At 54.3% G+C, this 111243-nt stretch carries 116 protein-coding genes, 7 tRNA genes, 1 pseudogene and 3 riboswitches (2 of these 127 only partly in view); of the genes and pseudogenes, 38 read left to right on the forward strand and 86 right to left on the reverse strand.

Annotated elements, in window-relative coordinates; genetic code table 11:
• Window positions 1-170, reverse strand: partial view of an adenosylhomocysteinase gene (locus RGB73_RS19120; protein WP_310764348.1) — the start only. Its footprint begins 1090 nt before the window's first position; the window shows 170 of its 1260 coding nt (coding positions 1-170); it begins with the start codon at window positions 168-170; its stop codon lies beyond the left edge, outside the window.
• A 50-nt stretch (window positions 171-220) separates the two neighbouring features.
• Window positions 221-1185: pseudogene (locus RGB73_RS19125) on the reverse strand (LysR family transcriptional regulator).
• Between the two features lie 130 nt (window positions 1186-1315).
• Between RGB73_RS19125 and RGB73_RS19130 the strand changes: the two are divergent.
• From RGB73_RS19130 to RGB73_RS19140, 3 genes are all read left to right on the forward strand, one after another.
• Window positions 1316-2593 (forward strand): APC family permease, encoded by a 1278-nt coding sequence (locus RGB73_RS19130; protein WP_310764349.1) that lies wholly within the window; start codon window positions 1316-1318, stop codon window positions 2591-2593.
• A 159-nt stretch (window positions 2594-2752) separates the two neighbouring features.
• Window positions 2753-3454, forward strand: coding sequence for a FadR/GntR family transcriptional regulator (locus RGB73_RS19135; RefSeq protein WP_310764350.1), 702 nt, complete (start codon window positions 2753-2755; stop codon window positions 3452-3454).
• Window positions 3451-4665: a CynX/NimT family MFS transporter gene (locus RGB73_RS19140; RefSeq protein WP_310764351.1), complete on the forward strand. Its 1215-nt coding sequence runs from the start codon at window positions 3451-3453 to the stop codon at window positions 4663-4665. The genes RGB73_RS19135 and RGB73_RS19140 overlap by 4 nt, the downstream gene beginning before the upstream one ends.
• Window positions 4666-4727: 62 nt before the next feature.
• Here the strand turns inward: RGB73_RS19140 and RGB73_RS19145 are convergent, their stop codons facing one another.
• From RGB73_RS19145 to RGB73_RS19190, 10 genes are all read right to left on the reverse strand, one after another.
• Window positions 4728-5780 carry an S-layer homology domain-containing protein gene (locus tag RGB73_RS19145; RefSeq protein ID WP_310764352.1) on the reverse strand — a complete coding sequence of 351 codons (1053 nt, stop codon included), beginning with the start codon at window positions 5778-5780 and terminating at the stop codon, window positions 4728-4730.
• Window positions 5781-5986: 206 nt separating this feature from the next.
• Window positions 5987-7609 (reverse strand): bacillithiol biosynthesis cysteine-adding enzyme BshC, encoded by a 1623-nt coding sequence (gene bshC, locus RGB73_RS19150; RefSeq protein ID WP_310764353.1) that lies wholly within the window; start codon window positions 7607-7609, stop codon window positions 5987-5989.
• Between the two features lie 115 nt (window positions 7610-7724).
• Entirely contained in the window at window positions 7725-8282 is a 558-nt protein-coding gene (locus RGB73_RS19155; RefSeq protein WP_310764354.1) for a helix-turn-helix domain-containing protein, read from the reverse strand.
• Window positions 8283-8334: 52 nt separating this feature from the next.
• A complete protein-coding gene (locus RGB73_RS19160; RefSeq protein WP_310764355.1) occupies window positions 8335-8733 on the reverse strand; it encodes a DUF3397 domain-containing protein in 399 nt (132 codons plus the stop codon).
• Entirely contained in the window at window positions 8730-9698 is a 969-nt protein-coding gene (locus RGB73_RS19165) for a ketopantoate reductase family protein (protein ID WP_310764356.1), read from the reverse strand. The genes RGB73_RS19160 and RGB73_RS19165 overlap by 4 nt, the downstream gene beginning before the upstream one ends.
• 176 nt (window positions 9699-9874) lie before the next feature.
• Window positions 9875-11413: an acyl-CoA carboxylase subunit beta gene (locus RGB73_RS19170; protein ID WP_310764357.1), complete on the reverse strand. Its 1539-nt coding sequence runs from the start codon at window positions 11411-11413 to the stop codon at window positions 9875-9877.
• Between the two features lie 9 nt (window positions 11414-11422).
• Window positions 11423-12196: an enoyl-CoA hydratase-related protein gene (locus tag RGB73_RS19175; RefSeq protein WP_310764358.1), complete on the reverse strand. Its 774-nt coding sequence runs from the start codon at window positions 12194-12196 to the stop codon at window positions 11423-11425.
• Between the two features lie 25 nt (window positions 12197-12221).
• Window positions 12222-13121, reverse strand: coding sequence for a hydroxymethylglutaryl-CoA lyase (locus RGB73_RS19180; RefSeq protein ID WP_310764359.1), 900 nt, complete (start codon window positions 13119-13121; stop codon window positions 12222-12224).
• A 55-nt stretch (window positions 13122-13176) separates the two neighbouring features.
• A complete protein-coding gene (locus RGB73_RS19185; RefSeq protein ID WP_310764360.1) occupies window positions 13177-13389 on the reverse strand; it encodes an acetyl-CoA carboxylase biotin carboxyl carrier protein subunit in 213 nt (70 codons plus the stop codon).
• A 16-nt stretch (window positions 13390-13405) separates the two neighbouring features.
• A complete protein-coding gene (locus tag RGB73_RS19190; protein ID WP_310764361.1) occupies window positions 13406-14752 on the reverse strand; it encodes an acetyl-CoA carboxylase biotin carboxylase subunit in 1347 nt (448 codons plus the stop codon).
• 274 nt (window positions 14753-15026) lie between these two features.
• Here RGB73_RS19190 and RGB73_RS19195 point away from each other — a divergent pair, with 274 nt between their 5' ends.
• Window positions 15027-15494, forward strand: a complete 468-nt coding sequence (locus RGB73_RS19195; RefSeq protein ID WP_310764362.1) for an N-acetyltransferase — start codon at window positions 15027-15029, stop codon at window positions 15492-15494.
• Between the two features lie 137 nt (window positions 15495-15631).
• On the opposite strand, the gene RGB73_RS19200 is transcribed toward RGB73_RS19195, so the two are convergent.
• From RGB73_RS19200 to RGB73_RS19210, 3 genes are all read right to left on the reverse strand, one after another.
• Window positions 15632-16270, reverse strand: coding sequence for an RsfA family transcriptional regulator (locus RGB73_RS19200; protein ID WP_310774435.1), 639 nt, complete (start codon window positions 16268-16270; stop codon window positions 15632-15634).
• Between the two features lie 140 nt (window positions 16271-16410).
• The gene (locus RGB73_RS19205; protein WP_310764363.1) at window positions 16411-17169 is read right to left on the reverse strand and encodes an enoyl-CoA hydratase/isomerase family protein; all 759 of its coding nucleotides are present in this window, start codon (window positions 17167-17169) and stop codon (window positions 16411-16413) included.
• Window positions 17170-17346: 177 nt separating this feature from the next.
• Window positions 17347-17724: a Spx/MgsR family RNA polymerase-binding regulatory protein gene (locus RGB73_RS19210; protein WP_310764364.1), complete on the reverse strand. Its 378-nt coding sequence runs from the start codon at window positions 17722-17724 to the stop codon at window positions 17347-17349.
• 334 nt (window positions 17725-18058) lie between these two features.
• On the opposite strand from RGB73_RS19210, the gene RGB73_RS19215 reads away from it, so the two are divergent.
• Window positions 18059-18757 carry a helix-turn-helix transcriptional regulator gene (locus RGB73_RS19215; protein WP_310764365.1) on the forward strand — a complete coding sequence of 233 codons (699 nt, stop codon included), beginning with the start codon at window positions 18059-18061 and terminating at the stop codon, window positions 18755-18757.
• Between the two features lie 134 nt (window positions 18758-18891).
• On the forward strand, window positions 18892-19158 hold the full coding sequence (locus RGB73_RS19220; RefSeq protein ID WP_310764366.1) for a DUF2626 family protein: 267 nt from the start codon (window positions 18892-18894) through the stop codon (window positions 19156-19158).
• A gap of 53 nt (window positions 19159-19211) precedes the next feature.
• On the opposite strand, the gene RGB73_RS19225 is transcribed toward RGB73_RS19220, so the two are convergent.
• Window positions 19212-20351, reverse strand: coding sequence for a class I SAM-dependent methyltransferase (locus tag RGB73_RS19225; protein WP_310764367.1), 1140 nt, complete (start codon window positions 20349-20351; stop codon window positions 19212-19214).
• Between the two features lie 128 nt (window positions 20352-20479).
• On the opposite strand from RGB73_RS19225, the gene RGB73_RS19230 reads away from it, so the two are divergent.
• A complete protein-coding gene (locus RGB73_RS19230; RefSeq protein WP_310764368.1) occupies window positions 20480-21553 on the forward strand; it encodes a coiled-coil domain-containing protein in 1074 nt (357 codons plus the stop codon).
• 10 nt (window positions 21554-21563) lie between these two features.
• Here RGB73_RS19230 and RGB73_RS19235 read toward each other — a convergent pair whose 3' ends face one another.
• Together RGB73_RS19235 and RGB73_RS19240 are read right to left on the reverse strand one after the other, a co-directional pair.
• Window positions 21564-22856 (reverse strand): CapA family protein, encoded by a 1293-nt coding sequence (locus tag RGB73_RS19235; protein ID WP_310764369.1) that lies wholly within the window; start codon window positions 22854-22856, stop codon window positions 21564-21566.
• A gap of 95 nt (window positions 22857-22951) precedes the next feature.
• Window positions 22952-23596 carry an MBL fold metallo-hydrolase gene (locus RGB73_RS19240; protein ID WP_310764370.1) on the reverse strand — a complete coding sequence of 215 codons (645 nt, stop codon included), beginning with the start codon at window positions 23594-23596 and terminating at the stop codon, window positions 22952-22954.
• A gap of 61 nt (window positions 23597-23657) precedes the next feature.
• Between RGB73_RS19240 and RGB73_RS19245 the strand changes: the two genes are divergently transcribed.
• Complete coding sequence (locus RGB73_RS19245; protein WP_310764371.1) at window positions 23658-24149, forward strand: hypothetical protein; 492 nt, start codon at window positions 23658-23660, stop codon at window positions 24147-24149.
• 50 nt (window positions 24150-24199) lie between these two features.
• Here the strand turns inward: RGB73_RS19245 and RGB73_RS19250 are convergent, their stop codons facing one another.
• Window positions 24200-24721 (reverse strand): hypothetical protein, encoded by a 522-nt coding sequence (locus RGB73_RS19250; RefSeq protein WP_310764372.1) that lies wholly within the window; start codon window positions 24719-24721, stop codon window positions 24200-24202.
• A gap of 71 nt (window positions 24722-24792) precedes the next feature.
• The gene (locus RGB73_RS19255) at window positions 24793-25239 is read right to left on the reverse strand and encodes a hypothetical protein (protein ID WP_310764373.1); all 447 of its coding nucleotides are present in this window, start codon (window positions 25237-25239) and stop codon (window positions 24793-24795) included.
• 139 nt (window positions 25240-25378) lie between these two features.
• Here RGB73_RS19255 and RGB73_RS19260 point away from each other — a divergent pair, with 139 nt between their 5' ends.
• Complete coding sequence (locus RGB73_RS19260; RefSeq protein WP_310764374.1) at window positions 25379-25858, forward strand: DinB family protein; 480 nt, start codon at window positions 25379-25381, stop codon at window positions 25856-25858.
• 407 nt (window positions 25859-26265) lie between these two features.
• On the opposite strand, the gene RGB73_RS19265 is transcribed toward RGB73_RS19260, so the two are convergent.
• Window positions 26266-27600: a PhoH family protein gene (locus RGB73_RS19265; RefSeq protein WP_310764375.1), complete on the reverse strand. Its 1335-nt coding sequence runs from the start codon at window positions 27598-27600 to the stop codon at window positions 26266-26268.
• Between the two features lie 194 nt (window positions 27601-27794).
• Here RGB73_RS19265 and RGB73_RS19270 point away from each other — a divergent pair, with 194 nt between their 5' ends.
• The gene (locus RGB73_RS19270; protein ID WP_310764376.1) at window positions 27795-28412 is read left to right on the forward strand and encodes a YhcN/YlaJ family sporulation lipoprotein; all 618 of its coding nucleotides are present in this window, start codon (window positions 27795-27797) and stop codon (window positions 28410-28412) included.
• A gap of 37 nt (window positions 28413-28449) precedes the next feature.
• Here RGB73_RS19270 and RGB73_RS19275 read toward each other — a convergent pair whose 3' ends face one another.
• The 3 genes from RGB73_RS19275 to RGB73_RS19285 form a co-directional block, all read right to left on the reverse strand.
• Window positions 28450-29646, reverse strand: a complete 1197-nt coding sequence (locus tag RGB73_RS19275) for an aminotransferase class I/II-fold pyridoxal phosphate-dependent enzyme (RefSeq protein WP_310764377.1) — start codon at window positions 29644-29646, stop codon at window positions 28450-28452.
• Entirely contained in the window at window positions 29643-30806 is a 1164-nt protein-coding gene (locus tag RGB73_RS19280; RefSeq protein ID WP_310774437.1) for an aminotransferase class I/II-fold pyridoxal phosphate-dependent enzyme, read from the reverse strand. Before RGB73_RS19280 ends, RGB73_RS19275 begins: the two co-directional genes overlap by 4 nt.
• A 96-nt stretch (window positions 30807-30902) precedes the next feature.
• A riboswitch (SAM riboswitch) is annotated at window positions 30903-31025 on the reverse strand.
• Between the two features lie 86 nt (window positions 31026-31111).
• Window positions 31112-31567 carry a pyridoxamine 5'-phosphate oxidase family protein gene (locus RGB73_RS19285; protein WP_310764378.1) on the reverse strand — a complete coding sequence of 152 codons (456 nt, stop codon included), beginning with the start codon at window positions 31565-31567 and terminating at the stop codon, window positions 31112-31114.
• Between the two features lie 144 nt (window positions 31568-31711).
• Here RGB73_RS19285 and RGB73_RS19290 point away from each other — a divergent pair, with 144 nt between their 5' ends.
• Window positions 31712-32038: a DUF5665 domain-containing protein gene (locus RGB73_RS19290; RefSeq protein ID WP_310764379.1), complete on the forward strand. Its 327-nt coding sequence runs from the start codon at window positions 31712-31714 to the stop codon at window positions 32036-32038.
• 5 nt (window positions 32039-32043) lie between these two features.
• Here RGB73_RS19290 and RGB73_RS19295 read toward each other — a convergent pair whose 3' ends face one another.
• Window positions 32044-33390: a hypothetical protein gene (locus RGB73_RS19295; RefSeq protein WP_310764380.1), complete on the reverse strand. Its 1347-nt coding sequence runs from the start codon at window positions 33388-33390 to the stop codon at window positions 32044-32046.
• Window positions 33391-33613: 223 nt separating this feature from the next.
• Between RGB73_RS19295 and RGB73_RS19300 the strand changes: the two genes are divergently transcribed.
• Window positions 33614-33940: a helix-turn-helix domain-containing protein gene (locus tag RGB73_RS19300; RefSeq protein WP_024985204.1), complete on the forward strand. Its 327-nt coding sequence runs from the start codon at window positions 33614-33616 to the stop codon at window positions 33938-33940.
• Window positions 33880-34764: an IS3 family transposase gene (locus RGB73_RS19305; RefSeq protein ID WP_310763497.1), complete on the forward strand. Its 885-nt coding sequence runs from the start codon at window positions 33880-33882 to the stop codon at window positions 34762-34764. Before RGB73_RS19300 ends, RGB73_RS19305 begins: the two co-directional genes overlap by 61 nt.
• A 77-nt stretch (window positions 34765-34841) precedes the next feature.
• Here the strand turns inward: RGB73_RS19305 and RGB73_RS19310 are convergent, their stop codons facing one another.
• Together RGB73_RS19310 and RGB73_RS19315 are read right to left on the reverse strand one after the other, a co-directional pair.
• Complete coding sequence (locus RGB73_RS19310; protein ID WP_310764381.1) at window positions 34842-35114, reverse strand: hypothetical protein; 273 nt, start codon at window positions 35112-35114, stop codon at window positions 34842-34844.
• A 10-nt stretch (window positions 35115-35124) separates the two neighbouring features.
• Window positions 35125-35451, reverse strand: a complete 327-nt coding sequence (locus RGB73_RS19315; RefSeq protein WP_310764382.1) for a YlaH-like family protein — start codon at window positions 35449-35451, stop codon at window positions 35125-35127.
• A 274-nt stretch (window positions 35452-35725) separates the two neighbouring features.
• Between RGB73_RS19315 and RGB73_RS19320 the strand changes: the two genes are divergently transcribed.
• The 3 genes from RGB73_RS19320 (at window position 35726) to RGB73_RS19330 (ending at window position 38479) form a co-directional block, all read left to right on the forward strand.
• Window positions 35726-36205 (forward strand): glutathione peroxidase, encoded by a 480-nt coding sequence (locus RGB73_RS19320; RefSeq protein WP_310764383.1) that lies wholly within the window; start codon window positions 35726-35728, stop codon window positions 36203-36205.
• 168 nt (window positions 36206-36373) lie between these two features.
• Window positions 36374-37477: a hypothetical protein gene (locus RGB73_RS19325; protein WP_310764384.1), complete on the forward strand. Its 1104-nt coding sequence runs from the start codon at window positions 36374-36376 to the stop codon at window positions 37475-37477.
• A 318-nt stretch (window positions 37478-37795) separates the two neighbouring features.
• Entirely contained in the window at window positions 37796-38479 is a 684-nt protein-coding gene (locus RGB73_RS19330) for a CsxC family protein (protein WP_310764385.1), read from the forward strand.
• Between the two features lie 133 nt (window positions 38480-38612).
• On the opposite strand, the gene typA is transcribed toward RGB73_RS19330, so the two are convergent.
• The gene (gene typA / locus RGB73_RS19335; protein ID WP_310764386.1) at window positions 38613-40454 is read right to left on the reverse strand and encodes a translational GTPase TypA; all 1842 of its coding nucleotides are present in this window, start codon (window positions 40452-40454) and stop codon (window positions 38613-38615) included.
• A 138-nt stretch (window positions 40455-40592) separates the two neighbouring features.
• Here typA and RGB73_RS19340 point away from each other — a divergent pair, with 138 nt between their 5' ends.
• Complete coding sequence (locus RGB73_RS19340) at window positions 40593-41249, forward strand: YhcN/YlaJ family sporulation lipoprotein (RefSeq protein ID WP_310764387.1); 657 nt, start codon at window positions 40593-40595, stop codon at window positions 41247-41249.
• A gap of 57 nt (window positions 41250-41306) precedes the next feature.
• On the opposite strand, the gene speD is transcribed toward RGB73_RS19340, so the two are convergent.
• The 4 genes from speD to RGB73_RS19360 all read right to left on the reverse strand — a co-directional run bounded on the left by speD (window position 41307) and on the right by RGB73_RS19360 (window position 44321).
• The gene (gene speD, locus RGB73_RS19345; protein WP_310764388.1) at window positions 41307-41711 is read right to left on the reverse strand and encodes an adenosylmethionine decarboxylase; all 405 of its coding nucleotides are present in this window, start codon (window positions 41709-41711) and stop codon (window positions 41307-41309) included.
• A 280-nt stretch (window positions 41712-41991) separates the two neighbouring features.
• A complete protein-coding gene (locus RGB73_RS19350) occupies window positions 41992-42588 on the reverse strand; it encodes a hypothetical protein (protein ID WP_310764389.1) in 597 nt (198 codons plus the stop codon).
• Window positions 42589-42934: 346 nt separating this feature from the next.
• Window positions 42935-43441 (reverse strand): DUF4446 family protein, encoded by a 507-nt coding sequence (locus tag RGB73_RS19355; RefSeq protein ID WP_310764390.1) that lies wholly within the window; start codon window positions 43439-43441, stop codon window positions 42935-42937.
• 280 nt (window positions 43442-43721) lie between these two features.
• Window positions 43722-44321 carry a hypothetical protein gene (locus RGB73_RS19360; RefSeq protein WP_310764391.1) on the reverse strand — a complete coding sequence of 200 codons (600 nt, stop codon included), beginning with the start codon at window positions 44319-44321 and terminating at the stop codon, window positions 43722-43724.
• Window positions 44322-44545: 224 nt separating this feature from the next.
• On the opposite strand from RGB73_RS19360, the gene RGB73_RS19365 reads away from it, so the two are divergent.
• On the forward strand, window positions 44546-45181 hold the full coding sequence (locus tag RGB73_RS19365; RefSeq protein ID WP_310764392.1) for a YktB family protein: 636 nt from the start codon (window positions 44546-44548) through the stop codon (window positions 45179-45181).
• A gap of 117 nt (window positions 45182-45298) precedes the next feature.
• Here the strand turns inward: RGB73_RS19365 and RGB73_RS19370 are convergent, their stop codons facing one another.
• Complete coding sequence (locus RGB73_RS19370; protein WP_310764393.1) at window positions 45299-46270, reverse strand: NAD(P)H-dependent flavin oxidoreductase; 972 nt, start codon at window positions 46268-46270, stop codon at window positions 45299-45301.
• 165 nt (window positions 46271-46435) lie between these two features.
• Between RGB73_RS19370 and RGB73_RS19375 the strand changes: the two genes are divergently transcribed.
• Complete coding sequence (locus tag RGB73_RS19375; RefSeq protein WP_310764394.1) at window positions 46436-47908, forward strand: aminotransferase class I/II-fold pyridoxal phosphate-dependent enzyme; 1473 nt, start codon at window positions 46436-46438, stop codon at window positions 47906-47908.
• Window positions 47909-48070: 162 nt separating this feature from the next.
• Window positions 48071-50038, forward strand: a complete 1968-nt coding sequence (locus RGB73_RS19380; RefSeq protein ID WP_310764395.1) for a dihydroorotate dehydrogenase — start codon at window positions 48071-48073, stop codon at window positions 50036-50038.
• A gap of 86 nt (window positions 50039-50124) precedes the next feature.
• Here RGB73_RS19380 and RGB73_RS19385 read toward each other — a convergent pair whose 3' ends face one another.
• The 5 genes from RGB73_RS19385 to RGB73_RS19405 form a co-directional block, all read right to left on the reverse strand.
• The gene (locus tag RGB73_RS19385) at window positions 50125-52056 is read right to left on the reverse strand and encodes a hypothetical protein (protein ID WP_310764396.1); all 1932 of its coding nucleotides are present in this window, start codon (window positions 52054-52056) and stop codon (window positions 50125-50127) included.
• Window positions 52057-52165: 109 nt separating this feature from the next.
• Window positions 52166-52291, reverse strand: a complete 126-nt coding sequence (locus RGB73_RS19390; RefSeq protein ID WP_310764397.1) for a GapA-binding peptide SR1P — start codon at window positions 52289-52291, stop codon at window positions 52166-52168.
• Between the two features lie 146 nt (window positions 52292-52437).
• Window positions 52438-53238, reverse strand: coding sequence for an alpha/beta hydrolase (locus RGB73_RS19395; RefSeq protein WP_310764398.1), 801 nt, complete (start codon window positions 53236-53238; stop codon window positions 52438-52440).
• 96 nt (window positions 53239-53334) lie between these two features.
• Entirely contained in the window at window positions 53335-53634 is a 300-nt protein-coding gene (locus tag RGB73_RS19400) for a DUF3055 domain-containing protein (protein WP_310764399.1), read from the reverse strand.
• A gap of 105 nt (window positions 53635-53739) precedes the next feature.
• Window positions 53740-54264 carry a MarR family winged helix-turn-helix transcriptional regulator gene (locus RGB73_RS19405; protein ID WP_310764400.1) on the reverse strand — a complete coding sequence of 175 codons (525 nt, stop codon included), beginning with the start codon at window positions 54262-54264 and terminating at the stop codon, window positions 53740-53742.
• A 183-nt stretch (window positions 54265-54447) separates the two neighbouring features.
• Between RGB73_RS19405 and RGB73_RS19410 the strand changes: the two genes are divergently transcribed.
• A complete protein-coding gene (locus RGB73_RS19410; RefSeq protein ID WP_310764401.1) occupies window positions 54448-54876 on the forward strand; it encodes a DUF1885 family protein in 429 nt (142 codons plus the stop codon).
• Window positions 54877-55000: 124 nt separating this feature from the next.
• A complete protein-coding gene (locus tag RGB73_RS19415; RefSeq protein WP_310764402.1) occupies window positions 55001-55639 on the forward strand; it encodes a glycoside hydrolase family 73 protein in 639 nt (212 codons plus the stop codon).
• Window positions 55640-55767: 128 nt separating this feature from the next.
• Here the strand turns inward: RGB73_RS19415 and RGB73_RS19420 are convergent, their stop codons facing one another.
• The 5 genes from RGB73_RS19420 to dapD form a co-directional block, all read right to left on the reverse strand.
• A complete protein-coding gene (locus RGB73_RS19420) occupies window positions 55768-56130 on the reverse strand; it encodes a DUF4912 domain-containing protein (RefSeq protein WP_310764403.1) in 363 nt (120 codons plus the stop codon).
• 110 nt (window positions 56131-56240) lie between these two features.
• Complete coding sequence (locus tag RGB73_RS19425) at window positions 56241-56837, reverse strand: hypothetical protein (RefSeq protein ID WP_310764404.1); 597 nt, start codon at window positions 56835-56837, stop codon at window positions 56241-56243.
• Between the two features lie 283 nt (window positions 56838-57120).
• Window positions 57121-58251 carry an N-acetyldiaminopimelate deacetylase gene (locus RGB73_RS19430; protein WP_310764405.1) on the reverse strand — a complete coding sequence of 377 codons (1131 nt, stop codon included), beginning with the start codon at window positions 58249-58251 and terminating at the stop codon, window positions 57121-57123.
• 4 nt (window positions 58252-58255) lie between these two features.
• A complete protein-coding gene (locus RGB73_RS19435) occupies window positions 58256-59467 on the reverse strand; it encodes an aspartate aminotransferase family protein (RefSeq protein ID WP_310764406.1) in 1212 nt (403 codons plus the stop codon).
• 12 nt (window positions 59468-59479) lie between these two features.
• Complete coding sequence (gene dapD, locus RGB73_RS19440) at window positions 59480-60190, reverse strand: 2,3,4,5-tetrahydropyridine-2,6-dicarboxylate N-acetyltransferase (RefSeq protein ID WP_310764407.1); 711 nt, start codon at window positions 60188-60190, stop codon at window positions 59480-59482.
• Between the two features lie 221 nt (window positions 60191-60411).
• Window positions 60412-60594, reverse strand: a riboswitch (Lysine riboswitch).
• A gap of 146 nt (window positions 60595-60740) precedes the next feature.
• On the opposite strand from dapD, the gene RGB73_RS19445 reads away from it, so the two are divergent.
• Both RGB73_RS19445 and RGB73_RS19450 read left to right on the forward strand, forming a co-directional pair.
• Window positions 60741-61196: a flavodoxin gene (locus tag RGB73_RS19445; RefSeq protein ID WP_310764408.1), complete on the forward strand. Its 456-nt coding sequence runs from the start codon at window positions 60741-60743 to the stop codon at window positions 61194-61196.
• Between the two features lie 86 nt (window positions 61197-61282).
• Window positions 61283-61831, forward strand: a complete 549-nt coding sequence (locus RGB73_RS19450) for a GNAT family N-acetyltransferase (protein ID WP_310764409.1) — start codon at window positions 61283-61285, stop codon at window positions 61829-61831.
• On the opposite strand, the gene RGB73_RS19455 is transcribed toward RGB73_RS19450, so the two are convergent.
• The 3 genes from RGB73_RS19455 to RGB73_RS19465 are packed head-to-tail and all read right to left on the reverse strand — an operon-like array spanning window position 61806 to window position 64963.
• Window positions 61806-62642, reverse strand: coding sequence for an EcsC family protein (locus RGB73_RS19455; protein WP_310764410.1), 837 nt, complete (start codon window positions 62640-62642; stop codon window positions 61806-61808). The genes RGB73_RS19450 and RGB73_RS19455 overlap by 26 nt on opposite strands.
• Window positions 62643-62655: 13 nt before the next feature.
• Complete coding sequence (locus RGB73_RS19460) at window positions 62656-62856, reverse strand: hypothetical protein (RefSeq protein ID WP_310764411.1); 201 nt, start codon at window positions 62854-62856, stop codon at window positions 62656-62658.
• A 55-nt stretch (window positions 62857-62911) separates the two neighbouring features.
• Window positions 62912-64963, reverse strand: coding sequence for a hypothetical protein (locus RGB73_RS19465; protein ID WP_310764412.1), 2052 nt, complete (start codon window positions 64961-64963; stop codon window positions 62912-62914).
• 217 nt (window positions 64964-65180) lie between these two features.
• On the opposite strand from RGB73_RS19465, the gene RGB73_RS19470 reads away from it, so the two are divergent.
• Both RGB73_RS19470 and RGB73_RS19475 read left to right on the forward strand, forming a co-directional pair.
• Window positions 65181-65975, forward strand: a complete 795-nt coding sequence (locus RGB73_RS19470) for a class I SAM-dependent methyltransferase (protein ID WP_310764413.1) — start codon at window positions 65181-65183, stop codon at window positions 65973-65975.
• Window positions 65972-66661 (forward strand): hypothetical protein, encoded by a 690-nt coding sequence (locus tag RGB73_RS19475; protein WP_310764414.1) that lies wholly within the window; start codon window positions 65972-65974, stop codon window positions 66659-66661. The genes RGB73_RS19470 and RGB73_RS19475 overlap by 4 nt, the downstream gene beginning before the upstream one ends.
• An 80-nt stretch (window positions 66662-66741) precedes the next feature.
• On the opposite strand, the gene RGB73_RS19480 is transcribed toward RGB73_RS19475, so the two are convergent.
• Genes RGB73_RS19480 through RGB73_RS19490 form a run of 3 tightly spaced genes read right to left on the reverse strand, consistent with a single transcriptional unit; the run spans window position 66742 to window position 70453 of the window.
• Window positions 66742-68256 carry an efflux RND transporter periplasmic adaptor subunit gene (locus RGB73_RS19480; RefSeq protein ID WP_310764415.1) on the reverse strand — a complete coding sequence of 505 codons (1515 nt, stop codon included), beginning with the start codon at window positions 68254-68256 and terminating at the stop codon, window positions 66742-66744.
• Window positions 68257-68276: 20 nt separating this feature from the next.
• Window positions 68277-69728, reverse strand: coding sequence for an ABC transporter permease (locus RGB73_RS19485; protein ID WP_310764416.1), 1452 nt, complete (start codon window positions 69726-69728; stop codon window positions 68277-68279).
• Between the two features lie 23 nt (window positions 69729-69751).
• Window positions 69752-70453 (reverse strand): ABC transporter ATP-binding protein, encoded by a 702-nt coding sequence (locus RGB73_RS19490; protein ID WP_310764417.1) that lies wholly within the window; start codon window positions 70451-70453, stop codon window positions 69752-69754.
• Window positions 70454-70672: 219 nt separating this feature from the next.
• Here RGB73_RS19490 and RGB73_RS19495 point away from each other — a divergent pair, with 219 nt between their 5' ends.
• The gene (locus tag RGB73_RS19495; RefSeq protein ID WP_310764418.1) at window positions 70673-70843 is read left to right on the forward strand and encodes a hypothetical protein; all 171 of its coding nucleotides are present in this window, start codon (window positions 70673-70675) and stop codon (window positions 70841-70843) included.
• A 250-nt stretch (window positions 70844-71093) separates the two neighbouring features.
• Window positions 71094-71912, forward strand: coding sequence for a pyridoxine/pyridoxal/pyridoxamine kinase (gene pdxK / locus RGB73_RS19500; protein WP_310764419.1), 819 nt, complete (start codon window positions 71094-71096; stop codon window positions 71910-71912).
• Window positions 71913-71978: 66 nt separating this feature from the next.
• On the opposite strand, the gene rarD is transcribed toward pdxK, so the two are convergent.
• Entirely contained in the window at window positions 71979-72887 is a 909-nt protein-coding gene (gene rarD / locus RGB73_RS19505) for an EamA family transporter RarD (RefSeq protein WP_310764420.1), read from the reverse strand.
• A gap of 263 nt (window positions 72888-73150) precedes the next feature.
• On the opposite strand from rarD, the gene RGB73_RS19510 reads away from it, so the two are divergent.
• Complete coding sequence (locus RGB73_RS19510) at window positions 73151-74059, forward strand: EamA family transporter (RefSeq protein ID WP_310764421.1); 909 nt, start codon at window positions 73151-73153, stop codon at window positions 74057-74059.
• A gap of 123 nt (window positions 74060-74182) precedes the next feature.
• Here the strand turns inward: RGB73_RS19510 and RGB73_RS19515 are convergent, their stop codons facing one another.
• The 4 genes from RGB73_RS19515 to RGB73_RS19530 form a co-directional block, all read right to left on the reverse strand.
• Window positions 74183-75190 (reverse strand): FecCD family ABC transporter permease, encoded by a 1008-nt coding sequence (locus RGB73_RS19515; protein ID WP_310764422.1) that lies wholly within the window; start codon window positions 75188-75190, stop codon window positions 74183-74185.
• On the reverse strand, window positions 75187-76197 hold the full coding sequence (locus tag RGB73_RS19520) for a FecCD family ABC transporter permease (RefSeq protein WP_310764423.1): 1011 nt from the start codon (window positions 76195-76197) through the stop codon (window positions 75187-75189). Before RGB73_RS19520 ends, RGB73_RS19515 begins: the two co-directional genes overlap by 4 nt.
• Window positions 76198-76270: 73 nt before the next feature.
• Window positions 76271-77236, reverse strand: a complete 966-nt coding sequence (locus tag RGB73_RS19525; protein ID WP_310764424.1) for an iron-hydroxamate ABC transporter substrate-binding protein — start codon at window positions 77234-77236, stop codon at window positions 76271-76273.
• Window positions 77233-78030: an ABC transporter ATP-binding protein gene (locus RGB73_RS19530; RefSeq protein ID WP_310764425.1), complete on the reverse strand. Its 798-nt coding sequence runs from the start codon at window positions 78028-78030 to the stop codon at window positions 77233-77235. Before RGB73_RS19530 ends, RGB73_RS19525 begins: the two co-directional genes overlap by 4 nt.
• Window positions 78031-78225: 195 nt before the next feature.
• Between RGB73_RS19530 and RGB73_RS19535 the strand changes: the two genes are divergently transcribed.
• Window positions 78226-79284 (forward strand): NAD(P)/FAD-dependent oxidoreductase, encoded by a 1059-nt coding sequence (locus RGB73_RS19535; RefSeq protein WP_310764426.1) that lies wholly within the window; start codon window positions 78226-78228, stop codon window positions 79282-79284.
• A 244-nt stretch (window positions 79285-79528) separates the two neighbouring features.
• On the opposite strand, the gene RGB73_RS19540 is transcribed toward RGB73_RS19535, so the two are convergent.
• The 7 genes from RGB73_RS19540 to RGB73_RS19570 all read right to left on the reverse strand — a co-directional run bounded on the left by RGB73_RS19540 (window position 79529) and on the right by RGB73_RS19570 (window position 80409).
• Window positions 79529-79604 (reverse strand) — tRNA-His (locus tag RGB73_RS19540).
• Window positions 79605-79622: 18 nt separating this feature from the next.
• A tRNA-Met gene (locus tag RGB73_RS19545) sits at window positions 79623-79699 on the reverse strand.
• A 166-nt stretch (window positions 79700-79865) separates the two neighbouring features.
• Window positions 79866-79941: transfer RNA gene (locus RGB73_RS19550), tRNA-Gly, on the reverse strand.
• Window positions 79942-79965: 24 nt separating this feature from the next.
• Window positions 79966-80052: transfer RNA gene (locus RGB73_RS19555), tRNA-Leu, on the reverse strand.
• Window positions 80053-80069: 17 nt separating this feature from the next.
• Window positions 80070-80145, reverse strand: a tRNA-Val gene (locus RGB73_RS19560).
• A gap of 89 nt (window positions 80146-80234) precedes the next feature.
• Window positions 80235-80311 (reverse strand) — tRNA-Glu (locus RGB73_RS19565).
• Between the two features lie 5 nt (window positions 80312-80316).
• Window positions 80317-80409: transfer RNA gene (locus tag RGB73_RS19570), tRNA-Ser, on the reverse strand.
• A 391-nt stretch (window positions 80410-80800) separates the two neighbouring features.
• Here RGB73_RS19570 and RGB73_RS19575 point away from each other — a divergent pair.
• A complete protein-coding gene (locus RGB73_RS19575) occupies window positions 80801-81043 on the forward strand; it encodes a phospholipase A2 family protein (protein ID WP_310774439.1) in 243 nt (80 codons plus the stop codon).
• A 485-nt stretch (window positions 81044-81528) separates the two neighbouring features.
• Here RGB73_RS19575 and thiM read toward each other — a convergent pair whose 3' ends face one another.
• The 13 genes from thiM to RGB73_RS19640 all read right to left on the reverse strand — a co-directional run bounded on the left by thiM (window position 81529) and on the right by RGB73_RS19640 (window position 95385).
• Window positions 81529-82338, reverse strand: coding sequence for a hydroxyethylthiazole kinase (gene thiM, locus RGB73_RS19580; protein ID WP_310764427.1), 810 nt, complete (start codon window positions 82336-82338; stop codon window positions 81529-81531).
• Window positions 82335-82847 (reverse strand): hypothetical protein, encoded by a 513-nt coding sequence (locus tag RGB73_RS19585; protein ID WP_310764428.1) that lies wholly within the window; start codon window positions 82845-82847, stop codon window positions 82335-82337. Before RGB73_RS19585 ends, thiM begins: the two co-directional genes overlap by 4 nt.
• Before the next feature lie 404 nt (window positions 82848-83251).
• On the reverse strand, window positions 83252-83791 hold the full coding sequence (locus RGB73_RS19590; protein WP_310764429.1) for a GNAT family N-acetyltransferase: 540 nt from the start codon (window positions 83789-83791) through the stop codon (window positions 83252-83254).
• A 442-nt stretch (window positions 83792-84233) separates the two neighbouring features.
• The gene (locus RGB73_RS19595) at window positions 84234-84899 is read right to left on the reverse strand and encodes a YitT family protein (RefSeq protein WP_310764430.1); all 666 of its coding nucleotides are present in this window, start codon (window positions 84897-84899) and stop codon (window positions 84234-84236) included.
• 277 nt (window positions 84900-85176) lie between these two features.
• Entirely contained in the window at window positions 85177-85749 is a 573-nt protein-coding gene (gene cobU, locus RGB73_RS19600) for a bifunctional adenosylcobinamide kinase/adenosylcobinamide-phosphate guanylyltransferase (protein ID WP_310764431.1), read from the reverse strand.
• 20 nt (window positions 85750-85769) lie between these two features.
• A complete protein-coding gene (locus RGB73_RS19605) occupies window positions 85770-86546 on the reverse strand; it encodes an ABC transporter ATP-binding protein (protein WP_310764432.1) in 777 nt (258 codons plus the stop codon).
• 4 nt (window positions 86547-86550) lie between these two features.
• Window positions 86551-87588, reverse strand: a complete 1038-nt coding sequence (locus RGB73_RS19610; RefSeq protein WP_310764433.1) for a FecCD family ABC transporter permease — start codon at window positions 87586-87588, stop codon at window positions 86551-86553.
• Between the two features lies 1 nt (window position 87589).
• Entirely contained in the window at window positions 87590-88582 is a 993-nt protein-coding gene (locus RGB73_RS19615; RefSeq protein WP_310764434.1) for an ABC transporter substrate-binding protein, read from the reverse strand.
• A gap of 189 nt (window positions 88583-88771) precedes the next feature.
• Window positions 88772-88924, reverse strand: a riboswitch (cobalamin riboswitch).
• 122 nt (window positions 88925-89046) lie between these two features.
• Window positions 89047-89988, reverse strand: coding sequence for an MBL fold metallo-hydrolase (locus RGB73_RS19620; RefSeq protein WP_310764435.1), 942 nt, complete (start codon window positions 89986-89988; stop codon window positions 89047-89049).
• A gap of 393 nt (window positions 89989-90381) precedes the next feature.
• Entirely contained in the window at window positions 90382-91593 is a 1212-nt protein-coding gene (lhgO, locus tag RGB73_RS19625; protein ID WP_310764436.1) for an L-2-hydroxyglutarate oxidase, read from the reverse strand.
• Window positions 91594-91630: 37 nt separating this feature from the next.
• Window positions 91631-92947, reverse strand: coding sequence for a (Fe-S)-binding protein (locus tag RGB73_RS19630; protein ID WP_310764437.1), 1317 nt, complete (start codon window positions 92945-92947; stop codon window positions 91631-91633).
• 1 nt (window position 92948) lies between these two features.
• Window positions 92949-94364, reverse strand: a complete 1416-nt coding sequence (locus tag RGB73_RS19635; RefSeq protein ID WP_310764438.1) for an FAD-binding oxidoreductase — start codon at window positions 94362-94364, stop codon at window positions 92949-92951.
• Between the two features lie 307 nt (window positions 94365-94671).
• Window positions 94672-95385, reverse strand: coding sequence for a FadR/GntR family transcriptional regulator (locus RGB73_RS19640; protein WP_310764439.1), 714 nt, complete (start codon window positions 95383-95385; stop codon window positions 94672-94674).
• Window positions 95386-95739: 354 nt separating this feature from the next.
• Here RGB73_RS19640 and RGB73_RS19645 point away from each other — a divergent pair, with 354 nt between their 5' ends.
• The 4 genes from RGB73_RS19645 (at window position 95740) to RGB73_RS19660 (ending at window position 99497) form a co-directional block, all read left to right on the forward strand.
• Entirely contained in the window at window positions 95740-96474 is a 735-nt protein-coding gene (locus tag RGB73_RS19645) for an MBL fold metallo-hydrolase (RefSeq protein WP_310764440.1), read from the forward strand.
• A gap of 53 nt (window positions 96475-96527) precedes the next feature.
• Window positions 96528-97394 carry a DUF6282 family protein gene (locus tag RGB73_RS19650; RefSeq protein ID WP_310764441.1) on the forward strand — a complete coding sequence of 289 codons (867 nt, stop codon included), beginning with the start codon at window positions 96528-96530 and terminating at the stop codon, window positions 97392-97394.
• Window positions 97395-97420: 26 nt separating this feature from the next.
• Window positions 97421-98695, forward strand: a complete 1275-nt coding sequence (locus RGB73_RS19655) for an MFS transporter (protein WP_310764442.1) — start codon at window positions 97421-97423, stop codon at window positions 98693-98695.
• Window positions 98696-98918: 223 nt separating this feature from the next.
• On the forward strand, window positions 98919-99497 hold the full coding sequence (locus RGB73_RS19660) for a pyridoxamine 5'-phosphate oxidase family protein (RefSeq protein WP_310764443.1): 579 nt from the start codon (window positions 98919-98921) through the stop codon (window positions 99495-99497).
• A gap of 39 nt (window positions 99498-99536) precedes the next feature.
• Here RGB73_RS19660 and RGB73_RS19665 read toward each other — a convergent pair whose 3' ends face one another.
• Together RGB73_RS19665 and RGB73_RS19670 are read right to left on the reverse strand one after the other, a co-directional pair.
• Window positions 99537-99950 (reverse strand): SRPBCC family protein, encoded by a 414-nt coding sequence (locus RGB73_RS19665; RefSeq protein ID WP_310764444.1) that lies wholly within the window; start codon window positions 99948-99950, stop codon window positions 99537-99539.
• Window positions 99951-99976: 26 nt separating this feature from the next.
• Window positions 99977-100732, reverse strand: coding sequence for an SDR family oxidoreductase (locus RGB73_RS19670; RefSeq protein WP_310764445.1), 756 nt, complete (start codon window positions 100730-100732; stop codon window positions 99977-99979).
• Window positions 100733-100862: 130 nt separating this feature from the next.
• Here RGB73_RS19670 and RGB73_RS19675 point away from each other — a divergent pair, with 130 nt between their 5' ends.
• The 3 genes from RGB73_RS19675 (at window position 100863) to RGB73_RS19685 (ending at window position 102434) form a co-directional block, all read left to right on the forward strand.
• Window positions 100863-101552 carry a DUF3626 domain-containing protein gene (locus RGB73_RS19675; RefSeq protein ID WP_310764446.1) on the forward strand — a complete coding sequence of 230 codons (690 nt, stop codon included), beginning with the start codon at window positions 100863-100865 and terminating at the stop codon, window positions 101550-101552.
• Window positions 101530-102009, forward strand: a complete 480-nt coding sequence (locus RGB73_RS19680; RefSeq protein ID WP_310764447.1) for a DUF3626 domain-containing protein — start codon at window positions 101530-101532, stop codon at window positions 102007-102009. The genes RGB73_RS19675 and RGB73_RS19680 overlap by 23 nt, the downstream gene beginning before the upstream one ends.
• Before the next feature lie 236 nt (window positions 102010-102245).
• Window positions 102246-102434 carry a hypothetical protein gene (locus RGB73_RS19685; protein WP_310764448.1) on the forward strand — a complete coding sequence of 63 codons (189 nt, stop codon included), beginning with the start codon at window positions 102246-102248 and terminating at the stop codon, window positions 102432-102434.
• 96 nt (window positions 102435-102530) lie between these two features.
• On the opposite strand, the gene RGB73_RS19690 is transcribed toward RGB73_RS19685, so the two are convergent.
• The 10 genes from RGB73_RS19690 to argH form a co-directional block, all read right to left on the reverse strand.
• The gene (locus RGB73_RS19690) at window positions 102531-103292 is read right to left on the reverse strand and encodes a MerR family transcriptional regulator (protein ID WP_310764449.1); all 762 of its coding nucleotides are present in this window, start codon (window positions 103290-103292) and stop codon (window positions 102531-102533) included.
• A 313-nt stretch (window positions 103293-103605) separates the two neighbouring features.
• The gene (locus RGB73_RS19695) at window positions 103606-104901 is read right to left on the reverse strand and encodes a helix-turn-helix domain-containing protein (protein ID WP_310764450.1); all 1296 of its coding nucleotides are present in this window, start codon (window positions 104899-104901) and stop codon (window positions 103606-103608) included.
• A 213-nt stretch (window positions 104902-105114) separates the two neighbouring features.
• The gene (gene nfsA, locus RGB73_RS19700) at window positions 105115-105852 is read right to left on the reverse strand and encodes an oxygen-insensitive NADPH nitroreductase (protein ID WP_310764451.1); all 738 of its coding nucleotides are present in this window, start codon (window positions 105850-105852) and stop codon (window positions 105115-105117) included.
• Window positions 105849-106691, reverse strand: coding sequence for a polysaccharide deacetylase family protein (locus RGB73_RS19705; RefSeq protein WP_310764452.1), 843 nt, complete (start codon window positions 106689-106691; stop codon window positions 105849-105851). Before RGB73_RS19705 ends, nfsA begins: the two co-directional genes overlap by 4 nt.
• 20 nt (window positions 106692-106711) lie before the next feature.
• A complete protein-coding gene (locus RGB73_RS19710; RefSeq protein ID WP_310764453.1) occupies window positions 106712-107557 on the reverse strand; it encodes a polysaccharide deacetylase family protein in 846 nt (281 codons plus the stop codon).
• Between the two features lie 22 nt (window positions 107558-107579).
• On the reverse strand, window positions 107580-108302 hold the full coding sequence (locus RGB73_RS19715; RefSeq protein WP_310764454.1) for an amino acid ABC transporter ATP-binding protein: 723 nt from the start codon (window positions 108300-108302) through the stop codon (window positions 107580-107582).
• Complete coding sequence (locus RGB73_RS19720) at window positions 108295-108954, reverse strand: amino acid ABC transporter permease (RefSeq protein WP_310764455.1); 660 nt, start codon at window positions 108952-108954, stop codon at window positions 108295-108297. The genes RGB73_RS19715 and RGB73_RS19720 overlap by 8 nt, the downstream gene beginning before the upstream one ends.
• A gap of 11 nt (window positions 108955-108965) precedes the next feature.
• Window positions 108966-109760, reverse strand: a complete 795-nt coding sequence (locus RGB73_RS19725; RefSeq protein WP_310764456.1) for a transporter substrate-binding domain-containing protein — start codon at window positions 109758-109760, stop codon at window positions 108966-108968.
• Between the two features lie 66 nt (window positions 109761-109826).
• Window positions 109827-110558 carry an aspartate/glutamate racemase family protein gene (locus RGB73_RS19730; protein ID WP_310764457.1) on the reverse strand — a complete coding sequence of 244 codons (732 nt, stop codon included), beginning with the start codon at window positions 110556-110558 and terminating at the stop codon, window positions 109827-109829.
• A 37-nt stretch (window positions 110559-110595) separates the two neighbouring features.
• Window positions 110596-111243, reverse strand: the 3' portion of a protein-coding gene (argH, locus tag RGB73_RS19735) for an argininosuccinate lyase (RefSeq protein ID WP_310764458.1). It continues 672 nt past the right edge of the window; 648 of the gene's 1320 nt are visible here — the last part of the coding sequence; the start codon falls outside the window, past its right edge — the gene reads right to left on this strand; the stop codon is at window positions 110596-110598.

Raw genomic sequence — 111243 nt, forward strand, 5'->3', positions numbered from 1 at the left:
TCCAGGTGAAGGGAGATCGCTACTTTCAGGCCCGCAAACGGCTTTTCTTTTTCAAAGCGCTCGCGGATGCGGTTCAGTACGGGCATGTGCTCTTTTACCCAGTCAATTTTCAGATGGCCGTTGTGTGCCAACGCCATGTCTTTTACGATGCTTTCAGAAACCATGTTCATGAATGGTTGGACCTCCTTCATCTCATAAAAACACCTTACCCACTATCATATCATACGCAGGTACAGCCATCATCAGTTTTTCCTATCTCATCCATATTGTCTGACCTTTCTGGTAAATTTTTGCCCGTAGCGGCGACGCTTTCGTTTTCGAGCAGCTCCAGGAAATAACGCAAGGCTTGCGACATCCACTTCTTTTTATGGTAGATCAGCTGGCGGTATACCCGGACATCGGGATGGGAAAACGGCAAAATGGCGAGCGTCCCGTTTTTCACTTCCTCGGCCACGGCGATATACGGAACCAGAGCAATCCCCAGATCGTAGGCGACGCACTGCTTGATGGCCTCCAGACTGCCAAACTCCAGCGACATGTCGATCGTCGCTTCCGCTTCGCGCAGAACGGCCTCCATGATCGAACGGTAGCTGCACCCGCTTCCGTGAAGATCCAGCTCGACCCTGAAAAATCCTTGGCTTCCACCTGCTCTTTTCGGGTCAGCGGATGCCCTGGCGCCGCGACCACCACCAGTTTTTCCTCGCCGAGATTGACACTGACGAGCTCCGGATTGTCCTGCACCCAATCGAGCACGAAAGCGAAGTCGTATTTGCCCTCCTTGACGCCAAGTCGAAGGTCCTGACAGATACCCGGCTGCAGAAGAACGCGCATCCGCGGCTGCTCGAGGCGAAATTTCTGCAGAAACGGCGGCAAGTAGAACGCCGCCAGCGACTCCACGGTCCCGATGCTGAGCGTTCCGGCAAGCTCCGCCTGCTCCGACAGACTCCCTTTGGCTTCGTCGAGAATGGCCAGCACCTGCTCGCTGTATCCGAGAAGAGCCTCCCCGGCGTGTGTGAGCCTGATTTTCCGGCCCCATCGCTCGAACAAGGTGACGCCAAACTCCATTTCGAGGTTCTGGATTTGCGTCGTTACGCTGGATTGTGCATAGCCAAGCGCTTCGGCCGCACGCGTAAAGCTCTGGTACTTGGCCACTTCCCGAAAGGTTTGCAAGTAACGGGTATCCATTTTCTCTCCCCTCTCATTAATCGAAAAAACCGAATTGGATTATCTGTTATTATAGATAACTCCGATGATAAAGTCTATGGTACACTACCCTTGCGCAATCATCATGGAAAGAAAGTGAGGAGTTTTTCAGATGGGGAAAACAACGGTAGAAGCCCCCGGTTTTGCCAAAACCTTAGGACTTCCGCAAATTGTGGCACTGTATGTCGGCAGCGTGATCGGCTCCGGTGTCCTGCTGATTCCCGGGCTGGCTGCTGAAAAGGCAGGGCCCGCTTCGATACTGGCCTGGCTCGTCATGTCGATCCTCGTGGTTCCGATGGCGATAACGATGGGCCTTTTGTCCGCACGCTATCCGAGCGCAGGGGGAGTGTCCACCTTCGTGCGAAATGCGTACGGCGACCGTTTCGGAAACATGACAGGCTGGTTTTTCCTGCTGTCCGTGCCGATGGGCGCTCCGATCTTGAGCGTCACAGGAGCGAATTATTTGGGCGTGCTGCTCCATTGGGGAGACACCCAGGTCTACGCAGCGGCTGCGCTCATGCTCATCGCCGTTCTGTCGATGAACGTCCTGGGCATGCACGTCGCTGCACGAGTGCAAACCATTGTCGTTTCCTTAATTATATCGATCCTCATCCTCGCCGTGGTCGCCGCCCTTCCGCACGCATCCGCGAACAACTTCGTCCCGTTCGCTCCCAACGGTTGGCTCAGTGTCATTCAAGCTGCCGGCTTGCTGTTTTGGTGTTTCATTGGATGGGAAGCGGTGACCCATCTGTCCGAGGAGTTCGTCGATCCTGCCAAAAACGCGATCCGGGGCGTGCTTTGGAGCGCCGGCATCGTCGCACTCCTGTACTTTTCCGTCGCAATGCTGACCGTTGCTACGCACAGCTACGGTATCGGCATTTCCGCCGCGTCGCTGAGCGTCATGATCCAGCTTTCTCTCGGCCCCGTTGGCGGCTGGATCGTTGCCGTCACGGCTCTCTTCATTTGTATTGCAGCGGCGAATGCGTACATCGGCGCCGCATCCCGCATCGCCTACTCCTTGGCCCAGGAAAAGGTCGCACCGCGCTGGTTCGGCGCCTTGCACCCCAAATACCGGACGCCGATCGGAGGACTGCTCTTTTTGGCACTGTGCTTTGCAGTGGTACTCGGCGTCCTGTACGTGAGGTGGATCGACCTCTCGCGGTTGATCGAGCTGCCCAATGCATCCTTCATCGCCACCTACATCGGAGGCTGCCTGGCGGGGACCCGTCTCTTGAAAGACAGCCGAGCCGGACGAATCGCTTCCTGGACATCGCTTCTCTTCACCGTCGGCCTTTATCCGTTTCTCGGGTGGTCCGCCCTGTATCCGGTAGCGATTGCCCTCCTCTCTCTCCTGTGGGAACGGCGCAAGAAAACAGAAGAAACGGTTTGATGCAAAAATGGCAGGCCAGCTTCCTTACACAGGAGCAGCCTGCCTTTTATATTGAAAATCTGCGGACAATGCCCACTCTGCATTTCCCGGCTTGATACACCTTGGGACATCTGCTACAATGGCCACAGTACCAATCATCGGATGTTTGGAGGTTTGTCTATGTCCTTGCAAAAACCCGTTCGCTCCTCCCTGGCGAAGCAAGTCTACGAGCAGCTGACACAGCGCATTGAGGCGGGGGACTGGAAGGTAGGCGAGCGGATCCCGGCGGAGCCCGAGCTCGTCGAGCAGCTGGGCGTCAGCCGCAATACACTGCGGGAAGCCGTACAGGCTCTGATCCATAATGGAATGCTGGAAGCGCGTCAAGGCGACGGCACATACGTCCGGTCTTCGAGCGAATTCGGAGCCGCCATCGCCCGCAGGCTCAAGCGCTCCGACCTGATGGAAATACTCGAGGCGCGCTCCGCTCTGGAGCGAGAAATCGCCCGCCTGGCCGCCCTTCGCCGAACCGAGCAGGACCTGAACGTACTGCGCGAGAAACTGGCCTACACTTCCAGCGTGATGGACGATCCGGAAGCCTACACGCTGGCTGATGTATCCTTTCATACGGCGATTGCGGAGGCGACCAAAAACAGCGTATTGATCGATTTGTATCAGCATATGACCCAGTCGCTTCACCTTTCCGTAAACAGCACGCTGGACCTGACCGGGGTACAGGAGCAGATACTGCAGTACCATGCCCGTCTCGTGGATGCGATCGCGACCCAAGATCCGGATGCGGCAGAGGCTGCCGTACTCAGCTCGATCGAAGCGAATGTGTCCGCGCTGTCCCAGCTGCTCCAAGAAGGAGGCGCATCTTTATGAACAACCAGGCTCTATCCCATGTCGCCGAACCAAAAGCCAAACCGGCTACACCGAGTCCTGTACTGATGGTGGTCGGCATCATCCTGATTGCATTTGCGATGCGTTCCCCGCTGACATCTGTCGGGCCTCTCGTCGGTTCCATCCGCTCTGATCTGGGCCTGTCAAACGGGATGTCCGGGATGCTGACGACCGTTCCGCTCCTTGCATTTGCCCTCTTCTCTCCTCTGGTGCCTACGGTCGGCCACCGCTTCGGCGCAGAACGGACCTTATTCGCTGGCCTGCTGATCTTATTGATCGGAATCCCGCTGCGTTCGATCGGGTCTATTCTGGCCCTGTTTGCCGGCACGGCGTTGATCGGCGCGGGCATCGCGATCTTCAACGTCCTTTTGCCCGGACTCGCCAAGCAGCGCTTTCCGCAAAAAGCCGGGTTGATGACGAGCGTCTACACGACCGCCATGTCCACTTGCGCAGCACTTGCTTCCGGCGTGAGCATCCCGCTCGCACAAAAGGGACACCTGGGCTGGCAAGGCTCTCTCGCCTTTTGGGCGATCATGGTCGTCATCGCGCTTCTGGTCTGGCTGCCGCAAATCCGCTCCAGAGGCGATATCCCGTCTGCCCAGGCAAAGGGCGCTTCCTTGGGCAAGCTGTGGAGCTCGCGGCTCGCCTGGCAGGTCACCCTGTTCATGGGACTGCAATCGTTCATCTTTTACTGCACGATCTCCTGGCTTCCTGCGATTTTGGAACATCAGGGCGTCGGCTCCGGGACTGCGGGTTGGCTGCTGTCCCTCGTACAGCTGATCAGCCTGCCCGCGAGCTTTCTCGCTCCCGTCCTGGCTGGCCGTCTTGCCGATCAACGGCTCATGACTGTCATCATCGGAGCGATGTCTTTGTCCGGATTTGCCGGGCTTCTTATCGAAGGAAACCTGGCGCTGCTGATCATCTCATTGGTGCTGCTGGGGCTGGCACAGGGTGCAAGCATCAGCCTCGCTCTCACGTTTATCGTGATCCGCTCCTCCGATGTCCGGGAAGCCGCCAAATTGTCAGGGATGGCACAGTCTGTCGGATACCTGCTGTCTGCCGTAGGCCCGATGTTCATCGGATTTCTGTACGACATGACGCACGCGTGGGCATACCCGATCTGGACCTTGATCATCGTAAGCGTCCTGTTGATCTGGTCCGGCATCGGTGCGGGACGGAACCAAACCATCTGAGTCCCCTGCCGATTTATTTTCATAGCAAAAGGCGAGCCGCTCATGGCCCGCCTTTTTTGCGTTTATTCATCTTTTCCGATCAGCCGGAACGTTTTGCCGTCGGCAGAGGACAGATAGAAGGTCTTGTCGACGCTCCCTCCCAGCTCGCCCGAGTAGTATTGAACGGTCATACGGTACTTGCTTGTCCCGATTTTCGCGTAGTAGATCAATTCGTTGAAGCGCGGGAAGCGGATGTAATCGTACACGTCGTACTGCATGAACGAGAAATGCTCCCGCAAAAACGACTCCGACACCGGCAGTTTGTTGGATTTGACATAGGCGACCAAATCGTCGTAGCGCCGGATCTTTTCCTGATCCATCACCTTACCGACAAACGACGATACCGCCTGGGTCATCGCTTTTTTCTCATCTTCAGAAACCGTGCCAGGGTACAGCTCCTCGATTTGACGGGCCAGACGGTTCAACAAGACGACGGCCTGCGCTCTGCTGATTTTTTCTTCTGCCCGAAATGTGCCGTCCGGATAACCCGCCATGATCCCCATTTTATACGCCGGATAAACCGTCATCACTTTGGATTCGTCATCCGTAGAGAGATCGGTGAAAAAGCGGGACTTCGTGCCACGGTACTTCTCCCCTTCCGACTGATGGCCCAGAGCGGCTAAAAGAACACGTGCCGCCTCAAGCCGATTCAAGGAATCTGTAGGCGTCCCGGTAGGCATGATGCCGGCTGAGGCCAGATGCGTGTACGTTTTTTCGGACCAGCGCCCCGCCGCATGGGTCAGATACGTATTCCTCACATAAGCGTCCGGTTCATGGCCTGCGAATGCCGGAAGGATCCGCTCAACCAAAGCGAGAAACTCCTCTTGGGTCACCGATTGTTCCGGTCTGAAGGTCCCGTCCGGGAATCCCTTGATCAGTCCGCTTTTGGCTGCTGCGGCGATGTCTTTCGCCGCCCAGTGCCCCGCGGTATCCGTGAACGAAACGGCCTTCGTGACTGACTCCTCGCGCGCCTTCGCTGGCAGAGGCCCTCCGCCGGCAATGCCTGACAGGACGAAGGACAGCGCGAGCGCTATGACTGCGGATTTTTTCCCAATCGTTCGGGTGTTGCCCTGCATTCGAAGTGACCACCTTTCTGAAAAAGCACATGCCTTACTCGTATGACGAACCCATTGTCGAAAATGTTTCGACAGGGAAGCCAGCAATGTTTACCAGGGATGTCGCATGCCTGAGCCCGGCCAAACCGCACCTGGAAAGGCAAAAAGCCAAACGATCGTCCATAATGGCGATCCTTTGGCTTTCGACAACGATTCCGCATTTCCTGTCAGATGGTAAAGATTTGATGAGTACCGTCATGTACGAAAGGCGCCTCGACGAGTCGATCCACGAGGTCCAAACCGTACTTGTTGGCAAACGGAAAGAAACACAGCTTCCGCTCTTGCAAACCGCCCTCCGGCAGCAACGCGGCTTCAATGCGTTTGATCCGCATGTGTGCCACGTCTTCCTGCTGCTGCAAGGAACGTACCAGCCGCTCCTCCAAAAAGTTCACCTGGGTCGACAACAGCTCCGCATTTTTTTCTGCGAGATTGCGCAAGCCCCCATCGAGCCGGATCACTTCTTCCACCAACGGACGATAGATTTCGGCAATGGCCTTCCGCACTTCCGAGAATTGCCCTTGCAGGGGGTGGGGCTCCTCTTGCGCAAGCCATTCTTCTTTCCACTTCCCGAAGCGGGTAAGGACATCCTCTACCGTAAGGCCAAACCCTTCCAGCAGTCTTTTCTGCGCCCCTTCCAGCAAGGTGATGGACATGCGAGGCAGAACTACCGGCATCTGCATGCCAAGCAGCTCGAACACTTCCCGATAATATGCCCAGTACGCCACCTCACCCGGTCCCCCGATAAAGGCCAGCGTAGGAAAGAGGTGTTCCTGCATCAGCCCGCGCGTAACCACATTGGCGCTGAACCGCTCCGGATTCTCCATCGCCAGCTCGCGCAATTCCTCCCGGCTGTAGGACGCCCTCCTGTTCATGAAGCGGTCTCCATGCCTCTCCAGGAGAAGTCTGTCCTGCCCTTCGTACAAGAACAGGTTTGCTTGATGCTCCTCGACCTGCAGCTGCAGCGGGTAGCCATTCGTCGCGATCCGGTCTGCGGCCTTTAAGAGCAGTCCGGAAATCTGTTCGTTGTTGTCGATCACCTTTTGGAAAACCGGTCCCTCCAGCTCCCGTACGAAAGGCTCGGAGGATTCGACCAAAATGAGTCCATGCTTGCCAAACAAGCGGGCCATCAAACGGGCAAACCATTCAGCGACATTCTCCGAGGAAGAAGCGGTCGACGTCAGCAGCTCGCGAATGGCAGCCGTCTCGTCTGTTTCTACTTGGGCATGGAAAAACTGGGAGAGAAAACGCTCCACCGCTTCGCTTTCCAGCTTCAAGCTGCTTGCAGAGAGTCTGCCTTTTTTGCCCGTCTCCATTCTCTGCTTGTGCAGGCGTGTCTCTCTGTCGGCCAGCCAGTAGACGTGGTCGATCTCGTCGATGTCGTGATCTTCGCCAGCGATCCAAAAGACAGGAACGACTGTCACGCCGAGCTCTTCTGAAAGTCTCTTGGCCGTCTGGATCAAATGCACGGCTTTGTGAATCGTATACAGCGGTCCCGTCAACACGCCTGCCTGCTGACCGCCGATAACGACATACGTTTCCGGAAGTGAGAGCTGTTCGATTTTGCTCAGCGCCTCCGGGTGATTTCCGATCTTCTGATTATAGGTATATAAGCCTTCCGCAAGCTGCTGCCGGTGGGCACAGGAGCGCCCGCGAAGCCATTCCAACCGTCTCCGGTACGACTCTGCCTGATAAGGATGGTAGGCAAAAAACTGCAGCGCGGAAGCATACCCTTGCTGGTACTCCTGTGCCAGCCGATTTGCAAGCGGAAGCGCTATACATTCAACATTCATACAAGCTCACCTTTCTTAGGGCCTTGGTCACTGAAAATTATACCATGGTCCTCAGCCACAAAAAACAAGACAACCCGCTCAAATGGGTTGTCAAAGTGTAGAAACGAGCTTTTCGTTAGAATTGCGGGGGAGTTACGGTCCAAATCAGTACCGCTTCGGTCTCCCCAGTATTTTCCACCGAATGATTTTTGCTGCTGTCGAACGAAATACTGTCCCCGGTTTCCAGTACATGCTCCTCATCGTTGAAACGTGCCGTCACCGTTCCTGCAACGACAGTAAAGCACTCTTCCCCTTCGGTCTGAACGAACTTGTCCACGACGATTTCTCCAGGCATGAGGCGCACTTCCAGCATGCCCAGCTTTGCGCTTCCTCCCATCGAGAGCAGCGAATACGTGCCGGTCGATTCCGGAAAAACCAGTTGCCGACGTTTTTGCAAGCGGGTCACATGAACTTGTTTTTGGTCGATGTCTTCAAAAAAGTGAATGATGGGTGACTCAAGCGCCTTGGTGATTTTCCACAGAGAATCCAGAGACGGCTGTGAAATCCCCCGCTCCACTTGGCTGAGCAGACCTTTGCTAAGACCAGTCTTGCTCGCCATGATCTCCAGAGTAAAGCCACGCTCTTTTCGAATCATTCGAATCTTGTGCCCGATGGTCTCGATGGGAAGTCGCATAGTTCCAACCTTCTTTCTTATCGGAATAAATACGATATGTATCAACAGCGCTCTATACGACACCCATCGTCTTGACTATACCGGTCGTAAACAGCACTATGTAGACAATTCCAAACCAGAGAAACGACAATCGCCATGCGGAAAATCCTACTTTTTTCAGGGAGAGCCTTCCTCTGAACTTCACTTGTACCCATCCCAGCAGAGCAATCGTGATGAGGAAAAAGAGAAGCACCCACCACCAGGCGGACAATGCCTGGGGCCAGATGACGCCATACGCGGAAACGACGGAACGAATCAACAAAAAATTCGTGATATTCACCGCCCAGCGAACGGCGAGCCGCTTGTCCCGCTTCCATCCGTACACCAGCAGGTAGACGAGCGGAAACCCGAGAAATGGCACAACCGTCAGCGTACCCCAAAAATAAGCCCAGACATTCGCGAGCACGGTCATTTACTGTCGCCCCCCTCCTCTCCTGTACCCATGTCTGTTTTCAGCAGGATCAAGCGGAGCAACACTTCGTGCAAAGGAGTGGAAATCCCGGCTTCTTTTCCTTTCAAGGCGAGATAGCCGTTGATCGATTGCACTTCCGTCCGCTTCTGCCTTTTGACGTCCTGCAACATGGAGGAAAGATTTCGGGAAGTATTTCGGCAAATGGTGACAATTTCCTGCCACTGCTCCTCGCCCATTTTTTGTCCGTTTGCTTCCGCTACAGCCGATGCTTCCGCAAAGAGCTCTCGCATGAGTCCAAGAGTATGCCGGTTTTCAAGGAGGTCGCCATTGGAAATGTCAAACAGCGCCGTGAGCGGGTTGATCAAAGCATTGGCCACGAGCTTTCGCCAAGCGAAAGGCTTGATCGCATCCTCGAGATGTGCGTGTATGCCGCAGGAGGCGGCCGCGGCGACAAACGACGATACGAGCGCGTCATTTTCTGTATGGTTCTTCTCCCAGGGGCCGATGCGGACGACACCGCTTCCGGTATGCCTGACTTCAGTGCCAGACAGTCGTTTGGCGCCTTCCGTATTGATCGCAAAATAACATTGATGTTCAGACAGGCTTTTCGCCAGAAGTTCTTGATGACCCATGCCGTTTTGAAGCGCGATCACTCGCGCACTGTCATGGAGTCTCCGCAGTTCGGGCAACAAGCCTGGCAAATCCGTCTGCTTCACAGTGAGCAAGTACAGATCGGCGAAGGGAAGCCCATTTTCAATCGGCTGGGAGCGGATCTTGACAACGTCTCTCGCTCCGTCCAATGAATGAAAAGTCAATCCCTCTCGGCTTAGCTGATTTGATTGGAGTGAACTGCGCGTCACGACAGCAACGTCTTGTCCGCCTCGCGCAAGTCTCGCCGCAAACAGCAACCCGACAGAGCCGCCGCCGACCACAACGATTTGCATTACGCCTGTTTCTGACTGCATTTGTTCACCTACATTAATCAATACTTATTTAAAGAATAACAGAGTTTAGGAGATTGTTCAATTGATTGCATCAAAAAAGATCGGAATTGTCGAAAAATTTTTTGTCAAAAATGATTGCAAAATGAAAAACAAGCTGTTTCCCCTGCGGGTAGACAGCTTGTTTCGGGATGCTTGGTTTACACGGGGTAAACCGGGTGCTTTCTGTCGGAAAACTGCTGCTTCTTTCCTTTATAGGCGTCGAAGCGGCGAATCAGCTCGCTGCGCATATCGCTTGGCGGAATGATCGCGTCGACGATCAGATTGGAAGCCAGCAGGTACAGGTCGATATCCTCCTGGTACTCTTTGCGCTTCTCCATGATGAACGCCTGCCGCTCCTGCGGGTCTTCAATCGCCTGGATCTTGTTGGAGTATACCGCATTGACGGCAGCCTCCGGACCCATCACGGCGATTTGCGCGCCGGGCAGGGCCAGGCAGGCATCCGGCTCAAATGCCGAGCTTGCCATCGCATACAGACCGGCGCCATAGGCTTTGCGGACGATCACCGAAATTTTGGGGACCGTCGCTTCCGCCATGGCGGAGATCATTTTTGCTCCGTGGCGGATAATTCCCGCTCTCTCCACCGCGGTCCCGATCATGAAGCCGGGTACGTCTGCGAGGAACAGCAACGGAATTTGGAAGGCATCGCACAAAGTAATGAAGCGAGCCGCCTTGTCGGCCGAATCGACGAACAGCACGCCGCCTTTGACGCGGGGCTGGTTGGCGATGATCCCGACAGGTTTGCCGTCCAGGCGGGCCAAGCCGGTCACCAGCTCCTGTGCAAACAGCTTTTTGATTTCGAAAAAGGAGCCTTCATCGACCAGTGCGGTAATCAGATCGTGCATGTTAAAAGCGGCATTCTGGTTTTCCGGTACGATGGTCGTGATGTCTTTGGCTGTATCCACCGGTGCCTGGGCCTGCGCCACAGGCGGCTGCTCCGTGTAATTGGCCGGAAAAAAGCTGAGGTAACGACGTGCCGACTGGATCGCTTCTTCTTCATTGGCCGCGAGTACGTCGCCGCAGCCGCTCACGGAGCAGTGCATGCGCGCCCCACCCAGCTCCTCCAGGGACACCTTTTCCCCGATCACCATTTCCGCCATGCGCGGCGAGCCGAGGTACATGCTGGCGTTTTTGTCCACCATGATGACGATGTCGCAAAAGGCCGGAATGTAGGCGCCACCAGCCGCCGACGGGCCGAAGAGGATGCAGACCTGCGGAATTTTCCCGGAGAGTTTGACTTGGTTGTAAAAAATGCGTCCGGCTCCCCGGCGTCCCGGGAACATCTCCAATTGGTCGGTGATCCGAGCCCCTGCGGAATCCACGAGATACACCAACGGGACTCGCATTTTTTCGGCAGTCTCCTGGATCCGGATGATTTTTTCCACCGTCCGCGAGCCCCAGGAGCCTGCCTTGACCGTCGAGTCGTTGGCCATCACGCACACGGTCTGGCCGTGTATCTTGCCGATCGCCGTCACGACGCCATCAGCCGGCAGGTCGCCCGCCATCACGTTGGCAAACAGGCCGTCCTCGACCATAAACTCGTCGTCGAACAAGAGCCGCAGCCGATCACGAACGAACAGTTTGTTTTGTTCTTTCAGCTTTTCATGGTATTTGGCATCTCCGCCCTTTTCGACCTGGGCGATTTTTTCCCGCAGCATCTCTTCCATATGCTTGCTCATAGTCGTCCCTCACTCTCCGCGATAAACCGGTTTTCGTTTTTGACTAAATGCCTCCAGCCCTTCCAGGCGGTCCTTGGTAGACACGAGCAGCTGATACGCGTTGCTCTCCAGCATCAACCCGGAAGCCAAATCCACCTCCAGCCCCAAATCAATCGCGAACTTGGCCTGTGCCAGCGCAATCGGCGCATTATCCGCGATTTGACCTGCGAGAGCAAAGGCAGTCGGCATCAGCTCTTCCGGAGGTACCACCCGATTCACGAGTCCGATCGCGAGCGCCTCTTCCGGATGGACGCGCCGGGCGGTAAAGATGAGCTCCTTGGCAATCCCCTTTCCCACCAAGCGCGGGAGTCTCTGTGTCCCACCCGCGCCGGGGATAATCCCTAGCGACGTCTCGGTGAGACCCATTTGTGCCGTATCGCTCATGATCCGCAGATCGCAGCTCAGCGCCAGCTCCGTTCCCCCGCCCAGCGCCAGACCGTTGATCGCTGCAATGACCGGCTTCGGCAGCTTTTCCAACTCCGTGAAGGTGTCCCGTATGGTCTGGATGTAGATCTGCACCTGCTGCTGCGGCATCGCACGCCGCTCTTTGAGGTCAGCCCCCGAGCAAAACGCTTTGTCACCTGCCCCCGTCACGATCAGGGCACGGATGTCTCGATCGCGGCCAACCTCTGCGATCAGCCCGCGCATGGCGACGAGCGTCTCCAGATTGAGGCAGTTGAAAACTTCCGGCCGATCCAGGGTCAGAACCCCGATAGCGCCTTCTCTTCGCAGTGTAACCGTCATGCTCCATCCTCCTGCATTCGCTTGTTCATCCGGCCCGTTTGGACGCCAGCTCCGCCTTCAGCACCTTCGAGCTGAGCTCCCGTCCCAGCTGCTCCTGGATGTAGGCGCCCGCCTCTACCAGCCGATTCAGATCCACTCCGGTCTCGTAGCCTATGCCCTGCAGCAGGTACACCAGATCCTCCGTGGAAATGTTGCCGGCTGCGCCCGGAGCGTACGGGCAGCCTCCGAGGCCGCCAATCGAGCTGTCGAATGTCCTCAGCCCCATATCCAAGGCGGCCGCGACGTTTGCCATGCCGGTCCCCCGCGTGTCGTGAAAGTGACCGGCCAAGCGCTCAGTCGGTACGTCCCGAAGCATTGCCGCAAGCACTTCGCGCACCTGTTTGGGCGTCGCCACTCCGATCGTATCGCCGAGCGATATTTCAAATGCGCCCATCTCGAGCAATTCATCCGTCACCCGACGGCTGTTGTCAATGGGAACCGCTCCTTCGTACGGGCAGCCAAACACCGTGGATACGTACCCCCGCACCCGCATTCCCAGCGCAAGCGCTTCGCGGGCCACCTCCCGCAAGACGGGGAACGTTTCTTCCATCGATTTGTTGATATTTTTTACATTGTGCGTCTCCGAAGCGGACATGAACAGCGCAATCTCCGTCAATCCGCTCGCCCGCGCCCGCTCCATCCCTCGCACATTTGGTACCAATGCGCTGAAGCGGACATCTTCCGGACGGTTTATGCCTTGCAAGACTTCTTCCGCGTCCGCCAGCTGCGGAATCCACCGCGGATTAACAAAGGAAGTGGCCTCTACCCGCTTCAGACCTGCCGCAACCAGCTTGTCGATCAGCTGGATTTTGACTTGGGCAGGGAGCAGTTCTTTTTCATTTTGCAGGCCATCTCGCGGGCCCACTTCCACGATCTGTACGTTCATGCTATGCACGCCCCCTTTTTTCCTAGCGCCCGCTCAGAATGGATCCAAGAAAAAATTACTCCACAATGACGAGGATGTCGCCGTCATTGACAAAATCGCCAATGTTGGCGCGAACTTCGGACACTTTGCCCGCCACTTCGGATTGGATCGGCACTTCCATCTTCATCGACTCCAAGACGACGACATCCTGCCCCGCGCTCACTTCGTCTCCCGGTTGCACCAGGATGTTCAGTACAGTTCCTGCCATGTTTGCAGCTACGTGTTTCATGTTTGCATCGCTCCCTTTAGTTGTTGGATTGTGCGGCCCGCTCCTGGATGAACCAGGTCGTGTATTGGCCTTGGCGGAATCGTCCATCGCTCAGCACTTCCAATAAAAACGGAATGTTCGTTTTTATTCCGGCAATCTGAAAATTCTGCATCGCGGCGATCCCGCGCTCCACCGCTTCGTCCCTCGTCGCGCCCGAAACGATCACCTTGGCAATCATCGGGTCGTAAAACGGTGTCACCTGGGTTCCGCTTTGCACGCCGTCGTCAATCCTGACGTGCTCCATCGCCGGCGGCTGGTAGAGCGAAATCGTGCCGGGTGACGGCAGGAAGGAGACCGGATCTTCCGCGTAGACGCGCAGCTCGATCGCGTGCCGCTGTGCTTTTATCTCTTCTTGCTTGACCCCCAGCCGCTCGCCCCTGGCAATGGACAGCTGCATGGAAACGAGATCCAGACCCGTCATTTCTTCGGTCACCGGATGTTCGACCTGGAGGCGGGTGTTCATCTCCAGAAAGTAAAACTGCTTGGACTCATCGACGATGAATTCGACAGTCCCCACACCCGTATAGCTGACTGCCTTTGCCGCCAGAACGGCTGACTGGCAGAGCTGTTCGCGGGTCTCCGGATCCAGAAACGGCGAAGGGCTTTCTTCCAGCACTTTTTGGTGGCGGCGCTGAATGGAACACTCGCGCTCCAGCAAGTGGAGAACGGTCCCATGCTGGTCCCCCGCGATTTGCACTTCGATGTGGCGCGGCCGTTCCACGTATTTTTCTACGTACATGGCATCATTGCCGAAGTAGGCTTTCGCACGGCCCCTCAGCGACTGGTAGGCTTGACGCAGACTTGCTTCATCCCGGCAGATCTGCATGCCGATCCCGCCACCGCCCGCGCTTGCCTTGAGCATGACCGGATAGCCGATGGACGCCGCTACGTCTGCCGCTTCGTCTACGGTCTCCACGGAGTCCTCGCCCCCAGGCACAACCGGGACCCCTGCCTGCTGCATGATCCGGCGGGCTGTCAGCTTGTCGCCCATTTGTCCGATCACTTCGGGAGCAGGTCCGATGAAGACGATGCCTTCCTCCTGTACGCGGCGGGCGAAGGCTTCGTTTTCCGAAAGCAGCCCGTAGCCGGGGTGAATCGCATCCGCACCTGTGTCCTTCGCTGCACGGATGATGGCTTCGACATTCAGATAGCTGTGCGGGACAGGAGGCGGTCCGATATGCACCGCTTCATCCGCTTCCTTGACAAAGGGCAGCTCGCTATCCGCATCCGAATAGACGGCGACGGTGGCTACTCCCTCGGCCCTGCACGTGCGAATAATACGCCGGGCGATCTCGCCGCGGTTCGCAATCAGTACCTTGCGCATGGCAACGCTCCTTTCTTTTGCGAATCCGGAGCCTTTTGTAAGCGTTTCCAATCGGCGTTCCGGATTGTTCACGACTTGCTACCTTCTATTTTGCCATGAGTGCGGATATAGTTCTAGGTTGAATTTAATAAAATTCCATGAAAGCGAAATCATTTCCTGCACCTCCCTGCTCTCTTGCAAAGAAAAGTTCCACTAACCGCGATATTTTGGTGTATAATAGAAAGAAAGTCCAAGGTGCCAATAGGCTATGAGCTGTGAGAGGAGTGGCTGACCAATGTTTGAAGTAAAACGTTTACAAATCAACTATAAGACACTCGAGGAATTCCAGAAGTTTCGCGAATTTGGCCTGGAGGAGCTTTCGATGAAGGAAGACCTGGAGGCGAACATCGTGGAAAACGATTCGGAGTCTCCTTTTTATGGCATTTACGACAACGATCTTTTGGTAGCACGCATGAGCCTCTACAAAATCGACGGGAAATACGACCGCTATTTCCAACCGGCTCAGGATTACTACGAGCTGTGGAAGCTCGAGGTCCTTCCTGATTACCGAAACAAAGATTACGGCACAGCTCTCGTGAACCATGCCAAAAGCTTCGGTGCCCCTATAAAAACAAACTCCCGCTGTCGTGCCGATGAATTCTGGCTGAAAATGGGCTTCACACCTGTGAAGTACAACCCGATGCGTGACCGCGGCGAGAATCCGTATGTATGGCTGCCTGAAAACGTCGAGCTGCAAGACTAAGCTCCTCGAGCATGACGAAACGAAAAAAGAAGCGGTTCACGCCGCTTCTTTTTTATACCATTCTTATCCAGTATAAGGGCAACCGCTGCTCCCCCAAAAAGCATGGCGTAGCCAGGTTTTCTAATGGGGCAGAAGGCTCACTTCTCTACCCGCTCCAAATTTCCGTTCTCATCCATTTTGAAAATGGCTTTCGTCTGCTCCTCCTCTTGCAAAAAGGCAAGCTTGCGCGCACGCTCCATGATCTGCACGAGCGCCCGATAATCCTCATTCACGCCTTGCACCTGATCGAGCTCTTTTCTCGCCCGTTCGTTGGCCTCGGTCAATTCTTTTATTTCCAATTCTTTTCCTTCCAATTCTCGTTCAAGCTGCTTGACACGCTTCGCCAAGTCTTTCTGCTTCATCAGCAAGCGAATTACAGCTTCGATCTGCTGCTCCTCGTCGCCATCCTGTATGCCAAGCTCGATCGGGCTGGACGGCTGCCGCTTGAGAGGAGCGTCCGCTGCTTCCGCTTCCGATGCCACGGCTGGCGCAGTGATTCTTCCCATTTTCTTCAATTGCTGCCGCTGGCTCTTGGCAATCGATATCGCAGCGTCGTAGCGCTTGCGAACGCAACTATTCCATCGGAAGCCGCATGCCGCAGCTGTCCTGCCTAACCTTTGACCCACTTCTTCAAATGCGGCCAGCTGGGTGCCGCCTTCGCGAATGTGGCGCAAGGTGACTTCCGCCAACACCAGATCGTCATCTTCGGTCCATGCGTCTTGTCTGGAAGCTACCATATAAGTCCCTCCCGTTACCTTTAAAAGGATGATGTAGTTCATCCTATGCTTTTCCCTACTCTTGTAGAATCGCTTTCTACTAGAAAAAGTATGTCCAAGCAAATAAATGTTTAAACGGAAGAAACCTATCCTCGCCGCTCTCAGCCCTTCTGCAAAAATTTCCGTACCACGGCAACGTGATCCTCACTGCCCCACATTTCTGCACATTGCTCGACTTCCCGGCGAATTCGCTCAGCCTGGCTGACGCCTGACCGCTTCCACTGGAGGACGCGCATATATGCCTCGATTCCTCGGAGCGGCTGAGCTGCGATCTTGCGGGCAAAGCGCATCACTTCTTCATACAGCTGCCCGGCCGGGTATACTTCGTCCACGAAACCGTATCCCTTCGCCTCCTGTGCGCTGATCCGCTCGCCGGTCAGCAGCAGCTCCAGCGCACGCGATTCCGGCAGCTTGTCCAGCAATCGGCTTCCTCCGCCCCAGCCCGTCGTGATGTGCATCCCGATTTGCACGAATCCAAACACAGCCCCTTCGCTCGCAAAGCGAAAATGGCACGCCCCGGCGAACTCGCATCCCCCTCCTACCGCCGCTCCGTTGATCATCGCGATCACCGGCTTGGGAAACTGGTCGATGGATGAGAGCAATTGCGTCACTTTATTCAGCAGAGGAAAAGCCTGATCCCGGCCACGCGCGGAAATAAACTGGTTCAAATCGCCGCCGGATACGAAGCTTTTGCCGCTCCCCGTCACAATCACTACTTTTACCGTTTCATCGCTTTGACAGTCTTGCAGGGCAAAGGTGAGCTCGTCCACGACCTCCATGCTGATCGCGTTATGTACCTCGGGCCGATTCAGCACGATCGTCGCCACGTTTGCATCCTTTTCTACCCGTATCGTTTCCATTGCCGTTCCCCATCCTTTGCAGAAGCTCTTTTTGTCTTATTTCTTATTTTACCGCCTGCATGGGCAAAAGCCTACGAAAGCATGAAGGAGAAATTTCCAAAACAAAAAAGAGGGGGCGCCAGCCTCCCTCTCTTTGCCATTATCGCTCCTGCAACAGGCAGGCAGCTCATACTCTTTTTACGACAGCAGGTTTTTCATCGCGGAAGAATTGAAACCGACGATCAGATTTTCGCCATCGGTCAGGATCGGCCGCTTCAGGAGCTGCGGCTCTTCGCTCAGCATCTCCAGCAGCTCTTTGACGGACATGTCATTGATGTCGACGTCCAGGTTTTTGAAACGCTGGCTTCTGGTGGACAAAATTTCGTCCAATCCGTTCGTCGTCATTTTGATGATGTCCAGCAGCTCTTCCGCTGTCGGCGGGTTTTTAAACAGGTGACGCTCTTCGTAATTGACTCCGTTCTCTGCCAGCCACGCTTTGGCTTTGCGACAGGATGTGCAGCTCGGATACGTGAAAAACGTTAATTTGTTTGTTCTGGTACGTTCAGCAACTGCCATCGGTTACCCCTCCATCTCATCTATACGGTTCGTTCACTTACTGCCAGGCATTGCGTTCGATGTCCCAAATGATGGAAATCGACACTTGCAAAAAGTTAGCTAATAAAAAATCCTTCTTTACTACGGATTATATATGTGCGATTAACACTATGTCAATAGTAGTTAATCTAAAAACTAGATGCAAATCAGGGCGATTTGCACGGCAGCACACGTGCCTGGCGTTGCCAACACCACAAAAATGGTCGTGCTTGGCCTCGTAAACACACTACAACCTTAACAATCCGCTCAAAATCGGATACACTTATGTTGATTTGCTGATGAAAGGGGTAACAGCATGGAATGTGATGCTCAAAAGTTAACCAGCGCTTTAGCTGACCCCACCCGTTTTTCCATCTACCAATATGTCGCTAACAGCAAAGACCCGATTACAGTTCAGGACGTAGCCGACCATTTTTCCATTCACCCGAACGTGGCCCGGCTGCACTTAACGAAATTGGAGGACGTCCATTTGCTTACATCCGTGTCGGACAAAAGCGGAAAGGGAGGGCGTCCAAGCCGGTTGTACTCGCTGTCTGACCAAGTGGTAAGCCTGCAGTTCCCCCCTCGCGACTATCAGCTTTTGGCTGACATTGCGATCGAAACCCTGCTCTCGCTCGGAGAAGCAGGCGAAACAGCCCTGGTCAATATGGGGCATCGCATGGGAACCGAAATGGCAAAACGGGCGGTCGCCAAAAGCGGCTTGAACCTTGCAAGCGCTACTATGGATGAAAAGTTGAGCCACATCGAACGTCTGGTCGTGGCCCAGGGGTTGAAGCCGGAGATCGAACCGGTATCGGATGGCGTCCTTCGCTTCCGCGTGAACAACTGCACGTTTTCAGACACGGCAAAAAAATTCCCCCGTTCTGTCTGCCACATGCACAACGCGCTGCTGATGGGAATATTCGAAACGTACTTAGGGAACATTGTATTACGTGAAGACGACTCCATGATCGGCGGCTGCAGCTCGTGTAATTATACAGTGATACAATATTGAAAACGGGATATCCTGTATTTTCCTATCTGCCAAAAAACCGTCATACCTTCCCGTTTACACACATCCGCCCGTCCTATATAATGGGGAAGGAATCTTGTAAATCTTACCGTTCTATGCAAAAAGGGGGGACACAGATGGATCGTATGTATCGCGTTCTCGGTTTTTGGACCATCGCCATTGCGCTCATGTCTTTCTGGGGCGGCTTGTATCCTATGGCGCTGATCTTCTTCGGTCTGACCGCCTTCTTCGTAGCGCTTAGCTACATGAGCCTGACGGAGAGAGTGTACCTGAACATCTTCTTCGGCTTTATGTTCCTGTCTTTCGTTGGCTTCACTTACTACACGTTCTTCATCATGCCGGTCGGCGGCGGAGAACACGCTATGCTGCAAATGATGCTGTAATGAAAAAAGATGCTCGCTTATGAGCATCTTTTTTGTTTCGTGCCTGTCCGCACCTACGAGGGAAACCCGTTTTCCAAAAAGCGCAAACCTGCCTTGGCATCGACTTCCTTGGCCTGAACCATGACCCGGAAACGCCCTCCCAGCCCAGCCGGATCGATCAGCTGCAAAATCGCCCGATTTCGCTTCATGGCGATACTGGTGAACGGATCCCGATCGTTGTGGGCGACGGCTTTTTGCAAAAGGCCGCAGTTCATCAAAAACTTGTCCTGCCGCATGTAGGCGACCTCCCTCAGCCCCTGCCTCTCCCCGTATCTTTTCCATGCTGAAAAGTTGACGTGTGCCGTGATGTCTTCCTCCCCCGGGTGCGCGAATGGATCTTCGTGCGCCTGATGCCGGTAATAGCACATCAGCGTCCCGTTTTTTCGGCTGGGATGATAGAGTTCTTCCTCCGTATCCCCGTAGTCAATCGTCACGACGTAGCCTCTGTTCAAGAGCCGCGAGACGTCCGTGGCAGCCTGCTCCAGCTCCAGGTTGACCTCCAGCCGCATCCCGTTTGGAACATCCCTTTTCAAAGCTTGGAGATATTCCGCCAAACGGGGCGTCACTTCTCCCCTCTGCTCTGCGAATCCGTCTCCCTTTTCCGTTACCCAGATTTCCCGCCACCCTGCCCCTGATCGTTCCACCACATGCACAGGAAACGCATCCAGCCACTCATTGGAAAGGATGACGCCGTCGATACGCTGGTGCTCTGCCGCTTCCGCCAGCGAGGCAAACCAAAGCTTTGGGACGTCGTGAGCCTGTAAAGCTTCTTCCTGCAGCCGGCGATGATACGGACTCGCCTCGATCAGCATGACGGTAAGCGAACGGTATAGATCCGGTTCCGCCATTTGCAGCCGATCGAGTATGTGACGGCAAAGGGCGCCCGTCCCTCCGCCGATCTCGACCAGCACCGGTGCAGGCAGCAGCCCGCCAGCCCGCCACATTTCTGCGGCGGCATCGGCCAGCGTTTCCCCAAATACAGGGTGTACCGAGGCACTTGTGTAAAAATCTCCGGATTTGCCTACTTTCGGTTTGTCAGACATGTAGTAGCCGTAGACAGGGTGGTACAGTGCCAGCTCCATGTAACGGGAAAAGGGGATGGCCCGCTCCGGACGGCTTGCTATTTCTTCGCGTATGACAGTATAGAGATTCATTGGGCTCTTCTCCTGCTATCCAAATTCATCCTGATAAGGCTATAATACGAAAAGAAGTCATACAATGTGGAGAGAATAGGTGCGACATCCGGCACACCGCTTCCCATCACGATACAAAAGGTGAAATCATGCGTAAATTTCTGCTCATCCTGTTCCTATTGGCATGTCCGCTCACGGTTTTTGCCCAGGAGGAGAAGCCTGTTTCTTTGGAGCAACTAATCTTGCAACAGCATTTTACTCAAAAAGAATTGGAGCGTACACTTACCCTGCTCAAGCAGGAAGAAAAGCGGACCCAAGGTGATATCGCCCAGATCGAACTGGACTTGCAGCGGCAAAAGCTGGTGATCGAAGCCATGCAGCGCCATGCGGGAGAAGTGGCGAGAGCCTACTATACCGGTGAGCGCGCCAATCTTCTGACTCTCCTCTTCAATGCGGAAAATTTCAACGAGTTTTTATCGATGTTCGACTTTATCCAAATCGTATACGACCGCGACATGCAGCGGCTGGAGTCGTTCCAGGCCGAACGGGCCAAGCTCTTCACCCTGCAGCAGGACGAGCGGGAACGGCTCGCCAAATTGGGGGAGCTGCGTAAGAAATACGAGGCGCAGTTGTCCGAAATGCTTGCGGTGCAGGCGGAAAAAGAGAAGAACGTACAAAAGCTGGACGACCCCACTGCCGTCGAAGCACTGATGGACCATCTTGTCGCAGACTGGCAGAAGCGCGGATTGCCCGCCTTTCAGACGTTTTTCGGGCTGCTCGCCGACGTGATGGTGCAAGTGCCCGAGCTCGCCACACCGGACCGGATTCAGTCCAATGGCCTTTTTTCGCATACACTGACCATCAGGCAGGACGAGTTCAACCAGTTTCTCATGAGCAAAGACGCATTGTTCAAGCAATCGCACTTTACGTTTGAAGATAACCAGCTAACCGTCGAAGGCTCCTACGACCATATGCAGCTTCGCCTGGTCGGGGCGTATGAGCTGGTCTCCCCGGTTCAGCTCAAGTTTCACATCAAGGAGCTATATTTTGACGGGTTCGCCCTGCCGCAGTCGACGGTAGCAGATATGGAAAAGATGTACGATCTCGGCTTTTATCCCGAATTGATCTCGCCGAACATTCAGGTGGAAGGAATCTCAATGATGAACGAGGAACTCAAGCTGCAGCTAAAGCTGAACCTCCCGTTCGGATTTGGAAAGAAATAAGGCCAGCTCTTCAGCTGGCTTTTTTCTTGGATACGACCGTGCTGACATGTACGGCCATCTCCCCTTCCAGACGCTTCATATACGCGATCGCATCCTTGGTGAGGGTCGGGTATTTTTCGCCCTTTTGCAAGTTTGCCAATGTTTGCGGAACGGGATAAATGACATAATGGCGCTTTCCGGACTTCCGGTAGAAATGCACGTAGGTCGGAATCATCTCTGCGCTTTCGATGCTCGCACTCCCCTGCCCATCTTTATGCAGCGTCAGCTTGAGAATCGCTCCGACGTCCTTGTAATCCCAGCGTTGTGCCGAAATGAAATTGCCTAGCGAGTAAGCGATCAAACCTTTATGCTCCCGGCCGTCTTCCAACGTCACCGTCTTCCATTCGTACGGCTGTACGACGTGCGGGTGGGCTCCCAGTATCAGATCGGCCCCGTACTGGAGGCAGAGCTCGGCCGTTTTCTTTTGCGCTTCGTTGGGCATCCGCTGGTACTCGACGCCGAAGTGCAGGGCGACTGCGACGAGGTCGGCCCCTTGTTCCCGCGCCCGGGCAATGTCTTTTTTGATCAGCTCGGGATTGATCAAATTGATCAAATACGGCTTGCCTGGCGGGATGGAAATGCCGTTCGTGCCGTACGTATACGACAGCAGCGCAAGTGTGAAGCCGTCCTTTTTCAGTAGCAGCGGTTCATCCCGCTCTTCCGGACTGGCGAAGGTCCCCGTGTGCAGGATCCCTGCCTCGTCGAGATGTTTGATCGTCTGCAGCACACCCGCCTCCCTGCGGTCCAGCGAGTGATTGTTCGCCGTCGAAACCGCGGTGAAGCCCACATCTTTGAGCGTATGTCCGAGTGATGCCGGCGTATTGAACATCGGATAACCGGAATAGCCGGTGGCGCTGCCGCTCATCGTCGTCTCCAGATTGCCGATGACCAGGTCCGCTTTCCGAAACAATGGGACGACATTGGTAAAAAACGGATGAAAGTCATACGTTTTGGTCTTTGGGTCCCATGCTGCATCCAGCTGCTCCTGATGAACCATAATATCCCCGACAGCCATGAGCGTCAGGCGCTGTTCAGGAAAACGCGAGGGCGCCTCGTTTGGCGAAGAGGCGGGCTGCATAGAAGTAGCATCCTGTGTCTGGTCTGGCTTCTCCTCCGAAGGCGTAGCGGGAAGGGGCGGGGGCGCCGTTTCGGCAGGAGCGGTGGAGGGCTTCTCCTGCTTCGCTGCCTGCGGCGGGACACAGCCCGCGACGCTCGCCGTGCAAAAAGCGAGGATGACGGCCCAACGGCACCAATTTTCCTTCATAGAAATCTGTCTCCTTTTTCCTATTGACCCTTCCCATTTCGCCGCTTGGCCGAAAAATCCTCTCTACTGCCTGAAAACGGCCTTTTGCCTTTGCCTTAACGGAGACCGTTCACAAACGGATTGTACGTTTTTTCCGTATCGATCGTGGTTTTGGGACCATGCCCCGGATACACGATCGTATCGTCATCCAGCTCGAACAGTTTGTCCTGAATGCTGGTCATCAATGTCTCAAAGTCTCCGCCCGGCAGATCCGTACGCCCGATGCTCTGCGCGAAAAGCACATCCCCGCCGAAGCAATGCTTGCCGATGACGAACGAGCAGCTCCCCGGCGAATGTCCAGGTGTATGGAGAACCTGAATGGCAAGTCCGGCGATCTCAAGTGTTTGTCCGTCAGCCAGCTCAAATTCAGCCCGCTCGCATACGATCGGAACTGGCAGGTTCCAACGGCTCGAGCCGTTCAAATCCGGGTTGGTCAGCCACTCCTGTTCCAGCGGATGGATATAGACAGGGGCTTTTGTCAAGGCGCGCACATCATTCAGGCCGCCGATGTGGTCCAGATGGGCATGCGTCAGCAGCACCGCCACGACCTTCTTCCCCTGAATGGCCCCCAGCAGCGGGCCGGGATTCATGCCAGGGTCGATGACGATGGTCTCCCCCGTACCCGAATGGGTCAACACGTACGCATTGGTCTGGAAATCTCCAAGCGCAAAGGATTGGATCGAAAATTGTGGTTCGCTCATAGGAACCTCCTCCTTTTTTTGTTACGATAAAGAAACAACGGATGATGCGAGGTGAGGAAAAATGCGCCCGATGTACGGCGTAGAAATGCAAGTGCCGACAGGCAAACTGCCGGGCTTCTATGCTCAAGTCATACATAAAATCGGAGACCATGTCAATGTCTTTGACCGCGACAAGCTGCTTTTTATCGTCGAAGGTGAGGAGGAGCGCGACAAACTGGAGGCTGTGCTGACCAAGTCCCACATGCTCGGAGAGGTGTTCCCTCTGCTGCTGCTGCCGCCGCAAGCACAGGTCGTTTCTCTTGACGACACGGGTTTTATCAGCGAGAGCGGCAATCATTATTTGTATGCGGACCGCGTTGCGTTATTTGCCCTGGCATTGGGCGAGGGAAATGACAGGGATCGCTGGGCTGCCGAAGAGCAGCTCAAGGAGCACGCAGTCGGCTTCATTCCAGGCGATGTGCAGGACACCTCCGTCTGGATCGTGGATCACTCGCTAGCCGAATTGGTGGAGGGAATCGCACGGGCTTATCGGCTCTCTGTAAACTGGCTGTGACGGAAAAGGGAAGTGATGCCTGGCTCAGGCTCACTTCCCTTTTTGCGTCATCACCGCATATCGAAGCGCATCCAGGCCACCTTTTGATCCGCAAGGCCAAAGCTCGCCTGGTACTTGCTTCCCTGGTACACGACTTCTTTCTCTCCCGTTCCTTTTCCGTACAGCTTTTGCAACTGGTCAGCGCTGTCGTACATCCCGAGGCCTCGAATGGTTTTGAACTTCTGGGCGTCTTCCTGCGCCACTGCGCCAAGCATGATCGACTGAATCAGCCCGTTTTTTACTTTTACGATCAGCTGGCTGTGGTCGACGAGCAGCATGCCCATGACTGCCTCACCTTCTCCGGCAGCCATTTGATCGATTGTATACGTCTGCCGCGAAACCATATCCATGAAATCGGCTTTGGCCGGTTTGAGCACGCCGATGGCTTCTTTGATGTTTTGCCCCAAATAAACGCCTCCCGCGCCGTATTCCTGTTGATTTTCGGGATCAAAGTCTGTGGAAGAACAAGCCGCCAGCATGAGTGCCGCCAGCAAAAAAACAGCCAACATTCGGAAATATCTGATGCGATCCATGACGCCCACCTTTTCTGCCGGTTTTGTACACCGCTATCTTACCTTACCTGCCGGCACGCGGGCAAGAACCGCTATTCCCGCGGTCCCGTCACCTTGCGACGAGGCCGGTTTGGCGGCTGGTTGTGGCTCGCGTTTTGCTTGAAGCTTTCCATAATCTTCAGCACAGAAGCGAAAAACGGCGATCCAAACACGGCGACGATGCCCCACAGCCACGTCCCCACCTCCCAGGAATCATCCACGTAAACCACTTCTGCCCCGGTGAGGATCAAAGCGGGGTCCAGCCCTATCAATCCGAAAATGACGCCGGCGGAAACGACGGATATGAGCAGGTTGAAAAAGCGTTTGTAGTGAGTCAGCCGAGCGGCGTGGTTCACATCCTCCCAGCAGTCTTCCTTGGGCTCGTAATCTGTCGCGAGGAACGGAATGACCGACTTGCACGCTTCCGTAACGCCCGCCGCCGCGCTGGATACGGCGGTGACATAAATGAGAAACGCGATGGACGAATCGACACTGACCATGTGACCCCCTCCCCTGTACTATATGTATGGGGAAAAGCGGACAACTTGCAAAAAATCGTCGTAGAAAGCGTTTCCCTCCGCCGCTTTTTGGTGGTAACATGATACTCGTACCGCCAAAATAAGGAAAGGGGTTTTTTGCATGTCCAACAGCTCTTATATCTGGGATTCCTACGACTTCATACGCAACCTCACACTGGGAGCCCTGAAAAACACGTCAGAAGAAGAGGCAGATATCATCCCGGACGGACTCCGCAACAACATCCGCTGGAACCTGGGGCATATCCTCGTCGTTCAGGACTTCTTTATGTACGGGCCGAGCTGTCCGCACTTGCCTGCATCTTACCCTGCCCTCTTTTCGCCAGGGACCAATCCGTCGGGCTGGGAAGGCGACGTTCCCTCTTTGGAAACTCTCGCCGCGCAGCTGGAAGAACAAAGAACGCGCATCAAGGAAACGTTTGCCGACCGTTTGGACCAAAAGCTCCCTGAGCCATTCAAGCTCGGAAACAAAGGAACAATGAGTACAGTGGGGGAAATGTTCACTTTCACCTTGTTCCATGAAGGCATGCACGCCAACGCTTACTCGGCCTTGAAAAAAGCCATCGCTGCTGCAAAGCAGTAGAACTCTCCACAGCTTTTTTTGCGACAGCTTTTAGCAGCCCGGCCCTCATCCGGGCTTTTTTTCATGCGGCAAACCAGTGGCCAGGACATTGGATAACCTGGCTATGCCATGCCTTTTGGAGTAGCCGCGGTTGCCCTTATAGCGAAAACCGCTCCCAAAAAGGGAGCGGTCCTTTGTCGAGCCCGATGCTTATGGGGTTTTACCGATTATTCTCTTTGGCACTTCAACCTCCAAGTAGAGTCTGAAAGTTACCTAAAGAATCGTGGTTCCACCTGTCCGACTTTCGTCGACTGCTTGATCATGATTATCCACTGCTCTTCGCCTCCTGAAAGGCTATGCGCCGGTTAAACATGAATCTTCGGGCTCGACAATCCTAGTATGAGCCGTTTGCAGCGAATTATTCACGCCTACAGCAAATCGGCAGCCAGCTGAGCCAGAATGCTGCGCTCCCCTTTTTCCAGCTTGATGTGGCCGGCCAGCTTTTGATCCTTGAACAGCTCTACGACATAAGTGAGCCCGTTGTTGCTTTCGTCCAGGTACGGATGGTCGATCTGCTCGGGATCTCCCATCAGCACGATTTTGGAGCCGTCCCCCACGCGGGTCAGTATGGTCTTGACCTCATGCTTGGTCAGATTTTGGGCTTCATCAATGATGATGAACTGGCCCGGAATCGATCTCCCGCGAATGTAAGTCAACGCCTCTACCTGCAGACTTCCCATTCCCGCCAAAATTTTATCCAGATCCCCAGGACGTTTCGTGTTGAACAAATACTCCAAATTATCGTAAATCGGCTGCATCCACGGCCTCAGTTTTTCTTCCTTTTCGCCGGGCAAATAGCCGATGTCTTTTCCAAGTGGGACAATGGGTCTTGCTACCAGCAGCTTTTTGTATTTTTGCTGATCCTCAATCTGCAATAGTCCTGCGGCCAACGCCAGCAAGGTTTTTCCCGTTCCGGCCTTGCCGGTCATGGTGACCAGCGGAATGTCGTCACGAAGCAGCAGTTCTGTCGCCATTCGCTGCTGCACATTGCGGGCGCGAATCCCCCAGATCGGATCCTCGTCTGACACGAGCATTTCCAGCGTCTTTCCTTCTTGATCGACTTTTCCGATCGCCGATATGGACGGATTGATCTCGTCCTTCAAAACGAGAAATTGATGGGGATAAAATCGGTATTTGGGAAAACAGGAGGCCAAATGCAGCTTTCTTGCCGCGTAGTACGTCTTGATCACGTCTGACGCGACCATCATCTTCTGATACCCTGCGTAGATGCTGGAGTATTCCCCCACCACTCGATCGGAGAGAAAATCCTCCGCGGTCAGGTTGAGCGCATCTGCTTTTACCCTCATCAAGGCATCCTTGCTGACCAAAATCACCGGGCGAGGATGCTCCGACAAGTTTTCTTCTTCCTGCAAATTAAGCGCGACCGCCAAAATGCGGTTGTCATTAGTCATTTCCGTAAACTGCTTTTGCAATTGATGAAGCGAGGAATGATTCAGCTCCACCCGGAACAGCCCGCCAGTCTCGAGCGTGATTCCTGTGTGCAGGTGTCCCAGCTCCCGGAAGCTGTCCAACAGTCGCGACACGTACCTTGCGTTGCGACCAATTTCATCCATGTACCGCTTTTTGGAATCAATTTCTTCCAACACCACTGCGGGTATGACGATTTCATTATCGGCGAAAGAAAACATCGCCCGTGGATCTTGCAGGAGTACGTTGGTGTCCAGTACGTAGATTTTCTTCAAAATCTCGCCTCCTATTACCCATCTTATATACCCTATGCAATTTTTGGAGGGATGCTCTGCTCTGGCAACTTGATGTACTAAAGTTTATGTCGGGCGGGACACAGATAGACGGACAATGGTCAGAATGAAAACAGGCAAGCAGGAACAAAATACTCGTAACCTGCCCTCACTTAAAGGCAATACTGAAAGGGAGAATGCCTGTGAAACGGACCGTCATCGGATGCCTCGGCATTAGCTTGTTGCTGACTGCCTGCATGTCAGGAAACAGACAGCAGGCCAATCAGGCGCCTCAGCCGAATACGCAAGCTCATCAAACGCAACGTGTCCAGCAAACCGCTCCTCAGCCAACCTACAACCAATCTTCGCAGGCGACCGCTGACCGTCTGGTACAGCTGGCCACCCGCGTCAAAAAGGTCAGAAGCGCAACTGCCGTGGTGATCGGCAAATACGCCGTCGTCGGTATCGCTGTCGATCCCGCATTGGACCGACCTGAAGTAGGCGTCATCAAATATTCCGTGGCGGAAGCGTTGAAGGAGGATCCACAAGGCGCCACTGCCGTCGTCACAGCAGATCCTGCTATCGTACAGCGATTGCGGGAAATGGCCGACGACATCCGCAGAGGCCGTCCCGTCTCCGGATTCGCCGAAGAGCTCGCCGATATCGTGGGACGAATCATGCCGCAGCTGCCTCGCGACGTACGGCAACGGCAAGAGGCCCCTGCTCGCACAAATGAGCAGCGTATCAACAGAACCGGCAATCCTCGCCAGCATCCAAACGACACCACCAACTACAATCGAAACACTGCGCCGTAATCGATATCAAAAGAAAGAGGCATCCGCCCAGGCGTCCTTAAGCCCGGGTGAATGCCTCTTTTGTCGTAGGGATCGCATGCTCATGCTCCAGAGGAGGAAGCTGATCCAAGGCTTGCTGGAGGTCGGCAATCAAATCATCCGCCTCCTCCAGACCGGCCGAGAGTCGAACCAAGCCGTCGGTGATACCGCGCGCTTGCCGTTCCGCTGCCGGCATGGCGGCATGGGACATCGCGGCAGGGTAGGAAAGGATGGTTTCCACCGCTCCGAGGCTGACCGCCACGATTGGGAGCTTTACACGGTCAAACAGCGCTTTGGCCCGCTCCCTGCTGCCGACATCAAAGGACAGGACGGCCCCGTGTCCGCTCGCCTGCACTTCTTGAATGTGTCGGCCCGGGTGACCCGCTAGCCCGGTGTAATAGACGCGGGTCACGGCGGGATGGGCAGACAGCCAATGGGCGATTTTGCCAGCGGTCTGCGTGCTGACATCGAGCCGTGCTTTCAAAGTCTTGAGACCGCGCATCACCAGCCAGCAGTCCTGAACCCCCAGAATGGCTCCCATTCCGTTTTGGATAAAGTAGAGCTGCTCTCCCAATGCGGCATCGCGAGTAACTGCCAGGCCTGCCACGACATCGCTGTGGCCGCCGATGAACTTCGTCGCGCTATGGATGACGATATCTGCTCCCAGCTCCAAAGGCCGCTGGTAATACGGCGTCAAAAACGTGTTGTCCACGATGACGAGGAGGCCATGCTCCTTCGCGATCCGGCTCACAGCCGCCAGATCCGTGACTTTCAAGGTAGGGTTGGACGGCGTCTCCAGGTAAATTCCTTTGGTCGCCGGCGTGATTGCAGCCCGGACCTCCTCCGTTCGAGAAGCGTCGACAAATGTAACGGTGATCCCCATCCGCGAGAGCACCCTCGTCAGGAAGCGAAACGTTCCTCCGTACACATCTTCGGCCACAACCACGTGGTCGCCCGCCGAAAACAGCATGAATACGCTGGATATAGCCGCCATGCCCGAGGCGAAGGCGAAGCCGCGCTCGCCGCCTTCCAAGCAAGCGATCGCTTCCTCCAGCGCCTGTCGGGTAGGATTGCCGGAACGGGCGTAATCGAATGTGCCCGGACGATCCAAATCAGCCTGATGGAAGGTAGAGGCTTGATAAATGGGAACCGACGACGCTCCTGTGACCGGATCGAAACACGAGGTGCCATGCAGCACTTTGGTGGCGAAATTCATCGTACGCTCCCTCCCACTGCCAGGCTGGCATCCAACGCCTCGCACAAATCTGCGATCAGATCGGCCGGATGCTCGATTCCAACTGACAGCCGCAGCAGTCGGTCGCAAACCCCCACGTACTCCCGGATCTCTAGCGGGATGTCCGCATGAGTCTGCGTCGCCGGGTATGTACACAACGACTCCACTCCGCCCAAGCTCTCCGCGAATGAAACGATCTGCAGGCTTTTCAAAAACGGCTTGACCTGGTCCGCCGACTTGACGCGGAAGGACACCATGCCGCTGAATCCGCTTGCCTGCTTTTTTTGCACGCCGTGTCCCGGATGGTCTGCGAGTCCCGGGTAAAACACTTCCGCTACGGCCGGATGCTCGCTCAGCTTCGCTGCTACGGCAAATGCGTTTGCTTCATGGCGTTCCATGCGCAGCGCCAAGGTCTTCAAGCCGCGAAGCAAAAGCCAACAGTCCTGCGGCCCCAAAACAGCTCCGATGGAATTGTGCAAAAACCGGATTTTTTCCGTCAATTCCTGCCCCTTTGTCACAATGAAACCGGCCAGGACGTCGTTGTGACCTCCCAAATATTTTGTAGCGCTGTGCAGGACGATATCGGCTCCAAGCTCCAGCGGGCGTTGACAGTAAGGAGTCAAGAACGTGTTGTCTACGATAGTGAGCAGCCCGTGATCTTTCGCCAGCTTCGCTACTTCCCCGATGTCGGTTATTTGCATCAGCGGATTGGTCGGCGTCTCCACGAATACCGCCTTTGTCTCCGGACGTACCGCGTGGCGCAGCGCATCCAGGTCGCGCAAATCCACATAGGAGAATGTCAGTCCGTAGCGGGACAGGATCTGTTCGAACAGGCGGTACGTCCCTCCGTACAAATCGAGAGACACAATGAGGTGATCCCCCTGGGAAAACAGCCCCATCACCGTATGGATGGCTGCCATGCCGGAAGCGCAGGCAAAGCCCCCGTCGCCGGACTCCGCACTTGCCATCGTCTCCTCCAGAACCGCGCGGGTCGGATTCGCAGTCCGCGTGTAATCGAATCCCGTACTCTCCCCAAGCGTAGGATGACGATAAGCCGTCGAGTAATAGACGGGAAAATTGACTGCCCCTGTCTTTTCATCTTTCCCTACGCCTGCCTGAACCAATTTCGTCTCCAAATACATCTCGTTCTCTCCCTCCAATAATGTTGCGAGGGGCATGAAAAAAAGCCCCCTTTCCTCTGAAAGAAGGCCTTTGTTTACGTCGCCGTAAGCAAGTCCTTCTCATCTTTCAGAGTTTGATAACTCTGCAGGAATTAGCACCATTATCTCCCTGTACCTTTCGTACAGGTGATCGGTTGCCGGGCATCATCGGGCCAGTCCCTCCGCCTCTCTGGATAAGAAGATTGCTATTCATTTGATTGACATTAATACTACCGGATGGATCGGATTTTTGTCAATAGGATATTTTCACACTGCCCTGGCATTCCTTACGCGTTTTTCAACGCTTCCATGACTTGGGCGTCCAACTTCGCCGCCGCGTTTTTGTCGTACGTTTTTTCATACTGCGGCTCAACGGAAATGCGGGAGCCGTAAAACATGATGTCTCGTACCGCGTCGATCGCGATTTCTACCATGGCCAGCTTGAGAGGGACTCCCTCCAACCGTTCGGTTTTTACTTCCGCACGACCGTTGATGGCGAAAGAGGATCCAGCGCCGATCAAATGCAGAACGACCTGTGGCTCTTTTGCGATATTCGCCAGAATGCGTGAGCGGTTATCCACCGCAAATCGAATGGACTGGACGGTATTCGCCAGTGTCCATGACAATGAACTGAGTGAAGGGGCCCCCGTCTCGTGATCAATCGTACCCAGCGTAACGAAACGCTCCTTTTGCAAGAGCCCAAACAATTCTTCCGACAGTGATCGGGAAACGGTTTCAGCCATTACGATGCCTCCTTGTTACGGATGTACGTCTATTGTACCCGCCTGCCAAATGATAGGCAAACGTTTCCTGCCCGCCTTGCTTCTCCCATTCTTTTTCCCTAAACTGGAGGGAGGAATTCGCGACCGGAAAAAGGAGGTTCGCCAATGTCGCCTACAGACCGTGTACTGGCAAAAATAGATGAGCTCTTGCAGGAGCTGCAGGAAGTGCGCAAACTCAATGAGCGCATGGACAAAATCGCCCTGTTTCTCGAAGACATCCGCTTGGCGGATGTCATCCAAAACTATACAGCCCCGCGCAAGCTGCTTTGGATCAATTTCCTTGCAGGGCTTGCCCGGGGTCTGGGGCTGACGATCGGAACCGCCATCGTTCTGGCAATTTTAGGCTCCATTTTGAAGGAATTTATCTCGATTCCCATCATCGGAGATTATATTCGCGAACTCATTCAGTACGTACAGTCCTACCGACCGTAAAAAGATTAGTCTCGATCGTCGTCTTCATTATCGTCGTCATCATCGTCATCATCGTCTTGATCATTGGACTGACCGTGCTTTGCCCAATAGCCGTAAGCCTTGCCTTTCGGATGCTTTTCCTCTTTTTCTTTCTTCCCGGTCTCTACGACCGTTTTTTCGACGTGAGTGATGTCGGCCTGTTTTACCAGCTTGCCGGATACGTATAGCTCAAGGTGAACCGAGCCTTCGCTCCAGGATTTGTTTTTCAGAGGCAGGTTGGCCGTATACTCCCCTTTATCGTTCGGTTTCACTTCATGCTTTTTCCCGTCTGGCCCGAAGATGTACAATTTCACATCCGCCTTTTTCTCCCAGCCGACTACATTTCCTTTTACCTTCACGTTTTTGCCTTTGGCATCGAGGACAGCCGTATCTGAAATGCTGTACGTTTTGACTGGCTGCTGCGCCGGAGCGTTCACTACTTCCACCTCGGCGGATTCGGAGTCGCGCTTTTGACCATCGGTGTACACTTCGATAAGGACTTTGCCGGACGTGGCTTTGACGTTCTTCAGGGTAATGCTGAAGCTGCCTACGCCGTCCCACAGCTTCTTCACTTTGGCATCGCTTTTGACGCCATCGTAGGAGACGGTCACTTTGTCCGCATCCAGCTTGACGATGCCCTTGACTTGCAGCTCTCCTTTTTTCGCGTCGAGCACAGCCATTTGGTGGATGATCAGGTCAGCAGCTTCCTCCGCTTGCGGCACGATCTTGACTTTCTCGCTATCCACCAGAGTGCTGCCTGCGAATGCCTGCACCTCGGCGTACTGCTCCACAGCAGGATTCGCAGCTGCAAATGTCACGGTAAAGGAATGCTCGCTCGTCGGAACGACTTCGATGTCATCTCCGTTCGGCTTCTTCACGACGACTTTGGTCACGTCCTTGGCCACAATCCCTTTGACGTACACTTTTCCGTTTTGGGTCTGGGCGCTGACGCTGACGATTTCGTCCTGGCTTTGGTCTTTTGCATAACGGACCTCCAGCCAAATATCGCTGTAATAGTCGTTGTAAACCCGTTCCCACTCTTCTTTGTTTTCTTCCATGTATGTCTGCAGTTTGGTATTCAGCTTCAATTCATCCACGATGATGTACAGGTGCTCGGCTTGCGTCTTGAGCAGCATGTTCAGCGTCTGCGGATCGTTTTTCGCCAATTCTTTCAGGTTGTAGCGGGTGACTTCTTTGCCTTCCTCGTTCATGACTACTTTGGTCGCGCTCGGCGATCCGAACGAACTGGCGTTTGCCAGGATCGGCGTGATGCCCCCGATGATTCCGGCTGCCGCTACTACCGCCAAAACTGGCTTTTTCATGATTTTCTTCAAGTTGTGTTCCCCCTCTGCGATTGCCAATGATCCCCTGCTTGTCAGGAGCACAGTTACAGACGTACTTCCTGTCTGTGAGGTTGCAGAGCGGGCAAAACCGCATCTTTCGGCCCAGAAAAAAAAGCCCCTTTCGAACCACTTTCCGGATTGAAGTGCACCCCTTAGAATGGACATTGGATTAAACCCCTGGTAAATCCGATGAAATTTAAGGGGTGCATTTTTTATGGTGAAAAAGGGGCAAACGTTTAGAAGTTATTCTCACGAATTAAAGGTGGAAGCCATACGACTGCATATCGAAGAAGGATGGACATACCGTCGAATCATGGAGCATCTGGGGATTCCGGACCGCCACCGGCTTAAAGTATGGATGAAAAAATATAAACAGTTAGGCGAATTTGGGTTGATGGATCAACGAGGTAGACGTGAAGAATATGTTGACCAAGATCGATATGTTAAAAAGCTAAAACGAGAGAACTCGATGCTAAAAAAGTGTTTGAAAATCTGGATGCGGGAGGTGCAGCCCATAAGTATGAGGCGATCAAGCAAGTAGCTGGTGAGTATACGACTAGTGAACTTTGCAACCTGTTTGGAGTCTCAAGAAGTGGATACTATGCATACTTGAAACGGCAACAAGCGGACCGGGACAAGCCCGTGAAAGACCTCATCAAAGTAGTTTATAAGAAGTATGATGGTAAATATGGGTATCGACAAACCCAGCTGTTTCTCTTACGAGATCACGGGGTATGGGTCAACCATAAGAAGGTACTACGTCTGATGCAAGAAATGAAGCTCCGTTCTCGAATACGCCGCAAATATCGAGGTCACTATGCTTCAACCGAAGGTGGACGAGTCGCTGAGAATGTGATGCAGCGGAATTTCAAAGCGGATGCACCTAATCGAAAATGGGTAACCGATGTCACACAGTATCGTGTCGCGGATACGTGGCTCTACCTGTCTGCTATTAAGGATTTGTTTAATAATGAGATTGTGGCTTACCACATTGGAGTTCGCAACGACAATCAGTTGGTCCTACGGACCTTTGAGAAAGCCTTTAAAAAGACGAAAGACGTGACTGGACTGATCGTTCACAGCGATCAGGGATTCCAGTACACGTCCTACGCTTACCACGACATGTTGCCGAAGGTTGGCGCCCAAATCAGCATGTCTCGGAGAGGCAACTGTTATGATAATGCCTCGATGGAGAGCTTCTTCTCGCATCTCAAAACGGAAGGGCTCTACCCTTATGATATCCGAAGTGTGGATGAGGCACAAAGGCGAATTGAGGAATATATTCAATTCTACAACCAAAGTCGACCACAACGAAAATTAAAAAGGCTGACGCCTGTTGAATTCAGACGTCAGCTGTCGGTCTAACGGTCGGGTTTTTTCTTACTGTCCACTAAATGGGGTCTTGACCAGATTCCGGTGGCACAAAAGGAGCTATTTCTCTGTTAACAATTGTACTTGGGCTCACTCTCGATGGCATGCAGAAGAGATTCTACGGCTTCCGCCGGATAACGGCCTTCCCACGAAGCTTCTTCTACCCGGCCTTCCACCACATACCAAGGACCTTCCAAGCGGTAGGTGAGTCCGGTCACTTGGTGGTCTTCCCGAAGCAGCTCGGTAAAGAAGGCGGCTGTGTCCCATGCGGAACGGTCGTCCGGCCGCGCATCCGCCACCACCTGAATCTGCAGCCAGTTGAAGAGGGCGTCTTCTCGTTTCATGCAGGAACCCTCACTTTCTTTGGTTTTGCTCCGGCTTCACTCTCAGCTTGACGATGACCAAAATCAGAATGGCCACCAGCATTGCGCTCTTGACAGGGAGCTGCACATCCAGGATGGCGAATATCAATGCCCCGGCAAACAAAAGAACGTACAATAAGATCGTTTTGAGGATGGGCATGCGGATCCGCGTCGCGAAGCCGAGATAGTACACGATGATCAGTTGAACGAATAAGATCCAGGCCCGATTGAGATCGGCCCACATCCGGAAGCTGTCAAAAGCGGACAGTTGGTCCGGATTGGCGGGAGTATAGGTAGAAGCGAGTTGAATCCAATCCATTATGTAAGATTCCTCCTGTTTCGCACGGCTTCCCGTGCTAGCCGTGGAGCTCTCCCCGGCGCATTCTTTTTTATTTTTCCACAGTTTCTGCGAATGGACGGGTTGTCCACCCTTCTTCCATTCCCTATCCATTTTACTTTATCAGGTGGCGTAATCCCTGTCAAAAATGGAAATGCGATCTTCTCGGAGCGTCGCAGAGCGCCAATTGCTGGCATGGATCGCAATGGACGTGCTATGATAAAGCCAAAGAATGCCAAAAAGGTGGGAATCTCCAATGAGCATTTACGATATCGCTGTGAAAACGATCTCGGGCACGGAACAGACGTTGGCCGAGTACAAAGGGCATGTGCTCCTGATCGTCAATACTGCCAGCAAATGCGGACTCACACCGCAGTACAAAGGATTGCAGGAGCTGTACGAACGTTACCGGGAAAAAGGACTGGTCGTCCTGGGCTTCCCGTGCAACCAGTTCGCAGGTCAGGAGCCGGGTAGCGAGGAACAGATTGCCGAGTTCTGCGACCGGAATTATGGCGTTACCTTCCCGCTGTTCGCCAAAATCGATGTCAACGGTCCCGCTACCCATCCGCTTTACCAGTACTTGAAGGGACATGCGCCTACCGGAAATGGCGAAGATATCGAATGGAATTTCGCCAAATTTTTGGTGGACAAAAACGGCCAGGTCTACAAGCGGATCGATCCGCGAACACAGCCGGAAGAGTTGGCCGCTGACATCGAAGCCTTGCTGAATACCTGATCTCCTGATGCCACCCCGCAATTGCTGACGGGGTGGTTTTTTTATCCACGCGGAATCCCAAATCCGCGTCATTTGTTGATGTGGTACGGCAGGCGACTATACAGGGACAGCGGCTTTTGCGTATGGATAATAGGATATCTGTCGACGAAAAGCAGGGAGGTGTTGACCGTGACAGCCAAACGACCGGAACTAAACAGACGAAGCAGCTCCCCCTCGTCCCGAAAAACAGGAGGGGCGACCCGACCACATGGCCATATCCGCCCTCTTTTGGATAACGCGGTAACCGCTGCGAAAGTAGACAGACCCGGAGGGAAGCCAGGCAAATCCATGCGTTCCCCTACAGGGAATCCCAGCATCGGCAATGGCAAAAAAACGCCCATCCAGAGCTTGAAAAGAGTAACAGGAGTCCCCTTCAATCGAAATGGCCGCAAGCGCCAAACAGCAATGAGACCACTTTCCACAAAGCCTGCTGCCCCCAAACAGACAGATCATGCCCATGTAGCGGGCGGGGAAACCGAAGAGTCGTTCGTTTTGTCTGCGGCCGCGGCTGGCGAATCGCGCCACGAGGGAGAGCGTCAAGATCCGACTCCCCCTCTCTTCGACCACAGTCCTCTCATGAACGCAGAAGAATTTCCTCCCCCTGTTCAGAAGCATACTTCCGCTTCACCGGAGTATCTCCTGCCAACTTCCGAAGCCCCTGCCGCCTATACCAAAAACGACGCGATGATATACCCGCATATCGCTTATGCTTCTAGCCCCAATCGACTGCTGGTGCGAGTGACGGTTGTAGAGGAGGTGTGGGAGGTTCAATGGGAGCAGCGGGTTCGAATCAAATGGAGTCGCCCTTGGGCCAGGGTGGACATCGAAGTGCGGATGTCTGCCACCGAACTTCGCTATGATCAATCAGGATCAACGCTCTGGATAGAAGGCGAGATGATCGTAACGGGGACGGGAACCGCCCTAGGCGATGCTGTCGTGCGACATGAGACGGTGCTGCTGCCTTTCTCTGCGACCGTGCTTCGTCCAGCAGCTACCGCTTCCCCTCAAAAAAACGTCCCTCCCCTCTCGCTTCCCCCCTATCCAGAAGAAAGATGGGCAGAAGCGGGAGACTGGAAAATGACCTGGCTGTCCAACCCGCTCGCTGCCTGCTCCTCCAACCGGGAGCAAGAAGGGCTCATCCTTATATGCGGACGTGTGTGGTGGTTTCGCAAACAATTCCTTCCCCTGTCGGGACCCGAGTCCGGGGCACCTCTCTGGACAGCTCGATCCTAATTCGATCATGCTCTGCTCATCGCCTGATCTCTTGCCCTTTCTCTTCGTGAAAAAGGGCTGTTTACGCTTGTCAATCGCCGCTTCCGCTGAATCGGGCAAGCCATATCCTATCATGTCAGGATGTAAAGGGAAACAGGAGGAGAATGTATGGGAAACAAAGACCATAGGGAAAACAAAGAAAAAGAGTAGGACAAAGACAGTCGTAAACATAAACACAGGTCTCACAATGACGATGATGACGACGACGACAACCACAAACATGGTTCTCATCACGAGCACGAGCATCAGCAGAAGCCGCCGCAAGAACCGTCCTGCTTCGTGGAAAATGTCCGCTCGTTCGGAACAGCCAGCAGCGAAGTCCTTTCCCCCAAAACGATCAAAGTGCCGGTGACCTTGGCAGAGCCATCCGTTATTATCTGCGTGGAAGCGGACGTTCATCTGGAGAAGCCTGCTGTGGAAATCAAGCGGACGTGGAAATCGGTGATTTTGGAACAGTGCGAGCTGGTGCCCACGTTCAACCCGAAGATGGCGAAATTGTTCGTCAGTGGCCTCATTCGCAAAACCATCGAGTACGCCACAGTCGATCATTATTCCGCTACTGCTGTCTGCGGCGATATCCGCCATACGACTGCATTGATTCCGTTTGATTTTTGCACCGATCTGACCTTTCCCACAGGGGGACCGTCGCTTCAGCTTGCGCCCGATTTCACGTCGTCCGGACAGCTACTCGATCATTCCGGACATGGCCCGCTGCTGACTGCCGCTCTCCACGGGAATCGGCAAGTCTATAATGAGCGGCCGTATTGCCAACTGCTCTTTTCCGAGTTCACCGAGCTAGATCTGGGCCAAAACGTAAGAAGCGTCAATGGATTTGAACATTCCTTCACGGTCGTGCGTGAGAAAATCGTACTTCGCTTGGGGTTGAAAGTGCTGCAAGACCAGCAACTGCCGATCCCGACGCCTCCTCCGCCGCCGCACAAGCCTCCTCACAGCTGCAAATAGCCGTTGGGCGCGGAAACTTGGCAGGCTGCCATGAGAAAGCCCGGCTACGCCATGCTTGTTGGCGGAGCCGCGGTTGCCCTACAAAAAAAGCCGTCTCACCTCATCGGTGAAACGGCTTGCTTTGTTTCTTTCCTTACGCTTGGGGCTGGGCTTCCCAGCGTTTTTGTTTTTCATAGCGCTCGCGGTCCGATTTGTTCAGATGCTTTTTGCGCAGTCGTACGGACTGAGGAGTGACTTCGCAAAGCTCGTCGTCGTTCAAATACTCCAAAGCCTCTTCCAGGGTCAACGTACGCGGCGTTTTCATTTTGACTGTCTCGTCCTTTGTCGCCGAACGAACGTTGGTCGCATGCTTCTCTTTACATACGTTTACCGTCAAGTCGTTGTCGCGGTTGTGCTCGCCAACGATCATGCCTTCGTACACTTCTGTACCCGGCGTGATGAACATGATGCCGCGGTCTTCGACGGACATCAGGCCGTACGTCGTAGCCGTACCGGTCTCGTGGGAGATGAGCACGCCGGCGTGGCGTCCTCCAACCGCTCCCACTACGAGCGGACGGTAGCTGTCGAAGGAATGGTTCAGGATGCCGTAGCCGCGCGTAATGGTCAAAAACTCGGTGCGGTAGCCGATCAATCCGCGGGAAGGAATGATGAATTCCAGGCGCACTTGCCCAAACCCGTTGTTGACCATGTTGACCATTTCCGCTTTGCGCTGCCCCAACGTTTCCATGACCGCGCCCGTATATTCTTCCGGCACATCAATGACCAACAGCTCGGCCGGCTCCATTTTTTGCCCGTCGATCATACGGACGATCACTTCCGGCTTGGACACCGCCAGCTCGAAGCCTTCCCGGCGCATATTTTCCACCAGAATCGACAAGTGCAGCTCGCCGCGTCCGGAAACGATGAACGCATCGGGCGAATCGGTTTCTTCTACGCGCAGGGACACGTCCGTTTCCAGCTCTGCCATCAACCTGTCGCGCAGCTTGCGGGACGTCACGTGCTTACCTTCGCGGCCTGCAAACGGGCTGTTGTTCACGAGGAACGTCATTTGCAGGGTCGGCTCGTCGATTTTCAGGAATGGCAACGGATCCGGATGATCCACATCGCAGACGGTCTCCCCTACGTTGATGTCATCCAGACCTGCGATCGCGACGATATCTCCCGCTTTCGCCGATTTTTGCTCGACGCGCTGCAAGCCGGAGAAGCCGAACAGCTTCTGGATGCGCATTTTTTTCACGACGCCTTCCCGTGTCGTTACGGATACCATGTCGTTTACGTTCATGGTGCCGCGGTAAATGCGTCCGATCCCGATACGGCCGAGGAAGTCGTTGTAGTCAAGCATGGTCACCTGCATTTGCAGCGGGGCGTTTTCATCGGCATCAGGAGCAGGCATATGCTCGATGATCGCGTCAAACAGCGGGCGCAGATCGCCTTCGAGCTTGTCTGGCTCCAGACCCGCAATCCCTTGCAAACCGGATGCGTACACAATCGGGAAGTCCAGCTGATCCTCTGTTGCGTCCAGATCGATGAAGAGATCGTACACCTCGTTGATCACTTCTTGCGGACGGGCATTTTCACGATCGACCTTGTTGACGACGACGATCGGGGTCACTTTTGCTTCCAATGCTTTCTTGAGGACAAAGCGCGTCTGCGGCATGCATCCCTCAAAGGCGTCGACGATCAACAGCACGCCATCCACCATGCTCATGATCCGCTCCACCTCACCGCCAAAGTCGGCGTGGCCAGGCGTATCCAAAATGTTGATGGTGTATTCGTTGTATTTGACCGATGTGGTTTTTGCCAGAATGGTGATTCCGCGCTCCCGCTCCAGGTCGTTGGAGTCCATCATTCTCTCCTCTACCTGCTGATTGCTGCGGAATGTGCCCGATTGAATGAGCAGTTTGTCAACCAGCGTCGTTTTTCCGTGGTCAACGTGGGCAATAATGGCGATGTTGCGTATATCAAGACGCTTCATGTGAACCTCCTCTGTTATGCGTATCTTCCATATTAACAGTTCGTGAAACGCGGCACAATGGGGAGTTTTTTACGGGAATCCCTTCCTGATTACGTGACGCCAGGAACGTCATACTAACAAAAAGGAGGTGTGTTCCCCATGAAATCAAAATGGCCGATTGCCCTCGCAGGCGTAATGGCGCTGTCATCGCTGGCTGGTTGCGCCAGCTCCAGTGCAGGGCCGCAAAACACTCCACACACGCAAAATGCTGCTGTGCCAAATGCGACGTCCGATATGCGAAACAGTATGGCTCATGACCCCAACGCGTATACGCGGGGAACCTATGCGCATACGCAAGGTACCAATGCCTTTTCGCCAGGGACGCACGCCTATCATTACCGAAACGGATTTACGGCGACAGGTTTCAACCAAAACCTCGCGGAGCGGCTTACGCGCGTAGCCGATGACGTCCCAGGAGTAGATCGGGCGACAGTGGTCGTACACGGTAACGATGCCGTGATTGGCATTCGCATCCGGGACAATCTTGCGCCAGCTCAAAAATCCATCGTGGAACAGCAAGTTCATTCGGCAGCCAGGGCCGTTTCTCCCGCCATGAACATTCGGGTCACGGGCGATCCCGCCATGTTTGCGCGGATCCGCCAGTTAAACTCCTCCATCTATAACGAAGCATCGTATCGGACACGCGACGGCCACCATTCGGGAACCACCATCGCCCAAGATACTGCCAATGCCGTGACAGACTTTGGCATTTTGCTCAAAGACATGGGCCGCACCGTCACAGCCCCGTTTCGATAATCTCTCACGTAAAAGAGGTGCGGAACCACTCCGCACCTCTTGAATACTTCCTCGTTATTACTTGTTAACCAGTTGCGCTGCCTTGATTTCAGGCTCAACTACTTGCAGTTCACCAGTACCGCGAACGAGTTTCTTCGCGTAGGTTTTTTCCGGCTTCAGCACGGATACCAAGTAATCGATAGCGACTTGCGGATCAACCGTCTCACCGCACGTGTAGCAATCCAGAGCAGCGAATCCACGCTCAGGATACGTATGAATGGACAGGTGGCTTTCCGAGAGAAGAACCAGAACGGTAGCACCTTGAGGAGAAAATTGCTTTGCTTGCACGCTCAGTACCGTAGCACCGCAAGCCTCAGCAGCTTCAATCATTTCTTTTTTCAAAAATTCTGCGTCGTTCAACAAGTCAAACTGAACTCCCCATGTGTCAACAGCAACGTGTCTTCCGAAAGTCGAGTATTCCATCTTTCGGTTCCCCCTTCCTAGCAAGTGTAATGTTAAACATCGCTAGGACCTGCGTCATTCACTAACGGGGGCGGTTTCCCTCTTGTTATCCACCCTTTAAAGTGAATCCTGGTTCCTAATCCTGTTTCCAACGAAAACAACAATACCATGCTTCTGCCTACTTTGACAATACCCTTTTCGTAAAAAATATAGGAAATTAGAAAACCGGGCTCTGCCAAGCTTTTGCGCGTTTTCTGGTTCCCGCAAATAAAAAAACGGGCGCCTGGGCACCCATTTACTTTTACACTTCCAGTTCAAACAGACGTTTCGATAAAGCGGCTAATCGGCTATCAATTGCAGAGAGTTTTCCAGGGGCATTGCTTCTTGCCCAATTTCGCAGATCCAGCCATCGGTCCGTCTCTTGATATAGGGACTCAATCTCCCGCTCGCCGCCGTCTTGCTGGAACAAGGACTCCAGTTCGCCGGCCACGTTCGCTGAGTTGTTTTCAAAGATGGACGTTTCCTCGTCGCCGGACATTTCGTGAATGCTCACGACCGATCCCTGATCATAATGGTATACGACCGTGAAGCCATCGTAAATCCGGTGGACAATTCCGTAGCCTCGGAACGTTTTCATCGCTTTTCGCATGGCATTCGCCAATTGTCGATCCTGGATGAGATACGAACTGTCGCACGAATAGCGATTTCCAGACCGCAGAAAACTCAGTTGAATTTCGCCGCTTTTGTCTGTCAGAATCACGTCACGATCACCATTGTCACAAACTTTGACATCGACTGAAATGTGTTCATTGGTGAAGAGCGAGACGAATTGGTTCAGCTCTTCTTCACTCACGGTAAAATAGGCCTTGGCGTAGTTAGTCGCTAAACGCTGTGCCATAATATCTCCTCAATTCTTTTGGTTTGCATGGGCCAATTTCGACCTAACAATCATCCGAATAGAAGGAGTTACGCTAAGTGTCAACGAAGGAACGCTGTAGAACCTGGCCTTGCCCCGCGAATCGAAAATCGATTTGGGTAATGAAGGCGGATCACCTACTTTTTGTATTTACGAAAAAAACCAACCTTGACATCTCCCATTATACAACAGGCGACCTGAAAAGTCTTGAGTGAAAAGGTGATGAATTTTCGCAAAAAAGCTGAATTTGTGCGTTCAGCCGCCGAAAAACGAAAAGAACTCTCTGATTCATCCATATGCTTACCATTTCTGTGAAATGCGAAATGGTTTATGCGCCTACCGGAGGGTTCATGGCCTTCTTGATGGCGGCCTGCTCTTCTTCGGACAAGTGGTACGGGGATTGGCCGGCTTCCAACGGTTTTGCGTACACGCGGGATTCTTCACGCCCGAAGATGCTCGTGATGACGACGCCATTCTGGGCTTCATCTACAATCGCCAGTGAAAAGCTGAGATCAGATCCGACGTCCCCAAACGCGTTGTAGCGGATGATAGCCACATTCCCACACTGGGAAGCTATACGCTGGGATAGACGATTGATCATGAACTGCTGGTCGCTGTGCATCTTTTTGACTTCATCCACCTGATCCAGCAATCGATGCATCCCTTCTTCCAGATTCGCTCCACCTGCTCCGGTCATTAACCTGTTGATTGATTTGCGCATCCGGCTGACTCTGAGCGATTGCATGATGCAGATGAAAAGCAACACGACATTCAATACGAGGACAGCCAGGAGCAGGATTCCCGCATTCGGGAGTTGTGATAGGAATGGTTCCATGAAACGTTTTCTTCCTTTCTGGTGCATAGGGTGCCAAAATCCTTTTCTATTGTAACTCCGCTTCGCCCGTCATTCAAACATAGTCTGCCGAAATTCGCGATTTGTAAGCGCGTTTCTCCCTCGATCTGCCATGGAACAGACAGGAGATGCCATGCAAGCTCTTTTTAGAGCAGGACGAAACCAAAAAAAGCGACACCCTCGTTTTTGCGAGATGCCGCTTTTTTCATTCCCTATGCCTATGTGTCAAACTCATCGTCCTTTGGGGTACCTCCAGTCTACCTTACGCTTCCAAGAGCAGCATTTCCCTGCGGAGCTGTTTCAAGCGTTCCTTGGACTCCTTCATTTGTCCCTTGTCTTCCGCCTTCATGGCGTCGTACAAAGTCGCGAGTTCGTAGTCCAGCTCCAGGCGCAATACGGGAATGCGTTCTTCGGAATCACGTCGTTTCAACGCGGCAATGACCTGATCCATCGTCACATTGCAAGATTTTTCGTAGATCACTTTTTTCTCAGCTCCTTTTATTTCCACTGTTCTGACGGTTTCGCCGTACCGGATGTACGTCATTTGGACACTATCTGCAAGACGCGTCCGGATGATGGCGTGCCCCTTCGCTTCCTCGACAAAGTGGTACAAAACCTGTGCCACCCGCGAGTCGGATATGGGTACGCCCGTGAGCTGCAGCTTGTAAGAGCTGCTGACCCGCTGCAACTTCCAGTCGGCTTTTCCGCCTGTGGTGTTCACGAGGAGGTGAAACTGCTCGGGAGACTCTTTCCACGTGACGCTCACCCCTGTTTCCACCAGGGCCTGCACCATCGCGTGCAACGTTTTGCGATTAAACCAGACAGCCAGATTGAAATACTCCAACTCGATGCCGAGATTCATCAAGGCCCCTCCCATTAACAGAATACTCAGATAAAAACTGCGCTGTAAGGGAGTGAGTGGTATATCATATTATTCAGGCAGCGGTTTTGCTATTCGTATCCCGGCATGTATTTTTTTCCTACGTGGTATGATATCATATGGAGGATTCCAAGCTCCCTTGACAGGGACGTTCGCCCTTTTCTTGTGGTTTGCAGGGTGAAGAGTACGAATGAGGTGTTCGCAAAGTGGATACATTTACTGGATTTCAGCAAGAAGATTTTGATGTTTTCCGCATAGAAGGTCTCGATCAGCGAATGGAAGCGATCAAGACGATCGTCCGGCCCAAGCTGGAGTCGCTCGGCCAGCATTTTGCCCCCGCCATCTCCGTGGCGACCGGCTCCGAAATGTTTTTTCATGTGGCAAAACACGCGAGGCGAACGGTGAACCCTCCGGCTGATACCTGGGTTGCCTGGGCGGCAGACAAGCGCGGCTATAAAAAGCATCCGCACTTTCAAGTCGGCTTGTGGGGCACTCATCTGTTCGTCTGGTATGCCGTTATATACGAAGCACCGGCAAAAGGTGAAATCAGCCGTGCACTGGGTGAGCATCTGGATGACATCCTTGCAATCGTCCCGGATGATTTCCGCTGGTCTCCCGATCATACTGAGCCAGACAGCACTCCACAGGCGCTGCTCGGCAAAGAAGGCGTCAAAAAACTGGTGGACAGGCTCGCCCAAGTAAAAAAGGCAGAGCTGCTGTGCGGCATTACCATCGATCGCAACGATCCCGTGCTGGCTGACAAAGATGCGCTGCTCGGCCGGCTGGACAAGACGTTCGGGGTCCTGACCAAGCTGTACAATCTGGGTCATTCTGGCTCATAAACCGCCTCCCGATATGTTTGTATAGTTATATATGCAAAAGAACAGGTCCGCTTTCTCGTCTAAAGCGTGTGCCTGTTCTTTTGTTTTTTGCGACTGCCCGGGAACACTAGGATGAGATCAGCCCTTTCGTGTCTGGTACCCTTGCAGTTTTGCCAGCGAGCTGCCGAGATCGCCGAACATCCGGTCAAACAAATCCTGGACAGTCGGCACGTCGTGGATCAGGCCAATGACTTGCCCGGCCCAGCCGAAGCCTTGCTGTTCATTCCCGTCATAAATAAAGGTGCGGTTATTTTGGCCGCTGATCAACGGTTTCAACTGCTCGTATCCAGCGCCTTCCTTTTCCATCTCCAGGATGCGATCGGATCCGGGCGTACGGACGACACGGGCCGGAGCCCCCAACGTTCGTTTGATGACGGCAGTATCGTGTTCCGTTCCTTTGAGCAGGGCTTCCTTGTAAGCCGCATGTGCATGGACACATTCTTGTGTGGCGATAAACCGGGTGCCCATCTCCACTCCATCGGCTCCTAGAGCAAGTGCGGCAAGAATCCCCCGGCCGTCGCCGATTCCTCCGCTCGCCAGCACCGGAATCGACACCGAATCCACTACGCGGGGAATCAGGACAAACGTCCCGATATCATCGCGCCCCAGATGGCCTCCGCCTTCCTGACCGACCGCCATGACGGCGTCGGCGCCGATGGATTCAGCCTTTTGGGCCTGCCGCACCGATGCGACGAGCACGAGCTTTTTCACATCGTGGCCATCCAGCCTGCGGATGAGCGGCTCCGGATTGCCTCCCGTGACCGAAATGACTTTGACGCCTTCTTCAACGGCCACATCCACAAATGGCTCGTACGAGTGGTTGTACTGGCCGATGGCGAAGTTTACGCCAAAGGGGCGCTCTGTCATCGTCCGGACCTTGCGGATTTCCTCGCGCAGAGCCTCAGGGGACGGCAGCGACATCGCCGTAATTTGGCCCAATCCGCCCGCATTTGACACCGCTGCCGCCAGATTTGCGTATGCTAAATAGGCCAATCCGCCTTGAATGACCGGATAGTCAATCTGAAGCAATTCGGTTACTCTCGTTTTCATCTCATCACCCCGTTTTCGTAAGACTTCTGGAAAACACAAGGAAACTCCTGCTTTGGGCCAGGAATATGAATAAAAATTCGCTTGCTTTCCCCCCCTTTTTTGCTATACTCAATTTGTTTGTTTTTACCCCTACAGATTCTTGATTCGTAAAGTGAGGCGATCGTAGTGAGACAAATGAAAACTCCTTTGTTCAGCGGGTTGTTGGAGCACGCCAACCGGAACCCGATTCAATTTCACATTCCGGGCCATAAAAAGGGTATGGGCATGCATCCGGCATTTCGCGAGTTTATCGGGGAGAACGCTCTCTCGATTGACCTCATCAACATCGCGCCCCTGGATGATTTGCATCACCCGAAGGCGATGATCAAGGAAGCGCAGGATCTTGCCGCCGAAGCGTTCGGGGCTGACCATACCTTCTTTTCCGTGCAAGGGACGAGCGGTGCCATCATGGCCATGATTATGGCTACGTGCAAGCCTGGCGACAAAATCATCGTCCCGCGGAACGTGCATAAATCCGTCATGTCCGCCATCATTTTCGCAGGCGCTGTTCCTATTTTTATTCACCCTGCGATGGACGAGCGCTTGGGCATTTCTCACGGAATCACCGTGAAAGCCGTGCAAAAAGCGCTGGAAACCCATCCGGATGCAGCCGCCCTGCTCGTCATCAACCCAACTTACTTCGGGATTGCCGGTGATTTGCGGGAAATCGTACGGACCGCGCATAATTATGAGATCCCGGTACTCGTAGACGAAGCACATGGCGTGCACATCCATTTCCATGAAGACTTGCCGATCTCTGCGATGCAGGCAGGTGCGGACATGGCTGCCACTAGCGTGCACAAGCTTGGCGGCTCGTTGACGCAAACCTCGATTTTGAATGTAAGAGAAGGACTCGTCGATGTCGACCGCGTCAAAACCGTGATGAGCATGCTGACGACGACATCCACCTCCTATATTTTCCTGGCATCGCTTGATATGGCGCGCCAGCACCTGGCGTTGAACGGGCACCTTTTGGCAGAGCAAGCGATGCAGCTCGCCGAAAAAGCCCGGAACCTGATTAACGAGATCCCCCGCATCTACTGCGTCGGCAAGGAGATTCTCGGCAAACCGGCCACCTTCGCCATGGATCCGACCAAGCTGCTCATCCACGTCCGCGATCTGGGGATCACCGGCTGGGAAGTGGAGAACTGGCTGCGCAACAAGTACAACATCGAAGTCGAAATGAGCGACTTGTACAACATCTTGTGCTTCGTGACAGCCGGCGATACGGAAGAATCCATCCAGACGCTGGTGAACGCGCTGCGCGACTTGTCCGTCGAGTTCGCCCATGTGCAAGCAGAGGAAAAGCCGACGATCTCGCTGCCGAATATTCCGCTGCTGTCCACTACACCGCGCGACGCGTTTTATGCGGAGACGGAAATTGTTCCGCTGGCAGAAGCGGCAGGGCGAGTCACCACCGAATTCATCATGGTCTACCCGCCTGGGATTCCGATTTTCCTTCCGGGAGAAGTGATTACCGAAGAGAATATCGCCTACATCTTGGAAAACATTCGGGTCGGCTTGCCTGTCCAAGGACCTGAGGATGAAACACTCAAGACGATTAAAGTCGTGAAGCGTCAGACGGCAATCTCCGGTTAAGAAAGGGACCACATTCGGGCTGCTTTTCGGGAGAATCGCCAGGCTTTTGATTGGAAAGCTGTTGCTCATAGCGGGCAACAGCTTTTTTCTTTTCAGCGAGCCGGAAGATGGCTGAACTTTTTGATAAAATGGTCGTGAGTACACGCAGAGGAGTGAACCGTCGTGCCAGACTGGTCCTACCATCCAATCTTTCGTCCCCTCCTCTTTCTTCTCTCCCCGGAGAGGGCGCGCGACCTTACCTTGCGGGCAATCGGTACGTTGGCAAAATGCCCAGGCGGACCCTCGCTCATTGAGCTGATGGGCCATATGAAGCCTCCCCAGGAACTATCAAGAACATGGGCCGGCATCTCGTTTTCCTCTCCGGTAGGAATAGGGGCTGGTCTGGATCCGTACGGCACCGGCCTTCAGGCGCTTAGCCGCTTTGGAGTCGGATATATCGAGTTTGGCCCGATTACCGCAGAGCCCTTTTCCTCCCATCACGAGCTCCTACGTCAGGCAGACAGCCGATCTATCCTTTACCCTGGAGAGAAAAGCTTGGAGAATCCGGGCGTGCATGTTTACCGCGAACGATTGCGATCAGCGCCGACGCTCGGCGTTCCTGTCGGGGCGAGGCTGGCAAGCAAACCCGGCGCAACGATTTCGGAGGCGACAGCGGAAGTGCTTTTCCTTGCAAAGCAACTCGGCGAGAGCTGCTCCTTTTTTTCTGTGGATACACGCTGGTTTCCGGTGGAACTTACTCGCAGCCATACACAATGGCGAGCTTTTGTGCGCGAGCTGCGGAAAGTGACGGATCTGCCGCTCTTCCTCCTTCTGCCCCCTGACAGCAATAAGCCTTACGCCGCAGAGCTATTCCAGCCTGCGTGGGAGGAAGGCTTTGCGGGCGTGCTGGTAGCGGGCGGCATCCAAGTCGAGTCCCTCATTGTTGGCTGCACCGATGCGCGGCTGACCGGTCCATCCGTTTTCGCGTCAAGCCGGGCGTTCGTACAATGGCTCCGGCAGAGCTGGCCGGAATCGATCATCATTGGCTCCGGGGGCATTCACGAGCCAGCTGACGCGCTGCACATGCTTTCGGCGGGCGCCGATCTCATTTCGCTGCATAGCGGTCTCGTCTACTCAGGGCCTGGACTTCCCAAGCGGATCAACGAAGCGATCTGGCAAACTCGGTCACAGCCAGAGGCGAATCCGATCGCGTCGACCGAAACACTGCCTTCTTCCGGCAAGTCCTTCGTCCCGCCATGGGTATGGGGCATGCTCTTGGGAATCGGGATGATCGTAGGCGGCGCGTTGGCCTGGTTCATCGCCGCCACAAGCGTCGTGCTCCCCTACGACGAGAGCTTCCTCGGAATGGGGGCAGCTGAGCTGGTGCTCCTGAACAGCCGACTGCTTCCCTTTATGTCGCACGACCGCATCAGCCTCGCAGGGACGATGATTTCCATCGGTGTCATCTATTGCGGGCTGGCTCGGCATGGCCTTCGGCACGGCCATCACGCAGCCAGGCAAATCCTTCTTGTTTCCGGAGCTGTCGGTTTTTCCAGCTTTTTTCTGTTTATTGGATACGGCTATTTTGATGCCTTGCACGCCATCCTGGCCATCATCCTGTTTCCCGCCTTTCTCCTTGCCTTGCGTGCCCCTGCCGGCATTCATCTCCCCACTCTCCCGGTGCAGCTGTCCAATGACACTCAATGGAGGCGTGCCCTCTGGGGACAACTGTCGTTTGTCGTGATTGGATTCGGGCTGACCGCTGCAGGCGTGATCATTTCACTTATCGGTGTGACCGGTGTGTTCGTTCCCTCTGATCTGTTGTTTCTGTGCGCTTCACCGGAAATGCTGCAAGCCTACAATGAACGGTTGATCCCGCTCATCGCCCACGATCGGGCAGGGTTTGGCGGGGCGCTCGTCTCCGACGGTATGGCCGTCCTTCTGCTTAGCCTTTGGGGGTTCCGAAGGGGAGAGCGTTGGATCTGGCGGACTCTCTGCCTCTCCGGGCTGCCAGGCTTTGCGGCAGGCATCGGCGTTCATTTTTCCGTCGGCTACACGGACTTTCTTCACCTGTTCCCCGCATTCGTGGCCTTTGCGCTTTTTCTGCTTGGGCTGTGGCTGTCGCGGCCGCATTTGCTGGCGCGATCCTAGCCGGGAGCATAGCCATTTACACGAAAAACCCAGACAGCAAGTGGGGCTCACGAGCTGCCTGGGTTTTTGAAATGGTTGTGAGGTTGTTAGTTGTCCGTTTCTTCATCCTCATCAGAATCAGACTCGTCGTCGTCATCATCCTGTGGCCGAGCAAACGAAAGCGTATAGACGTATGGGTCTCCATCACGCGTGTCAATCCAAACGAGGCGATTCCCTCCAATGCGGGCTTCTTCTACCTCTGCTTTGCTGCTCCAGGAATAGTCGCTGTAAGAACCTTCCTCGGCATCGTACAACTCAAAGTAAAAATCTTTCTGTTTTGGCGAAAGTCGGTTGTCCTCATACAATACCATGTTGCGGGATACTTGCGGGTTAATTTGGTCACGGTCTGCATAACGCAGCAGAGAAGTCGTCTTTTCTCGGTCGAGGTCGTAGTAGTACAAATCCCAGCTCGGCTTTTTAGAATCGGTATATTCGCTCCATACGACGAAATCTTCTCCGAGTTTGGCAGTTTTCACTTGCACGTTTTTGCGAATCTCGGTTTCGTCATCGTCGTCGATATCGTACAGGACGATGCTTGCTTTATTGGAGCTTTGCTCAAGCACCCACGTCGCATAATTCCCGTAAATGTCTACACTGAGCGGATCTTTCCGCAGCGTGCTGACTTCCTTGCTCTTGTTTGTAGAAAGATCAGTCAGCATGATGTCAGGTCTGCTTTGCATGTTTACCCACAGAAGCATGTCACCGTCGATCTCGTACAGTTTTTTATCCGGCTCTTGGTCGTCATCTTCGTCCGTGACTTGATTCGTGACACCTTTTTTAATGTCGTAGGAAAAGAGTGCATCCTCGGACTCATCATACCAGACGACGTAGCGATTGCTGACAAGAGGACGAATCGGGTCTGCATCCACAGTCGTTATAGCTTTGGTTGTACCCTTTTCCACGTCATACAGAATAACGGAGGAGTTTTTGCGATTCTCCGAAATATAGACGACATATCGGTCGCTTCCATCCGGTTGGCTCGGTTCTCCTCCTACGTCGCCAATCTGCAGCGCTTCTTTTTCATCGAGATCGTACAAATTCAGGCGGAGCTTCTTGTTGTTATCCGCCTTTGCATACAGGACGTAGTCTCCGTAAACCCGCGGAGGCAGTTTGTCGTAAATAAAGCTCGCAATGTCTTTCGTCGTCGTCTTCGACGTGGTTCCGTAGGTTGCATGACCATCGTCCACGAACAAGTAGGTATTCTTGTAAAGATGCGGAGAGGTTTTGTCACCGGAGTAGTCTGTCAGCTTCTTGATTTTGCTGTTGCCGATCGTGTACAAGGCGATTTGGCTGTAGGTGCCGCTCTGGTCTTCATATACGATCTGATTCCCGTACACGGACGGATTCACTTGGTCGCCGCGAGAAGTCACCGCTGCTTTTTCCTGACCGGCTTTCATGTCGTAGTAGTAGATGTCTGCATTGCCGGAGCGCACGTCTTGCCATGCAATGTATGTATCCCCGATAGTAGGATTGCTTGCTTTGCCGCTTGTGGAAATTTGTTCGGATTCACCGGAAGTAATGTTGTACATGTAAACGTCCGAACCGCCGTTGCTCTGGTCGTCCCAGACAATATTCTTGCCGGATATCTCCAGGTGCGTCACCTTTGCCGATCCGCTTGTGAGGCGTGTTTCCTTTTCATCGGAAATATCGTACATGTACACATCGGATCCTCCATCACGGGAGTCGATCCAAACGACGTATTTGCCGTCAACACGTGGACTTGTCTTTGTAGACTCTTCGCTGCCGATCTTCTTTTCCGAATGGTTATCCAGATCATAAAGCGTGATGGTCTTTTCCCCTTCAACCATCCACACAGCGTAGTCCTCAGAAATGTCGAAACCGGTCTTGGCGATTTCAGGTGAGCCCACATCTATCTTCACTTCGTCGCCGATGCCGGACGCAAATGCCGGTGTCCCGCTCCACAGGGAAGTGACCAACAGCGCTGCGGCCAACCATCCCTGCCTCGGTTTTAGCTTCATGGAACAATTCCTCCTCTTGCCACAATTTTCACTCTTACCTATTATCCCCCATGTTGAAAAGGTTGTCAAAAAAAACAGGCCTCGCAACGCGGCCTGACTAAGGTTTCGATTATTCTTTTTCCTGCTTTTGACCCGCCTGGCAGTCGCAGCTGCAAACAGCGTAAAGCGTTTTCACCGAATTGGATTCGAAATGTTCAATGATCGTCCCGCAGGTTTGACAGATGATTGTTCCCATGTATGTTCCCCTCCGCTGTCACATTGCCCGGAAGCAGTGTGAGTGATTGGTCATATCTGCGTAAATATGATGCTGAATCTATCTTAATATGACACAACATTAGGAGTCAATACGGTAATTACACTCATTTTGTTTTAATTAGTATGTCACATTTGCTTTGCGGATCGATCCATCCATGCTGCCATGCGCTCCAGTATCTGTTCTTTTTCCGGTTCATTCAAAACTTCGTGGCGCAGTCCTTCCCAACGCTGAAACTCGGTGTGTGACGGGATCCCTGCGACGAATCGCTCCACAGCATCGGCATTGACCAGGGTATCGTCTCCGGCTTGCATGACCAAGACGGGGACGGCGATGCGCTCCCGCTCCTTCCAAGCGAGTCTCATCGCCCGTTGCAGCTCCTGATACCATCTGACACTTACCTTCGCATAATTGAGTGGGTCACTGCGATACGCGGCCTGTACCGCCGGATCCCTCGACACCTGGTCGGGAGATATTCCGTTTGGCATCGCCAGAGTCGGCCAGACGCGGTCCAGCCACTGCGCGAGCTGCGCCTTCCATGCCGGAACGGACAGCTTCAGCTCCAGGCAGGGCGAGGTCAGGATCAGGCCCGTGATTTCGCCTGGGCGATCGCAGCTTTGGACAAACCTTGTCGCCACCAAGCCTCCAAGACTATGCCCCATTATGTACAGCGGCTGCTCTTCCTCTGCCGCATCCTGTGCATCCCGCATCCAGACGCCAACCGCTTCGACATACCGCTTGAAGTCATCGATATGCCCCCTCCTTCCAGCGGACCTTCCCCATCCCGGCAGATCCCCTGTAAATACGCTCCAGCCTCGTTCGTTCAAATAGGCAGCCACATGCTCGTAACGGCCATAATGCTCTCCCGTTCCGTGTACGAGCACGACTGTCCCCCTCTGGTCTGGAGCCAGCCAGCAATGTTTGTGCACGTCTTCTCCCCCTTATTTGTACGCTTGACCGCTCCGCCAAGTTGTCAAATCTGATTGCGAAATAAAACGAGCAGAAGGTAAACTTCTGCTCGCCTGCTAATACTGATTTTCTTCGTATGGCATCGTTGGCAAGTAGTCTTGTAAAAAATGGGCGAGGGCTTCCGCTTCGCTTTCTGAACCCAGCCGGAAGATCTTTTGCAGATATCCGGGGTTCACAGCGTCCTCTGAACTGAGAAGGGTCGATTGCCCAGTCTGCATACAGATCACCAGAGGCTTCCCGTAAAACTTGTGCGTAAAGACGATCCCAAAATCGTGGCGAGTTCCCTCCGAGACAAATCCGAGAAAACGTACATTGGCATTCTCCGACTCCTCGTATAAGTGGTCGTAGTGCTCCATCAGCAATCCCTCCTCATCGTAAGTTTGTCCCCGAATGTTGTTGCGTAAATATTCGGAGTATTTCCTAGTATACGTGAAAACCCGACTTTTTGCTACTCCCGGTACTTAACTGATCAAGTGCCGGGAGTTTGGAACACGATCTTCGCCCTCTTGAATCCAGCGTACCTTTTCCACCCCGTGCAACGATTGCGCGACAAAGGAAAGGCATTCAAAAAACAGTTCGACTACCGCTGTACTGTATCGTTCCTCCATTTTCTCCAACGCATACGTCAAACGAAAAATAGAAGGTACGCTTCGCCGGCTGGCCTCGATGACTTGTCGTCCTTTTTCCGTCGGATAGACATGCACGACACGTCCGTCCAGCTCCGACTTTTCGATGGTCACCATACCTTTTTCCATCAGCTTCTTGATATGAATCACGATCGATGAGGGATGCCAGAAGGTCCAGTCGGCAATTTGTGTGACCCGCACGCCTTCGTAGCAATAAATGATCCAGAGAATGTTCAGTTGAACGGAGGAATCCAGCTCGGCTTCCTTCGCTGCCCTCTCCCAGTCCTCCTTGTTCACCACGTCAATGGCGCGCATCGTGTTCAGCGCTTCGAATACGTTTCTAATTGAGACCTCCTGCATAGGGTCAATTCCTCCATGTGATTCTTGTTCTTTCCATCAGCGACTATATGAATAGTAATTATATTTTACACTTTTCAGAAAAGACGCGCAATTATTTTCCGCTCGGAATTGCCGCATTGTCAAAGAGTGGAAGCAATGCTACACTAAACGCAGACATTCTCGGTGCTAGGAGTGAGTGCAATCGTGAAACTTCAATCGGCCTACATTTATTTCGTAGAAGGTTCCACAGCCACACATGCAGACATCGAAGACGTAAAAGCAAAGTTTGCCCGATATATCGACATGACCGGAAAGACGGGGCAGCAGCTCGGTTGGTCCTATGCCGACGCCGCCTTTCCCTATACCTTGGAGGAGCGGGAAGAAGGCAAAGGCTCCTGGTTCCTGCTCAAAGGAAAAGATCCGAATATGTACAAAGCGATTGTCGTCGGAGTGGGCTCCACCGAAGTCAACGGCCAAGAAAAGCACTACATTCAAATTTCCCTGCCGGAATCCGCCACCCACGGCGATAAAAACAAGGCGAACGAGTACTGCCGCTATCTGGCCCGCGACTACAAAGCCGAACTGCACTTGTTCAACAACCGGATTCAGTATTTTCAACCCCGCAAACCGTAAGAAATGGGATTCGATCAATGACACAGCCGTCCATGTGCGGCTGTTTTTTTATGGTTTGCCCATTGCCTTTGCCTGAACTTTTCCATACGTATAAAAAAGCCAAAGCTGCAAAAGAGGTGACCCGATGGAAACGCAGGCATTTATCGATCTGGTGGCTGGCTCCGCCAGACAGACGTTTTTGACACATCGAATTTTCCCGTCGATCACAATTGCCCAGGCGATCCTGGAATCAGGCTGGGGAAACAAAGTCCCGGCCGATCCCGTGACGGGACGCTCCTCGTACAACTTGTTCGGCATCAAGGGAACCGGACCGGCCGGCTCGGTCACGATCGCCAGCAAGGAAGTGGAAAATGGGCAAGTCGTGACGCGGAACTCCCAGTTCAAAGCCTATTACAACTACCAGCAGTCCATCGATGACCACGCCGACTTTTTGCTCCAGCCGCTCTACAAAAAGGTAGTGACCGCGGCTTCGCCCCAGGAAGCCGCCCAAGCTCTAGAGAAAGCGGGCTATGCCACTGACCCGCAATATGCCGAAAAGCTGACCACCCTCATCCAGACTTACAACCTGAGCAAGTACGATCAATTCTCGCCTCAAGACCCTTCTCCCTATCCGGAATGGAAAATCGACCTCGTGAAGCGAGCGCTCAAGGAAGGATTGCTGACTTCCCCCGAATGGCTATCCAAGCCAGACGAACCGATGCCGGTCTGGGCAGTTCTGGCTGTCGCCCTGCGACTGCTCGACAAGCAGCGCCAAATGCCCTGACCATTTGAGCACCTGGCTGCGCCATGCTTTTTGGCCGAGCCGCGGCTGCCCTTATACGAGATAGGACTTTTATCAACAACAAAAGACCCTCTGATTCAGAGGGTCTCCCTTATTCATGAGCACGTTGATCAAATCATTTGAGATCTCGATAGCGAATAAAACCTTCCATCCACCATCCGAATGCCGAGATCGACGCAATATTCCAATCCTTGCGTAACCCCGTAAAGTATCCACTCGGAGGAGCGGTGGTTGATATCAAAATCGGTGTACAGGTCAGTGCCATCATCGCGGATCTCTTTGCGGTCAGTCACATCGAAAAGGCGTAGCACAAACGGCAGCTCGGCGAACGGAATCGCAAACTTCTTTTCCACTTCCTGCTCGAACTCCTTTGTCATGCTCCACTCTGCCTGGATCGAATGCTCATCCTTCCAGGCAATGCGTATACTCGGGCCTTCTACGTCTGTGGATGATCGCGGGGGATTTGTCTCCATTCGCTCCCATCGTTCCTTTCTTTCATGTACTCGCTTTCACCATGTATATCGGCTTTTCCACCTATTATACCATGCGAACAAGCCACGTGGGAACGCAAACAAGCTATATTTTATCGTCCAACTGTAAAGCTGTTCTCCCCGACGGTTACGTACGACTTGAATTTCTCCGATTTCATTTGCACCTGAACCTTGTAGGTGCCATAGCTCTCCAGCTTGGTTGATACGAACGGCTCAGAGAAATAGAAGCTGTTGGCGTTTTGCGTGGAGAACTTCCATTCTTTCCCCTTCTCCACTTCTTTCCCGTCCGGCGCAATCAACACCAGCTGCATGCGAAGGTCTTTGGCGACCGGCGCTTCGTCCACTTCGACAAAGACATTGAACGTCCGTGGCACGTTTTTGTCGCTGTACCCTTTGATCGGATTGCTAAAGACCACGGTCTTGTTGCGCGTCTGCTGGATGCCTTCCAAAACCAGGATATTCACATTCGGCTTGACAATTTCCAATTTGCCGGAGTTCTGGTCGTATTCGGTAAAACCGCCCATGCGGTTCACGAGATCCTCCACTGAATTGGCATTGGATGATCCCATGCTGCTCACGATCCGTTCACCACCAAGAAAAACCCGCATCGATCCCTCACCCAAAGCCGTGCTCCCTACACCGGCAACGACAGTCAATGCCAACAAGGCTGACAACATTGCTTTTTTCATGTCTTGTTCCTCCTGTATGCTTGCGCGGCAGCGCTTGTTATTCCGAATTTGTGCTTACTAGTTTATACGCCCGAACACGCAAATAGTTGTGGTCGAAACCCAACTTTTTTCAACAATATCCACAGTATCCACAGCGCCAGCATTCAGGAAGAAAGACTTATTCACAGCCTTGTCTTCTGCGAAAAAAGACTCGAAATGAGACAGCGAATTTCATCCTTGCGACTCTTTTTAAGCAAAACAAAGGAGCAGTCTGCGAAAGACTGCTCCGTGAAGCAAGCATCGGTTATCGGCTTGAAAGCCACGTGAAATAGCGGGAAACGACCCGAATCGCGACCTCGATCGCGTCCTCGCTCGGCTCGATCTTGGAATGGTGCAATCCGTACGGCGTGTCGACCCCGAGCCAGAACAGGAAGCCCGGAATTTCCGTTAAAAAGTACCCGAAGTCTTCTCCGGTCATCGCTTCCTGGCAGCGAATGAGGGTCACGTCCCGGCATTCCTCGCTCATCCAGGCCATGAACTCTTCGGTCAAGGCTTCCTCGTTGTACACTTGGCAGTACCCGCAGCCGTAGTCAATGGCGGCGGTGCATTCGAAGCCAGCTTCGATCCCTTTCACCAAGGCCTCGATCCGGCTTTTCACGCGCGCCATCGATTCCATCGAGAACGTGCGGATCGTGCCTTCGAGCCGCGCTCTCTCCGCGATAATATTTTGCTTCGTGCCGCCCTCGATCTTGCCGACCGTGATCACGGCGGAATCCAGCGGATCAATATTGCGGGCGACGATCGACTGCAGCTGTGTCACCAGATGGCTCGCTGCGACCACCATGTCGTTGGACTTGTGGGGAAATGCAGCGTGTCCCCCTTTCCCCACCAGATCCACAAACAGCTCGGAAGTGTTGGCAAACAGGATGCCCGGCTTCGTCGCGATGTGCCCAACCGGATACTCCGGGGCAATATGGAGCGCGAAGATGCAGTCCGGGCGCCACTCGGCGAATTCCTCGCTGCGCATCATCGGCAAAGCGCCGCCTGGCCCTTCTTCCGCCGGCTGAAACAAAAACAGCAGATTGTCTGCGATCGGATGCTCTGCAAAATGCGTCACCAGTCCGAGGGCGATCGCCATGTGCACGTCGTGGCCGCAGGCGTGCATGAATCCTTCGTGGAGTGAGCGAAACGGATACGCCGTCTCCTCTGTGATCGGCAGCCCGTCCATGTCCGTTCGCCACCCGATCGTGCGCTTGGGATCGGTGCCTGGGATCCTCACGAGAATGCCGGTGCGCCACTTCTTGATCTGCAGGCGCTCCTCAGAGAGTCCTTCCAGGTAGCGTAGCAAGTACTGTTGCGTTTTCACTTCCTGAAAGCCTGGTTCCGGTATTTGATGCAGGTCTCGGCGGATCTGTACAAACGGAGATACGCTCATGATTTTACGCCTCCTTGGCGGAACTGGCTGCAGTCAGCCGCTTGGCAAAAACAGCCAGGAAACGGTCTACGTCCGCTTTCGTCAGCGTCAGCGGCGGCAGAAGTCGCACGATGGTCTTTTGCGTCACGTCGACGAGAATCCCTTCTTCCTGCAGATCGCGCTGCAGACGGCTCGCTTCTTCAGGAGATACGCTCAACGGTATGCCGACCATCATTCCTTTTCCGCGCAGGGCCTGCAAATGCTGCGGCAACCGCTCGCGCAAGGCCGCAAGTCCATCCCAAAGGTATTGGATCACTTCGTTCACATGAGCTTCGAAGCCGGGGTCCAGGAGCTCATCCAACACGGCATTCCCAAGGGCGGCCGAGAGCGGCGAAGGGGCGAAAGTCGTCCCGTGGTCGCCTGGCTTGAACAGATCCATCAGTTTTTCGCCAGCGATTACCCCGCCGAGCGGCAAGCCTCCGCCCACGCCTTTGGCAAAGAGGATCAGATCCGGCGTCACGCCTGCATGCTGGTAGGCGAACAGCTTTCCGGTGCGCCCCATCCCCGTCTGGATTTCATCCATGGCAAACAGCATGCCTTCTTCTCGGCAAATCGCTTCCACGTCGCGGAGAAACGGCTCCGAGAGCGGAACCACGCCTCCGGAGCCGAGTACTGGCTCCATCAGGATGGCGGCAGGCTTCGCCGTTCGGCAAATCTCACGCAGCCCTTCCGTATCTTCGGCGTCCAGCTCATAGACCGAGAATACCGGCTGCGGAAAGTCCTGATAGACGTGAGCCTGTCTGGTCAGGCGGACCGCTCCGAGCGTGCGGCCGTGGAAGCTGTTGCGCAAGACCACGATCCCTTCCCGACCGGCTCCTTCCGCTTTCGTCCATTTGTGAATCAGCTTGATCGCCGCTTCCGTCGCCTCCGCTCCGGAGTTGGTGAAAAAGACTTTCCCGGCGATTGTCTGTTCTACCAGCCGCTGCGCCAGGCGAATGGCAGGCTGATTGAGAAAGACGTTGGAGATGTGCAAAAACAGGTCGCCCTGCTCATGCAACGCCTTCAGGATGCGCGGATGCGAGTGCCCCAGCACGTTTACGGCTAGACCCGTAAACAGGTCCAGGTACCCTTTGCCCTCCGTGTCGTACAGGTAGTTGCCCTCGCCTTTTGCGATAGCAATCGGTAGCCTTTTGTACGTAGAGATAATGTACTGTTCATCGAGCGAACGCCAATCCATGTCATTCACCCCTTACAGCTGACGCAGCTCCTGCTTGATTTCCGTCTTCGAACGGGTTTTTTCGTCGATTTGCTTGATGACGCGGGCAGGTGTGCCAGCTACTACCGTGTACGGAGGCACATCCTCAATCACGATCGCGCCTGCAGCTACAACGGCTCCTTTTCCTACGCGGATGCCTTCCAGAATAACAGCGTTGGCACCGATCAAGACATCGTCTTCCACGACGACCGGTTGAGCAGATGGCGGTTCGATCACGCCTGCGATGACAGCGCCTGCACCGATGTGGCAGTTTTTCCCTATGGTTCCACGGCCCCCTACTACCGCGTTCATGTCGATCATGGTGCCTTCCCCAATGACGGCACCGATGTTGATGCTTGCGCCCATCATGATGACGGCGTTGTTGCCGATGGTCACCTGGTCACGAATGATGGCACCCGGCTCGATTCGAGCCTGGATCCCTTTGGTGTCCAGCAGCGGAATCGCAGAGTTGCGTCGATCGCTTTCCACGACGTAGTCTTCAATTTTGTCTGCGTTTTGCGCCAAAACCGGCTCGATTTCTTTCCACTCGCCGAACACGACGCCTGTATTGCCGCTCAGGAAAGCTTTGGAGCCCTCTCCGAAGTTGATGCCTTCGAGATTCCCTTTGACATACAGTTTTACAGGGGTTTTCTTTTCGCTTTTTTGAATAAACGAGATAATTTCATTTGCATCCATCATGTTCATGGGTACATCCTCCTTTTAATAGAAACTTGCTTGTTTTAAGCCGATTCGGCTCGACCGGGTTCACGCGCGGTGGATCACGCTGCAAACACCGACCAGGAAGTTGAGGTACTTCGCCCTCGCGCACCGGAACCCTTACACCAAAGGCGTACGAATTCCTATACGTGAAAAAAAGCAATGAGTGCATTACGCTATCTCATTGCTTTCGATTCCCTCGCCAGCAAATCGTAAATAGCGCTCCATGAGAGATTCTTCTCATGACAGGATGATCATTGTTCACGAGCACCCCAACCCTTGCCATCCAGGGGAACGGCAACAGCTTCGGCGCCTTAGCCTTTCTATCTTTTCCTGCCCCCCGGCAGACCGCGAAAAGATGTACTCTTCTGTAGCGCACCTCTATTTAGACTTTACTATCTTAAGTTTATTTAACTCTACCAAAATCACCTACGTGTGGCAACAGCTTTGTGAAAAGAAAGTTGATAATTGACAAAGAGAATCATTTTCATTATTTTTGTTATGAGAATGATACTCATTATCTTTATGGAGGTTTACTATGCCAACGATTCTGATGGTGTACGCAAGCATGACAGGAAATACGGAAGAAATAGCCGGGGCGATCGCGGAAGGAATCCGCTCGACGGGGGCTACGCTCGCCATCAAAGAAGTAATGGATGCTTCCGCTAAGGAGCTGACGGCGTACGACGGTATCTTACTTGGTGCCTACACATGGGGGGATGGCGAACTGCCTGACGAGTGCATGGACTTTTACGGCGAAATGGATGAAATCAGCCTGGCGGGCAAGAGGGTGGCGGCTTTTGGCTCATGCGACTCGAACTACGATCATGTAGGCGCCGCTGTCGACATACTGCTGCAAAAGGCACGGGATCGCGGGGCAGTCACGCCTCTTCCCGGCTTGAAAATCGAGCTGGCCCCTACCGCACAGGAAAAGGAATCATGCAAGGCGTTTGGCGTTTCTTTCGTGGAGCTGTTCAGCACAGAAACCGCCTGAAACCCCTTTCATTCTCATGCTTCTCAAAGAGGGCGCCTTTATGATACACTGTCCATCCAGCACTTTTTTCCTAGGAGGTACTCAAGATGAAACTGCATACAGACAGCATTTACTTGCGCCCTCTCACATGGGAAGACGCCGCCGAGCTTCTGGAGCTGCGACGGCGAAATCACGAATTTTTCCAACTTTTTGAACCGATTCGCCCTGCTTCCTACCTTACATTGGAGGGGCAGCAGGAACTGATCGCCCAGGCCATAAGCGATTTTGCCAAGCAAACTGCCTTTGCGTTCGGTGTTTTCTTGCGGGATAATGACCAGATGATCGGCCGGGTATCCCTGTCCAATGTAGCGCGGGGAGCTTGGCAAAACGCTACCTTGGGATACTTCCTCGACAAGGAGCTCAACGGCAAAGGGTATACGACTGCTGCTGTCGGACTGGCTCTTCGGTACGCCTTTACCGACGGACAGCTCCATCGGGTACAGGCCGGCGTGATGCCCCGAAACCTCGGCTCTATCCGCGTCCTCGAAAAAAACGGATTCCGATATGAAGGCCTCTCGCTACGTTACTTGCAAATCAACGGCAAATGGGAAGACCACAACATGTACGCCATCACGGTCGAGGAGTGGGAGAAATAGATTCGACTCCCGCGTTAGTCTCCCGCAGCCGCTCCAGAATGCGCCGTTTTCGGTACAGCATCATGCCTGCCTCCGCGACATCCTGCACGGACGAGCGGTTGATGTAGGCGCCAAACAAGATCCCGGCGATGGGAACCATCTGGAACAGTTTTTTCCACCCGAAGTTTTCCGTATAGGTCAATACGACTTCTCGCCAGCCTTGGAGCTGTGCCATGACATCCTTCTCCGCAGCGGGATTGTCAAACTGAGCCAGCTCCTCGAGGATGGCTTTTTTTCCGACGATGTCAGAAGAAGCAAATTGCAGGCACTTGATCACGAATAACCGCTCTCTTTTCTCCTCGGGGCGATACCCGTAGCAGAGCGCCATTTCTTGCAAAACTTTCAGCGAGGTTCCCACCAACAGAGGGATGTCCAGCGCGAGGGTGAAAATGCCGCCAATACCGGTTGTGGCCCCCTGTACCGTAGCGAACGTAGCTCTGGACTCCTTCAAGTCACTCGCGACCGCATCCATCAGCGCCAGTGGCGTTCTCGCCATCTCATCCGCATCCGGCCCCTGCGCGAGCCCCATCCGACTGCGGAACTTGGCGTACACCGCTTCGTCTTTCGCCAGGTACTTCCCTCCCGTTTCCAGGAAGGCCGCCATTTCATCAACAGCCGCCCCGAGCTTCTCCCTCACCACCTTTGGCGTGATCCGATCCAGCAACACAAAGGGCAGCCTGCCCAGCTTTTCCCAAAACCACAAGTCTTTTTGCTGTGCCTCCCAGGCTTCCACTTCTCTCAACGCCTGATACAAGGACTCTCTCGTTTCCATCCTCTATCTCCTTTCAAGAGCGACCGCCGTGTTCCCGCTTCCACAGACATTGGTTGCGGAGCAAATGCTTCACGTATTGCTGCAGCTCTTCTGCCGACTTCATCCCGGCAAACTCCTCTATTCCTCTTACGATTCCGAGTTTGGAATGTTTCACTTCTTGGGCTTCGATCCGAAAACCGAACTTCTCCAGAACAGCTCTCTGTTCTTCTGTCATGCGCTTCTCCTCCTACAGCAAAACCCCCTGCATCGCAGAGGGTTCGTCCTATTCTTTATTGTACGTCAATCGTGAGCGTTAAAGTCTGCTCCTGTTCGATAAAATCCGTGTCTTTCTTGTAGGATTTCAAATAAGATATGACCTTGCACGACTGATATCCAAGCGTATTTGTCACCTTGATCGTATACACGCCTGGTTTGCGGTCGTGAAAATCGATGATCTGCTTCAGGTCGAGCGAATCGACGCCCTCGTTTGCTTCCTTTTCCCCATCCGTGCGGAGAATCCTCGGCTTCAGCTTGGTGAGCACGTCGTCATTGTAGCTGATTTCCACTTCATTGCTCGATTCCATCGTTCCTTGGCCCTGCGCAGCGCCCATGGGTGTTTTGCCGTCTTCCCAGACCAAATTGGGAATATGCACGTATCGCCGGTCCGTCTTGCTGGATTTATTGAGGGTGATTCGCTTCGTCCCCTTGCTTTCCACATGGGTAGACATCAGCTCCAGCTCTGACAAATCGCTCAAGTCGCTTTCTCCCTCTACCACGATCCGATCGCCGTCGCGATACTCTTTGCCCGATTTGCTTACGAAACGCATCTTTGTCGGTACGGGAGCGACTCCTGCCTCTCCCGGATCACATACTGGCGCTGACGAAATCGGCGGCACATCTTCGATCACTTGGATGTACCCGCACCACGACTTGCTCGGTTCCCGTTTGCTGTAATAATTGATCTTGTAGCGCCCTGGATTGAGGCTGGACAGCTTGAGGGCCGTATGATCCCAGTTCAGCTTGGCGCTGTCCACTATAATGTTGTCCACCGCCCATACCCCGGGCCCTTCCTCGTCATCCGCCTCACTCCCGTACTTGACGTGATCCGCAGCTGTCGTCAGCCAGATCAGATGGATCGGATTTTGGTACAGCCTGACGGTCACATCGGACGAATACAGGTCTTGCCGCTCCACGAGCAACGACGATTTCTCGTTGTTTTGCATCAAGACATCCATGGTCGCCGTAGCCGATGCAGGCCCGCATGCCTCCGGCGTACCGGGAATCTGGATCTGTACGGTAGACTCCGTACTCATCCAGTCATAGGAAGATTCCTGGTCCTGATTAGGCTGAAACGTTACATTGATCTTCATGCCGGCGAGCATTTCCGGTATGGCGACCTCTATAGATTGCGAATCGGTCAGCGTTTGCCCGGTGCCGTTCACCCACCAGCGCCCGGGGAATGGCGAGTAAAGCTGTACCGATCCGGGAGCCTCTGGGGCGGTAATTAGTTGATTCTGCGAAAGCTTCTGCCCGTTCTCGTCTTTGCCCAGGTACAGCTCGGCCAGTCCTACCTGGATGGCGACTGACCATGGGGTAAGGCTCCCGTCATCCGGAAGAAACAGGAGCTCGTACTCTCCCTTTTGCAAGGTTCCCGTCGAGAATAGCGTACCCGCGACCGACCTCATCTCCGTCCCGGTCGTTTTGTTTGTCAGCTTCCACGTACCTTGAACTGCACTTGTAAAGCTTTTGGAGCCAAACAGCCCGAAGATCGCAGCGGTCCCTCCCGATGGCACCGTCTCTCCCGTCGGTTTTTCTCCTTCATAAATGAACGGGTAGTTTTGGGCTTCCACTCGGAACCGCACGCTAACTGTACTGCTTTGAGCGTTTCCGTCCTTCACGACAAAGGTCAAGGTATGTATGCCGGCAGTGAGCTTGGAGGAAGGAATGGTAAACCTCGGGACTTCCCATTTCAACGTGGACTGGTTGGCATGCTTCTCCCCTCGAAAGGCAGTCAGCTCCGTACCGTCGAGAAACACTTCGTAGCGATTCACGTTTGTGCCGCTTCCATACGTTGTTTGCGTGAGGTCAACATCCAGCGGAGTATCCGGCGGGAGAATAAACTCGTCGTTTTTCACCCAGTTCCACCCGCCCGTAGACAAGCCTGCAACCTGGTAGTCATTAAATACGATACGATCGTGAATCGGCTTCTGTACGGGTTTCGACACCTGACTGTTCCGCTTCATCGTTGTAGACGCCCCCAGTGCTGGCGAGACGGAAATGCCTGACAACAGGCTTCCAGTTGCCAGACACACCAAAAGCGCTGATACAACCCATTTTTTCACTTGATGTCCTCTCACTTTCTCTATCTGCATCGTTCGTCTGAATCCTAATTCGACAAAATCAGCGCTTCTCCTTTTGTTTCCAGTCAGGAAAATGTTTCCGATCTGAAGAAAAGAACGCTATGCAAAGACTCATAGGATAAACCTATCAAAATAATAATTTATATAGATTTGACTAATATTCTCCTGGCTGGTAAAACAAGGGTAAGGAGGGGTTGACATGAGTCACACCATGCAATGGAACGCAGGCCACTACGATGAAAAAATGAACTTTGTCTCTCAGTATGGAAAAGGATTGATCGACTGGCTTGCACCGGTAGCAGGCGAACGCATTCTGGACCTTGGCTGTGGCACGGGTGATCTGACTGCTCAGTTGGCTGAGACCGGAGCCGTCGTGACAGGAAGCGATTTTTCCCCCGAAATGATCGCAACCGCCCGCAGCAAATACCCGCACTTGTCCTTTGAGGTAGCGGACGCCCACACGTATCGCACGGATCAGCCATATGACGCCATCTTCTCAAACGCTGCCCTGCACTGGATGAAGGGTCCCGAGGAAGTAGCGAAGTCCGTTTGGCTGGCACTTGCTCCTGGCGGGCGGTTCGTGGCTGAATTCGGAGGGAAAGGCAACTGCGAGCAAGTGATCCAGGCACTGCGCTTCGCCCTCGGCAAGATCGGAATCTCGGCTGACGACAGACACCCGTGGTACTTTCCCAGTGTAGGGGAGTACACCTCTCTGTTGGAGAGACAAGGCTTTCGCGTTGTTTTGGCCTCTCATTTCGATCGCCCCACCGTCATGCCAGACAACGACCGAGGTCTCAGACATTGGCTGGACTCGTTTTGCAGCCCCTTTTTTGCCGGTCTGACCGAAAACGAAATAGATGAGGCTTGCAGGGCTGCTACCGAATGGCTGCGCCCTACCCTTTACTCGGGGGGTCAGTGGATCATCGACTACAAACGAATTCGCGTGATCGCCCGGAAAGAGTCGGCGACTGGCGATCAAGGGGCAGCGTCATGAAGCGAATCGCTTGCCTGCACGCGAACCATTCGAACATCCCGCTGTTGGACGAGGCGGTTGCCCCCTGGAACGCGGAGCTCGTGCATTACGTGGATCCGGGGTCGCTCTTGCAACACACAGGGGTATGCTCGCCCACAACCGAACAGTCCCATGACCGCTTGATCAGCCAACTGCTTTGGATGGAGGCAGCCAACCCGGACGCGATCGTCATCACTTGTACGCAGTACGCTGCCGCCCTGAAGGCTGAGGACGAAGCGCGGCTACGTACGCCAGTCTTCACCATCGACGGCCCTTTTCTGGCAGACATAGCCGAACGCGAAGGCCCGCAAACCTTGCTGTTCGCCAATCCCGCGACGGTGACCCCGACCATGCAGCGCCTGCAAGCTTATGCTGCCGCTAATGGGCTGCGCCCTCAAATCGAAGTCCGGCAGCTTACGGGAGCGTTCGCTTTGCTCATGGAAAACAAGCAGGAAGCGTATCTGGAAGCTGTGCGCCGTGCACTCGACGAGCTTCTCTCGGCCACCGGTCAAGCTTCTCTGTCAGTAGCCCAGCTCTCCATGGTCCCCGTCGCCCGCCGGTTCACAGCGGAAACGGGTAGGGCCATCGGTCATCCTCTGCAAAGTTTGACGACCCGGATAGTCCAAACGCTTCAACTTGAATGGGCCGAAAGCTCGAATCGCTCATAATAAATCCCCGGTTCGGCCGTGCTGCCAAACCGGGGACTTTTTCAATCGAAGTGCGCTTGCAGGGTTTCAGATACCTTTACTTATGCGTTGGTCATCAGTACTTCATCGCCTTCGCTTAGACCATCGGTAATTTCGATAAAGTCCGTGCCTTCCACGCCGATCTTCACTTCTTTGGGAGTCGGCTCACCCGATTGCGGATCCTTGACCATGACGGTGCCCTTTCCTTCTTCCATGACCTCCACGGCGTTTAGCGGGAGCCGCTTGACGTTTTCTTTCTGCTGCACGTAAATGTCGCAGTCTCCTGTCATGCCATGCTTCATCTCGGATGTCTCGCTCAGCTCTACCTTGACGGCAAAACGCACTGACTTGTCTTCCTTGGTCCCTTCTTTTGGGATATCGATGACTTTTCCTTTGAACGGACGATTGCCAAAGGCAGTCACATATACGTCGACCGCCTGACCCAGCTTGATCGAAGGGATGTCAATTTCGTCCACCGCCGCCATGAAGTACACCGCGGACGTATCCATGATGACGACTGCCGGTTCGCCCGAGCCGGGGGTCTCTCCTTCTTTCACGTTCAGCTTTGTGATGACGCCGCTGATCGGCGCCTCCACTTGCTTTTTTGCGATCTCCCTTTTCTTTTGCTCCATGGTCAGCAGCGATTCTTTCAAAGCCAGCTCTTTTTCCCTCAGCTCCAGGTCGGACGACGTCATATCCATCTTGAACAGCTCCTGTCCGACCTTGACCTCATCATCTTTCTCGACTTCCACTTTTCCGATCTTCCCGTGAGTGCCTGCGAGCAGCTCCATCTCGTCTGGGAGTTCGAATGGTGTCGGGATCTGGCTGGCGTACAGCACACCCTTGGGATCCGTGTACTGGACTTCCCCCATGTCTCCGACGTACAGAGCCCCCGGCTTTTTGACGAGCACCTCGACGTTGTGAACACCGCCGACCCCTTTTTCCTTTTGTCCGACGAGGTCGATGTGGGTGACCGTCCCCTCAATATAATAGAGAGAAGCCGTGATGAACACCTTCACCTTTTGGCCGATGCGGAATTGTTCCGCTTCGTAGGCGCTGAATTTCCCGGTAATTTTCAAATAATCGGTATTGGTCAGTTTCGCGACGACGGTGTCCGGGGTGACTACATCCCCTTCCTTCACCAGCACTTCCTTGATCTTTCCTTCTTTGTCCGCCTTGATCCGGTCTTTCTTGTCTTTCAGTTCCGCCAGTTCCTTTTGCGCTCGCAGGATGCCGAGCTCCTGCTTCTGCATTTCCAGCTGGGCGTCCGTACTGTCTACGGTAAACAGCACATCTCCTTTTTTCACGGTCTGCCCTTCTTTGACCAGCAGCCGCTCCACTTTGCCGCTAAGCTCCGGCTTCACTTCCTCGCGGGCTTTGGCCTCCACTGTCCCGGAAGCAAAAATCGTCTTTTTCACCGTCCCCACGTCGACGTTTGCCGTTGGAAACGACGGCTGCTCCGGAGGCGTTTCGGCGGTAGCCGCGTCCTTCGCTTTCAGGGAGGTGTAGCCGTAGTATCCACCTCCGCCCAACACGATTACGACTGCTGCCAGTATGATCCACTTTTTCTTGTTCATGTCTCGTTCCTCACATTTCGTTATTCAGATCGGATCGCCTGCAAGGCACTCAGGCGCGAAGCCCGAAACGCAGGGAAAATGCCTGCCAACAGGCCGATGATGAAAGAGAAACCGATGGCAAAGAGTGCCAGCCATACCGGGATGACTGCCAGCTTCGCCTCTCCCTGTTCGGGGCCTCCGCCTCTGTAGCCCATGTTCAGGCTATCCATGAGGCCGCCTGCCGCACCGAAGTAATTGACTAGCTCCACGGCGCCCCAGGCAAGTCCGAGTCCGGTCAATCCGCCGATCAGACCGATAAAGCCCGACTCCATCAAAAACAGCCAGCGGATGTTGAGCACGGTTGCGCCAATTACTTTCATAATGCCGATTTCCTTTGTCCTCTCCAAAATCGACATGATCATCGTGTTGACGATCCCGATGGTCGCGACCAAGAGCGAGATGGCTGCGATTCCGCCCAGTACGATCTGGATCACAAAGAAAAACTTGTTGATGGTCTCCAGCTCGCGGGCAGGCGACCACACCTCATAGCCCTTTTCCTTCAAGGCTAGGACCACGCCCTCCACTTTTTCCCGCGACTCGACCTTCACTGTCAACTGGTCGAACTCGAAGTGATCCTGTTTGGCCTGCTCGCGGGTCCGTCTACCCGAGCCTTGGGTTTCGTCACCGCGGCCGCGGTTGACCCAGTCGTTCAACTCCTTGATCACACTGATTGGCACGTACACCGCGGTAGAATAGCGGTGGTTGTCCGATTTTTGCAGCTGGCCGACCACCCTCACCCGCATTTCCTTTTTCTCGTACTTCGGCTCGTCGTCGACTCGATACTCGCGTGTCAGGATGATCGTGGCGGCCTTGTCGACCAGATTCAGCGTCGCAGGCGCTCCTCCTCCCTCCATGTCAGGGGGGGCAAACGCACGCGGTCCCTTGTTTGCGGCATCGGCGTTGCGTCGGCGGGCCTCCCGCTGCTCCTTTTCCACGTCGCGCATCTCCCGGGCTACGTCGTACGCGACGACGACCTCTTGCGGGGAGCCGGACAAATATACTCCTTTCTCGATATCGTTCTTGCGGTAGGCGGCCGATTCATTGACATCCACACCGATCAGCTCGACGTATCCTTCTCGTCTGCCGACCTTCAGCTTGGCCTGCTCGTTCAGCCGTTTAACCGGCATGACCGCAGCGATGCCCGGGATCGCTTTCAGCTCCTGGACCGCTTCCATGTTCAGCTTTTTCCGCTCGTCGTCGGGAATGACCCGATCCTCCTCGGGAATGTAATACATCGGCTCTACGTCCATCTCCGTCAGGTTCCCGAAATTCTCCAGGCTCTTGACCGCATTCTCCTTGAGCCCGAGACTCAGCGCGATCATGGCGACGATCGCCGCCGTCCCGATCATGACCCCTACCGAGGTGAGGGCCGTTCGCAATTTCATGCGCCACAAGTTGCGCCATACTATTCGAAATGAATCCAATACTTTCACTAACGTTCACCTCATACCCGCTGCTACGCTGGTCTTGTCCTTTTTTGTACGACTCGTCCGTCCTGCAAATAGATGACCCGGTCCGAATGTTCCGCCACTTCTTGTTCATGGGTAACGATAATGAACGTAGTCCCGTTTTCTTTGTTCATCTCTCTCATGAGGGCAAGAATTTCCTGTTCTGTCTTGCTGTCCAGATTCCCCGTCGGTTCATCCGCCAGAATGATCCCCGGCTGGTTTACGAGGGCCCGGGCAATACTGACGCGCTGCTGCTGCCCGCCGCTCAGCTCGTTCGGCTTGTGATCGAGCCTTCCTTCCAGTCCGACCCTCTCGAGAATCGCCTTCGCCTTCTCGCGCCGTTTGCGAACCCCCTCTCCCGCAAAGATCAGAGGCAGCTCTACATTTTCCAGCGCCGTCAAGTTGGGGAGCAAATTGTACGATTGAAAAATAAAGCCCATGCTCTTGCGGCGAAACAGGCACAGTTCATTTTCGTTGTATCGCGAAATTTCTTCGCCGCTGACGATCACGCTGCCTTCGTCCGGTTTCGTCAAGCCCGCCAGCAGATTCAGCAAGGTCGATTTACCCGACCCTGATGAGCCGCACAACGCGACAAACTCTCCCTGCCCGATGTGCAGATTGATGTCAAACAGTACGGGCACCTTGATTTTCCCGGTACCGTAGCTGTGATTGACCCCCTTCACAGTCAACTCTCCTGCTGCATTCGTCATCTTTTGTTTGCACCTCATCACCGTTCAAATATGAAAATTTTGGGTACTTCTCACTTTATAGACGTACCAGGCGCAAAAATGTAACTCAATTGGAAAAGGTTTTTTCGTTCACACAGATGCAACATGTTCTTCAAAAAAATGTAACATTGCCGTAACCTTTTCTTTCCTTTTCGTTGATACAATAGCGGTGTGAAGAAAACACGAGAGGGCAGATCAAAGATGACCATCTACCGTTTTTTATTTGAAACAGCCAGCAAAAAATGGGTTGAAATCATCAAGGCACCCAGCATGTTTGAAGCCGCCAAAAAGGCCAAACAGCTCGCATCCACGCGCTCCAAGTCCATGTCTACGCCTATCCGCTTCTCCTTTCATCACGCCGCTTCCCTGTAAATGCGCAGCTGCTGACAACCGCTTTCCCCTTCACCGGGAGGCGGTTTTTTTGCTATTTTGCTTCGCTCATTCCTTCCCTCCCCCCTTCTGTCTCACCCTAGTGGTTTTCTAATTTGCGGGGATATTATTGACAGCGCCGTATTTTTCCTTTTCAATAGAGGTAGTGCATTACAGTGCAGTACAGTTCGAAAATTAGCGTCCTATCGGGTACTGAATCTTTCCGATCCGACAACAAAGGGAGATAATCAAGATGACCATTCGCAAAGCACTCACGATTGCCGGCTCCGATACGAGCGGCGGCGCAGGTCTTCAAGCAGACCTCAAAACCTTCCAGGAGCTCGGCGTATTCGGCATGACCGCCCTCACCGTTATCGTTGCGCAAGATCCGCACAATAGCTGGTTCCACGAGGTGTTCCCTATCGACGTGGCCGTTCTGGAGAAACAACTGGAAACCGTACTGGCAGGCATCGGCGTAGACGCGACCAAGACAGGCATGCTGGGCACGACGGAGCTGGTCGAACTGGCGGCCCGCAAAATCGAGCAGTTCCAGCTGAAAAACGTTGTCGTCGACCCTGTCATGATCTGCAAAGGCGCTGACGAAGCGCTCCATCCGGAGATCGCGGTCAGCTTGCGCGAAGTGCTGCTGCCTCGCGCGACAGTCGCTACTCCGAACCTGTTCGAGGCCGGCATTTTGAGCGAGCTCGGCGCACTGAAAAGCGTGGACGACATGAAAGAGGCGGCGAAACGCATCCACGATTTCGGAACGGCATACGTCGTCGTCAAAGGCGGAAGCAAGCTGCAGCACGGTCATGCTGCCGTAGACGTGTTCTACGATGGACAGTCGTTTGACGTACTGGAGTCCGAGCGTTTCGAAACCACCTTTACGCACGGCGCGGGCTGCACATACTCCGCTGCGATCTGTGCCGAACTGGCAAAAGGAAATTCCGTACGCGATGCCGTTGCCGTTGCGAAGGATTTCATCACGGAAGCAATCCGCCACTCTTTTGCCCTGAACCAATACGTAGGACCGACCAACCATGGTGCCTATCGCCGCGCCATGCAAGCATAAGCGCCACCAACGACAGAAAAGCAAAAACTCCTGACGAAGCCTCGTCAGGAGTTTTCTTTTTGCCGATCAAGCCTGCTTCTTGATCGCCACTTCGGACTTGACCGCCACAGGTGCCGATTTCTTTCTCATCGAACTGACCGTAAAGACGATCAGCGCTCCCCAAATCAGGGAAAAACTGACCAGATGCGTCAGCGTAAACGGCTCTCCGAACAAAAAGACCGCGCTCAGCAGTTGGATGGTCGGGGACAAATACTGAATGAAGCCGAGGGTGGACAAGGGCAGACGTCTGGTTGCCTGAGCGAACCAGTACAAGGGCATCGCCGTCCCGACGCCTGCCAGCATCAGCAGGACGATCTTCCACCACTCCAGGGCAAATGCCGTTTCTGTCCCCGTCGTTTGCAGGAAGAGCAAGTACGCCAGCGCAATCGGCGCCACAAACACCGTCTCCCACGCAAGTCCGATCATCGCCTCCAGATTCACCAGCTTTTTGGCCAGGCCGTAAAAGGCAAAGGACAAGGCCAGAGACAAGGCGATCCAAGGAACGCGGCCGTACTGGACCGTGATGTAAATAACCCCGGCTCCAGCCATCAGCAAGGCAACCCACTGTCCAAGCCGCATCTTTTCCTTTAAAAAAACCACGCCCAAAAGCACGCTGATCAGCGGGTTCATATAATAGCCAAGGCTCGTCTCCATTACCTGGTCGTGGTTGACCGCCCAGATATAGAGCAGCCAGTTCGCGCTGATCAAAAGCGAGCAGAGCAGCAGCGCTCCTTTCAATTTGATGCCGGGCGCGGCGGCCAGCATGTGACCCAATCGTCTGGTACAAGCAAGGATCATCAGGACAAATAAGAGCGACCAGACGATGCGGTGAGCGAGAATTTCCCACGCCCCCATCATCTGAAATAGCTTCCAGTACACCGGAAGCAATCCCCAAGCCAAATACGCGACAATCCCGTACAAGACCCCTTGTTTCATCTGTGTTTTGCCTCCAAACGTTCCTGTCTTATGGTAGTAGTGTAACGGAAATGCCAACGTTCCGCCATGTATTAACTGCGTGCATACCATTGGCGTGAACCTTTTACCTCACTGCAATGGCAGCGTAGCAGCCTAGTAGCAATGCAGTTTTCTACCACAGCAGCACAATAAAGCGATTTACAAAATTTCATTGTACCAATAAAACACATGTAGTACAATAGCCAATATATTTAAGTTCACTGTTTCGGAAAGGAATTTCACCCATGTCTTACTGGAAATCGGTCTTATTGGTGTTAGCAGGTGCATGCAGCTACGGTGTCCTGTCTTTTTTTATGAAGCTTTCCTTTCAGATGGGCTTCACGCCTTATGAGATGAGCAGCAGCCAACTGATATTCGGCGGACTGATCATGACGATCGTCGCGGTATTTTTCTCCAAGCAAAAATTCCGCTTCCGCTATGTCCTGACTCTCATCCCGGTCAGCCTGATGATGGCTTCGTCCAGCTTTTTCTACCATCAGGCCGTCAGCCGCATGTCCGCTTCGCTCGCTATCGTCTTTTTCTTTCAATTCACATGGATTGGCGTCCTCCTGGAATCGATCGCCCAGCGCAAATGGCCGACCGCCGAAAAGTGGATTTCGATCGTGATGCTGGGGATCGGCACCATCCTCGCCAGCGGCATCGGAGAGACAGGCATGCAGAACATCAATCTCTCCGGTATGGCTTGCGGACTTTTGGCGGGCACGACCTTCGCGTTTGTCATCTTTTTCAGCGGCCGGATCTTGCCGGACCTGAATCCTTACTTGCGGAGTGCGCTTTCCATCAGCTTGGCAGCCGTGATGCTTTCGCTGGTTTATCCCCCGGCCTATCTCATCAACGGCCGCTTGTGGGAAGGGCTGCTGCCGCTTGGCCTGCTCGTGGCGCTGTTCGGGTCGGTCATTCCGATCTTCTGTCTGGCCGTCGGCGTCCCGCGCATCGGCAACGGACTCGCCACGATTCTCAGCGCAGCCGAGCTGCCCGCCGTCGTCTTGCTGTCCAGCTTTCTTTTGCACGAGCAAGTCTCGCTTCCCCAATGGGGCGGCGTGCTGATGATACTCGCTGCGATCGGTGTGCCGCAAATCAAATGGAAGCAGCTCATCGCTCCTTCCCATGCCATCCACAAAAAAAGCGCGTAATTCCATTGCCCGCGCTTTCATCCCGAAAGGCGTGCACGGTAAAACGGTACCGGCACGCCTTTTTGCTTTCTCCATCCTCCAGACAAAAAGAGCAGGCAGCCCATCGGCCCCTGCTCTTCGTTATTATTTCTTCCAGAGCAAATACAAGAAGTACGGTGCGCCAATCAACGCAGCCATGATCCCTGCCGGTATTCCGTCCGGATCCACCAGGTTTCGGCCGACCGTATCAGCGACGAGCAGCAGGAAACCTCCGAGGACAATCGATACGGGAAGATTCAACTGATGTCGCGGGCCGACCAGCACCTTGGCCAGATGAGGGGCCAGCAAACCGATAAAAGCGATGCCTCCCGTGACAGAAACGGCAGCGGCAGCCAGAGCGACAGCCGTCAGCAGCAAAACCAGCCGCTCTTTTTCGATCGCCAGCCCGACCCCGATGGCCACCGGCTCGTTCAGTGCGAGCAAATTCAACCGGTTTGCTTTGAACAGCGCAAACGGAATCAGAAGGGCCATCCACGGAAGAATTGCCCAAATAAACGGCCAGTCCGTCCCCCAGATGTTTCCCGCCAGCCACTTGGCGATAAAATCCACCTTCTGCCGTTCGGCAGACGAGATGAGGACGATCATGACCCCAGAGAGCGCCATCGAGAAGCCGATCCCAACCAGAACAAGCCTCACCGGCTGAAGTCCCGTGTCCTTTTTGTAGGAAAACGCATAAATGAAGAACGCTGTAAGCATGGCGCCCAAAAAGGCGACTACTGGAAGCCCGTATACGAAGGAGCCAGGCTCGATCGGGACAAACAAGAAGAACAAAGCGATGGCCACCCCTGCCCCGGAATTGATGCCGATCACGCCTGGCTCCGCGAGATCATTTCGCGTGATCCCTTGAAGAATCGCACCGGACAAGGCAAGCGCCATGCCTGCCAGCCACGTGATGAGGAGCCGCGGCAAGCGGACGGAAAACAAGACAAACTCTTCCTTGAAGGTCCCTTGCCCGAGCAGGGTGGGGAGCAATCGGTCGTACGACAGCGACGCGTAGCCCAACCCCATGCCGATGACGACGACAGCGGCTGTCATCGCCACCAAGAGACAGAGGATCAACCGCTGCTTTCGAATTGCGGCTGGGTGAATCATAAGAATGCCCTCCCCTTTTTGCGTACGATCAACAGGAAGAAGGGAAGTCCCATCATCGCTACGATGGCGGCTACCGGCGTCTCGTACGGCGCGTTGATGGTGCGTCCGAGGGTATCGGCGAAAAGCATGAAAGCGGCGCCAATCACGGCGGACATCGGAATAATCGAGCGGTAATCTGTTCCGACCAGCGCCCGTACCACGTGCGGCACCATCAGTCCGATAAAAGCCATGTTGCCGACGAGAGCGACCGACGCTCCCGCCAGGAGGATCATGACGAGAAACAGGATGCTTTTGATCCAGTAAGTTCTTTGCCCCAGTCCCACTGCCACCTCCTCGCTCAGGCTGAGGATCGTCAGTTGGCGGGACAAAATCAGCGCCAGTACGATCCCAAGCACAATAAACGGGACGATGATTTGCAACTGGCTCCAGGTAGTCCCGACCACACCGCCGGCCGTCCACATGGACACGTCTTTCGAAATTTTGAAGGTAAGTCCTATCCCTTCTGCGATCGCATACAAGAACGCAGACACTGCCGAACCGGCCAACACCAGTCTCAGCGGAGAGAATCCTCCCTTCTTCAGTGAACCGATGCCGAATACCAGGAGAGACCCAACGGCCGCTCCCAGAAAGCAAGCTACCGTGATCCCCATGTAATTGGCCGTCGGAATCAAAGCCAGCGTAACAGCCAGCGCCGCATTCGCTCCTGCCGTCAAGCCGAGCAAACCGGGATCGGCAAGCGGATTTCGCGTCATGCCTTGCATAATCGCCCCGGAGACAGCCAGCGCTGCACCCACGAACATGGCCGCGACCTCTCGGGGGAGCCGTATTTCCCGCAGCAGCGACAGCTTTTCGCTCGCGGTTTGGGAGGTCAGCGCCAGCCACACATCCATCAGGGAGGTGTCGGCAGCCCCGAAAAGCATCGCGATGACGAACATCGCGAGAAAGACCAGGAACGCTGCCGCCAGCTTCCATCCCCATAATGAAAAATGCCGATTTTTTTGTGTCATGTCGTCTCTCATCTTTCCTTGCTAGAGTACTTGGAGAAGGAATCTCGATTCAGGGAACCCCGCTTCCCCTCGTTTATTTCTTACCAAGGAAATGCTCCTTGAAAAAGGCTAACTGGAGTTCCAGCGTGATCGGGTCGTTAAAGTAAAACGCTTTGGCATCCGTTTCGAACACATGATTGTTTTTGACAGCCGGTATGTTCTTGTACATCTCGGTTTCCTGGTAGGAGTTGTCCGTGTCCTTGTTTTTGCTGAGGATCACGTAATCACCCGCAAATTCGGGCAACACTTCGAGAGAAAGCGCGTAATACCCTTGCTTCAATGCCGTTTCCTTTACCTTGTCGGGCATGTTCAGCTTCATTTCCTGATAGAGGATCTCCGTGCCTCTTCCCCAGTTGTCGCCGTAGACGTACAGCTGTTTGTCGAAGTTTTCGATGACCGACACCGTCGCATTTTCTCCGATTTTCGCCTTGATTTCTTTCCCGGCCTCTTGGGCACGCTTTTTAAAATCTGCCACCCAGGCGCGGGCTTCCTGTTCTTTGCCGAGCAGCTTGGCAATCTCGATGTGCTGAGTCAGGTAATCGACTTTCCCGTATGTATAGGTCACGGTCGGAGCGATTTTGCTGATCTTGTCGTAGTTCTTCATGTTCGAAAGGCCGATGATCAGGTCCGGGTCCAGCTCAATGATTTTTTCGATGTTCTCGTCCGACACTTCCGCCACATCTTTCAGCTCTGTCTGAAAGCGCGGGTTCATTTTCGACCAGGAGTCCACACCGACCAAATTCACATGCAGCGCCAAGACGTTGCCTGTAAAGGATGAGAGCACGACCACCCGTTTCGGTTCAGCCGGCACTTCAATCGGCCCTGTTTCCGCCTGGTACGTGACCATCCCGCCTTTCGTCTCGGGAGTGAATGCCGACGTGTTGCCGGTGGATTTCCCGCTGTTCGTCGGGGAGGTGCCGCCGCCTGCAGAGGGCTGGCTCCCGCAAGCGCTGAGGAACAGGACGAAGATGAGAATGAATGGAATCCATATTTTTTTCATGCTGATTCTCCTTTTGCCAAGTCGTAGGTAAGGCACATAGGTTTGTTCGTACGGGGATCGCGGCCGATTTGCGCGTCGATCTGGAATACTTGCCGAAGCACGTCCGGCTTCATCACTTCCTCGCAATCCCCCGCTTTGACCACTTCGCCGTTTTTCAATGCGATCATGTAGTCGGCGAATCGGGCCGCCTGGTTCAGATCGTGGAGGACCATGACGATGGTGCGCCCTTGCTCGACGTTGAGCTTTTGCAACAGCTCCAATACCTCCAGCTGGTGGGCCATGTCCAAATAGGTCGTCGGCTCATCCAAGAAAATGATTTCTGTTTCCTGCGCAAGTGCCATGGCGATCCAGACTCGCTGGCGCTGCCCCCCGGACAGTGCGTCGACAGGGCGGTATTTGAACTCTTTCGTCCCGGTAACCTCGAGCGCCCAGTCGATCGCCTCGTAATCTTTTTTGGAAAGCCGCCCAAGTCCGCTCTGGTAAGGGAAGCGGCCATACGATACGAGTTCGCCCACGGTAAGTCCGCTCGCGCTTTCGGGTGTCTGCGGGAGAATGGCCATTTTACGCGCGAGCACTTTCGTATTTTCTTTGGCAATGCTCTCCCCATCCAGTACGACAGCTCCCGATTGAAGGGAAATGATTCGGGTCATTGCCTTGAGGAGCGTCGATTTCCCGCAGCCGTTCGAACCGATGATCGTCGTAATTTTCCTGTCGGGAATTTGTACGGTCAGCGCTTTGACGATGAGCCGCTCGCCGTACCCGATATGCAAATCTTCTGTATACAGTCGCGCCATAATTTCCCTCCATAGACAAAGTCGATGCAAGTGGTGAGAGAAGGTTTGATAATGATTATCAATTTCGTATACTACTATATCGAGTTCCCCATTTTTTTGTCAATAACGAATTTCGGTTGTCATTGGCAAAAAAACACTTTATAATCTGGTGATAATGAGAATCAATTACATGACTTCCTCCAGGAGTGAATGAATATGGAGCCACGCGATTTGTTTGATGTCACCATCATCGGAGGTGGCCCAGCCGGGCTTTACTCCAGTTTTTATAGCGGTCTGCGAGAAATGAAAACGAAGCTGATCGAGTATCAATCCGAGCTCGGGGGAAAATTGCACGTCTATCCGGAGAAGATGATTTGGGATGTCGGAGGCCAAACCCCGATCACCGGCGCCAAGCTGATGCGCCAGTTGATCGAGCAGGGCCTGACCTTTCAGCCCGAGGTCGTCCTGAACGAGAAAGTCGTTTCGATCGCTCGCGGCGAAGACGGTATATTCGTGCTGCGCGCCGCATCCGGCCGCTTGCATTACTCCAAAACGGTTATTATCGCGGTCGGCGGCGGGATTTTAACGCCGCAAAAGCTGGAGCTGGAAGGTGCGGAGAAATTTGAAGTGTCCAATCTGCACTATACGGTGAAGTCCATCCACTCCTTCAAGGACAAGACGGTCATCATCTCGGGGGGAGGGAATTCCGCTATCGACTGGGCGAACGAGCTCGAACCCGTTGCCAAAAAAGTATACGTGACGCATCGCAAAGAAGCGTTGACGGGGCATGAGGCGCAAGTCACCCAGCTTTTGAACAGCTCGGCCACGTGCTTTTTCCGCACGTCCATTACCAAGCTGATCGCTTCGGCCAGCCGCGAAGCCGTCGAAAGCGTAGAACTGACCCATCACGAGACAGGGGAAGTCACGATCCTCCCGATCGATGACGTCATCATCAGCCACGGCTATCAACGGGATGCAAGCCTGCTGGAAAGCAGCGAACTGGGTATCGCCATGGTTGACGATTATTACGTGGCAGGAAATGCGAACGGGGAAACCTCCATCCCGGGTTTGTACGCAGCGGGCGATATTATCAAATACGACGGGAAGCTCCATTTGATCCAGGGCGCATTCCAGGATGCCGCCAACGCGGTCAACAAGGCGAAGCAGCACGTCCAGCCCGAAGCGAACTCCTACGCCATGGTCTCGTCTCACAACGAAATTTTTCAACAGCGGAATCGCGAATTGGTCAAGAGAATGCTGCAAGGCCAGCCGTAGAAGGAAGCCCGAAAACACCGCTCCGCCTGGCTTATTGGCGGAGCCCTTTCCACCGGGGGATCAAGGGCCTCCTGCTCACTGCTCACGGCCGTTCGAAGTCTTGTCAGGTGGACACGACAGCAAATCGGACCGGGGAATTTTTCTTTTACGCAAAAAAGCCTAGCCAGGATGCCGTTTAGACATTCCAGCTAGGCTATTCATCATCGTAGCGGAAATCGGTGCAGGTCACACCTTGCGTATATAATGGGGCGATCGATGGGAATCGAACCCACGAATGCCGGAGCCACAATCCGGTGCGTTAACCCCTTCGCCACGACCGCCATATCGGTTGGTAAAATTGGTAGCGGCGGAGGGAATCGAACCCCCGACCTTTCGGGTATGAACCGAACGCTCTAACCAGCTGAGCTACACCGCCATAATCAAAAAGGGAATCTTCATGGAGCGGACGACGGGTCTCGCTTCCACTGGCGCTTCCACCTCGAATTTCTTCTTGGCAAGCCAGATCTGCAGTACCCGAGCGTTGCTACCTGGTCTCACTTCGAGGGTGAACCCGGTACGGGTGAGAGACCTGATTTTCTTCATGGAGCGGACGACGGGTCTCGAACCCGCGACCTTCGCCTTGGCAAGGCGACGCTCTACCAATTGAGCTACGTCCGCATGCTGCATCCTTGTAGAATACATTGGTGCGGTCGAGAGGACTTGAACCTCCACGGTGTTGCCACCACTAGAACCTGAATCTAGCGCGTCTGCCAATTCCGCCACGACCGCATGCAAGAAAGGAAATATGGTGGAGGCTGACGGGATCGAACCGCCGACCCTCTGCTTGTAAGGCAGATGCTCTCCCAGCTGAGCTAAGCCTCCAGAGTTCCCCACAAAGTGACGTTTAAGCTCTGAAGCATATTCCGAATACTTTGCGGGGGCCCCAACAACTGACTTGTAAGGGCACTATATGGTGACCCGTAGGGGATTCGAACCCCTGTATGACAGCGTGAAAGGCTGCTGTGTTAAACCGCTTCACCAACGGGCCAGGTATGGCGGATGGAGTGGGATTTGAACCCACGAGACGGTTCTACACCGCCTACACGATTTCCAATCGTGCTCCTTCGGCCTCTCGGACATCCATCCCTATTCGTTTGCCTGCTCGGCAAGAAATAATCTATCATATCTCCCAATCGTTTTCAAGAGCCATTTCAAAGATTTTTACCCCCTAAAAACTCGTAAAATCAGGCTTGAACCCCATTCTTTTTTTCAGCATGAGAATGGGTCCCTCCCCCTTCTCACAGACTCCGATTTTTCAATCAATGGCAGGGTGTCTTATTATTCTTTTGGGCACCCTCCGGCCACGGATTGACGCCCCCATTTGACAGCCCCAGGCTTTTCCGTTCACACTTGCCGCAAATTAGGGCGTGTTTGCCTAAAGCACTCCAGCCTCCGCCCCAATAGTCTAACAGTAAATCCTTGAGGATGGTGATGACAGGTGGCCAGAAAAAGACGCCGTTCGTTCAGCATGCCTTGTATGTACGGCAATTGGTGCGGTCCAGGCTGCTCAGGGCCAGGGGCTCCCATCGACGACATTGATCGGTGCTGCAAAAGGCACGACCGGTGCTACGAGAGACGAGGGTACTTTTCCTGCAGCTGCGACCGTGAATTATTGAGGTGCCTCGCCGGCAGAAAACACGAGATCTCCTCGGAAAAAGGCAGAGCTGCCGCGATGATTTCCTCCTATTACGAGCGCTGCAAGTGCATCCCGGATCGCTAGAGTCTGCCTATTCACAGAATTGTCCGCTTAGTCGATTTTCATACAAAAATCGGTAACAACTTGGACAACATACCGCCATAAATTGCCTGCATTTCCCAGTGTAAATTTGGTACTCTAGGTAATGGCCAAGGAGGGTACACACCGTGGAAATGCACATACGCACGGACGCCAGCATGGCATTGGCGTTAAAGAGAGAAATCATATGCCATGGGATTTCCCAATTTTATTTACGCCCTTTTGAACATGATCAAGTCGAATTTATTTTCCTCGCACTCTCTGAACACCAGAAGAAGCTACTGTCCTATACATTGAGAAAATACAGCTACGTCCTAACCTATCTAGCATAAGCGCGAACGATTCCTCCCCCGTGGAGGAATTTTTTTTGAAGACGGGATGAATCATGCTGCGTGCTTGTCCATCCCGCCACGCGCAATGCCGACTGCCGGCACCTCTCCTGGAGCCGACGGCTATCGACCTTGGCCGATTTATTCGGCCTTCTCGATCGAGCCGAAGCGCCGCACATCCTCCGAAGTCAGCGCAGCAAGCTCGTTCAGGAACTGGACCTGGAAGCTTCCCGGGCCTTCGCCTGCTGCTTTCCGAGCGGCCGCTTCTGCTGCAACCCCGTAGCAGACCAACGCTGAAGCGCCAGCTGCCAGCATGTCCTTTTCTACCGCTGCAAACGCTCCCATGACAGAAGTGAGCAAGCAACCGGTACCTGTCACCTTGGTCAATATCGGATGACCTCCGCGAATCAAAAAGGTGCGGGATCCGTCCGAGATCACATCCACTTTGCCGGTAATTGCAACGACCGTGTCTAGCATCGCCGCTGCCTTTTTTGCCAAAGAGGCGACATCCCCGTCTCCGGCTCCGGCGTCCACGCCTTTGATTTGCCATGCCTCTCCAATGACATTGGCGATTTCCGCCGCATTTCCACGGACGATGGAAGCCTTCACTTCCTTGACGATCTTCCGGGCCTCATCAGTCCGATACGGAGTAGCTCCTGCACCGACCGGATCGAACAGGACGGGTACACTGTGCTCATTGGCCGATCGGCCGGCCAAGAGCATCGCTTCTACGACCCGCTCGTCCAAGGTCCCCATATTCAGCACCAGCGCCCCTGCGATCCGCGCCATATCCGCTACCTCTTCACGGGCGTAAGCCATCACGGGGGAAGCCCCCAAAGCCAACAATCCGTTTGCCGTAAAATTCGTCACCACGACATTGGTGATATTATGGATCAACGGATTTTGTTCACGTACCTTTTCCAGCAGTTGTCCGACGGTATCGACATTCATCCCAGCTGTTCCCCTTCCGTGCTGCTCTTGGATTCCGGAATCATTTTGTGCACTTCCAATACCTCTCCATGCTCCGGATGATTCCTTCTGACCCCTATGATGATATAGGATTTGTTTTCGGGTGGCAAATGCCGGGCACTCCCCAGAACGGCAGCAGTTTGTCCGCTTGAGCAGAGCACCTCACCGTAAAAATACGGATGTCCCTCTTTCCCCTGGATGATCTCGACTCGCTGCAAGACTCCGGTCAGTTTTTCGCGCTCATCCGCATATCCGATTTTGTTTTCTTCCACCCATTTCTCCTTCAGCTCTTCTACAGATAGCTCCTTCCATTTGTCCAAAAACGCCCAGTCGTTGGAATGAGGGAAGATATGTTTTGTTTTCTCTAAAAAGTCATTGTATTCCGTATGTAATTGATCTACGTAGTCATCCACTTCTTCGGAAATGACACGTATGGAATCTTCTCCGCAGGTACGTATGTGATACGCCAGGTATTTAAAGGACTCAATCATGTCGAAATTTCCCCAGCCCCAGGCCTGCTCGCCGAAAACTCCCCCCCGGGTTCGGCATTTTTGGCAAGTGAAGTAATAATATGTAGGCATTTTGTTCCCCTGTCTCCCTTTTTCGTCTCTTTTCTGGTATCGGATGTAAGTGCGAAGGGATTTATGTTACATTCGGACCTATTTTTTTACAGAGACGAGCCTTTTCGGCATTTTTTCTCCCTTATTGCCAGATTCGCTCCCGACGGGGACTCTCCCTGCATTCTGGACCCGATGTTTTCAAAAAAACAGGAAGAAATGCCTGTTTTTCCATGCGCCTTAGGAAGGAGGCAGGCATAGGCAAGAAACAGGACGAAATGTTTGGAGCTGCTTTGTCTGATAAGACTGACAGCTGCTGAGATCCTCGTTGCAAGATGCTACACGCTATCGTGGCCGCCATAATCCTTCCTTGTTCGTGCATAGGATTTGCAAGGATTCCCATCATGCATGCCGTCGCCAACGTACGTAAGCCCTATTTTCTCTGCGACTCTTATGGACGATTGGTTTTCCGGATGAATGTCGGCGACAACACGATCCACCCCAGCCGTGTCAAAGGCATGTTCAAGCACTCTTCGCGCAGCTTCGGTTGCATAGCCTTTCCCCCATGCTAACCGATTTAACCGCCAGCCTATTTCAATTTCCCGTCCATGACCATCATAAGGGATGAGCAGGATCCACCCGACAAATTGCGACGGCTGCTCCTTCGGGAAGATCGACCAATAACCGAGTCCCGGACCAAAGGACTTCTTTATCCTCTCGGCAAGAAACTGTTCATGCTTGGCCGGGTCGCTCCACGGCCCCGGAATAAACTTGGTTACCTCTGTATCTCGGTCCATTGCCAAACATGCTTCCAAATCAGCCATCGTGCGTGGCTTGAGATATAAACGTTCTGTTTCAAAGCTCGGCAACACAACCATCCCCCCAAACCTTTTTACATTACCTGACAAGTCTGACGCGAAAGAATCGGCAGCTTTGATTTTCCGGGCCGGCCGAAAATTTGCTGGCGGTTGAACATGACTGGCCCGACTGGATTGTCTCTCACATGTAATGGTACGGCATCTTGCTCTTCGATAAAAGAGGGGTTCCCGTGCGGAAAACGCGTCCTATGAAAAAAAGGTTCAAAATATGGAGGCGGATCTACTTGCTGATATAAAGAACACTACAACGACGAGCCGATTGCAGAAGAGTCATCGGCAGGTTCGATACCTCCCTACTATAAAGGCCTGAACAAACGAAGCGATGAAATCGCGATCTGCTGGTATCTCGTGCTCGACAAAACGCAAACCAAAAAACCTTGCCGCTGGCTGTGGGCAAGGTTTTCAGGGTTCGTATCTATGTGCATGTCGTCTTCGATTGCGTTTATCTGTGATTGATGGATACATGGCCATGTCCGGCGACTTCTTCTTCTTTTGCCTCGGCGGAAGCTTCTGCTCCCCTACCGACGGTCCACGTAATGACGCGGCTGGAAATCACCACAGCGAGAATCGTAAAAAACATCTCTTTGACAGGCACGTACCAGAATGACAGCGTCAGCACCATACCGTCCAACAGAAGGAAAATGGTACCGATCGACAGTCCCGTGTACTTGCTGAGCAGCAGGGACAAAATATCGTCTCCCCCTGTCGCAGCGCCATAGCGAAGAACAAGTCCCGTCCCCAGTCCGGTCAATATCCCGGAGAGAATAGAGGCGACAGGCATCATCCCGCTAAGGTCCATCACAATCGGCGAATACCGCTCAAACAGATCGTAAAAGACCGTAAACGAAAGGGACGCGAAAATCGTATCCCAGATAAATTGGCGTCCTCGCACCAGCCAGGCTACCAAAAACAACGGGATGTCCAGCAAGATCATCATCGTCGCGGGCGACAGGTCGAAGGCATACTTGGCCAGCAGCCCCAGGCCGACGAATCCGCCTTCAGACAAGTGGTTCTGAAAATTGATGTGATAATACGTAAAAGCAAGCAAACAAGCACCAAACAAAATCAAACCGTATCGTCGAACTTTCTGCAGCGCTCTCCTCATCATGAATTCCTCGCAGTTTTGTCGGTTTTGGCACAGACGTCCAACCGACCAGGGAGGAATATCGCAGGTACAAGTCGCTACTCATAAAAATACCCCGCTTCCGTAGTAGGTTGGTCGTCCAAGTGACGATCGACTACTACGAAGCTAGATGTAGGAGAGGTCATACCGTTTCCAGATCGTCCTATAGGGACGCATGGTATCCTGATCCTTTCCATTGCTTTTTTTCTATTATAACACAAAATCGGCAAAAAAGCGAATCAGGTCCATCCCGATTCGCGTCCTACACGAAAAACTCCCTGCTTTTCAATTCGATCGGAATTCCTGCCGTGACGAGAAAAACACGGTCGCAGACGCTTGCGACCCGTTGATTCATGACGCCAGCCACATCGCGAAAGAGGCGCCCTAACGGATAGTCCGGCACGATTCCGTAACCGACTTCATTCGTGACCACAATCAACGTGCCAGGGAATGAACGCAACGCAGCCTCCAGCTTTGCCAGCAGCGGCTCAAGCAGCTCCGTCGCCGCGTCTAGATCCGGCTCGATGCGCAGCAGCCAATTGGACAGCCACAGGATCAGGCAATCCACAAGCACGACCGTATCGTTTTCCCACAGCTCCCTCTTCCCGGCGAGCTGCTCCAGGATCGCACTCAGCTCGTACTGTTCTTCGACCGTCTCCCACGGGATAGCCGACTGTTTCCGCCGCTGCTGATGCTGTGCCACTCTTTCCTGCAGCTCTTCGTCGAAGACAGGGGAGGTGGCGATGTATATTCCCCGCGAACCGCAATGTGCCGCGTACTTTTCTGCGAATGCGCTCTTTCCGCTCTTGGCTCCACCTGTGATCATGACGACCACGGCGCTCCCTCCTTCTTCCTTTACGACCCGGATTGCAGCATGATCTGCGGCAAGCGTTGAACCGGGTGCTCCATCACAATCGGCCGTATTCCGTACACTTCCTCGATCAGACCGCTCTGCACAATATCCCGCGGCTCCCCTACCCGCACCTGCTTTCCTTGGTGCAGCATCAAAAGGCGGTCACAATAAAGCGAAGCCAGATTCAAATCGTGCAATACTGCCACTACCGTGACCTGGGTGTTTTTTTGCCAGCTGCGCACGATGTCCATGAGCTGGATCTGATAGCCGATATCGAGATAGGTCGTCGGTTCGTCCAGCAATAGCAGTCTCGGCTTTTGGGCAAGCGCTTTGCCCAGTGCGACCCGCTGCTTTTCGCCGCCGCTCAGCTCATCCAAGGTCCGCTCCTCCAACGCCGACAAGCCGAGCATCCGGATGATGTCGTCGATCAGCGGTCCCGCATCCTCCGCTTCCTCCCCCAGCCAGTTTTGATAAGGAAACCTCCCCATCTCCAGCACTTCCCGGACGCGAAATCCGACGGGCGGCAAGGCCTCCTGCTCCAATACGGCAAGCACGCGCGCGAGCTCTTTTCGTGAATACTTCTGAATCGGCAAGCCGTTTACCGCAATTTCTCCGGCATCGCCGGAAACCACGCCGGAGATGATTTTCAGCAAGGTCGATTTGCCGCTGCCATTGGGACCGATGATGCCGAAAAATTCCCCGGCCGCCACGGAAAACGCTACATTTTGGAGCACCGGACGCGCACCATAAGACTTTTGCAGACCTGTCACCTGAATCATCCGTCTACCTCCTTCCGGTCCGTTTTTGCTGTTTCAGCAAATATGCGAAAAAGGGAGCGCCAAGGAAAGCCGTCACGACCCCAAGAGGAATTTCGGTGGGAACCAGCAGCATCCTCGCCAGCGTGTCCGCCCACAGCACGTAGACCCCGCCGAAAATCGCCGACATCGGCAACAGAATGCGGTAGTCCGGCCCTACCATCATGCGGACGAGATGGGGCACGACCAGACCCACAAAACCGATGATCCCGGAAATGGACACCGCTGCCGCCGTCAGCAAAGTGGAAACGATCAGGACGGTCAGTTTGGTCCGATCCACATGCACGCCCAAATGCGCGGCCTGCCGTTCGCCCAGCGCAAACAGGTTGAGCGCGCGCGAGTAAGCGATCAGGACGGCGGCACCCGCGATCAGGTAAGGAACCAAGACGTATGTATAAGCCCATCCCCGGAACGACAGGCTGCCCATCAGCCAAAACACGATTTCGTTGACGGTCTGATCGGACAACGAGACCATGAACGACACCCAGGAGCCGAGAAACGCCTGCACGACTACGCCTGACAAAAGCAGCGTCTCCGTCTGCAGCTTTCCCTGTGTATTCGCGAGCCGCAGCACCAGCCACAAGCTGACGAGACCGGTGAGGAAGGCTACTACCGGGGTACTCCAGCTGCCGAGAAAAGAGATTTGCAGACCGAACAAGATCAGAAACGCTGCCCCTACTGCCGAGCCGGACGCGACCCCCATCGTGTACGGATCCGCCAAAGAGTTGCGCAGCACCCCTTGAAAGCCGGCACCTGCCAGAGAGAGACAAGCGCCGACCAAGACGGCAAGGACGACGCGCGGAAATCTCACTTTCATGACGATCTGCTCGGCGGACTCCGGCCAGGTCACGGACAGGAGATCCGCAAAGCCTGGCACCTGGTGAAGCAGAACCATCCACACCTGGGAAAGCGGCAGTTGGGCCGCTCCCAGAGAAACGCTGACGATGATCGAGGCGAGCAGCAACAATACGCCCGCTCCTCCCCACACAACCAGTCTCCCTCGCATGCTATTTCACCCGATCGGGGTAAATCGCCTTGGCCACTTCAATCAGCCCTTGGGTAATGCGCGGACCCGGACGGGACAATGTATTTTGATCCATGCCAAAAATCTGTTTGTCGCGAATCGCCTTGATTTTTTCCCAGCCGCTTCGCTGCGTGATGATGTCCTCCAGCTTCTTGCCGGTTTTGTCGTCCGTGATGCCGTTGGCGTAGAGAATCACATCCGGATCGTCCTTGACGATTTTCTCTTCGCTGATCGGGTTCCAGCCTTCTGTGTCGGAGGCAATGTTCGCCGCCCCGGCCAAGGTGATCAGCTCATCCAAAAATTCGCCTTTGCCGACCGTCCAGCCCGGCGAAAACTCGAGGTACACCTTTTTCCTTTCTTCCGGTTTGACGTCTTTGACGGCATCCGTCACGCGTGCGATGTCTGCTTTCATCTGTGCGACCAGCTTTTCGGCCTGCTCCTGGCGATTGGTAATCGTCCCGATCGCCAAAATGTCTGACATGATGTCATCCAGCTTTTTCGGATGCGTCACGAAGACAGGCATCCCCATTGTCTTCAGCTTGTCAGCCACAGGCCTTTCCATGGAAATCCCGCCGATGACCAGATCGGGACTCTGGGCCAGAATCGCCTCCTCGTTTGGCTTCACCACTCCCCCTACCTTGGGCTTCGATTTCGCTGCTTCCGGGTAATCGTCGTAATCGGACACGCCGACAATCTGCTGATCAAGACCCAAGGCAAACAGAATTTCGGTCTCGGCCGGAGACGTCGAGACAATGCGCTTCGGCTCCTTGGGAATCGTCACTTCTTTCCCCGTGGAATCGGTAACAGTCAAAGGGTATGTGGTCTTACTCGCAGCAGTCTGTGTGGAATTGCCCTCGGCTGCTTGCTGCTCTGCGGTCTGCTGCTGCGCAGTTTGTGCGGGCTGGCTCTGCGTGCCGCAGCCGATCAGGCTCAAAGCGGCCAACAAAGGGACGGCCAGCTTCCAATATTGCTTCATCTATACTTCTTCCTTTCCTCAGATGTATGTTCCATTCGCCGAAAGAGGCTTCCGGTCAGCACGAAAAGACCCTTGCTTCCGGAGGCAGAAGCGAAGGGTCGGCTTTTCAGGTCCCAAATGGCTGACCGATCATGGAGCCCATTTGCAATCGACAATCATTCCGGCCGCTCCTTTCCGCGAAGGAATACAGGCACGCTAGGCAAACAGGCAGGTCTCCTGGCTTACGGGCAGGCATATCAAAGCACCCGTTTTACAGTGGCGGGACCGCGCCGGATTCGCACCGGCTTCCCTTTTCACCTCGGCCCGTTTCAGGCTCGAGGCACCTGCTTGCAACTCATATGGAATTGTCCATCTGCTTGCATACCCCATCATGATAGCATTCCTTTCCCAAAAAAAGAAGAACCAAAGCCGCTGCCGCGCTTCCGGTTCTCTCCCGCAATTTTGTTCCTGTTCATGCAAGACGCCTATTTTTTCTGCAGGTAATCCACAATCCCCATGGAACAGACCGACAGATCCAGCCGGATGACCTCATACACAGGATGATCGTCCGCGACTCCGTGGGACTGTAAATATTCGGTGACGCGTACCAATAGCCTCTGCGCCAGTTCGCGATCGCCGAGGCCTTCCGCCAGAACCTCCTCGCCTGTTGCGACAAATACAGGTAGCCATTCGCGAATGTGCCTGTAGACATCCTCCACCTGCTCCGTCATCCCGAAATGACCAAAGTAAATTCTGTCCAGATTCCGCTTCTCGTAGCGCTCGATGGAGCGTAGCATCTGGTCAGGATCGAACTGGTTGGGGGAAGTGGAGGGCAAAACGAAATGAATTCCTTCCTTTCGCAGCATGGGGTAGTGCACCCCGGCAGTATCTCCCGTAAACATGCCGTTTGATACGGGATCGTAAATGCTGAAATGGTGGTTCGCATGGCCGGGCGAATCCATAAAATGCAGCTCGGAGTTCGGACCGATTCGCAGCGTATCTCCGTCTGTTTTTTGAACCAGCCGTTCCTCCGGTACAGGAACGATCGGGTCAAACAGCGCATCAAATTGTTCCTTGTACACCGCCCGGGCGCCAGCGATCAACCGGCTCGGGTCGATCAGGTGGCGCGCGCCTTTCGGGTGAACGACCAGCTTGGCATTGGGGCATTCCTGCAAAAACAGGCCGGCTCCCCCCGCGTGGTCCAGGTGAATATGTGTGACGATGACGTATTTCACCTGATCTGGCGTGTAGCCCAATCTGGCCAGACCCTCCCGTATGTACGGCACAGAGGTGCTCGGTCCCGTCTCGATCAAAGTCAGTTCCTCTTCCGCAATGACATACGTGCCTGTCCGCTGTGGCCAGCCCATGTCAAAACCGTCGATCAGATGAATGCGCTGCCCCAAGTGGAGCGGTTCCTTCTGCTGCATTCGCACTGCGCCTCCTTTTGAATCCCTTTTTGTCTCTTTGTATTGCTTGAATATTTCCACTTTACCACATGCAAGGCAGCTTGTGGACAAACCAAGGCTCCAGATTGGATGCGAGTCAGGCAAGGGACAGCTCCAACGCCTTCACGGGCACACAGTATGCGGTCTTGGTGGCCGCCGGTTCAGGATCAGGACAAACGGTCCACCAGGCTGGCCGCGTACTCCTCCAGCCGCTTCGCGATCAGCGCGTCGGTCAGAAGTGTATTCTTCTCCCAACATCGTACAACGTTTGTCCATGCTGCGCCCCCTTTGTTTTTCAGAAAGAAAAAAGAGCAGCCCCAGCCATCTTCACGGCTTGCGGGATGCCCCTGGTGACTCTGTTCTCATACGTTCCCTTTACAAAGCAGCGGCAAGCAGATGCGTCTGCTCCGGAATACGGCTGACGATTTCCTTCCCGATTTCGATGGAAGCCGTGGCTGCCGGAGACGGAGCATTGCAGACGTGGACGGTGCGCTTTCCCATGATGATATGGAAATCGTCGACCATGTTTCCGTCGCTCTTCAACGCTTGTGCGCGGACTCCGGCCGGCGCAGGGATCAGATCGTCTTCCTGAATTTCCGGGATCAGCTCCTGGAGGCTGGCCGTGAAGCGCGCTTTGCTGAACGAACGGTAATACTCTTCCAGCCCCTCCTTCATGAACTTGCCGGCCAGCTTCCAAAACCCGCCGTAGGTCAGCACTTCCGAGAGATCCGCCAGATTGATGTCCGTTTTCCGATAGCCTTCCCGCTTGAAGCTGAGCACTGCATTCGGGCCTGCATCCACTTCTCCGCTGATCATCCGGGTGAAGTGGACGCCAAGAAACGGAAATTTCGGATTTGGCACCGGGTAAATCAAATTCTTTACGAGGTACCGCTTTTCCGGTTTGAGCTTGAAATACTCGCCGCGGAACGGCACGATTTTCATGTCGGTTTGATAGCCCGCAGCCGCCGCCACCCGGTCGCTGTGCAGGCCCGCACAGTTGATGACCAAGCGTGCCTTGACCGTACCGCGGTTCGTCTCGACGGTGACCACGTCCGCTTCTTCCCGGATGTTCATGACTTTGGTTTCCAGGCGGATTTCTCCGCCGTGCTCCCGGATGATGTCACCGAACTTTTCGCTCACCTGCCTGTAGTTCACGATGCCCGCCATTGGCACGCGGATGGCCGCCAGTCCGTTTACGTGCGGCTCGATCTGCTTCAGTTCTTCCTTGGTAATCTTTTGGATGGCGAGCTCGTTTTGCAAACCGCGGGTGTACAGGTTTTCGAGCAGTGGCAGCTCTTCCGGCTTTGTGGCGACAATCACCTTTCCGCAGATGTCGTGATCGATCCCGTGGATCTGGCAAAATTCCGTCATGGACTTGCTTCCTTGCCGCGCAAAACGGGCTTTGAAGCTACCCGGCTTATAATAGATACCGGAGTGGATTACCCCGCTGTTGTGGCCCGTCTGATGCTCGGCCAGGGCCGCTTCTTTCTCGATGACGACGACTTTCGCATTCGGATAGCGTCGATAGAGAGCCATTCCGGTAGAAAGACCGACGATCCCTCCGCCGACGACCGCAAAATCGTACATGTATTCTCCTCCTCATCCCGGACACATAGTTGTATGTCTACTTATCGCTGGATGCCGTGATCCCCGCCGCCTCCGCCAGGTATTCGACCAGGTGCAGGACGCGCACGGATCCGCTCAAGCCTTCCCGCTCCACGCCCAGCTTCATTTGCAGCAGGCAGCCGGGATTCGTCGTGATGATGACTGACGCATCCGTCTTCTTCGCCTGCTTCATCTTTTCATCCAAGATCTGCATGGATGCATCGTAATGGACGATGTTGTAGATGCCGGCCGAACCGCAGCACATCTCCGCCTGCTCCATCTCGATGTACTGGATTCCTGGAATAGACTTGATCAGCTCTACCGGTTCCCTCGTCACCTTCTGTACGTTCGTCATGTGGCAGGACCGCTGGTATGTCACGCGTTCATTCGCCCGAGGAGCCAGCTGTGGCACGCCGCACTCTGCGAGAATTTGACTGATGTCTCTCGACTTGGCGGAAAAGGCAGCCGCCCGCTCTCTCCACGCGTCGTCCTCCGCAAGCAAATGCCCGTATTCCACCAGCATCGCGCCGCATCCGCCCGCATTGTTGACCACGAAATCCGCCTGTGACGCCTCAAACGCCTCGATATTCCGCTTGGCGAGCTCCCTTGCTTCCTCCATCTCGCCAGCGTGAGCGTGCAGAGCGCCGCAGCACGTCTGGTTCGGCACGACGAGCACGTCGCACCCCGCTTCGGCCAGCAGCTGGATCGAGAGCCGGTTGATGCGGTGAAACATGGCATCCATAATACATCCCGTAAAAAAGGCCACCGTGTACTTCTTTTCCTTTCGGGATCGCACATGGGCGGCGGCGCTTCCTCTTTCCCCAGGAGATACGGCTCTTGGCACGATCGCCTCGAACGCTCCCAGGTTATAAGGCAGCTTTTCGGCCACTCCCGACCTGCGCAGCGCTGTTTGCAGTCCGCTTTTCTCGTACAGCCACATCGAGTGACCCGCGAGATTCATCAGCTTTCTGCTCGGGAACACCTTTTTCAGCATGGCCTTGCGCAGAAGGCGGACGGGTACGGTAAAACGCTTGCGCCTCACGATCGCAGCCCGGGTCGCTTCCAGGATGGCACCGTATTCCACGCCGGTCGGGCAGGCCGTTTCGCAAGCCCTGCAGCCCAGGCACAAGTCGAAGGGTTCCTCCAGAACAGACAGATCGGAAATCCTACCCTCCCCGACCATTTTGACCAGATTGATCCTGCCGCGCGGCGAGTGCGTCTCTTTTCCAAACGTCGTGTACGTAGGACATACCGGCAGGCAGTAGCCGCATTGGACGCATTTGTTTGTTTTGTCGTAAAGAAGCTCTTCCCTAAGTGCTTGGCGCGTTGGCTCCACCCTAACTCAACTCCAATTTTTGCCCCGGCTCGGGAAAGATTTTCCCGGGGTTCATGATCTGATTGGGGTCCCATGCTTGTTTGATCCGCTTCATCATATCCAGGCCGCAGGCGCCGAGCTCCATCTCCATGAAGGGAGCCTTCATCGTGCCTATGCCGTGCTCGCCGGACAGTGTGCCCCCAAGCTCGACCGCCGCTTTGAAAATCTCCGCAACCGCTTGCTCGACCCGTCTCATTTCATCCGGGTCGGACTTGTCGCAGATGATGTTCGGATGCAAATTGCCGTCCCCCGCATGTCCAAACACGACCAGATGAATCCCGTACCTTTCTCGGATGGCCTGCAGCCGCTCGCACATTTCCGGAATCTTGCTGCGCGGAACCGTAGCGTCCTCGGAAATTTTCGTCGGCTTGATCCTGACGATGGCCGGCGAAACGAGCTTGCGAGCCCGCCACAGCTCGGCCTCCTCCTTTTTGTCTTTGGCGATGCGCACTTCCCTGGCTCCGACCGCCCGACTCAGCTCGGCTGCCTGCTGGGCTTCCTCACGCAAAGCCAGCGGATGCCCGTCCAGCTCGATCAGGATGAGCGCCGCGGCATCCACCGGCAAGCCGAGCGGCTCGTACTGCTCGACAGCGGTCATCGAAGCCTGATCCAGCAGCTCCATTTTGGAGGGCAGAATTCCCGAGGACAAAATTTTGGAGATCGCGCTCCCCGCATCCACGAGTGAGTCGAAAATCGCCATCAGCGTGGCAGTTTGCTGCGGTTTGGGGATCAGGCGCAGCACCGCTTTCGTGATGATGCCGAGGGTGCCCTCCGACCCGACGATCAGCTTGGTCAGATCGTAACCGGTTACATTCTTGACTGTTCTGCCGCCTGTCTGGATGATTTCCCCTTCGGGAGTGATGACCTCCAGGCCGATGACGTAGTCTTTCGTGACCCCGTATTTGAGCCCCCTGGGACCGCCCGAATTTTCCGCCAAATTCCCGCCGATGGTAGACACATGGGAGCTGCTCGGGTCCGGCGGGTACATGAGACCTTTTTGCTCGGCGGCTTTATGGATCTCCGCTGTAAGCACGCCTGGGGAAACGACCGCTACCAGGTCCTCCTCGTGTATTTCCAGGACGTCGTTCATGACGGACAGATCGAAGACCATCCCGCCTTTTACCGGGAGTGGACCGCCGCTCAAGCTGGTCGATTGGCCGCGCGGATAAACCGGAATCTTCTCCCGGTTTGCGAGCTTTACCAGCGCTGCGAGCTCCTGGACGCTTTTCGTCTGGATGACGACGTCCGGCAAAAACGTGCCGAATGATCCGTCGAACGAATAGCTGTATCGATCGCTCTCATCTGTCAGCACTCTGCCAGTGGCGACGATCGACTTGATTTCCGTCAGATGGTCGGCCGTCAACGCTTTCCAGTTCATTGGCATCCCTTCCTTCCCTGCTGTTCTTATTTGATAGAAAACAACAATTTGCCTTACAAATAATATCCTCTTATACCTAATCAAGAATGTTAATCTATTAAAAATCCGTTGGTTTACACCCCAATCATACGCATCATTCCGCAATTTGGCAAGAGGAATCACAAGATTTGTATTACAAGTATCCACCTTGGCAATGCCCTGCAGATGCCCTCGCTACCCAAACCGCAACGTCGGAGCTATCCTTCGCCCCTCAACAAAAGAAACCGCCTCGACAGATGCCGGGCGGTTATTCGGACTGCTTCTTTGTTCACTCGATTCCTTCATCGTCGTTGAACAGCAGGAACAGCTTCTTCTCTGCATTTTTCAGATGAATGGAGCACTGGACACGGGCCAGCTCCGGTTCCTCCGCTTCGATGGCGAGGACGATGTTCTGGTGCTCCTTGTACACGATCTCCCGCTTTCGTTTGAGCCCGATGTTTTGCTTGAGTGTGATCGCCAGCGCGCTTTTGTACAGGGAGGAAAGGCTCTCCATCGTTTGGATCATGACGGGATTGTGCGTGGCCTGGATCAAGGCACGGTGAAATTCGAAGTCGGATTCCGCACCGGTCTTGTCATCCGAGGATAAGTCGTCCTCCAGGAGCTTCAGCACCTTGTGCATGTTTTCCAGATCTTCGGGAGTCCGTCTCAGCGCGGCCAGATAGGCGGCTTGCGGCTCCAGGATTTGCCTCATTTCAAACAAGTATTTGATGCCTTCCGCGCTTCCCCCGTGTATGTTCAAATGCTGAATCAATGAGAACGGCTGAATATCCTCGACATAGCTGCCGCCGCCTTGCTGCGACGTGATGATCCCCATCGCTTTCAGCACACTGAGCGCTTCGCGAATCGGTACCCTGCTCACGCCGAATCTCGCGCTCAGCTCCATTTCCGTGGGCAGCTTCGAGCCCGGCGGAAACTTGCCTTCCTCAATCATTGCCAACAGCTCACGTGATATTTTTTGCGAGATCTTCTCTTTCTTCTCCATGTCCATCCTCCGCGATTGTGGTAAGTCGAATGTCAGCCGGGCCCAAGTACGCCTTTTACCCGCACCCTTCTCTACTGCCGCGCTTTCCTGATTGTAACGATAGATCCCGTTTTTGCTCAAGATCATGGAAAGACAAAAGGAGAGGGATAGGAATCTGGCTAACAAATTTGTATTATAATTTTCGAAAAACACGCAATAAACAGTAGACAAATATTCCAAGCTTTTGTATTCTAAACGAGTGAAAGCGCACTATATCCCCATTTTACACAAAGACCAGCAAGTAAACACGCATTATTTGTATGACAATTTTGTATTACAACTGAAGTTTTCCTCTCGGTATCGAAAGGAGGTCCCATGAAAGTCGACATCTTGTTTGAAGGCTTCCCGGGCAAATCAAGCAGAGGGTTTTTGGGCTGGAGCAGCTGCGTCCTCCTTCGTCCTGACCACGGCAAACCGATGCTGTTCGATACGGCCGGATTTAACGAAAGGTACGCGCTGCTATCCAAGCTGGCTAAATTGGGAATTGACGCAGACGAAATTGGAAGCGTTTTTATCAGTCACTTCCACTTCGATCACGCCGTCAATTACCCCCTGTTTAGCCGGGCCCAGTTTTATCTGCACGAAGAGGAAGTTTCACACGTCCAAAAAAACGGCCGTGCCGATCTGGCTATTCCCGCTGAAATGTACCAGGCCTTGCACGGTACGGGGAGGCTGACGCTGCTCGCCGGCAGCGAAGGCGAGGTGCAAGGGATTCCGTGGCGTCTCACACCTGGACATACACCAGGACTGTGTTCGCTGTTTTTCAGGCAGGACGGCCAGAACTGGGTGCTGGCTTCTGACGCAGCCAAAAACAGGTATGAGCTGCTGAGCGAAAAAGCGGCCATGACCTGGGACGACGATGCGAGCACGAAGAGCATCCAGGCGATCAAGGCATGGGCAGACATCGTCGTAACGGGACATGACGGAATCATCAAAATAGTCCGAGAGAGGGGTGACGTACACCTCGAACCGCTGACAACCCCCGCCGTGGAGATCACGCTGCCTTCCGAGCAGAACGGGGAGCCCGCTGTCATCTCACTAAAGCTGTAGCCTTCTTCGCCTTCCGTTTCCCACATCCCCCATCAAGGAGTTGAGCAGTCCGCATGTTAGGTATCAAGGGTGCCATCGACATTCACGTTCATTCCAGTCCCAGCATTTTTCCCAGGTCCGTCGACGACTTCGAGCTCGCCGAGCAGGCGCGCGCTGCCGGTATGAGAGCCATCGTCCTCAAAGCACACGAGGAATCCACCGTATCGAGAGCAAAGATCGTGACGAAATTCGTTCCGGGCATCGAGGTCTACGGTTCACTCGTCCTGAACGAGTACGTCGGCGGTTTGAATCCGTATGCCGTAGACATGGCGATCCAGCAAGGCGCCAAAATCATCTGGATGCCGACTGGCTCCGCCAAGCATCACCTGGATTACTATGGAGGAAAAAGTGATTACAAGGAACAAAAATCGTCCATCCGCCTCCTCCCGCAAAAGGGGATCACCATCTTTTCCGATGACGGACAAGTCCTTCCCGTCGTGTACGAAATCGTCGACTTGATCAAAGGCACCGGCGCCGTTCTCGCTACGGGTCACCTGTCTCCCCGGGAGACGAAGGCGCTCGTCCAGATCGCGTCTGAACGCGGTGTCGAGAAGATTTTGGTCGCCCATCCCGATTTGAAAATCAACAAGATGGAGCTCTCCCTTCAACTGGAGCTGGTGCAGTTGGGAGCGTACGTCGAAAAGTCGATGCTGACGCTCATGCCGAACTGGCAGTCGATCCAGCCGGATGAACTCGTCTACGGAATGCGAAAGCTCGGTTTCGACCGCTGTGTCCTCCAGACGGATTTCGGGCAAGTCAATCATCCGACGCCGACCGAAGGGTACTCGCAGTTCGTTCAACTGTTGTTTGATCACGGCTTAACGGAAGAAGAAATCAGGAAAATGGCTTGCGAGGTTCCCGCCGAGCTGTTGTCTCTGTAAAATCGCACGGAAAAGAGGTAGCGCACATGGAAAAAATCCCTCAAGCGGATATGGCATCCCGCTCTGTCCCCTGGTACCGAGAAATTACGTCCAAACAATGGAAGACGCTGGTAGCCGCGAGCACCGGCTGGATGCTGGATGCGATGGACGTCACCCTGTATGCCATGATTATCGTGTACATCATGGCTGACCTGCAAATGACGCAGTCCACCGCTGGATTGCTGGCATCTCTCACCCTTCTGAGCTCGGCCTTCGGCGGTCTCATCTTCGGGATGATCGCCGATAAAAAAGGAAGAACGACCGCACTCATGATTAGCATGATAGTCTTTTCCTTGTTTACGGCACTCGGCGGCTTTTCCCAGTCCGTCACGCAGCTGGCCGTCGCCCGTCTGATCGTCGGCCTGGGCATGGGCGGCGAATGGGTAGCGGGAGCCGCACTCATCACCGAAAGCTGGCCGGCCAAGCACCGCGGCAAAGCCATGGGCTTGGTACAAGGCTCCTGGGCGATCGGCTACGGGCTCGCTGCCATCATCGCCGGGCTCGTCCTTCCGACGTTTGGCTGGCGCGGCGTGTTCTTTGTCGGGATCATTCCCGCTCTGTTTGCGATCTGGGTACGCCTCGGAACGGACGAGCCCGACATTTGGGTAGAAAAGCAAAAAGAAGCCGAAAAGACGAACACCAAAGAAAAAGGCAGCCTCGTCAAGCTGTTTGATAAAAAAGTTCGGCGCTGGACCATTCTCGGCTCTGTCCTGAGTATCTGTGCCCAGTTTGGGTACTGGGGACTCTTTACCTGGATCCCGACATACCTGGCTACCCCTGTGGAAAAGGGAGGCGCCGGACTGGATCTCATGAAGCAGACGAGCTGGATCGTCATCATGCAGGTCGGAGCATGGCTCGGGTACGTGATCTTCGGCCTTTTGGCGGACAAAATCGGCCGAAAAATCACGTTTATCCTGTTCTTTGCCTTGGCGGCGGTCCTCGTCCCTCTGTACGGCTTCACTCATGATCCAGGCAAGCTGCTCTTGCTCGGTCCGCTGGTAGCCTTTTTCGGATCCGGATACTTCAGCGGTTTCGGGGCCGTGCTTGCGGAGCTCTTTCCGACCGCGATCCGGGCGACAGGCCAGGGATTCTGCTACAACTTCGGCAGGGCCGTCGCCGCATCCGCCCCGTTCACGATCGGCGTCCTCGCCACCACGATGGGACTCGGTGTCGCATTCAGCATTACTTCCGTCGCTTTCGGGCTGGCTGCGGTCCTCGTTCTGCTGTTCCTCCCTGAAACCAAAGGAAAAGAGCTCGTCTGATTTCCCCGACCATGCCTATGGCCCGTCTCTTTCGGCACATGCAGTCGGACTGAGCTTCTATGCTTCCAAAGTCGGTCACTCCGTGCAGGAGGACCGGCTTTTGTGTTTCTTCGCACTCGGCCACATTCTTCCCGCACGCCTAAAGGGGAAGAGAAATCCCTGGCGAATGTTTTCTATAGAATAGAGCAGGGCACTTACACCGCTATCGAACAGGAGGATAGGCATGGCTAAGCTGTTTTCGGAAATTTCGCCTGAGCATAAAGCCTTCATCGAACGTCAGCGCATCTTTTTCGTTGGGTCTGCGCCATTGGATGCGGATGGGCACGTCAATTTGTCCCCCAAAGGGTATGATGTGCTGCGGATTTTATCTCCCACCGAAGTCGCATATCTGGACCTGACTGGAAGCGGAAACGAAACGAGCGCCCACCTGGCGGAAAACGGGCGCATCACGATCATGTTCATGGCTCTTGAAGGGGCGCCCATGATCTTGCGGCTGTACGGCAAAGGCCGTGTCATTTTGCCGGGCACATCCGAGTGGGAAGATATGGCGGGCCATTTCGAGCTGCTGCCAGGGGCTCGGCAAATCATTGCAGTTTCCTTGCACGCGGTGAAGACGTCCTGCGGCTTCAGCGTTCCCTACTTTTCCTACACAGGGGAACGCGACACCCTGCAAAAATGGGCGACCGCCAAAGGAGAAGACGGACTGGCTGCCTATCATCGGGAGAAGAACTGCACCAGCATGGATGGCATCCCCACGCCACTGGGGCGGCAGCTCGCAGGCTCCCCCGACTCTCTCGTCTGAAGCGCGTCAGAACCAAGCGGCGAGAAAGGCATGCACTCATCAGGCATGCCTTTCTCTCATCATGTGCAGGACTTCCTCCCAGCGCCGCTTCATCTCTTCCCGAACAGGTTGATCACGCAAATGCTCCTGATGAAAGCTGACAGTCGTTTTGACGCCATCGCTGCTCAAGAAGCGAATTTGCAACGTACTGGGCTTTTCCCACTCCGGCTTTTTCCAGGTCAGCCGAATTTGCGAAGACGGCTTCACAATTCGAAATTCCCCCGTGATCCCCTCTTCCGTTTGAAACGTGCGCTTGGGCTCCAGCGTGACCGAAGACACCGTGCCCAGCCATCTGCTCAAGCCCTCGATAGACATCATCTCGTTCCACGCTTGTTCCGGGGATATGGGAACCGTCCTCCTCACCCCGATTTGAAAGCCCACCGAGGCGGTTTGCCCGACAACCTTTCGTTCCATGCTTTCCCTCTCCTTTTTCACGACGATTACGATCGGTAAAATCCACCTTCCGAATTGATGACCTGGCCTGTAATCCACTTCCCTTCGTCGCTTGCCAAGAACAACGCCAAACGCGCAGCATCCTCCGGCTGTCCTATCCGTCCTAGCAAAAACTTCGGCAGGAGCGCCTTCTCCAGTTCGGGCCACATCCATCCCGTATCGGTCGGCCCCGGATTGATGGCGTTCACGGTGATGCCATGAGGCGCGAGCTCAACGGACAAGGTGAGGGTAAAGGCGGAAATCGCTCCCTTGCTCGCCACGTAAGCCAGCTCCCCCGGCATGGGCCCTTGGGCTTGACCGGATGTCAGATTGATAATTCTCCCGTTTGTCTTGCCGCTGCGCTGCAGCCGGCGGGCGAATTCGACGCTGAGCAAGCAGGCGGCCCGGACATTGACGAAATAATGCGCGTCCAGCGTCTCGGCGTCCAAGGCTTCAAAACCGTCGCGGGTCGAGTAGGCCGCGTTGTTTACGAGGATCGTCGGCACTCCCAATCGAGCGGCAGCCTCGTCCAGCAATCGAAACGGAGCGCGGGCATCCGACAAGTCGATTTCCATGCCTGCGCAACGAACGCCATACCCCGTGATTTCCTGCCGGAAGCGGCTTTCCCAGTCCGATCCGGCTTGCCAATGCGTGAAAAAGACATCGGCCCCTTCCTTGGCAAAAGTCCGTGCGATCGCTGCCCCGATGCCTCTTTCGTGGCTGACGCCGGTGATGACCGCGATCTGGCTTTCCAGTCTCATCATTGCATCCCCGCCTCATTAGAGTATTTTTTCCAATCATGGAAGAAGGGATTGAGTTCGCCCATTCGTTGCCCTACAATAAATGAACTTATGGTTATCGATCATTTTCCTGAATGAACAAGGAGGTCTCCAGATGAGTGATACGAATCGTTCTGCGGAAGGATCTGTGTTGACCTCTGCCCAGACCCGGGCACTGGCCCATGTGCAGTCAACAGCAGAGCAGCACCGACAGCAAATGCGGAAGAAGTCCGAACATATTCTGGCGAAAGCCGGCGCGACATTCGTTACCGTGGATGATCTGCTCTCCATGGTCACCCGGCACGCCCGGATCACGCTCAACTTCCATCCCGATCGGCTGCTCCCCTCGGGCGTCACCGTCGTGGAAGGACTTCTCGCTGATGGCGTCTACCAAAGCCAGTTTATAACCGCTGTCTCAAACGGCAGCCCCACTGCCTTTCCAGGTGGAGACCGCGACTGCTGGGAAGAAAAACTGTTCGGGGGCAGCTACCAGTCGTCCCGCGTACAAGCCTCGGAACGTCCCAAATACGGAGCGCTCAATCTTATGGACTATGCGGACGGCGCCTCCCCTCGCTTCGGCTCCTGCTACATTCGGCTGCGGCCGCATACACTCGGACGTTGTACATTCACGTTTGGCGACAGCCATACCGGTCCCGAGCATGTCGGCACGATCGGCTGCTTCGAGCCTGTGCTTGAGGCATTGCTCGACAGCGTCGCTCAAAGCGGCGAAGCACTCGGAACGCCGAACATGGATGTCCCTTCCTTGGTAGAGCGATTGCAGCTTGCAGCGCCTGCCGAACGCTGAAAAGGAAGCGGCTCCACCTATTCTCGGTCGCGCCCTCGATGACTATGTAGAAGCACAAATCCACGGTCCCATCGACCTGTCCACGGACGTCGAAGCGCTCGTAGCGGATCCGTCCTTTCATCACACGGAAACGGGACTGCAGCTTCAAAGGCTGTGCCAGCGGCATTCCATTCCGCTCCTCTGGCATCCCGGCTTTCACATGTCGGCGACGGCCGTGACAGACGACTTCCGCGGACCAGCCATGCCTCCTCTCGCCCAAAGAGTGACACAGCAGTTTGCGACATCTCCCGGCAGACTGGATGCGGCCGCAATCGGCAGAGCTGCTGCGGATCTGCACCGCTACCCGGACCGCTGGCAAGATTGGGGGACCCAGGTCTTGACATGGCAGCATCTCAAGCAGCTGTGGCATGTTCTCGTCAAGTACGGGGATCCCTTTTCCACTTTCGGATTGGATTGAGCATCATCACGATTGATCGTATCGAGTGACGCGGCACCAACCAACTCGTGTCACCTTATGGGAAACCCTAATTTTCCCAAGAGTATAACAATTAGAGCAAGAAGGCAAGGATTCATGAAGCTTGTGCATCGTGTCATTTTGGAGAAGAGGAGGGATCTGGAAAAACAATGGCATCGTCAGTTCTGGATGGTCCCGTCCCTTCTCCTGTGGTTCGGTTAAAAGATTGAGGTGATCCTTTGGATTTCATCGTAGGCTTGTCCGCAGTTTATTTGAACCCTTTTTTGGCGATTTGGCTCTTGGTCACCTTGACGAGGATCGTCCGCAAGATCGTCAAGGATGAAGACTACAGGTCTCAGCTGTGGTTGGCTTCCATTCTTCTGGCTTGGCTGGTTTTTACGTTTACGTATTTCTCGATCATGATCTAACAACGTCCCGCTCCCAACGACTTTAAGCTGCCTTCCGAAGAAGGCAGCTTGAAACGTTTCGCCACGAAGAGGGCTCCTATAGCTGCTTGCTAGCGTTTACTCCTTACCGGCGTACACCATCACCGCATCCCGCAAAAAAGCAGCGATGCCCGGCTGGTCGCGGTCATAGTAGGCGGTAAACCGAGGGTCGTCCACGTACATCTGCGCGAGTCCCATGTGAGCCTCTTTGGTGTAGCCGTCCCAGTAAAAGGTCAGCCACTCCCGATGGAGCCGGACCGCCTGCTGTGCGAGCTCCGATGCCGGATCGCCCGTCGCATACGCTTCGGCAAGCGCTTCGCGAATGGATGCTTCCAGCTTCGACAGTCTCTCGTACTCTTCTTCGGTCATTCCTTTGATCTTTTGATTCGATCGGTCGACCTGCTCATCCCCGTATTTGGCACGGACTTCACTGCCGTACTGTCGTTCGTTGTCATCGATCAGCTTCTGTTTGAAGCCAGCAAATTTTTGTTTGTCGCTCATCGTTTTCTTCCCCTCTCTCTGGGCGAGCGTCTGATCGACGTTCGCGATCAGCGCGTCCAATTGTTCCCGTTTTTCCAGGAGCCTCTTGCGGTGCTCCCGCAGTGCCTGGTCGGCGTCGAAGTCGGGTGACGTGATGATCTCCTTGATTTCCTCCAAGCTCACACCCAGCTCTCGGTAAAAAAGGATTTGCTGCAACCGGTCGACCTCTGCCGGACCATAGATACGATACCCGGACGAATTGATTCTCGCCGGCTTGAGAATGCCAATTTCGTCGTAGTATCGGAGCGTCCGGGTGCTGACGCCCGCCAGGAGCCCCAGCTTTTGCACTGTATATTCCATGGTCATCCCTCCTGACGAATTCATCGTACACATTTACGCACCGTCAATGTCAACGGGTATTCTCCACCCTTTTTTTGCATCTATTCAGGAACCTTTCTGCCGCGTCTTGCTACGATCCGCTTTTCCAGACTCGCTGGCTGCCCGCGAATAAACCGTGACGGGAGCAAAAAAGCTCGTCCCCCTGCGGAGACGAGCCTTCATGCCTGATCTTTTTTCGCTTTTTTTGCCATTGCGGCAACGATCCCGCGACCCGCTTCGATTCGAAACCGATACCAAATCGCTTCGATCGCCAGTCGCACAGGCTTGACGCTGCCTACTCCAAACGGTATATTTTCCCGGGCCGTCCACGAGATGAAGTCGCCTTCTCCCCGACGCAGACCGCCAGCCCTACCTCCGCCAAGCTCGTGATAATGCGCCGGACATTGCGCTCGTCCAGATGGAGCTGAGTAGCCAGCTCCTTTGTGGAAAAAGTGGCCCAGCCCATTTTCCGGACGAATGCGGCAATCTTGTTGTACGTCCGGATGCCCACATTCGCTTTTTTGAGCCGCTCCAGAAACTCCGGATCATCCATGCGGACCGAGTAGGAAAGTTCCTCGTCTTTTCCTGCCGATTCGATGACGGTGCCGTCTTCCTGAACGATCACAATCCCGGATTCGGCTTTTTCTTTCGAGTACTGGATGGCTGAAATCGCATTGACCTCCGCGGAAAAGACCGTTTCCCCAAAGCCGATTCCGACTTCGACCGTCGATTCCGTCTCCAGCGCGAGCTGCTCGACCGTGTTTTTGAGCATGTCCAGCCTGCGCTCGATCGCTCCCCGAGAGCTGAAGATCACGTAGCGGCCGTTTCCCCGCTCCATGAGTGAGCCGTCGATCGTTTCGCAGAGGCGGATCAGCGCCTCCTTCAGCCGCAGCTCGAGGTATTGCAGCCGGTACGGGTTTCTTGCCTTCTCCGCGATTTTGTCAAATTCGTCGATCTCGATGATCTCGACGGCGATTTGTGTATCCTTGAAATAAAAAGCCCGAACCCTTTCCGCCAGGATGCGCAGGGCCTGGTTGATCTCCAATTCGCTGGGGGTAAACCAATAGGCCGGTACACCCGCCTCTTTCAGCTGGAGATAGACGCCTTCGAAGCAGGTGATGGCGGCGTCCGTCTTGCCCTCGCGCCACAGCTGCAGGTGAAAGTCTAGCAGGTCATCCGGATTCGTATCGATATCGTATGTCTTCACATAAAGGTCTTTGGCTGCGAAATCCAGCTGTCCGAGCGCGACCTCCAGCTGCGACTCGTACAGCTCGTCGATGCTTACGCGCTCGATGAATTTCCCCTGATGATACGCCATTAGCAGAAAGCAGCGGTACAGGCTGGACTCGGTATGCTGGATGTGCACGAGGTTTTCGTCCGTATGCAGGACATCCTCCGCGATCAAATAAGGCAGTTTTCCGGAAAAGAGCCACATGTCGACCTGGTCGTCGTTCTCTTGCACGATGCGGCGTGTCTCCTGAAATTCATGGTACGGCAAAGGAATAAATCGCATGATCGGTTCAAATTCCGCTGCCAGCCCCAGTATCCTGTCTACCGAAGTCTTTGGCCCAACAACACCAATTTGATACATATCGAAACCCCTTCGTGCCTATTTATTCATCGTTTCGTATTTTTCCATTATTCGTATATAATATCGCACTTATGGGATGAGCGTATATATCTAGGCGAAAACTTTTGGCTGCTCAAACTTTTTGGCCAAGTCCCGAATCCGCCGAGAAGCTACCTCGGCGATGAAAAAAAGAGCTCCGCTAATGGCAGCCATTATCAGAACTCTTTTTAGTCCTTATTTCCTTAGAAGCCCTTGGTTTTCTACGTAGTTTTTGATGTTGGCCCGTCTGGCTCGATTGAAGTACTCCGCCATTTGCTTCGTCCAGCCATCTGTCTGTTTGCCGTTGGTGCGCCTGCGGTAGTAGTCTGCGGAGATCGCCTCATACTCCTCCAGCCCGGACAGCATGTCCTCCGTGCGATAAGCATCCTCATGCACCACCACTCGCTGCGGCAATCTCGGTTTTTGCAGCGGTTCTTCCGCAGGATATCCCAGACACATCCCCATGATCGGCATGGTGTAGCGAGGCAGGTCCAGCAGTTCGCTGACCGCTTCGGGATTGTCGCGTATGCCGCCGATCATGACTCCGCCCAGACCGAACGATCTGGCTGCGATCATCACGTTTTGCGCAGCGAGGGCTGTATCTACTGCGCCTACCAGCAAATCCTCCGGCTGGCCGAGCGTAAACGAGGTGGCGTGCATCTCGCACGTCAGCTGCAACCGATAGAAGTCCGCGCAAAACACCAAAAACACGGGACTGGTAGCGATAAACGCTTGCGAGCAAAGCTCCGCCAAACGCTTTTGGATCGCTTTGTCCTTTACATGAACGATGCTGTAAGCCTGCACGTTGTGAGAAGTAGGCGCCCATTGGGCCGATGCGAACAATGCTTCGAGAATTTCCCGCGAAACAGGCTCGTTGGTATACTTCCGGATGGACCTGTGGCTTTGGATCAGCCTCGTCGTCTCGTTCGTCATTTCTGTTGCCCCCGCATGGTAAACTCCGCCATCTGACGCGCCGTACAAATCCATACATCGTCCCTCTGGCGAATGTAGGCGAACAGCTTCTCCAGCAGTCCGATCCGTCCCGGAGTGCCGATCGTCTGCGGGTCAAACTGCGTGACGTAATGCAAGCCGTACTCGTAAAAACCGTCGAACTCCCGTTTCCAGGCGCTGAGGACTTGCGTGTAGTTCGCGATCCTGCCCTGTCCTGCTGGAAAAGCCGGGGTGTAGTTGAAAGCAAAGTACGGGAAGTCGTTTAACTCCCAATGCAGCGGGAGCTCGACCAGTGGCGGCCGTTGCCCGGAAAACGCATGAATATACGGACGGTCGTCTCCGAACAGAGAGCTCGAATAAAGAAAGCCGAAATCCGCTAAAAGCTCCAGCGTCTCTTGGGTCATCTCTCCCTCCGGCGCGCGAAAGCCGACCGGGCGAGTGCCTGTGATCTCTTCCAGCACGTCCATGCCCCTCACGATCTCCTCACGCTGCCGATCCACGGAAAGATGTCCGAAGTTTTCATGCGTATAGCCGTGGTGAGCGATTTCATGGCCCCTCTTCACGATTTCCCGCACCTGCTCCGGATAGGTCTGTGCTGTTCGGCCAGGGATGAAAAAAGTGGCCGTGATCCCGTATTCGTCCAGCGCGTTCAAGACTCTCTGAAGCCCGCGATTCGGACCGTATTGCCCCATCGACAAGGTTTTCGGACGGTGGATGCTATCCGGAAACATGCTGAGCCAAAAAAATTCCGCATCCAGATTGATGGTCACCGTCACGGCGCACTTGGCACGATTGGGCCAAACGATATGGTTGTCAGGCATGCTGTCCCCTCCTTCTCCTCCTAATACTTCTCTCTCCACCATTCGGCGATCTGCTCCCCGGTGGCAAACCATACGTCCGGATGGGACTTGATGTGCTGAATCAATTGTTCCAGCATCAGGATCCGGCCCGGCTTCCCGATGATTTGCGGGTGCATCATGAGCACGTAGCACAAGCCGTATCGGTAGTAGCCGTCGAATTCCTGCTTGAAGTTGTCCAGCACGTACTCATGGCTGCTGATCCGGTCTTGGCCGGCAGGTTCGGCCGGGTACAGGTTGTAGCCGAATTGCACGTAATCGTCCAGCTCCCATCTTGGCGGAATCTCGATGAAATCGGATTCCTCGCCATTCAGCACGGTGCGATACGGACGGTCATCCCCGCGCATGGAGCTGGAGTAGAGGAAGCCCGCGTCGTGCAAGAGCTGCGGAGTCTGCTTGGCCCAGTCACCCGAAGGCGTCCGAAAGCCTCTCGCTTCTTTTCCGACCATTCGTTTGAAGATGTCTTGGCTGCGCTGGATGATGTCGAGCTGCTCTTCGGAGGACAGATCGACAAACCTTTCGTGAAGGTAGCCGTGATGCCCCAATTCGTGACCCTCCTTCGCAATCGCGACAAAAGGCTCCGGGTATGTTTCCGCCACCCATGCCGGGACAAAAAACGTAGCGGGAAGGTCGTATTTGCGCAGTAGCTCCAGAATTCGCGGCACGGAGCGCAGCGGCCCGTACTGCCCGATGGACAGGGAACGAATAAACTGGGAGCCTCCTTCTATATGCTTGTTTCCATTTGCCCAAATCGTTTCCGCATCCATATCGAAACTCAACATGACAGCACATCTGGCGCCGTTCGGCCATTGCAAACGCGGTTCGCTCACGTTCGTGGCACCTCCTTGTTGGTTAAATCATTTTTTCCAGGAACTGTTTGGCACGCTCCGACTTCGGATTTTGGAAAAACTCGGAAGGCGAAGCGTCCTCCACCAGTCTTCCGCCGTCCAAAAAGCAGATGCGGTCCGCTACTTCCCGCGCGAACGCCATCTCGTGCGTGACGAGCGCCATGGTGATCCCGGTATGGGCCAGCGCTTGAATTACCTGCAGCACTTCTTTGACCATTTCCGGATCCAGCGCCGAGGTCGGTTCGTCAAACAACATGACTTCCGGTTCCATCGCCAAAGCGCGGGCGATCGCCACCCGTTGCTTTTGGCCGCCGGACAGTTTTCCCGGGAACACATCCTGTTTGTCTTTCAGTCCAACCCGGGTGAGCAGTTCGATCCCCTTCTGCTCGGCCTGCTCTTTGCTCATGCCTTTCACCTTCATCGGCGCGTAGGTCATATTTTGCATAACCGTCATATGGGGGAACAGATTGAAGTGTTGAAACACCATCCCGATGTTTTGCCGCACCGCCATCAGGTTGGTCTTCGGGCTGGTGATGTCCTGGCCCTTGATCATGACAGACCCGCTCGTCGGCGTTTCCAGCAAGTTCATGCAGCGAAGCAGCGTCGATTTCCCCGATCCGGACGGGCCGATAATCGCCACGACGTCTCCCTTGCCGATTTCAAGGGAAATGTCACGGAGGACTTCCAGTTGTCCAAAACGTTTTGAGAGGCCCTCTATTTTAATCACTTCTGCGCACTCTCCTTTCCAGTTGCCGCGCGATGGAAGTCAGGATCATGACGAGAACGTAGTAGATCGCCGCCGCCAGGATCAGCGGTTCAAACGCCAGATACGTCTCGTTTTGAATCACTTGCGCCCCTCTCAAAATATCCATGACGCCGATGGTCGCCACCAGTGTCGAATCTTTCAAAAGCCCAATGCTTTCGTTCACAAGCGCAGGCAAAATGTGTTTCAATGCCTGCGGAAAAATAATGTCGAGCATCATTCGGCGGTACGGAACGCCGAGAGACATCGCCGCTTCCCGTTGCCCTTTATCCACGGCGAGGATCCCGCCGCGGATGACTTCGGAGATATAGGCTGCAGAGTTCAAGCCAAATGTGAGAACGGCCGCCTCCAGGGCGGGAATGCTGTACCCCGTCAACTGCGGCGTCGCGAAGTACACGAGAAACAGCTGCACCAGCAAAGGCGTGCCCCGAAAAACGGACGTGTAGGCGATTCCGAACCAGGCGAGCGGCTTGATTCTGGAGATCTTGAAAAGCGAGAGAATGGTCCCCCAAATAAAACCCGCAATGGCAGAAAGCACGGTAAATTTCAACGTGACCAGTACTCCGTTCAAGAGGAACGGAATACTGGGAATAATTTGCTCAAATTGCAGATTCATGGCTGACTCCTTTATTGTTGGTTGAATTCTTTACCGAGCCATTTCTCAATCAGCTTGTCCAATTCGCCGTTTTCTTTCATTTTCTTCAGTTCTTTGTTAAACGGCTCTACCCACTTGGAGCCTTTCGGGAATGCGAACGCGAAGGTGTCGTCGGTAGCCGGCAGCAGGTGCATTTCCAGTTCCGGATACTTCTTCAGGAAGACGGCTGCCTGGGAGCCGTCGATAAATGCCGCATCTACACGCTTGTTGTTCAGCTCCTGAATGACGGCCGTGCTGTTGTCCAGACTGACGACATTGGCACCCTGGATGGCTTTGGCGTCTTTTTCATACGTCGTGCCGAATACGACAGCGATCTTTTTGCCACCGAGCTGATCCAGAGCGGAGAAGTTCGAGCCCTTGGGCGCCAGGATCGCATTGCGCGGGGAGAAGTATGAGTCGGAGAAGTCGACGTTTTTCTTCCGTTCCTCTGTCGGAGACATGGCAGACACGGCGACGTCGGCACGTCCATCCATCAAGGAGCCGATCAAGCCGGAGAAGGCGATATCATTAATGGTCATGGTGACACCCAGATTGCTGGCAATTTGGTTCGCGATGTCAATGTCCAGACCGACGTACTTTTTCTCTCCGCTGGAGGTGTCTACGGATTCGAATGGCGGGAAGGTCGCATTGGTCACAACGACCAGCTCCTTGTCCGATTTCTTGCCATCCGCTTGCGGACTTGCCTGCTGGGAACTTCCACAGCCCGCCAGCATGGCTACAGACAGTACGGCAGTCAACAACACACCTGCAAATGCTTTCTTTTTCATGATGAACAACTCCCTTTTTATAATGAAAAATGAGATACCTGATAGAAGGCTTGCACCAAACCCAGATCAGAGCTCTCCGCTGCTCCAGCTCCGATGCCGGAGCGGCGGTGACGGATAGGCGATGCGGCTGTGCGACAAGCGCTGGGCGTGAAGCAGCTCGGCCATGTTGATGGCGGCAAAAGCCGGATCGACGACGGGCGCGCCCGTGAGTTCGGAAACTTCCCGGCCCATCCCCGCAAAGCTGAGGCAGCCCAAAACAAGCACGTGCGCACGGTCTTTTTCGATACAGTCGCGTCCCGCTTCCGCAAGCAGTCGAATCGTATCCGGAATGTCGTGGCGCGGGTCGTCGGTTGGAAGCTCGATACTCCGTACGGAAGCGAGCCTGCTGGGGTCCACTCCCGAATAGCGAACCGATTCTTCTTTTTCGGGCATCCTCTTGTGCGAGGTGGTCAGCAGGGAAAAGCGATAGCCCAGCATGCCCGCTACGAGCATGGACGCTTGACCTCCTCCGATCACGGGGATTCGGACGACTTCCCGGCACGCCACCATCGCCGGGTCGCTCAGGCAATAGAGAACCACTGCATCATAGCCGTCTTGTTCGGCTTGCTTCGCACGCTTCACAATTTCGGCTCCCGCGAGAACGACGTCCAGTGCGGAGTCGATGGCCACGTGCGTGTCGGTCAGGCAGTCCATGGAGATGACCGTATCCGGCTTCGCAACCGCCTGCAGCATCCGCTCGCGGCTTCGCAAGGTCTCGTCGGACATGCCGAAGTCCGGGTTAATCACCTTGATACGCATTAAAATCCCTCCCCGGTTTTCCGATCTGTCTGTTTGCCTACTGCTTTAGAGCGACTTTCGTACCTTTGTTCAAAATATTGTGATAGTCAATATACTCATAAAGATCTTGATCGATCTTCTCTTCAAACGACTGCAACTCTTCCAGCGAAAGGTCTTCGATTCCCTTGTGATGATCCTCGCAGTAGATGACGATGGATCCGACGATGCTGTGGGCGTCCCGGAATGCGACTCCCTTTTTCACCAGGTAATCGGCAAGCTCGGTTGCGTTCAGGAAGCCCTTTTTCACGGCGGACTCCATGTTTTTGTGCAACACTTTCATCGAGGCGATCATCTTGGCCATGATTTGCAGGCACGCGATCGTCGTATCCAGTGCGTTAAAGAACGCCTCCTTGTCCTCCTGCATGTCCTTGTTGTACGCCAGAGGCAAGCCTTTCATCGTCGTGAGCAGAGAAACCAGCGAGCCGTAGACGCGTCCCGATTTGCCGCGGATCAGCTCGGCTGCATCCGGGTTTTTCTTTTGCGGCATGATGCTGCTCCCTGTGGCGTACGCATCGTCGATTTCGATGAATTTGAATTCCTGGCTGCTCCACAAAATCAGTTCCTCGCTCAGCCTGCTCAGGTGCATCATGATGATCGAGAAATCGGCCATCAGCTCCAGCAAGTAATCCCGATCGCTGACCCCGTC

Origin of the sequence: Brevibacillus brevis (genome assembly GCF_031583145.1) — a bacterium.
GTDB classification, from domain to species: Bacteria; Bacillota; Bacilli; order Brevibacillales; family Brevibacillaceae; genus Brevibacillus; species Brevibacillus brevis_E.

Bases quoted from the DNA above. Each gene is read 5' to 3' on its own strand.
- RGB73_RS19130 (WP_310764349.1), top strand. From the start codon at position 1,316: ATGGGGAAAACAACGGTAGAAGCCCCCGGTTTTGCCAAAACCTTAGGA.
- RGB73_RS19135 (WP_310764350.1), top strand. From the start codon at position 2,753: ATGTCCTTGCAAAAACCCGTTCGCTCCTCCCTGGCGAAGCAAGTCTAC.
- RGB73_RS19140 (WP_310764351.1), top strand. From the start codon at position 3,451: ATGAACAACCAGGCTCTATCCCATGTCGCCGAACCAAAAGCCAAACCG.
- RGB73_RS19145 (WP_310764352.1), bottom strand. From the start codon at position 5,780: ATGCAGGGCAACACCCGAACGATTGGGAAAAAATCCGCAGTCATAGCG.
- bshC (WP_310764353.1), bottom strand. From the start codon at position 7,609: ATGAATGTTGAATGTATAGCGCTTCCGCTTGCAAATCGGCTGGCACAG.
- RGB73_RS19155 (WP_310764354.1), bottom strand. From the start codon at position 8,282: ATGCGACTTCCCATCGAGACCATCGGGCACAAGATTCGAATGATTCGA.
- RGB73_RS19160 (WP_310764355.1), bottom strand. From the start codon at position 8,733: ATGACCGTGCTCGCGAATGTCTGGGCTTATTTTTGGGGTACGCTGACG.
- RGB73_RS19165 (WP_310764356.1), bottom strand. From the start codon at position 9,698: ATGCAGTCAGAAACAGGCGTAATGCAAATCGTTGTGGTCGGCGGCGGC.
- RGB73_RS19170 (WP_310764357.1), bottom strand. From the start codon at position 11,413: ATGAGCAAGCATATGGAAGAGATGCTGCGGGAAAAAATCGCCCAGGTC.
- RGB73_RS19175 (WP_310764358.1), bottom strand. From the start codon at position 12,196: ATGACGGTTACACTGCGAAGAGAAGGCGCTATCGGGGTTCTGACCCTG.
- RGB73_RS19180 (WP_310764359.1), bottom strand. From the start codon at position 13,121: ATGAACGTACAGATCGTGGAAGTGGGCCCGCGAGATGGCCTGCAAAAT.
- RGB73_RS19185 (WP_310764360.1), bottom strand. From the start codon at position 13,389: ATGAAACACGTAGCTGCAAACATGGCAGGAACTGTACTGAACATCCTG.
- RGB73_RS19190 (WP_310764361.1), bottom strand. From the start codon at position 14,752: ATGCGCAAGGTACTGATTGCGAACCGCGGCGAGATCGCCCGGCGTATT.
- RGB73_RS19195 (WP_310764362.1), top strand. From the start codon at position 15,027: ATGTTTGAAGTAAAACGTTTACAAATCAACTATAAGACACTCGAGGAA.
- RGB73_RS19200 (WP_310774435.1), bottom strand. From the start codon at position 16,270: ATGGTAGCTTCCAGACAAGACGCATGGACCGAAGATGACGATCTGGTG.
- RGB73_RS19205 (WP_310764363.1), bottom strand. From the start codon at position 17,169: ATGGAAACGATACGGGTAGAAAAGGATGCAAACGTGGCGACGATCGTG.
- RGB73_RS19210 (WP_310764364.1), bottom strand. From the start codon at position 17,724: ATGGCAGTTGCTGAACGTACCAGAACAAACAAATTAACGTTTTTCACG.
- RGB73_RS19215 (WP_310764365.1), top strand. From the start codon at position 18,059: ATGGAATGTGATGCTCAAAAGTTAACCAGCGCTTTAGCTGACCCCACC.
- RGB73_RS19220 (WP_310764366.1), top strand. From the start codon at position 18,892: ATGGATCGTATGTATCGCGTTCTCGGTTTTTGGACCATCGCCATTGCG.
- RGB73_RS19225 (WP_310764367.1), bottom strand. From the start codon at position 20,351: ATGAATCTCTATACTGTCATACGCGAAGAAATAGCAAGCCGTCCGGAG.
- RGB73_RS19230 (WP_310764368.1), top strand. From the start codon at position 20,480: ATGCGTAAATTTCTGCTCATCCTGTTCCTATTGGCATGTCCGCTCACG.
- RGB73_RS19235 (WP_310764369.1), bottom strand. From the start codon at position 22,856: ATGAAGGAAAATTGGTGCCGTTGGGCCGTCATCCTCGCTTTTTGCACG.
- RGB73_RS19240 (WP_310764370.1), bottom strand. From the start codon at position 23,596: ATGAGCGAACCACAATTTTCGATCCAATCCTTTGCGCTTGGAGATTTC.
- RGB73_RS19245 (WP_310764371.1), top strand. From the start codon at position 23,658: ATGCGCCCGATGTACGGCGTAGAAATGCAAGTGCCGACAGGCAAACTG.
- RGB73_RS19250 (WP_310764372.1), bottom strand. From the start codon at position 24,721: ATGGATCGCATCAGATATTTCCGAATGTTGGCTGTTTTTTTGCTGGCG.
- RGB73_RS19255 (WP_310764373.1), bottom strand. From the start codon at position 25,239: ATGGTCAGTGTCGATTCGTCCATCGCGTTTCTCATTTATGTCACCGCC.
- RGB73_RS19260 (WP_310764374.1), top strand. From the start codon at position 25,379: ATGTCCAACAGCTCTTATATCTGGGATTCCTACGACTTCATACGCAAC.
- RGB73_RS19270 (WP_310764376.1), top strand. From the start codon at position 27,795: ATGCCTGTGAAACGGACCGTCATCGGATGCCTCGGCATTAGCTTGTTG.
- RGB73_RS19275 (WP_310764377.1), bottom strand. From the start codon at position 29,646: ATGAATTTCGCCACCAAAGTGCTGCATGGCACCTCGTGTTTCGATCCG.
- RGB73_RS19280 (WP_310774437.1), bottom strand. From the start codon at position 30,806: ATGTATTTGGAGACGAAATTGGTTCAGGCAGGCGTAGGGAAAGATGAA.
- RGB73_RS19285 (WP_310764378.1), bottom strand. From the start codon at position 31,567: ATGGCTGAAACCGTTTCCCGATCACTGTCGGAAGAATTGTTTGGGCTC.
- RGB73_RS19290 (WP_310764379.1), top strand. From the start codon at position 31,712: ATGTCGCCTACAGACCGTGTACTGGCAAAAATAGATGAGCTCTTGCAG.
- RGB73_RS19300 (WP_024985204.1), top strand. From the start codon at position 33,614: ATGGTGAAAAAGGGGCAAACGTTTAGAAGTTATTCTCACGAATTAAAG.
- RGB73_RS19310 (WP_310764381.1), bottom strand. From the start codon at position 35,114: ATGAAACGAGAAGACGCCCTCTTCAACTGGCTGCAGATTCAGGTGGTG.
- RGB73_RS19315 (WP_310764382.1), bottom strand. From the start codon at position 35,451: ATGGATTGGATTCAACTCGCTTCTACCTATACTCCCGCCAATCCGGAC.
- RGB73_RS19320 (WP_310764383.1), top strand. From the start codon at position 35,726: ATGAGCATTTACGATATCGCTGTGAAAACGATCTCGGGCACGGAACAG.
- typA (WP_310764386.1), bottom strand. From the start codon at position 40,454: ATGAAGCGTCTTGATATACGCAACATCGCCATTATTGCCCACGTTGAC.
- RGB73_RS19340 (WP_310764387.1), top strand. From the start codon at position 40,593: ATGAAATCAAAATGGCCGATTGCCCTCGCAGGCGTAATGGCGCTGTCA.
- speD (WP_310764388.1), bottom strand. From the start codon at position 41,711: ATGGAATACTCGACTTTCGGAAGACACGTTGCTGTTGACACATGGGGA.
- RGB73_RS19350 (WP_310764389.1), bottom strand. From the start codon at position 42,588: ATGGCACAGCGTTTAGCGACTAACTACGCCAAGGCCTATTTTACCGTG.
- RGB73_RS19355 (WP_310764390.1), bottom strand. From the start codon at position 43,441: ATGGAACCATTCCTATCACAACTCCCGAATGCGGGAATCCTGCTCCTG.
- RGB73_RS19360 (WP_310764391.1), bottom strand. From the start codon at position 44,321: ATGAATCTCGGCATCGAGTTGGAGTATTTCAATCTGGCTGTCTGGTTT.
- RGB73_RS19370 (WP_310764393.1), bottom strand. From the start codon at position 46,270: ATGAAAACGAGAGTAACCGAATTGCTTCAGATTGACTATCCGGTCATT.
- RGB73_RS19385 (WP_310764396.1), bottom strand. From the start codon at position 52,056: ATGAAGCTAAAACCGAGGCAGGGATGGTTGGCCGCAGCGCTGTTGGTC.
- RGB73_RS19390 (WP_310764397.1), bottom strand. From the start codon at position 52,291: ATGGGAACAATCATCTGTCAAACCTGCGGGACGATCATTGAACATTTC.
- RGB73_RS19400 (WP_310764399.1), bottom strand. From the start codon at position 53,634: ATGGAGCACTACGACCACTTATACGAGGAGTCGGAGAATGCCAATGTA.
- RGB73_RS19405 (WP_310764400.1), bottom strand. From the start codon at position 54,264: ATGCAGGAGGTCTCAATTAGAAACGTATTCGAAGCGCTGAACACGATG.
- RGB73_RS19415 (WP_310764402.1), top strand. From the start codon at position 55,001: ATGGAAACGCAGGCATTTATCGATCTGGTGGCTGGCTCCGCCAGACAG.
- RGB73_RS19420 (WP_310764403.1), bottom strand. From the start codon at position 56,130: ATGGAGACAAATCCCCCGCGATCATCCACAGACGTAGAAGGCCCGAGT.
- RGB73_RS19425 (WP_310764404.1), bottom strand. From the start codon at position 56,837: ATGAAAAAAGCAATGTTGTCAGCCTTGTTGGCATTGACTGTCGTTGCC.
- RGB73_RS19430 (WP_310764405.1), bottom strand. From the start codon at position 58,251: ATGAGCGTATCTCCGTTTGTACAGATCCGCCGAGACCTGCATCAAATA.
- RGB73_RS19435 (WP_310764406.1), bottom strand. From the start codon at position 59,467: ATGGATTGGCGTTCGCTCGATGAACAGTACATTATCTCTACGTACAAA.
- dapD (WP_310764407.1), bottom strand. From the start codon at position 60,190: ATGAACATGATGGATGCAAATGAAATTATCTCGTTTATTCAAAAAAGC.
- RGB73_RS19445 (WP_310764408.1), top strand. From the start codon at position 60,741: ATGCCAACGATTCTGATGGTGTACGCAAGCATGACAGGAAATACGGAA.
- RGB73_RS19450 (WP_310764409.1), top strand. From the start codon at position 61,283: ATGAAACTGCATACAGACAGCATTTACTTGCGCCCTCTCACATGGGAA.
- RGB73_RS19455 (WP_310764410.1), bottom strand. From the start codon at position 62,642: ATGGAAACGAGAGAGTCCTTGTATCAGGCGTTGAGAGAAGTGGAAGCC.
- RGB73_RS19460 (WP_310764411.1), bottom strand. From the start codon at position 62,856: ATGACAGAAGAACAGAGAGCTGTTCTGGAGAAGTTCGGTTTTCGGATC.
- RGB73_RS19470 (WP_310764413.1), top strand. From the start codon at position 65,181: ATGAGTCACACCATGCAATGGAACGCAGGCCACTACGATGAAAAAATG.
- RGB73_RS19475 (WP_310764414.1), top strand. From the start codon at position 65,972: ATGAAGCGAATCGCTTGCCTGCACGCGAACCATTCGAACATCCCGCTG.
- RGB73_RS19480 (WP_310764415.1), bottom strand. From the start codon at position 68,256: ATGAACAAGAAAAAGTGGATCATACTGGCAGCAGTCGTAATCGTGTTG.
- RGB73_RS19490 (WP_310764417.1), bottom strand. From the start codon at position 70,453: ATGACGAATGCAGCAGGAGAGTTGACTGTGAAGGGGGTCAATCACAGC.
- RGB73_RS19495 (WP_310764418.1), top strand. From the start codon at position 70,673: ATGACCATCTACCGTTTTTTATTTGAAACAGCCAGCAAAAAATGGGTT.
- pdxK (WP_310764419.1), top strand. From the start codon at position 71,094: ATGACCATTCGCAAAGCACTCACGATTGCCGGCTCCGATACGAGCGGC.
- rarD (WP_310764420.1), bottom strand. From the start codon at position 72,887: ATGAAACAAGGGGTCTTGTACGGGATTGTCGCGTATTTGGCTTGGGGA.
- RGB73_RS19510 (WP_310764421.1), top strand. From the start codon at position 73,151: ATGTCTTACTGGAAATCGGTCTTATTGGTGTTAGCAGGTGCATGCAGC.
- RGB73_RS19515 (WP_310764422.1), bottom strand. From the start codon at position 75,190: ATGATTCACCCAGCCGCAATTCGAAAGCAGCGGTTGATCCTCTGTCTC.
- RGB73_RS19520 (WP_310764423.1), bottom strand. From the start codon at position 76,197: ATGACACAAAAAAATCGGCATTTTTCATTATGGGGATGGAAGCTGGCG.
- RGB73_RS19525 (WP_310764424.1), bottom strand. From the start codon at position 77,236: ATGAAAAAAATATGGATTCCATTCATTCTCATCTTCGTCCTGTTCCTC.
- RGB73_RS19530 (WP_310764425.1), bottom strand. From the start codon at position 78,030: ATGGCGCGACTGTATACAGAAGATTTGCATATCGGGTACGGCGAGCGG.
- RGB73_RS19535 (WP_310764426.1), top strand. From the start codon at position 78,226: ATGGAGCCACGCGATTTGTTTGATGTCACCATCATCGGAGGTGGCCCA.
- RGB73_RS19575 (WP_310774439.1), top strand. From the start codon at position 80,801: ATGTACGGCAATTGGTGCGGTCCAGGCTGCTCAGGGCCAGGGGCTCCC.
- thiM (WP_310764427.1), bottom strand. From the start codon at position 82,338: ATGAATGTCGATACCGTCGGACAACTGCTGGAAAAGGTACGTGAACAA.
- RGB73_RS19585 (WP_310764428.1), bottom strand. From the start codon at position 82,847: ATGATTGAGTCCTTTAAATACCTGGCGTATCACATACGTACCTGCGGA.
- RGB73_RS19590 (WP_310764429.1), bottom strand. From the start codon at position 83,791: ATGGTTGTGTTGCCGAGCTTTGAAACAGAACGTTTATATCTCAAGCCA.
- RGB73_RS19595 (WP_310764430.1), bottom strand. From the start codon at position 84,899: ATGATGAGGAGAGCGCTGCAGAAAGTTCGACGATACGGTTTGATTTTG.
- RGB73_RS19605 (WP_310764432.1), bottom strand. From the start codon at position 86,546: ATGATTCAGGTGACAGGTCTGCAAAAGTCTTATGGTGCGCGTCCGGTG.
- RGB73_RS19610 (WP_310764433.1), bottom strand. From the start codon at position 87,588: ATGCGAGGGAGACTGGTTGTGTGGGGAGGAGCGGGCGTATTGTTGCTG.
- RGB73_RS19615 (WP_310764434.1), bottom strand. From the start codon at position 88,582: ATGAAGCAATATTGGAAGCTGGCCGTCCCTTTGTTGGCCGCTTTGAGC.
- RGB73_RS19620 (WP_310764435.1), bottom strand. From the start codon at position 89,988: ATGCAGCAGAAGGAACCGCTCCACTTGGGGCAGCGCATTCATCTGATC.
- lhgO (WP_310764436.1), bottom strand. From the start codon at position 91,593: ATGTACGATTTTGCGGTCGTCGGCGGAGGGATCGTCGGTCTTTCTACC.
- RGB73_RS19635 (WP_310764438.1), bottom strand. From the start codon at position 94,364: ATGAACTGGAAAGCGTTGACGGCCGACCATCTGACGGAAATCAAGTCG.
- RGB73_RS19640 (WP_310764439.1), bottom strand. From the start codon at position 95,385: ATGGAGAAGAAAGAGAAGATCTCGCAAAAAATATCACGTGAGCTGTTG.
- RGB73_RS19645 (WP_310764440.1), top strand. From the start codon at position 95,740: ATGAAAGTCGACATCTTGTTTGAAGGCTTCCCGGGCAAATCAAGCAGA.
- RGB73_RS19650 (WP_310764441.1), top strand. From the start codon at position 96,528: ATGTTAGGTATCAAGGGTGCCATCGACATTCACGTTCATTCCAGTCCC.
- RGB73_RS19655 (WP_310764442.1), top strand. From the start codon at position 97,421: ATGGAAAAAATCCCTCAAGCGGATATGGCATCCCGCTCTGTCCCCTGG.
- RGB73_RS19660 (WP_310764443.1), top strand. From the start codon at position 98,919: ATGGCTAAGCTGTTTTCGGAAATTTCGCCTGAGCATAAAGCCTTCATC.
- RGB73_RS19665 (WP_310764444.1), bottom strand. From the start codon at position 99,950: ATGGAACGAAAGGTTGTCGGGCAAACCGCCTCGGTGGGCTTTCAAATC.
- RGB73_RS19670 (WP_310764445.1), bottom strand. From the start codon at position 100,732: ATGATGAGACTGGAAAGCCAGATCGCGGTCATCACCGGCGTCAGCCAC.
- RGB73_RS19675 (WP_310764446.1), top strand. From the start codon at position 100,863: ATGAGTGATACGAATCGTTCTGCGGAAGGATCTGTGTTGACCTCTGCC.
- RGB73_RS19690 (WP_310764449.1), bottom strand. From the start codon at position 103,292: ATGGAATATACAGTGCAAAAGCTGGGGCTCCTGGCGGGCGTCAGCACC.
- RGB73_RS19695 (WP_310764450.1), bottom strand. From the start codon at position 104,901: ATGTATCAAATTGGTGTTGTTGGGCCAAAGACTTCGGTAGACAGGATA.
- nfsA (WP_310764451.1), bottom strand. From the start codon at position 105,852: ATGACGAACGAGACGACGAGGCTGATCCAAAGCCACAGGTCCATCCGG.
- RGB73_RS19705 (WP_310764452.1), bottom strand. From the start codon at position 106,691: ATGCCTGACAACCATATCGTTTGGCCCAATCGTGCCAAGTGCGCCGTG.
- RGB73_RS19720 (WP_310764455.1), bottom strand. From the start codon at position 108,954: ATGAATCTGCAATTTGAGCAAATTATTCCCAGTATTCCGTTCCTCTTG.
- RGB73_RS19725 (WP_310764456.1), bottom strand. From the start codon at position 109,760: ATGAAAAAGAAAGCATTTGCAGGTGTGTTGTTGACTGCCGTACTGTCT.
- RGB73_RS19730 (WP_310764457.1), bottom strand. From the start codon at position 110,558: ATGCGTATCAAGGTGATTAACCCGGACTTCGGCATGTCCGACGAGACC.